The sequence below is a fragment of the Sandarakinorhabdus sp. AAP62 genome, assembly GCF_000331225.1.
Taxonomy (GTDB): domain Bacteria; phylum Pseudomonadota; class Alphaproteobacteria; order Sphingomonadales; family Sphingomonadaceae; genus Sandarakinorhabdus.
Genome location: NZ_ANFY01000009.1, coordinates 57,672 through 171,388, shown reverse-complemented (window position 1 = coordinate 171,388; position 113,717 = coordinate 57,672). Strand labels below are relative to the sequence as shown.

The following is a 113,717-nucleotide window of genomic DNA, read 5'->3' as shown; positions in this document are numbered from 1 at the left end:
ACATCACGCAGGATGAGCAGGACAAGCGGCTGGAAGAACGCATCAGGACGCCGTGGAAACGCTGGAAGACCGGCGCGGATGATTACCACAACCGGTCTCGGCGCGCGGCCTATCTCGAGGCCTATGAAGACATGTTCCGTTCATGCTCGCCGCCCACCGCGCCCTGGCATGTGGTGGCCGCGAACGACAAGAAATGGGCACGGGTGCGCAGCCTGGAACTGATCTGCGAAGCGCTGGGCGCCGGCGTTGATCTCAGTTGGCCGGAGCCGGATGCAGAACTGGTGAAGATTGCCGAAAAGGCACTCGGCAAGAAGCTGGTTTAGCCCCCGGCATCAGCCCGGCGTGCTCTTGCCCAGCCACTCGCTCAGCCGGTTGGGGCCTTTCGTGACCGCATGATCGGGATAGAGCGTTTCGTAGACCACGGCATTTTCCAGCACGCGTTGCACATAGTTGCGCGTTTCGGAGAAGGGGATGCTCTCGATCCAGTCGAGGATATCGCCGTTCCGGGGATCGCCGTTCTGGGCAATGAAGCGCCGCACATTGCCTGGCCCGGCATTATAGGCCGCCACCGCCAGCGGCGCCGAGCCGCCATAGGCACCGCGCAGCCGTTCGATGAAACCGCTGCCCAGCGTGACGTTCCACACCGGATCCTGTGTCAGCCGGCTGGCTGGGCTGGCGGGCAGGCCCATCTTCTGCGCCTGTTCGGCGGCGGTTGCGGGCACCAGCTGCATGAGGCCAAGGGCATTGGCACTTGAGCGTGCCGTACGGTCGAACTGGCTTTCCTGCCGGGCGATGGCGTGGATGATGGCGAAGCGCGAAGCCAGGCTTTCGGGCAGCGGCAGCACCGGGAAGGCGGCGGAGATCAGCGCCAGCTCCGCCGTGCCGCGGGCGGCCTTGCCGGCGTGCACACCCGCATCAGGGCGATTGAGTGGCCCGGCCAGGCCAGCCACCAACGCCGCACGCAGCGGGGTTTCGGCGGTATCGGCAAGTTGCTTCAGGAAGATGGTTTGCCGGCTGCGATCGACGTCGGCGAGGGCATAGAGTGCGCGTACCCGGCTTTCGGCGCGGAAATTGCCGGCGGCTGTGGCATCAACGGCGGGCAGCGGCCGGCCCGCCAGCGCCAGCGGCTGGCCCAGTCGCTCGCTGGCCAACTGGCCATAGAAATAATCCGGGTGGCGGGCAGCAGCGGCGTAAAATTGCCGGGCCAGGGCCTGCTGGCCGGCGGCTTCGGCAGCGCGGCCGGCCCAGTAATCGCCGCGGGCCTGGCTGATCGGCGATTGCGCCACGGCGCGGGCCGCGCGGAAATGGATCATGGCCTGGGCGGGCTGGTTCAGCTTGCGCAGGGCCAGCCAGCCGGCCAGCCATTCGCTGTCGAGCAGATGGGCGCGCTCGGCCAGTGGGCGCGTTGACATGCCGGCGGCGTCCAGCCCGTGCCCGGCCAGCACGGCCCGCGCCCGCTCGCTGTTTCCAGCCCGCCACAGCGCCCGCCCGATATCGAGCCGTGCCTTCAGCCAGCTTTCCTGGCCCAGCGTCAGCGGCCCGCCGGAAACGCGCGCCGTGGCGTTGCCCGCCAGCATCGCATGGCCCTCGGCGGCGCGGCCGCTGCGGATCAGCCACTGCGCTTCGTCCAGCACCAGCCCGGCTTCGCGGCGCAGCCGTTCCGGCACCACGCCCAGCCGTGCCGCCACGTCCGGCGCGCCGCGTTGCACGGCGATCCGTGCCAGCGCCCACAGGCGGGTATCGGTGTCGACACGGGCCAGCATGCGGCCGGCCGGCGTGATGCGATTGGCCCACAACAGCCGGTCCATGCGGCTGGCATGATCTTCGGGGCGCAAACGGTCGCCAAAGCGGGCCAGCAGGCGGGCTTCCTGCGCCTCGTCCAGGCCGGCCGAATCCCAGGCATCGCGCGCCCAGCTGGCGGCGGCGGCTTGGCCAGTGGCCGCCAAGCCTTCCGCATAACGCCATTTGCCTTCGGCGGTGAGTGGCGGCACCTTGCCGAAGTGGCGCACGATCTGATCAGCAGGCGTTGCATCCGTGATGCTGCGTTCGGCCAGCCGGCGGATAGTGGTCGCCGCCGGCCAGTCGCCATGGCCAGCCAGGAAGGCGGCATAGTCGCTGAAACTTGCCTTGTAGGCCTCGCGCCGCAGCCGGTCCCACGTCACCACTTCTTCGAGCACGGCAACCGTCTGGCCGCCCGTCAGCGGTGCGCCCGACAAGAGGGCAAAGCGCCCGCTTTCATTGTCGGCCAGTCGCGCCTGATAACGGGCAATGGTGGCGGCATCGAGCGATTGGGCAACGGCCGGCACCGCCAGGCAGAGGCTGGCCACTACGGCAATGCTGGACAGGGCGGCCCACCCGCTTCTATTGCGCTCACTGTGCATGCCACCCGTGATAGGGTGCGGCAAAGGAACAGGCAATGAATGGACTCACGCCAAAAGGCTCAATTCCAGCGCTGGTCACGCCGTTCAAGAACGGTGCGGTGGATCTTGATGCCTTTGCGGCCCATGTCGAATGGCAGATCAGCGAAGGCAGCCACGGCCTGGTGCCGGTGGGTACCACAGGCGAATCGCCGACGCTGGCCAATGACGAACATTATGCCGTGATCACCGCCTGCGTTGAGGTGGCGAACAAGCGCGTGCCGGTGATCGCCGGCTGCGGCAGCAACGATACGCGCACGGCGCTGGCGCATCTGGCCCATGCCGAGAAAGTGGGCGCCGATGCCGCGCTGATCGTCGTGCCCTATTACAACAAGCCCAGCCAGGCCGGCCTGATTGCGCATTTCACCGCCCTGCACGATGCGACGACGCTGCCGATCATCCTCTATAACGTGCCGGGGCGCACCGTCGCCGATATCAGTGTCGAGACGATTGCCGCCCTGGCTCGGCTGCCGCGCATCATCGGCGTGAAGGATGCCACCGGCAATATTGCCCGCGTTGCCCAGCAGCGTCTGGCCTGCGGCCCGGATTTCATCCAGCTTTCGGGCAATGACGATATGGCCATTGGCTTCAACGCCCATGGCGGGGTGGGGGCGATTTCGGTGACTGCCAATGTGGCGCCGCGGCTGTTTGCCCAACTGCAGGAAGCCACGCTGCGCGGGGATTATGCTGCTGCCCTCGCCATCAACGATCGCCTGCAGCCGCTGCACGCTGCCCTGTTCAGCGATTCTTCGCCGGGCCCGACCAAATATGCGCTGCACCGGCTGGGCCGCATGTCGCCTGAAGTGCGCCTGCCGATCATCGAACCGTCGGCGGCATCGAAGGCGGCGGTCGACGCCGCACTTGTGCACGCTGGCCTGGTGTAATGGCGCGGCCAAAGCCTGAAATCGGGGTGAAAGCGAAGACCGTCGCCGAGAACCGGCGCGCGCGTTTTGAATATTATATCGAGGACGTGGTGGAAGCCGGCATCATGCTGACAGGCACCGAAGTCAAATCGCTGCGCAAGGGCCAGGCCAGCATCGCCGAAAGCTTTGCCGAGGTGAAGGATGGCCAGATGTGGCTGATCAACGCCACCATCCAGGAATTTTCCCACGGCAATATCTTCAATCACGAACCGAAGCGGCCGCGCAAATTGCTGATGCACGCGCGGGAAATCGAAAAGATGGAAACCGCCGTCAGCCGCCAGGGCATGACGATCGTGCCCTTGACGCTCTATTTCAACCGCACCGGGCGGGCCAAGATCGAGATTGCGCTGGGCAAGGGCAAGAAGCTGCACGACAAGCGGGAGACGTCGAAGGAACGCGACTGGCAGCGCGACAAGGCGCGGCTGCTCAGGGATCGCGGCTGAGGGAGCGGGACTGATGTCGCAGGGGGACGGCAACGGCGGCAGTATTCGGGACAAGCTCGTCGCCATCAAGCAGGCCTGGGCGCAAAGTGGCCGCCTGCTCACCGGCAAGGCTGATCCCGATCATGCCAACCGCCTGCCGCCCGGCCAACGCCTCGTCACCAATTGGCCGGTGCTCGATCTGGGGGTGAAACCCGATATCGCCAGGGCCGATTGGCGGCTGACAGTCGATGGCGCCGTGGCCAACCCGATCACATGGGATTGGGCGACGTTCATGGCCCAGCCGCAGGTGGAGGACGTGTCCGACATTCACTGCGTCACCCAATGGTCGCGGTTTGACAATCGCTGGCAGGGCGTCGCCACCAGCCAGTTGCTCAGCGTGGTGCAGCCCTTGCCGCAGGCCAATGTCGTCGTGCTGCACGGCGCGGATGGCTACACGACCAATGTCACGCTGGCGCGTTTTGCGGGCGATGATTGCCTGATCGCCCACGCCCACGACGGGGTGCCGCTCTCCCGCGACCATGGTGGCCCAGTGCGGGCGATCATCCCGCGCTGGTATTTCTGGAAGTCCGCCAAATGGCTGACTCGCATCGAGGTTCTGGCCGTGGACAAACCGGGCTTTTGGGAGCTACGAGGATATCACAACGACGGCGATCCCTGGACGGAGCAGCGCTATAACTGAACCCACTGCCCCTGCCGCCGTGAACGACTGGATGAGCTTCAAGCCCAGTCCGTCTGCCTGGCCTGCGCCCTATGCCGAAGGGCTGGCGAGCCCGTGGATCGGCTCGCTGCTAATGAACCTGCCGATTGCGGTGGCGCTGCTCGATTCCTCGGGCCGCATCGTCACCGGCAATGATGCCATGCAGGCCACGGCCGGTACCGGCTGGCGCCCGGGCATGCGGCCCGAAGCGATGGTGGTGGGCGATGATGCCGGCATGTTGTCGCGCGCGGTGGCCGATGTGCTGGCCGGTGGCGACGCGCAGGTCTTGCGCCTGGCGCTGGCCGAGCGCCCCGATGAAGTGCGCGATATCAACGTGATGTCCACCCCGCCAGGCTATGGCGCTGCGGCCCTTGTCGTCATGCGCGACATTCGCGAGCAGATCAGGCTGGAAGCGCAGGTGGCCGCTGTCACCCGGCTGCAGGCCGTGGGCCAGCTGGCCGGCGGCGTGGCGCATGATTTCAACAATCTGCTCACCGCCATCCTTGGCCATGCCGAACAATTGCTGGAACGTTTTCCCGAACCCGGCCCCGAACATGATGCTGTGGTGGAAATCCTGCACAACGGCAAGCGCGGCGCCAATCTGGTCGCCCAGTTGCTGGCCTTTGCCCGCCAGCAGCCGCAGAACCGGCAATTGCTGTGCGTGCGCGAATTGATTCAGGGACTGCGGCCGCTGCTGGTGAAATTGCTCGGCCCGGCGATCGAACTGGATATCGCCGCGTCGCCGGGGCTGTTCTACGTGCGCGCCGATCCCGGCCAGCTTGAACAGGTGATCGTCAATCTCGCCGTCAACGCCCGCGATGCCATGGAAGGCAATGGCCGGCTGGTGATCAGCATCGCCGATGTGCTGCGCCGCGATGTGTCCGCGCTCGGCCACGCCATGATGCCGGCCATCGATTTCGTGTCCATCGATGTTTCCGATACCGGCAGCGGCATCCCGCCCGATATTGCCGCCAAGATTTTCGAACCCTTTTTCACCACCAAGCCGCAAGGGCAGGGGACGGGGCTGGGCCTTTCCACCGTCTATGGCATCGTCAAGCAATCGGACGGCTATATCTTTGCCAAGCCGGGGCCTGGCGGGCGCGGCACCACCTTTTCGCTCTATCTGCCGGGCCGGCCGCAGCCGGCGGCCGTCGTGGCCGATCGCGCCGTGGTGGAAGTGCCGCCCGAACCGATCGCGACCGGCCGCCGCGTGCTGCTGGTGGAAGACGAACCGTCGGTGCGGGCGGTGTTTGCCCGCGGGCTCGAACGCAAGGGCTGTGTGGTCACCACCGCTGGCGATGCCATGGTGGCGCTGGCCATATTGCGCGACGGGCAGACCTTTGACGTGCTGGTTTCCGATGTGATGATGCCCGGCATCGACGGGGTGGAACTGGCCTTCGAAGCGGCGCGCATGTGGCCGCAAATGGGCATCGTGCTCATGTCGGGCTATGCCGAACTGCCGCGCCACCGCGAAGCCGATGCCCGCGGAATCCGCTTTCTGGCCAAGCCCTTCGCACTGGCCGAACTGGTCGCCGCCATCGCCACGGCACAGCCCCTGAAGAGCTGAATCTGATAAATTCGCCGACGCATGTTCTCCTCTTGTTCACCTAGAACAATTGGTGTACATCAAAAGCCGTTGACGAATTTGGATCGCGGCTTCAGGGAAGGGATCGGGTCATGGCATCTGCTCTAAAAGTGGTGGAATCGGGAATGGATCGGCAAAAAGCACTCGAAGCGGCCCTGGCCCAGATTGACCGTGCGTTCGGCAAGGGCTCGGTGATGAAGCTGGGCCAGCGTGACGCGATGGAGGTGGAAGCGATCTCCACCGGTTCGCTCGGCCTCGATATCGCGCTCGGCATCGGCGGCCTGCCGCGCGGCCGTGTCGTGGAAATCTATGGCCCGGAAAGCTCGGGGAAAACGACGCTGGCCCTGCATGCCATTGCCGAAGCCCAGCGGGGCGGCGGCACGGCGGCCTTTGTCGATGCCGAACATGCGCTCGACCCGGTCTATGCCAAGAAACTCGGCGTCAATATCGACGAATTGATCGTCTCGCAGCCGGATACGGGTGAACAGGCGCTGGAGATCGTCGACACGCTGGTGCGTTCCAACGCCATTGATGTGCTGGTGGTCGATTCGGTGGCCGCGCTGGTGCCGCGCGCCGAAATCGAAGGCGAAATGGGGGACAGCCATGTGGGTTTGCAGGCCCGCCTGATGTCGCAGTCGCTGCGCAAGCTGACCGGCTCGATCAGTCGCTCGCGCTGCCTGGTGATCTTCATCAACCAGCTGCGCATGAAGATCGGCGTGATGTACGGCAACCCGGAAACCACGACCGGCGGCAACGCGCTGAAATTCTATGCCTCCGTGCGTCTCGACATCCGCCGCACCGGCCAGATCAAGGATCGGGATGATATCGTTGGCAACACCACCCGCGTGAAGGTGGTGAAGAACAAGGTGGCGCCGCCGTTCAAGCAGGTCGAATTCGACATCATGTATGGCGAGGGCATCTCCAAGATCGGCGAAATTCTCGATCTGGGTGTGAAGGCCGGTGTGATCGAGAAGTCCGGCGCCTGGTTCAGCCACGACAGCATCCGCATCGGCCAGGGCCGCGAGAATGCCAAGAAATATCTGAAGGAAAATCCGGAAACCACAGCCAAGATCGAAAAGATCATCCGGGACAATGCCACCGGCATTTCCGAGGCGCTGCTGGTTGGGCCATCGGCGGAGGACGACGCGGGCGACGACGAGATGTGATCTTCGGTTTCCATCCGAACCCATGAGAAAGGGGCAACCTTGTGCAGGTTGCCCCTTTCTTGTTTCCGAGCTGGGGACCACCACCAGCCTGGCCCGGTTGACCTGGACGGCGCTCATGCGCAATCAAACCGCCTGGAGGACGCGCCATGTCGAACGCCGAGCAGATCGAATATTGGAACAGCAAGGTCGGCGAGACCTGGGTGCTGATGCAGGAGCGGATGGATCTGGCGCTGACCCCGGTCACCACCGCGTTGCTGGCCGCCGCCGCGCCGCAGCCGGGTGAACTGGTGCTGGATATCGGCTGCGGCGCGGGCGAAACCACGCTGGCGATCGATGCCGTGGTGGGTGAGGGCGGCCATGCCATCGGCCTCGATGTGTCCGAACCGCTGCTGGCCCGCGCCCGTGAACGGGCCGAAGCCTTGCTGAGCGAGGCTGAGTTCATCGCCGCCGATGCGGCGACCTGGGCCGAAGAAAGTGGCTTTGATCTGATCCTTTCGCGCTTTGGCGTCATGTTCTTCGCCGATCCAGGCGCGGCCTTCGCCAATCTGCACGGCCTGGCCGCACCCGGCGGGCGCCTCGTCTTTGCCTGCTGGCAGCCGGCCGCGCGCAATCTGTGGGCCACCTTGCCGATGACGGCACTGGCGCATCTGTTGCCCGCCATGCCGCCCAGCGATCCGCATGCGCCCGGCCCCTTTGCCTTTGCCGATCCCGCGCGCGTCGCCACCCTGCTGGAAGCCGCCGGCTGGCAGGATCTGGCTTTCCACAGCCTGCCTTTTGAAATGATGGTGGGTGACGGTGATGATCCGATTGCCAGTGCCGTGCAGTTCAACCTGCGCATTGGTCCGGCCGCGCGGGCGGTTCGCGATGCAGGCATTGGCGATGCCGCCAAGCCCATCCTGGCCGAAGCGCTGACGGCCTTCCTGCAGGATGGCCAGGTGCGGCTGCCCGGTGCGATATGGCTGGTCACGGCGCGGGCCTGACCGTCCGCCGGCTCGGGCCAGGCGATCTGCCCTTGCTGCTGGCCGCACAAGGCGTGTTTGACGACCCGGTCCGTCCCGAGATGGCGCATCGCTTCCTCGACCACCCCGATCACCACCTGTTTGCCGCCATCCACGATGCCGCCATTGTCGGCTTCGTCAGCGCCGTCACCTATCTTCACCCTGACAAGCCCTTGGAATGCTGGATCAACGAGGTCGGCGTGGCTGACGCCTGGCAGCGCCGTGGCGTTGGCCGCCAGCTGCTGCTGACGACGCTGGCTCATGCCTGGTCGCTGGGCTGCGAAGGCGCCTGGGTCCTCACCAACAGCAGCAACCGGGCCGCGCGCGGGCTCTATACAGCAGGCGGCGGTGAGCCGACACCGGCCGCCCGCCACGGCGACGGTGTCATCATGTTCAGCTTTCGCCCCTGAAGCCGGCCTTTACGCTGGCGCTTCACGGCGTTAAGCGCTCAATCCATGATCTCGTCGAACGACATACGCCGCAGCTTCCTCGATCACTTCGCCAAGGCGGGCCACACGGTGGTGCCGTCGGCGCCGCTGGTGCCGCAGAATGATCCGACGCTGATGTTCGTCAACGCCGGCATGGTGCCGTTCAAGAATGTCTTCACCGGCCTCGAGACGCGCCCCTACACGCAGGCGGCCAGCAGCCAGAAGTGCGTTCGTGCCGGCGGCAAGCACAATGATCTGGATAACGTGGGCTACACCGCCCGCCACCACACCTTCTTTGAAATGCTGGGCAATTTCTCGTTCGGCGATTATTTCAAGGAACAGGCGATCACGCTGGCCTGGGATCTCTTGACCCGCGAATGGGGCCTGGACAAGAGCCGGCTGTGCGTCACCGTCTATCACACCGACGATGAAGCCGCCGATCTGTGGAAGAAGATCGCCGGCCTGCCGGAGGAGAAGATCATCCGCATCGCCACCAACGACAATTTCTGGTCGATGGGCGATACTGGTCCCTGCGGGCCGTGTTCGGAAATCTTCTACGATCACGGCGATCACATCCCCGGTGGCCCGCCCGGCAGCCCGGATGAGGATGGCGATCGTTTCGTCGAGATCTGGAACCTGGTGTTCATGCAATATGAGCAGGTTGATCGCGAAACCCGCCTGAACCTGCCGCGCCCCAGCATCGATACCGGCATGGGCCTGGAACGCATCGCCGCCGTGCTGCAGGGCGTGCACGACAATTATGATACCGATACCTTCAAGACGCTGATCGCCGCCAGCGAAGACAAGGTGGGCAAGGCGCTGACCGCCGAAGCCCGCGCTTCGCACCGGGTCATTGCCGATCACTTGCGCTCGTCGGGCTTTCTGGTGGCCGATGGCGTGCTGCCGGCCAACGAAGGCCGCGGCTATGTGCTGCGCCGCATCATGCGCCGCGCCATGCGCCACGCGCATTTGCTGGGCGCCAGGGAGCCGTTGATGCACCAGTTGGTGCCAGCGCTGATGGCGACGATGGGCCAGGCCTATCCGGAACTCGGCCGCGCGCAGGCGCTGATCGAGGAGACGCTGAAGCTGGAGGAGACACGGTTCCGCCAGACGCTGGAGCGTGGGCTGGGGCTGCTGGATGACGCGACCGCGAAGCTCGCCGCCGGCGGCACGCTGCCCGGCGATGTCGCCTTCAAGCTTTATGACACGTTCGGCTTCCCCTATGACCTGACCGAGGACGCCCTGCGCGCGCGCGGCATCGCGGTGGATCGTGCTGGTTTCGATGCCGCCATGGCCGAACAGCGCCGCCTCGCCCGCGCCGCGTGGAGCGGTTCCGGCGAAGCCAAGGACGCCGCAGTGTGGTTCGACATCGTCGAGGCCGAAGGTGCAACGGAATTCACCGGCTATTCCAGCCTGACCGGCGAAGCAAAGGTGGTCGCCCTGGTGAAGGACGGCCAGCAGATCGACACCGCCAACGCCGGGGACAAGCTTGTCGTCGTCACCAACCAGACGCCATTCTACGCCGAAAGCGGCGGCCAGGCCGGCGATGGCGGCAGCATCAGCTGGGGCGACGGCCTCACGTCGCGCGTGGCCGACACGCGCAAGGCGCTGGGCAAGTTGCACCTGCATGACGTGACGCTGACAGCCGGGCCGCTGTCGGTGGGCGATGTCGTGAAGCTGGACGTGGATGCCCCGCAGCGCGGTGCCCATCGCCGCGCCCACAGCGCCACCCACTTGCTGCATGCCGCGCTGCGACGCCGGCTTGGCACACATGTCACGCAGAAGGGCAGTTACGTCGGCGAGGATTATCTGCGCTTCGACTTTTCACACCAGAAGGCGATGACGCCGGCCGAACTGGCGCAGGTGGAAGCCGATGTGAACGCGCAAGTGCTGGGCAATCGCCCGGTTTCGACCAAGCTGATGACGCCGGATGCCGCCATCGAAGCCGGCGCCATGGCGCTGTTCGGCGAAAAATATGGCGAGGAAGTGCGCGTCCTTTCGATGGGGGCCGATGACGGCGGCGACATTTATTCGGTGGAACTGTGCGGTGGCACCCACGCCGAAGCGCTGGGCGATATCGGCCTCTTGAAGATCACATCGGAAAGCGCCGTTGCCAGCGGCGTGCGCCGCATCGAAGGCAAGACCGGCATCGCCGCGCGCGAATGGCTGAACGAGCGCGAGGCGCTGTTGCTGGAAGCCGCCGCCGCCATCAAGGCGCGGCCGGAGGAAGTCCCGGCGCGGCTCGCCACCTTGATCGACGAGCGCAAGCGGCTTGAACGCGAACTGGCTGATGCGAAGAAGGCGCTCGCCCTGGCCGGACCTGCCGGCGCCAAGGCCGGCCCCGAAATGGTCAATGGCATCGCCTTCCAGGGCCAGGTGCTGGATGGCCTTGAGGCCAAGGCCCTGCGCGGCCTGGTGGACGAAGCCAAGCAGGCGCTGGGCAGCGGCATCGTTGCCATCGTGGCGGTGAACGACGGCCGCGCCAGCGTGGCGGTGGGTGTGACCGACGATCTGGTTGGCACGCGATCGGCCGTGGATCTGGTGCGCGTGGCAGCTGCAGCGCTGGGCGGGCAGGGCGGCGGCGGCCGACCCGACATGGCACAGGCGGGCGGCCCGGATGCCGACAAGGCAGCCGACGCGATTGCCGCCGTGAAGGCCGCGCTCGCAGGGTGATGGTCGCAGCGGCGGGGCGCTTGGCCCTGCCGCCACCGCGTTGGATTTGCCCTGCTGCGCCAAACCGGCCTAGGCTCCGGGCCGTGTCCGATGGCGCTCTCATCCTGCTGATCTTTGGCGCCGGCCTGGTCGGATTTGCCACCGAACGCATCCGCCACGATCTGGTGGCGCTGCTGATGCTGGCCGCCAGCGTCTTGCTGGGGCTGGTGCCGGCTGCAGAGGCCTTTGCCGGCTTTGGTGATCCGGCGGTGATCACGGTGGCGGCCGTGATGGTGCTCAGCGCGGCCGTGTCGCGATCGGGCATGCTGGAACGCCTGTTGCGCCCGCTGCAGCCGCTGTTGAGCCGGGAGGCCGGCATCGGCATCGTCTATGCGCTGCTCACCGGGGCGGCATCGAGCGTGATGAACAATGTCGGCGCGCTGGCGTTGCTGCTGCCGGCCGCATTGGGCAGTTGCCGGGCGGCCCATGTGTCGCCCAGCCGGGTGCTGATGCCAATGGCCTTTGCCTCACTGCTTGGCGGGCTGGTCACCATGATCGGCACGCCGCCCAATATCCTGCTGGCCCAGATGCGCGCCGATCTGGGTGGCACGGCCTTTGCCATGTTTGATTTTGCCCGGGTCGGCCTGCCGCTGGCGGTGGTGGGCATCGCGATGACGCTATTGCTGGTGCGGCTGCTGCCGGTGCGGGCGGAGCGGGACGAGCAGCCGCTGAAATTCCGCATTGCCGATTATCTGTTCGAGCTGCGGGTGCCCGATGGCGTTTCCCCCGATCTGACCGTGGAGCGTCTCGCCGCCACCATGCAGGGCACCGACCAGCTGGAGGTGCACGCCATCGATCGCGGCGGCCTGCTGGTGACGGCGCCGCGGGCTTCACGCCGGCTGTTGCCTGGCGACATCGTGCAGGTGGAAGGCCGCGCGGCAGTGGTGGAACAGGCGTTGAACCGATGGGGGCTGCAAATTGTCAGCGAAGCCGAGGACGATCTGCTGGCCGGCGCCTTTGCCGAATTTGTCGTGACCGATGGATCGCCGCTGGCCGGCAACCCGGCGGCCAGCGACATGCTGGCGGGGCAGACGGCGGCGCTGGTGGCGGTGAGCCGGCGCGGCAAGGCCATCGCCGAGGCGTTGGCGGCGCAGGCACCGCAGGCCGGCGATGTGCTGTTGCTGCAGGTGGCTGCCGATCGGGTGCCGGCATTGGCTGCCACCATGGGTCTGTTGCCGCTGGCGGACCGGCCGATCCGGTTGGGGCTGGCCCCGCGCGATCTGTTGCCATTGTTGGCCCTGCTGGCGGCAATTGCCGCGGCGGGCGCCGGCCTCACCTCGCTGGGGTTGGCGTTGCTGCTGGGGGTGATCGTGCTGGCGCTGGCCGGTCGGCTGCCCGCTGACGCCTATCGCGACATTGATTGGCCGGTGATCCTGCTGCTGGCGGCCCTGATTCCGGTGGCCACTGCCTTTGGCCAGAGCAGCATTGCCGGTGAGCTGGCAGCGGGGCTGTCCAATCTGGGCGAAGGCCGGCCAGCCTGGCTGCTGGTGGGCGGGGTGCTGGCGGTGACGATGGCGGTGACGCCTTTCCTCAACAACGCTGCGGCCGTGCTGATCATGGCGCCCATCGCCGCCAGCGCCGGCCAGGCCAGTGGTGTGCCGGTGGATGCCATGCTCATGGCAGTGGGGGTGGGCGCGTCGTGCGATTTCCTTACCCCCATCGGTCACCAGTCCAACGTGCTGGTGTGGGGGCCGGGCGGCTATCAATTCGGCGATTATGCCCGTATCGGAGCGCCGATCAGCCTGATGGTACTGCTGTTGGGCACGCCGCTGATCCTGTGGGCATGGAGTTAGCATGAGCGATTGGGAGGATTCGGCGGCCGCGTGGATCGCCATCCAGGGCGAAAGCGGCGATTTCGGCCGCGTTCATGTGCTGGATACGCCGATGCTGGCGCTGGTCGATGCGATTGCGCCGGCGCGTGTGCTGGATGTCGGCTGCGGCGAAGGACGGTTCTGCCGGATGCTCTGCGCGCGCGGGTTGGCCACCACGGGTATTGATCCGGCCGTTTCCCTGATTGGCCAGGCACAGGCGTTGCATCCTGATGGCGACTACCGCGTGGCGGCGGCCGAATCGATGCTGGTCGAACCGGGTGGATATGATTTGGCGGTCTGCTATCTGTCGCTGATCGACATGCCGGATCTGGATGCGGCGCTGGAACGCATCATCGCGGCCATCCGGCCCGGCGGTCATCTGCTGATCGCCAATCTCACCTCGTTCAACACCGCTGCCGTACATCTGGGCTGGCTCAAGCCGCTGGAGGGCGAGCCGAGCTTTCCCATCGATCATTATCTGGAGGAGCGCCCGCGCCGCACGGCTTGGGCTGGCGTTGACATCATCAACCATCATCGTCCGCTCAAACGCTACATGCAGGCGCTGCTTGGCCACGGGCTGATTCTCACCCATTTCGATGAACCGCCGGCCACGGGTGGGCCGGAGGGCAAGCGTGACCGTTACAACCGGGTGCCGAATTTCCACATCATGATGTGGCGCAAGCCGGCCTGATCGATCAGCGCCGCAGCGTGCGCAGGGGCGGACGCTTGGGCGAGACACCGCTACCCTTGATCTGGGTGCGCAGTTCGTCACGCTTCTCGTGCACCGAAGCGATCACCGGACCCATCGGCACGCCCAGATCCACCAGCACCGCTTCGGCCAGTTGCAGGCTGCTCTCCACGGTTTCGGGCACGGCATCGGTGGCGCCAACCGCATAGAGCGTGCCGGCATGTTCGGCATCGCGGGCGCGCACCACGATGCACAGATCGGGATGGCTGGCCCGGATGCGGCGCACCAGCAGATCGAGCATGCGCATGTCGTCGATGGTCAACACCACGGCGCGGGCCTGATCCAGCTTCAGCCGGTCCAGCAGTTCGGGGCGGCGGGCGTCGCCATAGATCACGCGCTTGCCGGCGCGGCGCAGGCGCTGCACCTCGTCCGGATCACTGTCCACCGCCAGCCACGCCTGGCCGTGCATGTCGAGCATTTGCGCCACCAGCCGGCCAACCCGGCCATAGCCGATGATCACCGTCTGCTGGTCCGCTGTTTCCGGGGCGGATTCCTGTTGGCCTTCGTTGCTTTCCGCTTCCAGCCGGGCGCCGGCCAGGCCCAGCAGCGGCGCCAGCGCGAGGGTGAGCGAGGCGACGGCCAGCGCGGTTTGGGCCGTGCTGCCGCCGATCAGTCCGGCCGACGTGGCTGCCGCCAGCACGATCAGGCTGGTTTCCGATGGGCTGGCCAGCAGCAGCGCGACATGGCCCGCCACACCGCGCCGGCTGCCGCGCAGGCGCAGCAACGCATAGACTGCAGCCGCCTTCAGCATCAGCACCAGCGCCGTGCCGCCCAGCACCGGCCAGGGATCGGCTGCGATGGCCGCCAGATCGAGGCCACTGCCGACCCAGATCAGGAACACCCCCAGCAACAGGCCTTCAAAGGGCTGGATCGCCGCTTCGATCTGGCGGCGATAATCGCTGGTCGAAAGGATCAGCCCGGCCATCAGGGCGCCGACTGCCGGCGACAGCCCGGCCAGTGCCGCCGTCGCCGCAGAGCCGATCAGCACCACCAGGGCCGCGGCCAGGAACAATTCCGATCGCCGGGTGCGCGCCGCCTGCAGGAACAGCGGCGGCACGATCACCCGGGCAAACAGGGCGATGCCGACCAGCGCGCCAATGCCAACGACCAGGCTGCGCCCGAAACTGCCGCCACTGCCGGCGCCGATCAGCAGCAGGATCGGGGCCAGCGCCAGATCCTGGAACAGCAGCACGCCCAGCGCCTTGCGGCCGGCCTGGCTGTTGAGGCGGCCACTGGCCGACAGCAGCTGCAGGCCGACAGCCGTTGAGGACAGCGCCATGGCAAAGGCAATGACCAGCACGGCCATCATCGGTTCGCCCAGCACAACCAGCACCGCCATCATCAGCCCGGCACAGATCAGCAGTTGCAGGCTGCCCAGGCCAAAGATCAGGCTGCGCATGGTGCGGATGCGATCGAGGCTGAGTTCCAGCCCCAATGCGAACAGCAGCAGGGCGACGCCCAATTCGGCTGGTGCAGCAAGTGCCTCGGGATTGGATAATTCCAGCCAGCCCAGCCCCGGCAATTGGCCCAGGCCAAAGGGCCCGGCGGCCACGCCGATCAGGATGAAGCCGATCACCGGCGAGATGCGCAGCGCCGCGAAGGCCGGAATCACCAGCCCGGCGGCGCCCAGCACGAGCACCATGTCCTTGAAGGCCGTGGATTCCAGATTCAGTGCCATGGCGGCACCTTGCGGGAGCCGGCGGGCCTTGTCACCCCGGCAACTGCCCGCACCGCCCGGTTGGTGCGGGCGCAACAGGGAGCGAATGGGCGGGGATTACAGGCCCTTGACGATGGCTGCGTCCAGATTGGCGCGCACGGCTTCGAAGAATTTCTCCGTCGTCATCCACGCCTGATCCGGGCCGATCAGCAGCGCCAGATCCTTGGTCATGGCACCGGATTCGACGGTTTCGACGCAGACGCGCTCCAGCGTTTCGGCGAAATTCGTCACCAGCGGCGTGCCGTCCAGCTTGCCGCGATGTTTCAGACCGCCAGTCCAGGCGAAGATGCTGGCGATCGGGTTGGTGCTGGTCGGCTTGCCTTCCTGGTGCATGCGATAATGGCGGGTCACGGTGCCGTGGGCGGCTTCGGCTTCCACCGTCTTGCCGTCGGGCGTCATCAGGATGCTGGTCATCAGGCCCAGACTGCCATAGCCCTGCGCCACCATGTCGGACTGCACGTCGCCATCATAATTCTTGCAGGCCCAGACGAACTTGCCCGACCATTTCAGCGCCGAGGCCACCAGATCGTCGATCAGGCGATGTTCATAGACGATGCCAGCCTTGCGGAACTGCGCCTTGAAATCATTGGTATAGACTTCCTCGAACAGATCCTTGAAGCGGCCGTCGTAGGCCTTCAGGATGGTGTTCTTGGTCGAAAGATAGACCGGCCAGCCGCGATCGAGGCCGTAATTCAGGCAGGCGCGGGCGAAATCACGGATGCTGTCGTCAAGGTTGTACATGCCCATGGCGACGCCGGCCGACGGGAATTCGAACACCTCTTCCTCGATCACGCCGCTGCCATCCTGCGCTTCCCAGCGCATGGTCAGCTTGCCGGGGCCGGGCACCTTGAAATCGGTGGCGCGATACTGATCGCCAAAGGCGTGGCGGCCGATGACGATCGGATCGGTCCAGCCCGGTACCAGGCGCGGCACCGATTTGATGACGATGGGTTCGCGGAAGACGACGCCGCCCAGGATGTTGCGGATGGTGCCGTTCGGCGATTTCCACATCCGCTTCAGCCCGAATTCCTTCACGCGGGCTTCGTCGGGCGTGATGGTGGCGCATTTCACGCCCACGCCGAATTCCTTGATCGCGTTGGCCGATTCAACCGTCACCTTGTCGTTGGTGTCGTCACGGTTTTCCATGCCGAGATCGTAATATTTCAGATCGATATCCAGATAGGGCAGGATCAGCTGTTCGCGGATCCACTGCCAGATGATCCGGGTCATTTCATCGCCGTCCAGCTCGACAACGGGATTTTCGACCTTGATCTTGGGCATCGGTGCTTCCTGAAAAATGTGCGACGGAATGTAGCAGCGTTGTAGGTGTTCGATGCGGCTGTGGTCAACGGTTAGCGTGACCGGCGGACCCAAGCTTTTCCGACAGGGCGGCAAGATCGGCAAGTGGTTCGGCCAGGGTGGCAAGGTGCGGCGGGCCAAAGCCGGCATCGCCAATGTGGGCGAGCAGGGCGGTGAGCGGTTGCCAATAGTCACCACCATCCAGCAGCCAGATCGGCTTGTCGTGGATGCCCAACTCGCGCCAGGTCAGGCTTTCGAACAATTCGTCGAGCGTGCCGATGCTGCCGGGCAGGGCGATGATGGCGTCGGAAAGCCGGTGCATCAGGGCCTTGCGCTCGTGCAGCGTCTCCACGACATGCAGTTCATCAAGGCCGTCCTGGGCGATTTCGGTGGTCATCAGCAGGCGCGGGATGATGCCGATCACGCGGCCACCGCCGGCCATGCAGGCGCGCGCGGCAACGCCCATTAGGCCAACCCGGCCGCCGCCATAGACGAGGGTGACGCCGCGCGCCGCGCACAGGGCGCCAAAGCCGGCAGCCAGTTCGGCATGGGCCGGATCATGGCCAGGGCGGGAACCACAGAACAGCAGCAGTGATCGGATCATCGCCGCCCTGTGGCGCATCGGCCAGCCGGGCGCAATCCACGATGAATTGCCAAGTGGCGTATGACGAGGCTAAAGCAGCGAGCATGACCGATCCCGACAAGAAGCTGACCATCGAGGAGCTCGAGGCCGAGCTGAACGCGCTGAAGGTGACGCCGGAGGCGGAGCCGCAGCTGCCGTCTGCGCCGCCGCCACCACCGGAAGTGCCGGCCGGCCCGCTGCCGCTGGTGCCGGGCGAGAGCGCCAAATATCGCCTGCCCGACATGCACCCCGAAGGCCGCAAGTTCCTCGGCATCGCGCTGGCCGCGGTGCTGTTCGGCGGCCTGGTGCTGGAATGGACTGCACTCAGCTTCCTGCTGCTCGGCATTGCCATCTGGGTGGCGGCCTTCTTCCGCGATCCGGTGCGGGTGACGCCGCTGGGCGAGAATCTGATCGTGTCGCCGGCCGACGGGCTGGTGAGCCTGATCACCAATGTCGAGGTGCCGCGCCAGCTGCTGGGCGAAGGCGGGCTGAATGAAGGCCTTGTAACACGGGTGACGGTGTTCATGAACGTGTTTGATGTGCACGTGAACCGCGCGCCGATCGCCGGGCGGCTGACCCGCATCGTCTATGTGCCTGGCAAGTTCCTCAATGCCGATCTCGACAAGGCCAGCGAAGAGAATGAGCGCCAGTATTTCGTGATGGAAGATGCCAGCGGCGTGCGCGTCGCCTTCACCCAGATTGCCGGCCTGGTGGCGCGGCGCATCATGAAGTGGGTGGATGTTGGCCAGGCGCTGAAGGTGGGCGAACGTTTTGGCCTGATCCGTTTCGGCAGTCGGGTCGATGTGTTCCTGCCGGCGGGCTATGTGCCGGCTGTTGCGGTGGGTCAGCGTGCCATTGCCGGGGAAACCGTGCTGGCGGTCAAGGGCACGCCGCTGATGCAGGGTGCCCAGGCGCAATGAAGACCAGTGATGTGGACATTGGCAATCTGCTGTCGCCGCGATGAGCGGGCCTGATCTTCCGCGTCGGCGCGGCATCCCGCTGCGCGCGGTGGTGCCCAATGCCGTCACCGTGCTGGCGCTGTGTGTCGGCCTGACCGGTGTGCGCTTTGCCATTGGCGGGGAATGGGAAAAGGCCGTTGGTGCCGTGGTGCTGGCGGCGGTGCTGGACGGGATAGATGGCCGGATTGCCCGGCTGCTGAAGGGCACCAGCCGCTTTGGCGCCGAACTCGATTCCCTGTCGGATGTGACGGCCTTTGGCGTGGCCCCGACGCTGATCATGTATCTGTGGGCGCTGCAGCATCTGCCGGGCCGTTTTGGCTGGGTGATTGCCCTGGCCCAGGCCATTGCCTGCGCCCTGCGGCTGGCGCGCTTCAACGCCCAGATCGATGCCGTGGATCAACCGCACAAGCGGCTGGGCTATATGACCGGCATTCCGGCACCGGCGGGCGCCGGCCTTGCCCTGACGCCGCTCTATCTCCACTTCTGGCTGGCGCCGGCATTTCTGGACGATCCCGCCACGCGGGCCAGCGTGGTGGCGGTGACGACACTGATTGTCGCCTTCCTGATGGTTTCCAACCTGCCGACCTTTGGCTTTGGCGCGTTGCGGCTGCGGGCGGCGTGGCGGCTGCCGGCGCTGGCGGCCGTTGGCCTGTTTGCCGGCGCCTTGTTCACCGATCCCTGGCCCATGCTGACGCTGGTCAGCGCCGTCTATGCCGTGCTGCTGCCTTTTGCGGTGCGATCCTATGCCCGGGTGAAGGCACGGGAAGGGGCAACCCGAACCACGGCCCGCGACGACGGCATCCAGCCGCCACCCTGAGCCGGCTGCCCGCGCAGGGCATCAATCAGCATCAGGCGGGCATCGCCCAGCATCAGCGCCACCAGCGCCCAGGCGGCCATGCAGGCCATCAGCATCAACAGCATCGTCATTGTCGCGCTCCTTCGGCGAATCGTTCTGATGTTCTATCTCTGTTCCGTTGATATGTTCCTTTTCTGTTCCGCTCGTCAAGCCCCTCTTTCGCATCAGGGCGGCCAAGGTTATGAACGAAGCCAAGTGCATGCGGGCCGGGGAGGCCGGCGCAGTACAAAGCCATGGGGAGATGATGATGCACGGAACGATGCAGGATTGGCCGCTGCTGGTGAGCAAGCTGATCGACCACGCTGCCATCTATCATGCCAATCGCGAGATCGTGTCGCTGAGCTGCGAAGGGTCCAAGCATCGGACCAATTGGGCCCAGGTGCGGGGTCGGGCGAAGCAAGTGGCCGGCGCGTTGCGGCGATTGGGGATGCAGCCCGGGGATCGCATTGCCACTCTGGCCTGGAACACGTGGCGGCACTTGGAAAGCTGGTACGGCATTTCCGGCATGGGCGGGGTGGCGCACACCATCAACCCACGCCTGTTTGAAGAGCAGATCATCTATATCGCCAATCACGCCGAAGACCGGGTGCTGTTTTTTGATCTCGCCTTTGTGAAACTGGTTGAGAAGCTGGCGCCAAGCCTCTCCACTATCGAACATTTCGTGCTGCTCACCGATCGCGCCCACATGCCGGAATCGAGCCTGAACCTGCTCTGCTATGAGGAGCTGCTGGCCGGGGAGAGCGTGGACGAGCCGTGGGCGGAGCTGCCGGAAACGGCACCGGCTGGCCTGTGCTATACCAGCGGCACCACCGGCAATCCCAAGGGGGTGCAGTACAGCCATCGTTCCAACGTGCTGCACGCCATGGCGGCGGCGGCCACCGATACGTTCGGCATGGGTGCCAGCACCGTGGTGCTGCCGATTGCACCCATGTATCATGCCAATGCCTGGTCGATCCCCTATGTTGCCGCGCTCACCGGTGCCAAGCTGGTGATGGGCGGCCCCAATTTCGATCCGCCGACGCTGCACACGTTGATCGTCGAGGAAGAGGTGGACCTGGCGCTGGCGGTGCCGACCATCTGGCTGGGCATGATGCAGTATCTTGAGAAAACCGGCCAAACCCTTGGAAAATTGAATAGAACGGCCATTGGGGGCTCGGCCGTGCCGCGCGCCATGATCGAAGCCTATGACAAGTTGGGCGTGAGGGTGTTGCAGCTGTGGGGGATGACCGAAATGTCGCCGCTCGGCACAGTTGGTGCAGGCGTTCCGGAAACAGAGTCAATGGATTATCAGCAGCAGCTTGATGTGCGTATCAAGCAGGGTCGCGGCGTTTTCGGTGTCGAGATGAAGATCGTTGACGATGCGGGCCAGGAGCTGCCGCGTGATGGGGTGGCCTTTGGCCGGCTGCTGGTACGTGGGCCGTGGACGGTCGGCAGTTACTTCAAGGGCGATGGTGCTTCGGCGTTCGAGGATGGCTGGTTCGATACCGGCGATGTCGCGACGCTGGACCCGCTTGGCTATATGCAGATCGTCGACCGTGCCAAGGACGTGATCAAGTCGGGCGGCGAGTGGGTGTCGTCCATCGATCTGGAAAATGTCGCCGTTGGTGCGCCGGGCGTGGCGGAAGCCTGCGTGATCGGCGTGCATCACCCGAAATGGGACGAGCGCCCGCTGTTGCTGGTGGTGCCCAAGGACGGCGCCGAAGTGAGCAAGGAAAATGTGCTGGCCTATCTGGATGGGAAGATCGCCAAATGGTGGACGCCCGATGATGTGCTGGTCGTGCCCAGCCTGCCGCACACGGCCACCGGCAAATTGCTGAAGGTGGCGCTGCGGGAGCAGTACAAGGACTACAAGCTGCCGACGGCGTGAGCGCCCAAGCGGGGATTTGTCGTTACCAATCAAAGATTGGCGATGGCGGGGGTTAATTTGTGGCGCCTGTGCCACGAACTGTGCTGCAGACCAGTACGTGCAGGACAGTAGCCATGAGCCTTTCCCTCGATCATCTTGTCATCCTGGGGCGTGATGCGGCCGCCAGCCGGGCCTTTTATGCCGATCTGCTGCCGTTGCTCGGCTTTGAGCGGCGCCGCGATGATGTCTGGGTGAACGGTGATGGCCTGCACGTGCAGGTGCTGGCGGCCGAGGCCGGCACGCGGGCCTATGAACGGCGCGGGCCGGGCTTGAACCATCTCGGCTTTCGCGCGCCCACCGCGGATTTCGTCGCGCAGCTGCGCGAGGCCATGCTGGCCAAGGGGCATGCCATCCAGCCGATCCAGCATCTGGGCGGCGCCCATGCCCTGTTCATGCCCGATCCCGATGGCCTGCGCGTCGAGGTGACCTGGTATCCGCCCGGGAAAAATGTGGTCGACTAATGCATCCGTCCGCCGTTGGGGACGGGCAGATCCGGGCCGAGCAGCACGACGGCGCCAGTGGCGTCGGGCAGGCCAAGTACCAGCACTTCGCTCATGTACTTGCCGATCTGGCGCGGCGGGAAATTGGTGACGGCGATGACCTGGCGGCCGATCAGGGTTTCGGGTGTGTAGTGGACAGTGATCTGTGCCGAACTCTTCTTCACGCCAATATCGGGCCCGAAATCGATGACGAGCTTGATGGCGGGCTTGCGGGCTTCCGGGAAAGGCTGGGCGTCGATCACCGTGCCGGCGTGGATTTCGACAGCGAGAAAATCTTGCGTGCTGATCATGGTTGGTTTGTGGCGCAGGTTTGAGCCTGTGGCGAGGACCCACCCCCGGCCCCTCCCTTGAAAGGGAGGGGTGAAGGAAGGCGGGCTTTCAGAACAACGCCAGCTGGTCGCTGGGCGGGCGAAACTGGCTGCAGTCGAGCGGGATTCGATCGCGGCTGAGGCCGTGGGCGGCGCAGGCCTTGTGGAAGCGCTGGCGCATCAGGGCGGCGTAGGGGCCCTGGGCCTGGAAGCGCGCGAAGAAGCGCGGGTCATTGTCCTTGCCGCCGCGCATGCTGGTGATGTGGTGCATCACGCGGGCGGCGCGGTCGGGGAAATGGGTGGCCAGCCAGTCGCGGAACAGCGGCGCGACTTCGTGGGGCAGGCGCACGGGGATGGAATAGGCGCCAACCGCACCGGCATCTGCAGCGGCGGCCACGATGGCCTCGATCTCGTGATCGTTGATCGCCGGGATCATCGGGGAGAGCGAGACAAACACCGGCACGCCGGCCTGGGCGAGTGCCCGGATGGCGGCGAGCCGGCGCGGCGGGGTGGCGGCGCGCGGCTCCATCAGGCGAGCGAGCTGGGGATCGAGAGTTGTCACACTGATCATCACGGCGGCGAGGCCGCGGGTTGCCATGCTGGCCAGGATATTGCGGTCGCGACACACACGGTCGGACTTTGTGGTGATGGTGACGGGATGATGGCAATCATCAAGCACTTCAAGCAGTTGGCGCGTGATCCTCCAGTCGCGCTCGATCGGCTGATAGGGATCGGTGTTGGTGCCCAGCGCGATCGGCTGACATTGATAGCCGCGCTTGCCGAGTTCGGCCTTCAACAGTGCCGGCGCGTCGGGCTTGGCGAACAGGCGGCTTTCGAAATCGAGGCCCGGCGACAGATCATGATAGGCGTGGGTGGGCCGGGCAAAGCAGTAGACGCAGCCATGTTCGCAGCCGCGATAGGCGTTGATCGAGCGATCGAACGGCACATCCGGCGACTGGTTGCGGGTGATGATGCTGCGCGGGCGTTCCACCGTCACCGTGGTGCGCAAGGGGAAAGGCGCGTCGTCGACCGTGGCGGCAGCATCCAGCCAATCGCCATCGGCTTCGCGGGCGGCGAGGCCAAAGCGCGACGGTACCACGTTCAGCGTGGCGCCGCGTCCGCGCACCGCCTCAGGGTGCAGCGGGGAGGTCATAGGTCAGCGTGTAATAATGCTGCCGGTTTTCGATCCGGATTGCCATGCTGCCGGTGATCCCGGCCAGCGCGCCGGTGCCGGAGCCGGGCACGATGACCACATTGAGCTGCTGCCCGCCGGCATCCATGGTGCCATTGTGCTGCAGCACGAAGCCGCCGCTGCGGCCAGCCAGCGTGGCTTCCACCATCTCCATTGCCACATAACCGGCAATGCCCTTGGCCGGATCGCCGGCGCTCATCATCACGCCGGTGCTGGTGCCGGCCAGATCGCCGCTGAACTGTTTTTCCAGCCTGTGCTGCGCGAGGCCGCCAGGTGCTGCGGGCAGCGCGGCGAGCGCAACGTTGAACTGACCGCGGGCTTCGACTGCCGCCGCCGCATTGCCCGATGTAAGGCTGGCCATCATCAGAACTGCTCCGATCAGTTTTTGCACGCGACTCTCCTGGAGATGTGAACGTATCAGGAACATGTGCGGATCGCAAACCGGTGTTTTTTGGCTTGCCATTGTCGCGTGGCTCAGGTGTCATGCCGCGCGGTCGAATGGGGGTGGCAATGATCGAACGTGTTTGCAACCGGTGGGGTGCCGCATCGCCGCTGTTGGCCATCATGTTGCTGGCTGGATGCAACGCCGGCGCCGGCAAGGCTCCGCAGGCTGAGGCGCGCATCACGGTGGACCGGCAGGCTGTTGCCGCCGAAGTGAAGGCGGCAATCGGGACCCAGATTGAAGCCTATGCCGCCCGCGATCCGGTGAAGGCGGCCAGCATCGCCGCGCCCGACATGCTGGGCATGATGCATGGGGCGCCCAACAATGTGGGCCGAGATGCCGTTCTCGCCCAGATCAAGGCACAGATGGCCGACCCGGCGCTGAAACTGGAGGCGTCCGACGAAACAGTGGACGTGGCCGAGGCGGGGGACATGGCCATCTATCAGGCCATCTATCGCTTCACGTTCACCAACCCCGCCACCGGGCAACCTTCAGTGGAGACCGGCAACTGGGTGGCCGTTTTCAAGCGTCAGGCTGATGGCACCATGAAGTTGAGCAAGGACATGGTGCTGGACCTGCCGGCCGCCTCAGCCGCCTCCGGCCACTGAGCCGCGTTCAGGCGGCAACATTCCCCAGCGCCAGCGCTTCGCGGGTGAGCACTTCGCGGCGCAGGGCATGGGCGTCGGCCAGGGCGTTGTGGGGCGAGGTGCTCATGCTGGCGGTGTCGAAGCCGGGCAGGTTGATGAGGTCGAAACGTACGTGCGGCACCATGCGGCGGCCCTGGAACACCAGCAGGCCGGCGGCGTGGGCGATGTCTTCCGGCCAATCGGCGACCAGCACGGGTTCGGCATCGGCTGCCAGATAGGCGGCAAGCTTGGCCACCACGTCGGCGCGGCTCTGGACCGGGGCGCCCAGCTTGGGCATCACATGGTCCTGCACCCAGCGCAGCGGGCGGTGGCAGGGCAGCACGGCATAGAAATCGCCATGGCCTTCCAATTCCGGCACCAATGCGATGGAGATCAAGGGGCCGTCGAAGCCGTTGAATTCGCAGTCCAGGAAATAGCGCACCGTTCAGCGTTCCCGCAGACGCGGGATGAGCTCGACAAAATTGCACGGCCGGTGGCGGGCATCGAGCTGGGTGGCGAGGATGCCGTCCCAGCCGTCCTTCACGGCGCCGGTCGAACCGGGCAGGCAGAAGATATAGGTGCCGCGCGCCAGGCCGGCGCAGGCGCGGGACTGGATGGTGGAGGTGCCGATGCTCTGGAAGCTGAGCCAGCGGAACAGCTCGCCAAAACCGGGGATGGCTTTTTCCATCACCTGATCGAGCGCTTCGGGCGTGACATCGCGGCCAGTGACGCCAGTGCCGCCGGTGGTGATGATCACATCAACCGCCGGATCGTCGATCCACGCATTCAACTGCGCAATCAGCGCCGGCACCTCGTCCCTGATGATGGCGCGGGCGGCAAGGACATGGCCGGCAGCGGTGAGCCGGGCGACCAGCGTATCGCCCGACGTATCGGTCGCGGCCACACGGGTGTCGCTCACCGTGGCGACGGCGATGTGGAGTGGCACGAAGGAAAGCGACTCATCGATGGGCATGAACGATGCTAGGCTGCTCCTTGCCGTCTTGTCATGGTGGCAGAACGGCGAGGGGGAACAGCGATGGCCCAGATAATGGCAATGATCTGCGTGACCGACCGGGAACGGGCGCGGGCTTTCTATCGCGATGTGCTGGGGCCGGTGTTCGGCATCGGGGCGCCGGCCATCGATCCGTTTGGCGATCAGTTTCCGTGCGGCGACGGTTTTATCCGGCTGACAGCGCTGCCCGATTGGGCGCCCGGCAAATATCCGGTGCTGGGCTGGAAGGTGGCGGATGCTGGCGCGGCGGTAACAGGCCTGGTGGCAGCCGGCGTCGAAATGCTGATCTATCCGGGCTTTGGCCAGGACGAAGAGGGCATCTGGAATTCGCCTGATGGCGGCGCCCGCATCGCCTGGTTCAATGACAGCGAGGGCAATCTGCTGAGCCTGACGCAGCAACGTTGAAGTTCAACAAGGAGAGGGCAAGATGGCTGAAGCAGGGGGCTGCCAGTGCGGCGCGGTGCGCTATGAAGTGAGCGGTGCGCCAAGGCACGTGGCGCTGTGCCATTGCCAGGATTGCCGCAAGAGCAGCGGGGCGCCCATGGTGGCCTGGGCCGCCTTTGCCGAAGCCGATTTTCGGGTGACCAGGGGCGAACCGGTTGCGTTCAATTCGTCGGGGCAAAGCTGGCGCTATTTCTGCGGTCGCTGTGGCAGCGGCATATATTACCGCAATGCCGAAAATTTGCCGGGCATTGTCGATGTGCAGTCCGCCACGCTCGATCATCCCGATGTGTTTGTCCCCGATGGCCATATCCAACTGGCCGAGCGCATCAGCTGGATGGCGACGGCGCACGAACTGCCGGGCTATCAGCGCTTTCCCGGCTGAGCCTATTTGCCGCCGGCGACGGCGCGATCGTCGCTGGGCCAGGCTTCGGGGGTGAAGCTGCCGGGTTCGGGGCGCGGCCGGATGGGCAGCGGGTCGCGCTTCACGGCCAACTGGCCGCCAATGCCGGGCAGGCGCGGCCACAGGCCAGCTGCGATGGCGTCCATGGATGCCGGCGTCTGGCCATCGCGCAGTTCATACATCCAAAGGTTCCTCAGCACGACTTCGACATAATGCCGTGTCTCGCGATACGGGATGGATTCGATGAACAGCAGCGGATCGCCCTGGTCATCCAGCGTGCGGTTCCATGTCTGCACGGCGCCCGGCCCGGCATTGTAGGCAGCGATCACCTTGGGCAGCAGCCCGCCGGTGAGGCCCATGCGGCCCAGCACTTCCAGATAGGTCTGCCCCAGTTCGAAATTATAGGCCGGATCGGCCATGTCGCCCACCACGGAGGCGGCATCGGGCGTTTCCTTCAGGATGCGGCGGTTCACCAGATCGCGGGTGTCGGGCATCAACTGCATCAGGCCCTTGGCGCCGGTGCGGCTGGTGGCGGTAGTGATGAAGGCCGATTCCTGCAGCGCATGGGCAAAGGCGAGGCTGCGCGGCACCCGCCAGCCACGGAACGGCACCCAATCGGGGGCAGGATACCGCGCCGACAGTGGCGCTTCGAGGCCAACGGGCGGGCGCGTGGCGAGGCTGTATTGCGTCGCCGGCAGATCGAGCCGGGCGGCCAGGCGCAGGATGGCCGGATAGGCATCGGCCGGTGCGGTGGCGGCAAGGTGGCGCAATTCGCGATCAGCCAGGCCCAGCTGGCCGATTTCCACCAGTGCGGCGGCGCGGCGGGCGCCGGGCACAGCTTTAAGATAATTCCAGTCGGCAGTGATGAAATCGGGTTCGCGCCAGTCAAGGCCCTGATCGACGCCCAGCGTGCGGCGGGCGAGCAGGCCATAGAAACTCGCCACCGACGTTGCGGCCTGTTGCAGCCGCGCCGTGCGTTTCGCCGGGTCGCCGGCCAGGCCCCAGCTGCGCCCGGCCCAGAAGGCCGCAGCGGCACGCGTATCGTCGCGGCCCGTCTTGACCAGATCAAAGGCTTCGGCGGCATCGCGCCAGCGGCCCAGGCGGAAGGCGGCAAGCCCGGCGGTCCAGGCGCCATCAGACGCGCCCTGGCCCAGACCCGCGGTGGCCTCCAGCCCCATGCGCCAGGCGGCGGCATCGTCACCCATGCGATAATGGTTCCAGGCGATGCGCGCGGCCAGATCGGCGCGGGCGAAAGGTGACAGCGAAGGCGCCTGCGCCAGCCACAGCCGCTCCGCCTCGTCATTGCGGTCGGCCGCCAGCAGCGGCTTCAGCCGGGCGCTGAGTTCGCCATCGGCCGGCAGGCTTTCCGTGCGGAAACCGGGGCTGCTGGCGGTGCGGAACGGGCGCGCTTCGGGCAGCAGCGGCAAGGGGGCGCTGTCGGCACCGGGCAGCGCTTCGGCCAGCCGCGCGACCTTGGGCGACAGCGGCAGATCGGGATTGGCCGCCAGCCAGGCGGCAAGATCGGCACGGCTGAGCCTGCCGGTGCCGCGCGCCACGATCAGCGCCGCGCGGGCGGTTTCGCTGAGCAGTCCAGCGGGCAGGGCGGCAAGGCCGCGTTCGGCAGCGGTGAAGCGGCCGGCATCGAGATCGAGGAAAATCTGCCGGAACGCAGCGCGCTCCTCCTCGCTCAATTGCGGCGGCACCAGGCGCTGGCGTTGCGTGATGCCGGTGCGCTGGCCGGTCACCGTGAGCAGCGGGGCGGCGGCGGGCGGCAGGGTGGTCAGCGGCGGCGGTGTGGGCGGCATCAGCGCGGGCGGCACGGTGATCGCGGCGGCCGGGCCAGCCAGAACCAGGGCAATCAGGGCTGCGGCGCGGGTCATGCGATGGCAGCCCGGAACAGTTTCAGATGCTCGAACGCCTGGCGCTTCAATTCCTTGTTGCCGCCCATGGCGCGCGGGTGGATCGACGGCATCAGCTGCGCGGCGCGCCAATCGAACCAGCGGCCACGGCTGCTGCCCAGCCGCGCCTGGCTACCGGCCAGTTCGGCGGCGGCCTGGCCCAGCGCCAGCACATGGGCGGGCGGCGCCAGTTCGGCCAGCCGCTCCACCACCGGGGTAAAACGGGCCAGGCTGCTGGCGGTGGGTTCGCCGTCGCCGGGCGTTGGCCACGGCAGGCGGCTGACCAATGCCGCGCGGTTCCAATCCAGATCGATGGCGGCCAGCATGCGATCGATGGTGTCGCGGTGGGTGGGATCGGCGTCGGGCCGGTCGATCAGCACCCAGACCCGGGCTTCCAGCGCACCATGAAACAGCAGCGGCGGCCGGGTGCGGGCATCGGGAAACCGGCCAAGCAGGGCAAGCAGGGCGGGAATATCGGCACAGGCGCGGGCCGGATGTTCGGCGGCGGGCGCTGCCGGGGCCGTCGCGCGCGGCGCCGGCGTTGCCATTGCTGGGGCCGCAGCTTCAGTTCGCGGCGGCGGCGCGTCGAGCCAGCGGCGGGGCTGTTCCGTCATCGCTTCCGTGGCACCGGCGCTGACCAGAAAGGCCAGAGCAGCGCCCGGATCGGCGGCGGTGGTGTGGGGCAGGGTCACAAACGACCAAAAGCAACAGTCCGCCCCGTCTGGTCAAGCCTTTGTCATCAAGCTATCTGGTGAATGATGGTAGTTGCGCGCCAACCCGAAGCGGTGGCGCCAGGATGGGGAAAGAGCAGTGAGCGAACGGGAATCGATGCCCTATGACCTGGTGATCGTGGGGGGCGGGCCAGCCGGCTTGTCCGCTGCCATCCGGGCCAAGCAGGAAGCCCAGCGGCTGGGCGTCGAACTCAGTGTGTGCATCCTCGAAAAGGGCAGCGAAATCGGCGCCCACATATTGTCGGGCGCGGTGGTTGACCCCAAGGCGCTCGATGAACTGCTGCCGGAATGGCGCACGATGGATTCGCCGCTGACGGTGCCGGTGACGGAGAACCATCACTGGGTGTTGACCGCGACGAAGAAGTACGACTTTCCGCACGCGCTGCTGCCGCCGTTCATGCAGAACAAGGGCTGCTACACGGTGTCGCTGGGCAATCTGACCCGCTGGCTGGCCGGGCAGGCCGAAGCGCTGGGGGTGGAGATTTTCCCCGGTTTTGCCGCGGCTGAAGTGCTGTTCAATGATGATGGCAGCGTGAAGGGCGTCGCCACCGGCGACATGGGCATCGCCAAGGATGGTTCGAAGAAGGACAGCTGGACGCCCGGTCTGGAAATCCACGCCAAATATACCTTCTTCGCCGAGGGCGCGCGCGGGCATCTTTCAAAGCAGATCATCAACCGCTTCGATCTGCGCAAGGACAGCCAGCCGCAGATCTATGGCATCGGCCTGAAGGAATTGTGGGACATCCCGGCCGAAAAGCATGTGCCGGGCCGGGTGATCCACAGCCAGGGCTGGCCGCTCTCCGATGCCAATGGCGGCGGCTTCCTCTATCATCAGGCCAATGGCCAGGTCGCGCTCGGCTTCTCGGTGTGGCTGAACTACGACAATCCGCACCTTTCGCCGTTCGAGGAGTTCCAGCGCTGGAAGACGCACCCGGCGATCCGCGAAATCCTGGAAGGCGGTCGCCGCGTGAGCTACGGCGCGCGCGCCATCAATGATGGTGGCTGGCAGGCGGTGCCGAAACTGGCCTTCCCCGGCGGGGCGCTGATCGGTTGCGCTGCCGGCTTCCTGAACGTGCCGCGCATCAAGGGCAGCCACACGGCCATGAAGACCGGCATGATGGCCGCCGAATGCGCCGTTGCCGCCATCGCCGCCCAGCGCAGCGGGGATGAGTTGAAGGACTATGACGCCGCCTACAGGAAGAGCTGGGTGCATGACGAGCTGAAGATGGTGCGCAACGTGCTGCCGGCGGTCGAGAAGTTCGGCACCACCGTGGGCACCGCCATGGGCGGCATCATGATGTGGATGGAATATCTGGGCTACGAACTGCCGTTCACCTTCAAGCTCAGCCCCGACAATACTCACATGCGGCGCAAGGGAGATGCGCCGAAGATCGTCTATCCCAAGCCGGATGGCGTGATCAGCTTTGACCGCTTGTCGAGCGTGTTCCTTTCGAACACCAACCACGAGGAAGACCAGCCCTGCCACCTGACGCTGAAGGATGCGTCGGTGCCGATCGCGGTGAACTACGCCCTGTATGACGAACCGGCGCAGCGTTATTGCCCGGCTGGCGTGTATGAGATCGTGGGCCTTGAGGAGAATGCCCCGCGCCTGCAGATCAACGCGCAGAACTGCGTGCACTGCAAGACGTGTGATATCAAGGACATGACCCAGAATATCAATTGGGTGGTGCCGGAGGGTGGCGGCGGCCCGAATTATCCGAATATGTGACGCAGCCGGGCGTGTGCGCGTGCCGCGCACCGACTCCGGCAAGTCCGGACGGCGAGCGAAAAGGGCGGGCCAAACCCGCCCTTCTTGACTCGTCCGACGGCGTGGCTCCGCCACGCTCTTCCGCCTTCTTACTTCAGTCCCCCAAGCGGACTCGGCGGCTCTGCCGCCGGCCGCGCCCACAAGCGCCTGCCCGGACCCGCGCGCGGTGCCTCGACAAGCTCGGCATGAGCGGTTTTGTCCCGGCTCCACCCCTCTCGACATTCCCCACCGCCCACGCCATCTTCGCGCCACATGCGCATCCGCCTCCCCATCGCCGCCCTGCTGGCGCTGTCTGCACCGGCCCACGCTGCCAAACCGGCAGCGCTAGCCAGCGACTCCGCGCTGCACGCCTATGTCATCGGCCGCTATGCCGAGCTGGATCGGCAGGTTGGCCTTGCCGCCCGGTTGATGGAGGAAGCCCGCGCTGCCGATCCGACCGCGGGCAATGTGAAGCGCCGCAGCTGGGAATTGGCGCTGGCCAACGGCGATCAGGCCCGCGCCTTCCAGCTGGCGCGCAGCCTGGCCGCCAGTGGCGCTGCCGATCCCGATGTGACGATCACGCGCATCGCGGAAGCCGTGATCCGCAAGGATTGGGCGCTGGCGGCGTCCCTGCGCCAGAAACTGGGCGGGCAAGGCTGGCCGATCGTGGCCGGGCCGGTGATCGATGCCTGGGCGGCGCAGGCGCGCGGCGATGCGGGTGCGGCGCTGAATCTGCTCGATCCGCAGCGCCATCAGGGTTTCCTGCGTGGCTATATTGCCGAACAGCGCGCGCATCTGCTGGCCAGCCTGGGCCGCTGGGATGAAGCGGCCACCGCCTATCGCCAGGCCCGATCCGGCGGTGGCCCGGCGCTGCTGTTCCTGCGCCAGGGCCAGGCCGATGCGCTGCTGATGGCCGGAAAGCGCGAAGAGGCGCTGGCCGTTCTGTTCCCGGCCGACAAGCCCACGGCGGTGGCGCGCGAACGTCTGCAGGCCGGCAAGCGCCTCGGCCCGCTGGCGGCCGAACCGCGGCAGGCACTGGCGTGGATGTCGGCGCGGCTGGCGGTCGATCTGGCGCGCGAACGGTCGGAACCAATGGCGCTGATGTTTGCGAGGCTGGCCAGTTTCATGGCGCCGGAAATGCCGATCAGCTGGCTGACTCTGGGTGACATGCTGGGCCGGGCCAATCAGCCGCAGCCAGCGTTGGCCGCGCTGGACAAGGTGCCGGCCGGGCTGGGGCTGGAAGAGGCGGTGCGCGCCCGCCGCGCCGAGGTGCTGGAAGGCGCCGGCCAGGCGGCTGCTGCCGGACAATTGCTGCAGCGCGCGGCGGATGCCCCCGGCGCATCATCGGATGATTGGGCCGGGCTGGCCGGCTGGCATCAACGCGGCGGGCGCTTTGCGCAGGCTGCCACGGCCTATGGCACCGCGCTGGATCGGTTCGGCAAGGCGATGGGCGCTTCGGCGTGGAACCTCCATTATCTGCGCGGCATGATGCGCGATCGGGCTGGGGACTGGCCGGGCGCGCAGGCGGATTTCCGCGCCGCGCTGGCGCTGTTCCCCGATGAACCGGGGGTGCTCAATTATCTGGGCTATGGCCTGCTGGAACGCGGCGGCGCGCCGGCCGAAGCGCGCGCCATGATCGAAAAGGCGGCGCAGTTGCGGCCCGGCGATGGCGGTATCATCGATTCACTGGGTTGGGTGCAGCTGCAGACCGGCGAAACCGAAAAGGCGGTGATCACGCTGGAACGCGCCGTCAGCCTGGAGCCGCAGGACCCGACCATCATCGGCCATCTGGGCGATGCGCTGTGGCAACAGGGCCGGCGCATCGAAGCGCGCTTCCGCTGGCGCGAGGCGCTGGCGCTGGATGCCCCGGCGGAAGACAAACGCAAGCTGCAGGCCCGGCTGGATTATGGCCTGGAGGCCGCGCCGGCGATGCTGGCCCTGAAATAGAGGCTTGCAGCCGCTCCCCGCCCGCGTCACAGCCGCCGCGCGATGATCATCGAACCCGCCCCGGCCAAGATCAACCTGGCGCTGCACCTGCGGCGACGGCGGCCGGATGGCTATCATGATCTGGAAAGCATCTTTGCCTTCACCGCCTTTGGCGACACGCTGCGCGGTGAAGCGGGGGAGGGGCTGAGCCTCACCCTGTCGGGCCCAACGGCGGCGGCGGCGGATGTGGGTGATGACAATCTGGTGCTGCGCGCCGGCCGGGCGCTGGCGGCAGCGGCGGGCATCGTGCCGAACGCGGCCCTGCATCTGGAAAAGCGGATTCCGGTGGCCGCCGGGCTGGGCGGTGGTTCGGCGGATGCGGCAGCGGCCTTGCGGCTGCTCAACCGGCTATGGGGGCTGGATTGGCCCCTTGAGCGGCTGGCGGCGCTGGCGGCGCCCCTGGGCGCTGATGTGCCGGTGTGCGTGTACAGCCGCACGCTGTTTGGCGCGGGCAAGGGGGAGGCGCTGTCGCACTGGCCGCATGATCCGGCGGGCACGCCCATATTGCTGGTCAATCCGCGTGTGGCCGTCGCCACCGGGCCGGTGTTCGCCGGCTGGGACCAGCAGGATCGCGGCCCGATCGATGCCGCGGTGCCGCTGACCGGGCTGCGCAACGACATGACTGCCGCTGCCATCGTGCTGCAGCCGGTGATTGCCGATGTGCTGTCGGCATTGGAGCGGGGCGGGGAGGCGAGCCTTGTTCGCATGAGCGGTTCCGGCGCGACCTGCCTGGCGCTCTATGCCGATGATGGTGCCCGGGATCGGGCAGCGGCAGCGCTGGCCACCAGCGGTTGGTGGCTCTGCCCCACGCATATCATCTGATTCGGTCGCCACAGTCCCGAGTCGCGCTCAGTTGAATGGAGTCGGACTCGGAAATTACCTTGAGTCGCGCTCGATTGCCGGGAGATTCTGGCCTGTGCAACGCCACAATATCCCTACGTTATTTATACAAACCATTGATAAATAGACGCTGCGGTGCGACAATCTGACTAGCGCTCAAAATAGCTGTTGACCAGCTTCTGAGCCTCACTTAGAAGGGGCTCAGTTGATTTGAGTAGCGCTCAGCCTTCGCTCAACCCTCCCCCCTCGGTCGGAGGCGGCGCCGCTCAGATCAGCCGGAATTTTTGACGTTTTGCCGGCCGCTGGCCGTAGAGGAGAAGACCCATGCTGAACCGTTTCATCGCTCTCGCCATCACCGCCGCTGCTGTTGCCGCCACCCCGGTTGCCGCTGCTGCCCCGGTCAGCTGCAAGGCCACCCCGGCCCAGATCCGCACCCTGGCCGAAGCCAAGGGCGGCGAAGACGCCACCAAGGCCCTGAAGCTGGTTTCGACCGGTGAAGCCCTGTGCGCCGCCGATGCCAAGTTCGAAGCTGGCAAGAAGTTCGCTGCCGCCGCCAAGCTGCTTGGCACCGAACTGGCTGCCCTGTCGGCCACTGCCGGTCAGTAATTTTCGATTTCATCCTCCCAAGGATGCCCCTTTGGGCCTGGTGGCGTGCCACCAGGCCCATTTTCTTGCCTCCAGTTGGGCCCGTTGGTTCTCCACCGGGCCTTTTTTCTGTCGCCCGCGCGGGCTATGCCGGCAAGGATGAGCCTGCCCGAAATCCTGCCCGGCACCGCCGATCTGCTGCTGATCGCTGATCATGCCTCGGCACAGGTGCCGCCCGGTATCGATCTCGGCATATCGCCCGCATTGCTCCATGATCATGTTGCCGTGGACATCGGCACCGATGCGCTCACCCGCCGTCTTGCCCGCGCGCTTTCGGCCCCCGCCATCATTGCCACGGTCTCGCGCCTGGTGGTCGATCTCAACCGCGATCCCGCCGATCTGGGCGCCGTTCCGGCCAGCAGCGATGGCCACCTGATCCCCGGCAACTGGAACCTGCCCGATGAAGAGCGTGCCTTGCGGGTGGAGGCCATCCACGCCCCCTATCACGCCGCCATTGCGGCCGAGATCGCCCGGGTGCGCCCAGCGCTGATCATCTCCGTCCACAGCTTCACGCCGCAACTCGCCACCCGGCCCGACGAACAGCGCCCCTGGCCAATCGGCATTCTCTACAACCAGGACGACCGCGCCGCCCGCCGCGGCCTCGTCGCCCTGGCGTCGCGCGGCCTCCATGTGGGGGACAACCAGCCCTATTCCGGCCGCGACCTCAACTACACCATGGATCGCCACGCCGAAGCAGCGCGTATTCCCTATCTCGGCGTCGAAGTCCGCAACGACGGGTTGCAGTCCAAGGGAGGCGTGGCCCGCTGGACGCATATATTGGCGGATTGCATCGCGATGGTGCGGCGGGGGTTGGTGTAAGGGAAGAAGCGGGGCCTCCTGCGGGCAGGGATTGAGTCCCTGCCCGCAGGAGGCATTTCTTCACTCCACCCTTGACCCATTGCCAGCACTGCGGCAGGGCAATTTTGTTATCGAATGAGGCCCTGAAATGACAAGATTCGACAAGTCCAAGCTGCCTAGTCGCCATGTTTCCGTGGGGCCGGAGCGGGCGCCGCATCGGTCCTATTACTACGCCATGGGGCTTTCCGAGGAGGAGATTGCGCGGCCGTTCGTGGGCATTGCCTCGGCGGGGAATGACTCGGCGCCGTGCAACACCACGCTGGATGCGCAGGCGGATGCGGCGCGGATTGGCGTGAACGAGGCGGGCGGGATGCCGCGGCGGTTCAACACCATCACGGTGACGGACGGGATTGCCATGGGCCACCAGGGCATGAAGGCTAGCCTGGTGAGCCGGGATTGCATTGCCGACAGCGTTGAACTTTCGATGCGCGGCCATTGTTATGACGCGCTGATCGGCTTTGCCGGGTGCGACAAGAGCCTGCCCGGCATGATGATGGCGATGCTGCGGCTGAACGTGCCCAGCATCTTCGTTTATGGCGGATCGATCCTGCCCGGCCGCTTTGAAGACAAGGACGTCACCGTGGTGGACGTGTTCGAGGCGGTGGGCGGCTTTGCGGCCGGCAACTGCCCGCTGGCGCGGCTGACGGCGCTGGAGAAGGTGGCCTGCCCCGGCCATGGCGCCTGTGGCGGGCAGTACACGGCCAACACCATGGCGTGCGTGGGGGAGGCGATTGGCCTGTCGCTGCCCAACAGCAACATGGCGCCGGCGCCCTATCAGAGCCGGGCAGACATCGCGGTTGCGGCCGGCAAGCAGATCATGACGCTGCTGGAGCGCAACATTCGCCCGCGCGACATCTGCACGCGTGAGGCGTTCGAGAATGCGGCGCGGATCGTGGCGGCCACCGGTGGTTCCACCAACGGCGCGCTGCATCTGCCGGCGATGGCCAACGAATGCGGCGTGAAGTTCGACCTGTTCGACATGGCCGAGATCTTCAAGACGACGCCCTACATCGCCGACCTCAAGCCCGGCGGCAAATATGTGGCGAAGGATATGTATGATGCGGGCGGCGTGTACATGGTGTTGAAGACCCTGTTCGACGCCGGTTTCATCCACGGCGATTGCCTGACGGTGACCGGCAAGACGCTGGCCGAGAATATCGACGAGATCAGCTGGAACCCGAACCAGAAAGTGATTTACGAGGTGTCCAACCCGATCACCCCCACCGGGGGCGTGGTCGGCCTGAAGGGCAGCCTCGCTCCCGATGGCGCCATCGTGAAGGTGGCCGGCATGAAGACGCTGCAATTCCGCGGCCCGGCGCGCGTGTTTGACAGCGAGGAAGCCTGTTTTGCCGTGGTGGAGCAGCGCGGGATCGAACCGGGCTGCGTGATCGTGATCCGCTATGAAGGGCCCAAGGGCGGCCCGGGCATGCGCGAGATGCTGTCCACCACCGCGGCGCTTTATGGCCAGGGCATGGGCGAGCAGGTGGCGTTGATCACCGACGGGCGATTCTCGGGTGCAACGCGTGGGTTCTGCATCGGCCACGTCGGGCCGGAAGCGGCGGAAGGCGGGCCGATCGGGTTGATCGAGGATGGCGACATGATTGCCATCGATGCGGAAGCCGGCACCATCGAGCTGGAAGTGGACCCGGCGGTTTTGGACGCCCGCCGTGCCAAATGGGTGCCGCGTGCCACCGATTATCAATCAGGCGCGATCTGGAAGTTCGCGCAGACCGTGGGCCCGGCGCGGCTGGGGGCGGTGACGCATCCCGGCGCCAGGGCCGAAACGCACGTGTTTGCCGATATTTGAGCTGTCCCCTCTCCCGCAACCGCAGGCGACGCGCAGCGTCAACGGGAGAGGGGCTTACAGCGTGAAGCGCTTGCGGATACGGTCCACCGGCGTGCCGTCCTTGAGCGGTACGGCCGTCACGATTTCGTGATCGACGAAGCCCATGCGGCTGTAGAAAGTGAGCCCGCCAATATTGTCACCGCGGATGGTGGCATTGATGGCGGTGAGGCCGAGTTCGCGGGCACGAGCTGTCGTGGCGGCAAACAGCGCGGTGCCGACGCCGCCTTGCGTCCCATTCACCCGGGTGAAGGTAGCAATGTCGCCGATATGCGCGGGCAGGAATGGCTGCGTGCCCAGTGTCTGGAAACCGAGCAACGGGCCGCCCTGTTCGGCAACGAAGCAGCAATGGACGCTGGGACCGGTGAGATAGGACTGGTCCAGCCGTTCCGCAGTGAACGGCGTTTCAAACGCGGTGGTGCCGCCGCGCGCGATGATTTCGTTGAGCAAATCGGCCAGTTCGGCGGCATCCTGGGCGCACACCGGGCGGATGGTGGGAGATACGGTCATCACCGGCCTTGTGCCCAGCCTTGCGCTTTGTGACAAGGCGCGCATGTTCATCATCGATTCTGGGCTGCCGATCGTCACGTCTGCCACCATGCGCGGTGCCGAAGCGGCGGCGATTGCCGCGGGCACGCCGGCGCTCACGCTGATGGAACGAGCCGCCATCGGTGCCGCGCGGGCCATCCTGGCCTTTGCACCGGCCCGGCGGGCGACGGTGCTGTGCGGGCCGGGCAACAATGGTGGCGATGGTTATGGCATTGCCGCGGCGCTGGCCGAGGCTGGCGTGGCGGTGACGGTGGCGGCCGATGCGCCGCCCATCGGCGAGCCGGCGGCCACCATGGCAAAGCGCTGGACGGGCAAGACGGTTTCGCTTGCCGAGGCGCCGGCGGCGCCGCTGATTGTCGATGCCCTGTTCGGCCTCGGCCTCAGCCGGCCCTTGCCCGACAGCGCGCAGGCGGCGCTGGACCGGTTGCAGGGGCAGGGCCGGGTGGTTGCCATCGATATCGTTTCCGGGCTGGAGGCTGACAGTGGGCGCGCGCTGGGCCGGGTACTGCCGGCGGAACTGACCATCACCTTCGGCGCCGCCAAGCCGGGGCATATTCTGGGCGAGGGCGCGTTCGTGTCGGGCCGGCTGGCGGTGGTGGATATCGGCATCGCCATCGTTACGCCGCTGGCCTTCACCGCGCGGCCGCGATTGGCGGGGCCGGTGCGCGACACCCACAAATATGCCCGTGGCTGGGTGATGGTGGTGGAGGGCACGCCGGGCCATGGCGGCGCGTCCGGGCTGGCCGGGCTGGCCGCTCTGCGCAGCGGTGCCGGGCTGGTAACGCTGGCCGGCGAGGGCGGCCAAATGCCGGCGCTGGCCCTGATGCGCCGCAATGATGACGAAGCCGCAGCGCTGCTGACGGACAAGCGCCTGGGCGCGGTGGTGATTGGCCCGGGCATGGAAGCCGATGCCCGCGCGCGCGGTTGGCTGAAGCGGTTGAGCTGGGCCGGAAAATCGCTGGTGATCGATGCCGGCGCGCTGCGCCTGCTGCCGCGCGGGCCGATCGGCGCGCCCGCCGTGCTCACCCCGCACGAAGGGGAATTTGCCCAGTTGTTTGGCCCGGTTGGCGATGATCGGCTGGCCGCGGTGCAGGCGGCAGCGCAAAGCTGCGCTGCGGTCGTGCTGTTGAAGGGGGCGGCCACCATCATCGCGGCACCCGATGGCCGAGCGGCGATCAACGCCCATGCCAGCCCCTATCTGGCCACCGCCGGGTCGGGCGACGTGCTGGCCGGCATGATCGCGGCGCTGATCGCGCAGGGGCTGCCGCTGTTCGAAGCGGCGCAGGCAGCCGCCTGGCTGCATGGCGAGGCCGGATTGCGGCTGGGGCCGGGCGGCATTGCCGATGATCTGGTCAACAGCTTGCCGGCCGTGCTGGGATCATTGTGAGCGGCGTTGCCAGTTCTTGGCGCCCCATCGTGCGGCTGGCGGCGCGCGGGGATGGCATCAGCGATGATGGCCGCTTCGTGCCGCTGGCCGCGGTGGGCGACACGGTGGATTTCAGCCAGACGCCACCACTGATCCACCCTGGCCCGCATCATGCCGCGCCGGCCTGCGCCCATTATCCCGATTGTGGTGGCTGCCAGATGCAGCACATGGACGATGCGGCGTATCGGGATTTCGTGATTGATCGTCTGGGCCGCGTGGTGGCCTTGCCGGCGGATGTGCGCTCCATCGCCCTGTCCCCGCCGCGCAGCCGGCGCCGTGCCAGCCTGAAGGCTCTGAAGCGCGGCGGCAAGTTGCAACTGGGCTTTCACAGCGAAGGCACGCACGCGCTGGTGGATATCGCCGATTGCCCGGTGCTGGCCCCGGAACTGATGGCGCTGCTGGCGCCGCTGCGCGGGTTGCTGAAGGCACGGCTGAAGGATGGGCAGGGAGCGGGCGTTGCGCTGACCCTGGCGGACGAGGGCGTGGACGCGCTGCTCGCCAATGTGTCGGCCGACGGGCTGGCGGCGATCGAGTCGTTGAGTGATTTTGCCCATGCACATGATCTTGCCCGCCTATCGGTGGAAGAGCCGGGCGGAATCGACACGCTGGTGGAGCGGCGGCAACCGACGCTCAGCATGGGCGGTGTCGGCGTGCCGCTGCCGGTGGCGCCGTTCCTGCAGGCCACGCGTGAAGGCGAGGCAGCATTGGTGGCGGCGGTGTGCGAGGCGGTGGGCAATGCCGCCCGTGTGGCCGATCTGTTCTGCGGATTGGGCACATTTGCGCTGCCGCTGTCGCGACAGGCGCAGGTGCTGGCGGTGGATGCAGCCGGACCAGCGGTGATGGCGCTGGGCGTGGCAGCGCGGCGCGCTGGCCGCAAGGTTGACGTGCAGCACCGCGATCTGTTCCGGCGGCCACTTGAAGGCAAGGAATTGGCGGGTCTGCAGGCGGTGGTGTTTGATCCGCCGCGCGCCGGGGCAGAGCTTCAGGCGAAGGCGCTGGCAGCAAGCCATGTGCCGGTTGTGGTCGCCGTCTCCTGCAATCCCAACACATTCGGGCGGGATGCGAAGATATTGATGGAAGGCGGCTATCACCTCACGACCCTGTGGCCAGTGGCGCAGTTTCGCTGGTCGTCCCATGTCGAACTGGTGGCGCGCTTCGAACGGGGGTAAACTTGCGGGCAGGGGAGGATTTGCCATGCCGCAGGATGAGCGCGTGAGCGCCTATATTGAAGCCGCCCAGCCGTTTGCCCAGCCGATCCTGAACCAGGTGCGCGCCGCCGTGCACGCTGCCCTGCCAGATGCTGCGGAAACCATGAAATGGTCGATGCCGTTCTTCACGCTGAATGGCCGCGATGTCGCGATGATGGCGGCATTCAAGGCCCACGCCGGGGTGGGGATTTTCGACGGCGGCGCCATGGGCGGTGGCGAGGCCATGGGCAATTGCGGCAAGCTGGCCAGCGTTGATGATCTGCCAGCCGACTTGGCGGCGCGCTTGCAGGCGGCGGCCGTGCTGGCGGCGCAGGGCAAGCCGATGCGCGCCGCCGCGCCGCGGCCGGCAAGGGCAGATATCGCCATGCCCGACGATCTGGCGGCGGCGCTGGCCGCACATTCGGCGGCCGAGGCGCAGTTCGCGGCCTTCCCGCCCGGCGCGCGGCGCGAGTATCTTGAGTGGGTGACCAGTGCCAAGCAGCCGGCCACCCGCGCCAGGCGCATCGAGACGACTGTGGCCCAAGCGGCCGAGGGCAAGCGCCTCAACTGGAAATATGAGAAGTGCTGATCAGGCGCTGGCGATACTGAGCGCCAGCAGGACCAGCCCCACCAGGCAGAGCGACGCCAGCGCAAACACGCCGAAGCGCACGACGACCCGGTTGGAGAGGATCTGGACCAGGCTGTGGACGATCCGCAGGCCGGCATAGCCCCAGGCCAGGTTCACCGCCAGGCTGCCGCCTTCGCCCATCACGGCCAGCGCCAGCGCAGTGGCATAGAAGATGGTCGGCTGTTCCATCAGGTGGTTGTAATTGTCTGCCACCCAGCTGGCGCGATGCTCGCCAGCGGCGACGAGATCATCGCGCAGGCTCTTGCCGGTGGAGCCGACCATCTTGGTGCCATCGATGCCGGCGCGGCTCATGGCGGGCAGGCGGGTCGCATACATCCACAGCCAGACGATCATCGTCCAGCCGGCCAGCACCAGCATCGGCAGCAGGATTGCCTTGTTCATGAAAAAACCCTCCCTGTTTGGAGGCTGGGAGGGTTCTTTGGTTTGGCGGGCTTTGTCAAATGGGGAGGGCGTTACCTCTCACCCCGCTCGCCGTTGGCGAGTCGACCCTCTCCCGCAAGGGGAGAGGGGATGATTACGCGAACAGCTTGCCCCACGCGCGCTTGGCGCGGGCCTTCCAGTGGCCACGGTGATAGGCGTCGCTGGCCAGCAGTGGCATCACGCTGCCGGCTTCGGCGAACACCATCTGTTCGATGCCGGTGTTGACCTTGCCCCATGAGGCCGCTTCCTGCAGCGTCGAGGACGAGCAGGCGCCATCGCGCACATCGGCCACGGTGATCTGCACGGCATATTTGTGCACTTCCACATCGTGGTGGCCGAGGATTTCGGCGCACACCACCGTATCCTGGATGAAGTTCTTCGGCACGCCGCCGCCGATCATGAGAAGCCCGGTGGTGCCGGCCTTGATCTTGATGTCGGTCAGTTCGCGGAAATCGGCGATGGCATCGAGCATCATGTAGGGCTGGCCGGCCTTGGCGCGATCCACCTGGTGCTTGACGAGGCCGAAACCGGCGCTGCTGTCGACGAAGGCCGGGCAGAAGATCGGCACGTCATGCTCATAGGCGAGCTTGACCAGGCTGTTCTCCTTCTTGCCATGCTCGGCCAGATACTTGCCCATCTCGCGGATGAAGGCGCGACTGGAATAGCCGCGCGGTTCCAGCGTGTTGGCGATCTCGTAGATGGTGTGATCGCAATCCTGCAGGGCTTCTTCGTCGATATAGGTATCGTAGATGCGATCAATCAGCAGCGAGCGCAGCGTGTCGTCATCCGGCACTTCGAGTGCCTGATAATGTTTGTGGCCAAGGCCTTCGAAGAAATCCATGTCGACGATGCTGGCGCCAGTCGCGACGATGCCATCGACCATGTTGTTGCGCACCAGATCGGCATAGAGGTCCATGCAACCGCCGGCGCTGGTTGAGCCGGCGATAACCAGGAAGATGGTGCAATCGGGATCGGCCAGCATCTGGTTGTAGATGGCGGTGGCGCGGGCCAGATCGCGGCTGGTGAAGCTCATCTTGGCCATGCCGTCGATGATCGGGCGGGCGTCGAAGCTCTTGATGTCGATATGTTCGACAAGCGTTGACAGCAGCTCGGCCTTGCGCTGGCGCTCGGCGGGGGTGAGCTCGGTAACGACATGGTTCAATGTATCGGTCATGGATTGCTCCCGTGTTCAGACGATGGCCCGGCGCGTGCGCGCCGCCCGCGGCCGGGGGAGTCCGGCGCCGAGCGGGGAAAGCGGCCCCCGCCGGTGAAAGCGGGAGCCTGAAGACTTACTTTGTGCGCAGCTGGATAATCTTGTCCGGCGACTCTTCCGTGACAGCATAGAGCGTGTCCATCGGTTCATCGGTCACGATCACCGTTTCGCCGGCCGTGAAGCCGTTGAAGCCGGTGCGCATGGCGGCACCATAGGCGCCGAGCATGCCGATCTCGATATAGTCACCGGCCGCAATATCGGCAGGCAGGGCGAACGGCCCGCGCATGTAATCCATGTCGTCGCAGGTCGGGCCCCAGAAGCTGAACTCCATGTCGCGCGTGCGGCTGGGCGTGGAACGCACCTGGCGCACCGGGAAACGCCAATCGATGTGCGCGGCATCGAACAGGGCACCATAGGCACCATCGTTGATGTAGAGCACATCGCCCTTGCGGGCTTCGACGCGGACCAACACCGAGCTGTATTCGGCGCACAGCGCGCGGCCCGGCTCGCACCACAGCTCGGCCGAATAGGAAATCGGCAAAGCTTCAAACGCGCGGTGGATCACCTCGAAATAGGCTTCGAGCCGGCCCGGCTCCATACCCGGATAGATGGACGGGAAGCCGCCGCCGACATCGACGATGTCAACGGTGACGCCGGCCGCGACGATCGCGGCACGCACCTGCGCCATGGCATCGCCATAGGCCTGCGGGCTCATCGCCTGGCTGCCGACATGGAAGCAGATGCCCAGCGCATCGGCAACCTGGCGGGCGGCCATCAGCACGGGCGCGGCTTCGTCGGCATGCACGCCGAACTTCGACGCGAGGGACAGTTTGGAGTGCGAAGAGGAAACGCGCAACCGCACGCACAGCGTGAGGTCCGTCGCGGCCACACCGTCCTTCGAGGTGGCGGCCACGATCTTTTCCAGCTCGTCGATGCTGTCCAGGCTAAACACCCGCACGCCATGCTGGTGATAAGCCTCGGCAATCGCTTCCGGCGGCTTGATCGGGTGCATGAAGCACAGGGTGGCGTTGGGCGCGACCTCGCGGACCAGGCGCACCTCGGCGATGGAGGCGACGTCATAATGCGTTAGCCCCGCATCCCACAGGGTGCGGATCAGATCGGGCGAGGGGTTCGCCTTGACGGCATACATCGACGTGCCCGGAAACTTCGAAAGGAAGAATCGGGCCGCGCGACGGGCGGCTTCAGGGCGAACAAGGGTAACGGGCTGCGTTGGACGCAGGAGCCGCGCTACCGACAGCGCATCATGGTGCTTGAGCAACTCAAGGGACCTCCGGGTGGGCAAAGCATGTCGCAGCTGCGCGCTTGAAAGGAAGGTCCCCGAGGGTTCCATCCGGTCGATCGCCGGCATTGACACCAAAGCTGCCTTGCGGTGGAAGTCCCATGGGGCAGCGGCGCGCTTGTTATGGTCTCTGCCCGTCTGTGTAAAGAAGAAAATTGTTACAGTGGAAAAGCTGATTTTGCTTTGGCCTTTCAAGGGCTTGTGCAAGGGTTTGCGAGACCGGTTTTTGAAGCTCGAAAAGGTATTTTTTCAATGACTTCCCCCGTCGTGCATGCCGATGTTGTCGCAGCTGCCGAACGCCTTGGTCACTGGCCGGTAAAGACGCCGCTGGTGAACAGCCCGGCGCTGGATGCGCTTTGCGGTGGCCGCATCTGGTTCAAGGCCGAGAATCTGCAGCACACCGGCAGTTTCAAGTTTCGAGGCGCCATGAACCGGCTGCTGGCGATTCCGCCCGAAGGCCGACGCGGCGGGGTGGTGGCCTATTCATCGGGCAATCACGCGCAAGGTGTGGCACGGGCGGCCAGGCTGCTGGGCATGCCGGCGGTGATCGTGATGCCCAGTGATGCGCCGAAACTGAAGGTGGAGCGCACGCGCGCCGACGGGGCCGAGGTGATCTTCTATGACCGGCTGACCGAAGCCCGCGAAACAATTGCCGCCAGGCTGGCCGAAGCGCGCGGTGCGCTGATCGTGCCGCCGTTTGCCGATCCGCTGATCATCGCGGGCCAGGGCACGGCCGGACTGGAAGCCGTGCAGCAGCTGGCGGCCAAGGGCGAGACGGCAGACCTGGTGCTGACCTGCTGCGGCGGCGGCGGGCTTTCGGGCGGCTTCGCGGCGGGCAGCCAGTTGCCCATCGTGGTGGTTGAGCCGCAAGGTTATGACGACGTGTGCCGCAGCCTGGCGGCAGGGCGGATCCTGCCGGTGGAAAACCCCGGCCCCACCCGCTGCGACGCGCTGCAGACGCTGGTGATGGCACAGATCACGTTCGAAACGCTCCGCCACCACGGTGCCACCGGCGTATCGGTGAGCGAAGCCGAGGTGGCGCGCGCCGTGGCCTTTGCCTTTCGTGAACTGAAACTGGTGGTGGAGCCAGGTGGCAGTGTCACGCTGGCGGCGCTGCTGGCCGGCAAGGTGGATGTGAAGGGCAAGACGGTGATCGCCACACTGTCGGGCGGCAACATCGATGCCGACGTGCTGGTGTCGTGCCTGAAGGAGGCTGGGGCGCTCTAAGCGACCAAACGGCGATACAGGTGCCAGGTGGCGTGGCCGAGCACCGGCAGCACCACCAGCAGGCCCAGGAACGCCGGCAGCATGGCGATGAACAGGGCCGCCGCGATCAGTACCGCCCAGCCCAGCAAGACCACGCCATTCTGGCGCATTGCTGACAGGCTGGCGATGATCGCCGTCATGAAATCGACGTCGCGATCAACCAGCATCGGCAGGCTGACGACGGTGACGGCATAGAAGCCCAGCGCCAGCAATGCGCCCACCGCGCTGCCGAAGGCGAGCATCACAAGGCCGGTGCCGGTGAGGAGGAAGGCAAGGCTGTCGGTGCCGCTGCCGGACTGGAAGATGGCAAAGATGGCGTGGGCGATCATCAGCCAGAAACCGAAGGCGACGAAGATGATGACGCCCATCGAGAGAATCTGATCATCACCCCGGCCCCTGAGCGCGCTGAGGACCCCGCCCCAGCGCAGCGGCTGAAGTGTTTCGCGGCAACGGCTCACCTCATAGAGGCCAACGGCGCAGAACGGCGCCAGCAGCGGAAAACCGGCGGCGGCCGGCACCAGCCACGCCACGGCACTTTGCGTAGCCAAGGCCCAGGCCAGTGCCAGCCCGGCGGCCACATAGATGCCGGCAAAGAACAGGCCGAACTGCGGCGCAGCGCGATAGTCGGCCCAGCCGGCAGCCAGAGCGGCTTTCAGGTCGCCCCAGTCGAGGTGACGGCTGACATGCACCGAGAGTGTGCCCGGCGGCTTGCGGCTGCCTTTGTCGATAATGTCCATGGACTGCCCTCCCCATTGGCTGTCGCGGTCGGGCCATGCTGCTCCAGCGCGAAGGGGTCGGCAATTAGGGTAAGGACCGTAAGGCCGCCGGCCCTAGAAATCGGGAGCAGCTTGCGCATCCACCGGCGTCTCGAACGCAATGAACAGCGTGCAGGGCGTCTTGCTCAGGCAGCGGCCCTTGTGCGGCATACCAGCCGGGCCAAAGGCATAATTGCCCGGATCGAGCCGCGCGGCCGGATTGCCCTTGTACTGGACCTCAAGCTGGCCACTCACCAGCGTGATGCGTTCGGCCGATGTATGCAGGTGGGGCGGCAGCACATATCCCGGCCCGATGCGCAGGAGGACATCGGCATTGGGCTGGCCCGGGTTGCCGTGCAGCACGGCAATGGTGCAGGCGCCCGGAAATACTGGGGGGCAGGGGCCCCACGCCAGCGCCGGATCGTCGGCGCGGATGGTCAAGGGCTTTTCGGCCGGCTGGGCAAGCGAAAGTGTTGACAGCAGGGCGGAGCCCATTGCCAGAGCAATAACCAGCAATTTCATGAATATTTCCCCCGCTTGCAGGTGCTGCAAGACAAGACAGGCCTAAGGGAAACGCATGAGCCGCGCAAAGAAAAATTGGCCTAGATATCAGCGAACGATGTGAATGGTTTGACCGATATTTCTGCAATATTCAGGCTGCAGGCGTCATTCTACGCCCGGTCGGGCGAAGCGGTGTCCGGTCGGTATTTCGCGCACATCGGCCGGCTCTTCGCCGAACCACCGGGCAACCTCGGCTTGGGCGGCGCCATCAAGGTGCAGGCCCAGCTTGGTGCGCCGCCACAGCACGTCTGCGCTGGATTTTGCCCATTCATTGGCCTTGAAATAGTCAAGCTCGGCCTCGAACACGCCGCCGAGGTTGCGGCCCAACCCGCCCGCCAGCATATCGGCCGCCGGCGCACCGATGGTCATCGCCAGCCGCTTGACCAGCTTTGGATCATAATTGGCCTCGCGCGCCTGCAACTGTTCCAGCCAGCGTTTGAAGGCGGCCTGGCCGTGTTCGCCCCCCCGTCCATTGCCGCCGCGATCGATGGCGCCGCCGGGCAGGGGGGCGCTGCCGGTCCAGCTTTTCGATTTGGGTGCGATCCGGGCCATCACGTCTTCGGCGAGCACGCGATAGGTGGTGATCTTGCCGCCAACGATGGTCATCGCATCCAGCCCCGGATGTTCGACCAGCCGATAATCGCGGGTCGTCTCCTTGTCGCCCTTGCCGCTTTCGAGGATCAACGGGCGCACGCCGACAAAGCGGTGCATCACGTCGTCCGGCGTCAGTGGCCGGGCGAGATAGCGGTTCGCGGCGGACAGCAGATACTCCACCTCCGCATCGCTCACCCTGGCATCTTCGGGCCGCTGCACATCGCCTTCCGTGGTGCCGATCAGCGAATAATCATGTTCATAGGGGATGATGAAGATGATGCGGCCATCGGGCTGTTGCAGCATGAAGGCATCGCGGCCCAGATGCACCCGGCGGGTGACGATGTGGCTGCCCTGCACCAGCCGCAGCGGCGGCGCGTCGTTCAGGCCCATCACCCGGCGGGCGACATCCTCCGCCCACGGCCCGGCGGCGTTGATCAGGCGGTGGGCGGCGATGCTGCGGCCATCGGCAAGGCTGAGCTGCCACAAGCCATCCACCCGTTCCGCCCGCGCAACGGGCATGCGCGGCAGCACGGTGGCACCGTGGGCGGCGGCGTCTTTCAGATTTTCGACCACCAGCCGGGCATCGTCCACCCAGCCATCCCAATAGCGAAAGGCGGTGCGATAGCGCGTATCGAGCGCACGGCCGGCACGTTCGGCGCGCAGATCGATGCGCGCCGAACCCGGCACCACTTCGCGCCGGGCAAGATGATCATAAAGGAAGGTGCCCAGCCGCAGCATCCACACCGGGCGCATCCCTTGCGCATGCGGCAACACGAATGGCTGCGGCCAGGTGATGTGCGGCGCGATATCGAGCAGTACTTCGCGTTCGGCCAGCGCCTTTCGCACCAGGCCAAAGGCATAATATTCCAGATATCTGAGGCCGCCGTGGATCAGCTTGGTCGAGGCTGACGAGGTCGCGCCGCCGACATCACTGGCATCAAGGATCGCCACGGAAAGCCCGCGCCCGGCCGCATCGCGGGCAATGCCGGCGCCGTTGATGCCGGCGCCAATGATGGCAAGATCGAAAGGCTGGGAGGGGAGATTCACAAGAGCTTCCCTAACGGCCTTTGCCGCCATAGAAAAGGCGACATGACGAACCAACAGACTCCTGGCCAGCTCATCCTCGTGCTCGATGCCGGCACCACCTCCACCCGGGCGATTGCCTTCACTTGCCAAGGCGAGATCGTTGCCAGCGCCGGGCGCCCGATGACCCAGCATTACCCTGCCAGCGGCTGGGTGGAGCATGACCCGGCCGAGATTCGCGATCTGTCGCAGGCCTGCCTTGAAGAAGTGGCCGCCGCGGTGGGTGCGGAACGCATTGCTGCGATCGGTATCACCAACCAGCGGGAAACCATCTGTTTCTGGGATCGCAGCACCGGCGAGCCGCTGGCCCGTGCCATCGTCTGGCAGGACAGGCGGACCGCCGATTATTGCGCCGGGCTGAAGGCCGCCGATCCGGGCCTGGAAGCCAAGGTGCAGGCCAGGACCGGGCTGCTGCTCGATCCCTATTTTTCCGGCACGAAGTTCCGCTGGGCGCTGGATAACTGGCCGATGGTGGCGGATGCGGCGCGGGATGGCCGGCTGGCGGTGGGCACGGTCGAAAGCTGGCTGATCTGGAACCTGTCGGGCGGTACGACCCACGTGACCGACGCCACCAACGCCAGCCGCACGCTGCTGATGGATCTGGCGACATGCGCATGGGACGATGAACTGATCGCCATGCTGGGCGTGCCCAAGGCGGCGCTGCCCGCCATCGTCGATTGCGCCGGGCCGCTGGCAGAAACGACCTTGCTGGGCCGCACGATCCCGATCACGGGTGCAGCCGGCGATCAGCAGGCGGCCGCCATCGGGCAGGCTTGCCTGTCGGCCGGCATGCTGAAGGCGACTTATGGCACTGGCTGCTTCCTGCTTGCCCATGCAGGGGCGGAGCCGCCGGTCTCCACCAATCGCCTGCTCGCCACCGTGGCGTGGCGGCTGGACGGCAAACCGGCCTATGCCCTTGAAGGCGCGATTTTCGTGGCGGGTTCGGCCGTGCAATGGCTGCGTGACGGGCTGGGGATCATTGCCACCAGCGCCGAAAGCGAGGCGCTGGCGCAGAGCGTGCCGGACAATGGCGGCGTCAGCTTCGTGCCGGCGCTGGCCGGGCTGGGCGCGCCCTATTGGAATCCGGATGCGCGCGGCGTGATCTGCGGGCTTTCGGGTGGTACCACGCGGGCCCACGTGGTGCGCGCCGCGCTGGAAGCGCAAGGGCAGCAGACCGCCGATCTGGTGGATGCACTCGCCGCCGATGGCGTGCCGGCGGCCATGCTGCGGGTGGATGGCGGCATGGTGGCCAACAACTGGCTGTGCCAGGATCTGGCCGACAGTCTGGGCGTGGTGGTGGAACGGCCGCGCGTGATCGAAACCACCGCGATGGGCGCGGCGATGCTGGCGGGTGTCGGCGCTGGCCTGTTTGCCGATCTGGGGGGCGCTGCCGATGCCATGGCCGCGGCAGATGTGCGCTTTCACCCGGCCACCGATGGCGCCACGCGCAGTGCGCGCCGGGCACAATGGCAGGCCGCCATCGCCAAGGTGCTGGCTTGAGCCCCATCACCGGGCTGGCGCTGGCGGCGGCGCTGGCGCTGGTGCTGGGCGGGTTGTGGTTGCTTCGGCAGCCGGGCGGCAACCGCACCAAGGCCATATTGATGATGGTGGCCGGCGCAGTGGTCGCCTTCAACGCCTGGGTCGTTTCGCTGCCGGTGCCCGCCTGACACGCCTGCGACAATCAACGGTTTGCGCTTTGCCGTTCATGCCATAGTCTGCCGCTCACATTCTGGGGAGGATGATGATGAAGCGTTTGGCAGTGAAGGGCATTGGGGCAGCGATGCTGCTTTCAGGATCGATGCTGGCGGCGGGCCTGGCCGTGTCGGGCGGGCCGGGAACCGGCGTGCGCGGCGTTGATGCGCAGCGGCTGATGAATGCCCGCAGCGAACCGGGCAACTGGATGACTCACGGCGGCACCTATGCCGAACAGCGCTTTGCCGATCTCACCCAGATCAATGCCGATAACGTGGGCCAGCTGGGCCTGGCCTGGTATGCCGATCTGCCCACCAACCGCGGCCAGGAAGCCACGCCGATCGTGGTGGATGGCACCATGTACACCACCACATCATGGTCGAACGTGATGGCGCTGGATGCCGTCACCGGCAAGGTGAAGTGGCTTTATGATCCCAAGGTCGACAAGGCGCGCGGGCATAGTGCGTGTTGCGATGTCGTCAATCGCGGCGTCGCGGTGTGGGGCGGTCTGGTGTATGTCGCTGCGCTCGATGGCCGGCTGATCGCGCTGGATGCGGGCACTGGCAAGGTGAAATGGTCCACGCAAACCTTCACTGATACGGCCAAGCCCTACACCATCACCGGTGCGCCGCGCGTGATGAAGGGGCTGGTGGTGATCGGCAATGGCGGCGGCGAACTGGGCGTGCGCGGTTATGTGACCGCCTATGACGCGATGACCGGCAAGAAGAAATGGCGCTTCTTCACGGTGCCGGGCAACCCGGCAGACGGCCCCGATGGCGAAGCGTCGGACAGCGTGATGGCCGGCAAGGTCGCGCCCACATGGTCGGGCGAATATTGGAAGGGCGGCGGCGGCGGCACGGCCTGGGATGCCATCGTCTATGATCAGGAACTGGATCAGCTCTATATCGGGGTTGGCAACGGCAGCCCATGGAATCACATGATCCGTTCCGACGGCAAGGGCGACAATCTCTTCCTGTCGTCGGTGCTGGCGCTGAAGCCGGACACTGGTGAATATCTCTGGCACTACCAGGGCACGCCGGCCGAGACCTGGGATTATACCGCCACCCAGCCGATCATGCTTTCGACGCTGATGATCGACGGCAAACCGCGAAAGGTGCTGATGCAGGCGCCCAAGAACGGCTTTTTCTATGTGATCGACCGTGCCAATGGGCAGCTGATTTCGGCCAAGGGTTTTGCCACGCAGACGTGGACGACCGGCGTCGACATGAAGACCGGCCGCCCGATCGAAGTGCCGGAAGCGCGTTATCGCAAGGCCGGTTCGCTGGTGATGCCGTCGCCGCTGGGCGCGCACAACTGGCACCCGATGAGCTACAGCCCGCGCACTGGTTTGGTCTATCTGCCGGCGCAGGAAATTCCGCAATTCTACCAGGCGCAGGACGGTTTTGAACATCGTGAAGGCGCCTGGAACCTGGGCATCAACACCGACGCCGGTTCGGTTCCGGATGATCGGGCGCAGTTCAAGGCGCTCAAGGCGGCATTGAAGGGCCGGCTGATTGCGTGGGATCCCGTGGCGCAGAAGCCGGCGTGGGAAATCACCTATGATGGCCCCTGGAATGGCGGCACGCTGGCAACGGCGGGCAATCTGGTGTTCCAGGGCAATGGCGCTGGCGATTTCCAGGCGTTCAACGCCAGCACTGGCACCAAGCTGTGGAACTTCAAGGCGCAGACCGGCATCGTTGCGCCACCGGTCAGCTATACCGTGAATGGCCAGCAATATGTGGCGATCATGGTCGGCTATGGCGGGGCCTTCCCGTTGACCGCGGCCTTTGACGATCCGCGCGATGCCCGCAATGGCCGGTTGCTGGTGTTCAAGCTGGGCGGCAAGGCGGCTCTGCCCAAGGCAACCGAGCCAGTGTTTGCGGCGGCCAATCCGCCCAAGGATATGTTCACGCCGGCGCAAGTGACCGAAGGCGCGAAGATCTACAGCGCAAACTGCGCCTGGTGTCATGGTCCCGATGCTCATGCGTCGGGCATCGTGCCCGATCTGCGCCGCTCTGGCGTGTTGACCGATGCCGAAGCGTGGAAGGCCATCGTCCATGATGGGGCGCTGAAGGCCAACGGCATGATCGCCTTCAGCCGTTGGTACACGCCGGCCCAACTCGAATCGGTCCGCGCCTATGTTGGCAGCCAAGCCAAGAAGCTGCAGGCGCTGGAAGCCGCTGGCGGCAAATAAGGTGATAAGGGGCCAGCGTGGCGCTGGCCCCCTATTTCTTGCGGCTCAATTCCCGCATGCCGCGATCCAGCCCTTCCAGGGTGAGCGGATACATGCGGTCGTGCATGATTTCCTTGATCATGCGGATCGACTGGCCGTTTTCCCAATGTTTCTCCGGGATCGGATTCAGCCAGATCGATGAATGATAGACGTCGGTCATCCGGCGCAGCCAAGCCTCGCCGGGTTCCTCGTTCCAATGTTCGGTGCTGCCGCCGGCATAGGTGATCTCATACGGGCTCATCGAGGCGTCACCAACGAACACCAATTTGTAATCATGCGGAAATTTGTGGAGGATCTCCATCATCGGCGTCCGCTCGGTCCAGCGGCGCTTGTTGTCTTTCCACACCGCCTCATAGGGGCAATTGTGGAAATAGAAGAATTCCATGTGCTTGAATTCGGACTTGGCGGCCGAGAACAATTCCTCGCACAGCTTGATATGCGGATCCATCGAACCGCCAATATCCAGCATCAACAGCAGTTTCACCGCATTGTGCCGTTCCGGGCGCATGACGATATCGAGCCAGCCCTGCTTGGCGGTGCCGCGGATGGTGGAATCAAGGTCGAGCTCGTCGGCGGCGCCTTCGCGGGCGAAGCGGCGCAGACGGCGCAGGGCGACCTTGATGTTGCGGGTGCCCAGTTCAACGGTTGAATCGAGATTCTTGAATTCGCGCTTGTCCCACACCTTTACGGCGCTCTGCTTGCGTCCGTCCTTCTGGCCGATGCGCACGCCTTCGGGGTTGTCCCCTTGCGCGCCGAAGGGGGATTTGCCCGCCGTGCCGATCCACTTGTTGCCGCCCTCGTGGCGCTTCTTCTGTTCCTCCAGCCGCTTCTGGAGCGTCTCCATCAGCTTGTCCCAGCCCATCTTCTCCAGTTCGGCGCGCTCTTCCTCGGTCAGGTTCATTTCGGCGAGCGCGCGCAGCCAGTCTTCCGGGATTTCAGTTTCAGATTCCAGTGTTGGTTCTATCCCCTTGAACACCTTGGCGAACACCTGATCGAACCGATCGAGCAGGCCTTCGTCCTTCACATAGGTGGCGCGCGCCAGATAATAGAAATCGATGATTGAATAATCGATCACGTCGCCCTTCAGCGCCTCCAGCATCATCAGATGCTCCTTCATGGAGGCCGGGATTTTCGCGGCGCGCAATTCTTCGAGAAAGGTGAGGAACATCGGGCAGGGCCTTGGGCTTGAGTGTGGCGACTGTTGCCGGGGCGGCGTGCAAGCGCAATGCGGAATTTTGCCAGCCGCGCAGTGCCCACTCAGCCGCTGGACGCCTCGAACCGCGCCAGTTGGTCGGCATGAGCAGTCCGAAACGCCGGGCGCGCTTCGGCCCGGGCGACATAGGCCGCCAGCACCGGATAGTCGCCCATCAGCAGGGCCGCCGCTGGCCGGCGCAGAACGCAGACCATCATGATGTCGCCGGCGCTGAAGTCGCCTTCCAGCCAGTCCCTGCCCAGCAGCCACGCCGCCAGATCATCCAGCCGTTGCCGCAGCCGGGCTTCCAGCAGCGGCAGCCGCTCGGCGGTCCACTGCTTGTCGCCCTCCAGCAAGACGGCCACTTCGCGTTCAACGATCACCGGTTCGAGCGTGCTCGCCGCCGAAAACATCCAGGCGATGGTGCGGGCACGGCCGGCCGGATCGGTGGGCAGCAGGCCGTGGGTTTCGGCGATATGCAACACGATGGCGCCGGATTCGAACAGGGTCAGACTGTCGGTTTCATAGGTCGGGATCTGCCCGAACGGTTGTCGCGTCTTGTGTTCTTGCGTCTTGAGTTCAGCGAACGAAAGCGGGCGCAACGCATGGGGCTGCCCCACCTCTGCCAGCGCCCAGCGCACCGCCATGTCCCGCGCCAACCCGCGCCCGCGATCGGGGGAGGCGGCGAAGACGCTGACGATAGGCGTCATCCGCGCAGCGCCTTCAGCGTGCGATTGGGTGGGATCACCGTGTCGATGCGGCCGCCGGGGTAGAAGGCGCGGATGGGGGCCTGTTCGGGCAGGGCGGCGAGGGCTTCGGCGAGGGCGGTCACGTCCCAATGGCCATCGCCGGTGGCCAGCCAGTCGGCGCTCCACGGTTGGTACAGCGCCACATCCGGGCCTTCGACGCCAAAGATGCGGCCGGTAAAGCGGTTGAGCGGGCTGGCGAGATAGACGACCAGCGGCGAGACATGATCGGGCAGGTGCCGGTCGAAACCTTCGGATCTAGGCATCAGTTCATCGACGGTCGGGCTGGCCATCACCATGCGGGTGCGGGCGGCCGGCGCGATGGCGTTGGCGCGCACGCCAAGGTGCGCCAGTTCCTGCGCCGCCACCACGGTGAGCGCGGCAATGCCGGCCTTGGCGGCACAATAGGGCCCGCCGTTCACCATCGGGTGCACACCCACCGGTGACGTGGTGTTGACGATGGCGCGCCCTTCCTTGCGGCCTTCGTGCGCCCAGAACTTGGCGGCGTGGTGGCACACCGCAGTGGTGCCTTTCAGGTGCACCCCGGTTTCAAGGTCATAATCGGCTTCGGTCAGGTCGATCAGGCTGGCCGGGCGATTGATCCCGGCATTGTTGACGATGATATCCAGCCCGCCGAACGCGGCCACGGCATCGGCGATGATCGATTCTGCGCCGGCCCAATCGGCGACGCTGGCACGATTGGCCACTGCGCGCCCGCCTGCCGCGATGATTTCGGCCACCACATCGTCTGCCGCGCCCCCCTGTTTTTGATCAGGGGAGCCCCCTGTCACTGTGCCACCCAGATCGTTCACCACCACCGCCGCACCGTGGGCGGCGAGTGCCAAGGCGTGGCAACGGCCCAATCCGCGGCCGCCGCCTGTCACAATCGCGACCTTGCCGGATAGAAGTGCCATGGCTGAAATCCCTCCTCATCTCGGGGGAGAGTGCGTGTGGGCGCGTTTGCCGGCAAGACCGTGCTAGTGACAGGGGGATCGACCGGCATCGGCAATGCAGCCGCGCGCCGGTTCCTTGCGACAGGCGCGCGCGTGATCGTGACGGGCACGCGCGCCAGTGCGGCGGATTATGCCGGCACCGATGGCGATCTTGCGGGCCTTGAATATCATCAGCTCGATCAGGGCGATCTGGCGGCGGTGGCGGCCTTTGATCCGGGGGTGGCGCAGCTTCATGCGCTGGTCGTGTCGGGTGCCAAGGTCGCCTACAAGCGCGCCGAATTCATCCCCGATACCTTTGCCGATGTGCTGGCCACCAATCTCACCGGGCCGATGGCGCTGGCGATGAAGTTCCGCGCCGCGCTGGCGGCCGCGAAGGGCAGCATCGTGTTCGTCGGCAGCGTCGCCAGTTTCAAGGGCACCATCGGCCAGCCGGCCTATTCGGCCAGCAAGGGCGGCCTGCTCACGCTCACCCGCACCTTGGGTCAGGCGCTGGGCGGAGAGGGGATCAGGGTCAATCTCGTGGCGCCCGGCCTGGTGCGATCGAAGATGACCGCGATCACCTGGGAGCATCCGGACCGGCTGGCGGCCACGGAACGGCAGGTGCCATTGGGCCGCATCGGCGAGCCCGACGATATTGCCGGCCCGATCATTTTTCTGGCGTCGGATGCGGCGCGTTATGTCACCGGCACGTCGCTGGTGATCGATGGGGGTTTGAGCGCATGAACGGCCTTAACAACGGCAGCTGGGCGCGCGGCAAGTCCGTGCTGGTGACCGGCGGCACGCAGGGCATCGGCAAGGCGGTGGCGGAACAATTCCTGGCACTTGGCGCCAAGGTGACGATCACCGGCACCCGCACCCGGATCGAATGCTATGACGAACCGCCCGAAGGCGTGACCTATCTGCAGGCCGATCTGACCTGGCCCGAAGCCCGCGCCGAAATCGCCGCGCACATCGATGCGCTCGATGTGCTGGTGAACAATGCCGGGCGCGGTTCGGCCAATGAATATGAGCAGGAAGAGTTCGAGCATGTCATCGACTCCAACCTGAATGCAGTGATGGACCTGAGCGTGCGCCTGCACCCGCTCTTGAAGGCGACCAAGGGCAGCATCGTCAATGTCGGCAGCCTGGCCAGTTTCCTGGCGCTGAAGGAGACGCCTGCCTACACGGCGTCGAAGGCCGGGCTGCTGGGCCTGACACGGGCGCTGGGCGACAAATGGGCGCCGGATGGCGTGCGGGTGAACCTGGTGGCGCCCGGCTTCATCGCCACGCGCATGACCGAAGGCGCCCGCACCAACCCGGAGCGCGAGAAGAAATTGATGCGCGCCATCCCGATGCAGCGTTGGGGCGAGCCCGATGAAATCGCCAGCGCCATCCTGTTCCTCGCCAGCCCGGCGGCGAGCTATATCACCGGGCAGAGCCTGGCCATCGATGGCGGCTTGATGCTGCGCTGATAAGCCATTGACGGCGCGGCAGTGCTGGCCTTTGCTATGCGGGTAAACGGGCAAGGGGGAACGACACCATGAAGCGCAGCCGCAGTGTGGCCATGTTGATGGCAGCTATGGCACCGGCGGCGCTGGCGGGTCCGGCGCAGGCGATCGAGGTGACGGAAGCCTCCATCCCGCAATTGCAGGCGGCGCTGGCAGGCGGCGCGGTCACCTCCCGCCAACTGGTGCAGGCTTATCTGGCTCGCATCGCCGCCTATGACAGCCAAGGCCCGGCGCTGAACAGCATCGTGACGCTCAACCCCGCGGCGCTGGCGCAGGCCGATGCGCTGGACAAGGAACGCGCCGCCAAGGGACCACGCGGGCCGATGCACGGCATTCCGGTGCTGGTGAAGGACAATTTCGACACGAAGGACATGCCGACCAGCGGCGGCACGCTGGCGCTGGCGACGTTTGTGCCGGCCAGTGATGCCCATCAGGTGGCAAGGCTGCGGGCGGCCGGGGCCATCATCCTGGGCAAGACGACCCTGCATGAACTGGCCATGGGCATCACCACCATTTCCTCGCTCACCGGCCAGTCGCGCAATCCCTATGATGTGCAGCGGTCGCCGGGCGGCTCCAGCGGTGGCACCGGGGCGGCGGTGGCGGCCAGCTTTGCCGCGGCCGGCATGGGCACGGATACTTGTGCGTCGATCCGGGTTCCGGCTGCCTATCAGAATCTGTTCGGCTTTCGCACCACGCGCGGTCTGGGAAGCCGGACGGGCGTGATCCCCCTGTCGGACACGCAGGATGTTGCCGGGCCATTGGCGCGCAGCGTCGCCGATCTGGCCGCCATGCTGGATGCCACCGTTGGCGAGGACCCTGCCGATGCGGTGACCAAGGGGGCCGGCGCCCATGTGCCGCGTTCCTATGCCGATGCGCTGCAGGCCGGGGCGTTGCAGGGTGCACGCATCGGGTTGGTGCGCAGCCTGTTCACGTTGGTGCCCGAGGATGCGGAGGGCAAGGAAGTTTACGACAAGGCCATTGCGTCTCTGCGCGGGGCTGGCGCCGAGGTGATCGAGGTGGCGATCCCCGGACTTGCCGAGATGCTGACCGACAGCAACGCGCGGAAGTTCGAATTTGTCGCCGATCTGCAGGCCTTTCTGGCGGCCCATCCGGGCGCGCCGGTCACATCGCTGGCACAGATCGTCAATGCCGGGCTGCACCATGACCAGCTCGACAAGTTGATGCGGGACAATCTGGCGGAAGCTGGTCGGCAATCGCCCGGTCACCAACTGGCACTGGCCAAGCGCAGCGTGGTGCGGGCAGTGACGGATGCGCTGTTCGCCAAGGAGCGCCTCGACGCGCTGCTCTATCCCACCGCCTTGGGCCGGCCACCGGTGATCGGGGCGCAGGGGGTTGCCAACAATTGCCGCTTGAGCGTGGACACCGGGCTGCCAGCGCTGGCCTTTCCGGCCGGTTTCACCCCGCGCGGGCTGCCGGTCGGGCTGGAACTGCTCGGACCGGCGTTCAGCGAGCCGCGGTTGCTGGCGCTGGCCTATGGCTGGGAGCAGCTGGCCAAACCGCGCCAGCCGCCGTTCAGCACGCCGGCGCTGGTGGGCGGCAAGGCGCCCGGGCCGCAACGGGCGGTGGCCAGCCTCACCGGTGCCGGGTCAGCCAGGGCCACGCTGCGCTTCACCTATGAACCGACGACGGCGCGTATGCATGCCGATGTGACGGCCAGCGGCAACGGCAAGGATGCGCCGTTCGCGGTGGCCCTGCATCGCAGCCACGAAGGCGGGTCGGGGCCGGTGCTGGTGCCGATCATGCTGCGTGGGCAGAAACGCGCCAGCGCCGATCTGGTGCTCGACGCGCTGGCCCGGGCCGATCTGGCGGCGGGGCGGCTGGCGGTGGTGCTCTACACGGCGGCCGCGCCGCTGGGGACGGGGCGGGTAACGCTGAATTTCAAACCGGATTAGGCGCGCCTTGGCAATCTATCACCTCTCCCCGGCGGGGAGAGGCGATTGCTATTGTCCGCGCCGGCTCATGAAGGCCAGCCGTTCGAACAGCATCACGTCGGCCTCGTTCTTCAAGAGGGCGCCGTGCAGCGGCGGGATCAGGCTCTTCGTGTCGCGGTTGCGCAGCACGTCGATCGGCAGATCCTCGTGCATCAGCAGCTTCAGCCAATCGAGCAGCTCACTGGTGCTGGGCTTCTTCTTCATGCCCGGCACTTCGCGCATGTCGAAGAAGATGTTCATGGCTTCGGCGACCAGGGCGCGCTGGATGTTGGGGTAATGCACCCGCACGATGGCTTCCATCGTGTCGCGATCCGGGAACTTGATATAGTGGAAGAAGCAGCGGCGCAGGAACGCATCGGGCAGTTCCTTTTCGTTGTTGCTGGTGATGATCACGATCGGGCGCTGGGTGGCCTTGATGCGCTCGCCGGTTTCGTAAACATCGAACTCCATGCGGTCGAGCTCGGTGAGCAGATCGTTGGGGAATTCGATATCGGCCTTGTCGATCTCGTCGATGAGGAGGACGGGCAGCTTTTCGGAGGTGAAGGCTTCCCACATCTTGCCGCGGCGGATGTAGTTGGCAATGTCCGAAACGCGCGGATCGCCCAGCTGGCTGTCGCGCAGGCGGGAAACGGCGTCATATTCATACAGGCCCTGCTGGGCCTTGGTGGTGGATTTGACGTTCCATTCGATCAGCGGCGCATCGAACGCTGCAGCGATCTGCGCGGCCAGAACCGTCTTGCCGGTGCCGGGTTCGCCCTTCACCAGCAGCGGCCGGCGCAAGGTGACGGCGGCGTTGACCGCAACCTTCAGATCATCGGTGGCGACATAGCCGGTGGTGCCTTCGAAACGCATCGTCAAATCCCCTTCGTGCACCACAGCTAGAGTCGCGGCGGCGACAGCGCAATCCTGTCATTGTGCCAAGGGCGGGCCAGTGCCATAACGCCGCAACAAACAGAACAGGGTCAATAAACGGGGGATTGCATGTCGCTTATGGTTCGTCTCGGTATGGCCGGGGCGTTGTTGCTGGCCGCCGCGCCGGTGTGGGCTGCGCCATCGGCCCTGTTGAAATGCGATGGCTATGGCCGTCGCCAGACGCCGGGCGAGCAAGTGGGCCGCGGCCTCGTGATCCTGGGCACGCTTGGCCTGTTCGGCAGTGCCGAAGCCGACAATCCCGCCGCCCGCGAAGCCGGCGAGAAGGGCATCACGGCCTGCAACGAAGCACTGACCGACAGCCGTACCACCGGCAACCCGGTGCGCCGCGCCGAAGTGCTGTTGATGCGCGGTGTGCGCCACTTCGAGATGGGCCGTTTTGATGATGCCTTGGCCGATGCCAAGGCCGCGCGCGCCGTGGAGCTGACCCCTTTGGTGCGCGCTCACTTCGACAAGAATATCGGGGCGTCCACCCTGATGCTGGAAGCCTTTGCCATGCTGTCGAAGGGCAATCAGGCTGAAGCCGAACGCCTGTCCTTCATGGCGGCCAATGCGCGGCCCAACGCCACGTTCCTGACCGAGGAAGCACTGCGGATCATGGCGTTGACGCCGGAGATCAGCGCCGACGAGCGGCAATTGCTGGATCGTTTCTGGCGGATGATGCCCAATGTGCGCCACAGCCAGCATCTGGATGGTGCCGGGGAATGGAAGAATGCTGCCGCCAGCCTCTCGACGCTGGTGGGCGTGCTGCAGAAGCCCGGGGTTGTCACCCTGTCGCGCCAGGCCGCCGTGCAGGCGCTGGCTGGTGACAGCGCCGCCGCCGAAGCGACGCTGGCACGGGTGGGGCAGGATATTGACGAGCTCGCGGCCAAGGCCGGCGGCACCGATCAGGCCGCGCAAACCGCCGCGCAGCAGGTCGCCCGCGCCGATGAACTGGTGCAGCTGGCCAAGGCGCAGCTGGCGCTGAACAAGGGCCAGCTGGAAGAAGCCAAGGGATTCCTCGCCGGGCGGCCGCGCTGGCTGTCGCCGGCATCGCTGACAGCGGCGATCGTCGGCAATGTGCAGGCCAAGGCGGGGGCCGGCGCCGCGACGGGCGTCGATCCGGCCAAGATCCGCAGCGATGCCACCAAGGTGGCGCGCGATGGCCTCACCGGCAAGGGCGTGCTGAACCTGCTGGTGACGATGCTGCCGCGCTGGGAAGATCCGGACACGGCCCAGGAATTTGGCAAGGCCATGCTGCCCACCGCCAAGACGATGCAGCCCAAGCCGGTGCGCGATGGTGCCGCCACGGGCATCACGTCGGCGCGCATGGCAGCGCTCGACACGGCGACCGAGGCACTGCTGGTGGCCGCGGCGCGAGCGACCAAGGCCAAGGGTCAGGATCGCTTTGCCGTGTTGATCAACTTCGTGGTGCCGGGCACTGCGCGGGTCGGCCTGAGCAGCCGGGTCGGCATCCTGGAGTTCGTGACGCCGGCCGATCCGCTGTTTGCCGCGCAGGAAGACCGGTCGCTGAAGGTGGTGGATATCGAGGCGGCGCTGGGCAGCCAGTACAAGGCGCCTGATCCGGTCAAGCGCTGATCAGCGACAGGTGCTGCGTCAGCGATAGGCGTAGGTGACTTCGTCGGTCTGGCCGCCGACGAAGCCGAACATGCTGCCCTTGCTGTCGGCCGACTGGCTGGCAAGGCGCGGGCGGCCGTCGGGGCCGAGGCGATAATCGCTGATCTGTTCGAAATTGGTGACCTTGATCAGCAGGTTCAGCTTGAAATTCTCGCGCGATTTCACTTTCAGCCTTGCGACATAGGGCTTGCCCTCGTTGCTGGCGATGATGGCTTCACCGGAAAGATGGCTGGAAATGTCGCCGGTGTCGGTGCGCACGGTGCCGGCTGGCAGCACTGGAATCTTCAATGTCTTGCGGCCTTCGCTGTCCACCGAAATGTCGGACGCGGCGGCCAGCAGCGATGCCATGCGGTAATAGCCGGGCACCGGGTTGGCCGCGGTGGCCTTGCGGAACATCTTGAGATGATTGGCGCTGGGTGTCTTGCCGTTGACGCTGACCAGCGACCAGCGCTGGCCGTCCCAGCGTTCGACGGTGACGGTCCTTTCCTTGATGCCGGGGCCGCGACGGACGGCGGTAGTGGTGCGATCAAAGGCTATAGTGGCCGGATCGGCGGTGCGGGCGTCGGAGATGATGGCTTCGCGCAGGGGTTCCAGCCGCAATTCGTCGCCCGGTGCCGCCGCCAGCAACAGGCCGGCAAATAGCGGCAAGAGGAATGTGCGACCTTTTGTCATCATCTTGCCAATAGCCCATCGCGGCGATGCACCACAACCGGCATCCACCCCAAAGGGCGCAGTTGCCGGCGTGGCGTTGCATTGCAGCATCACCTGTTGCAGCTTGATGAACGAACGGCGCCGTGCCGGGTCGCTTCAGTTGGCAGGCACGGCCTGATCGCCGGTTCTTGCCGCCGCCAGACCATTGATCGCCAGCCGGTTACCCGGACGTTGGGCGAGGGCGCGCCGGAAATCGGCTGCGGCGCCCGCCGTGTCACCCTGGGCCAGCCGCAACTGCCCCGACAGCACCGAAATCGGCTGCGGCCACAGCGGTGGTTCCTGATAGGGCAGATTGGCTTCGATCGCCTCGGCGGCGCTGAAGGCCCGCAGGGCAGCGGCCACGTCGCCGCGTGCGGTGGCGATGCGGCCACGGGCAACGGCATCGGCGATGGCGGAAAATTGCATGTCGCCGCCGCCCCCCCGGCGCCGACGCGTTGGCTGCTGCAGCGCATCGCGGGCGATGCGCAGTGCCTTCAACTCGCCTTCCGCGCCATCAGGGTTGCCGCTCATGGCCAGCGCTTCGGCGCGGGCGCCGTGGAAGGCGATGTTCAGCCGGCGCAGGCGCTGGTCCGGCCGGGGCAGGGCGAGGATTTCGGCCGGCGTCATGAACTGGGTGCGGGTATGCAACGCCGTGATCAGCCGCATTTCCAGCCAGGGGGAGGTGGCGACCCTGGCCGGATCAACCGCCGCTTCCAGCCCGGCGGCCGCAGCCAGCGCGGTTTCCCTGTCGCCGATCTGGACCGCGGACGAGGCGAGGAAATGCGTGTGGTGGGTGAAATAGCCGTAGAATTTCGGATCGGCACCAACGGCGCGGGCATAGGCTTCGTCGGCAGCAACTGCCTGCTTGTTGGCCGCGATGGCGCGATCGAACTGGCCGATGCGATACCAGGTGTGGCTGGGCATGTGCACCATGTGCGGCGCGCCCGGCGCAAGGTCGCCCAGGCGGGCAGCTGGCCCGGCGGCGCGCTCGGGATTGGCGCTGGCTTCGGTCAGGTGGATGATCAGGTGAATGGCCTGCGGGTGGTTGGGATTGCGCGCCAGCACCTTGTCCACCAGGGCCAGCGCCGTGCCGGCCCGGGCCTTGGGCGTCTTGCCGCCGGCTTCCCAATAGTCCCAGGGCTGGCTGGTCATGATGGCTTCGGCCGCCATGATCGCCAGCATGTCATCATCCGGCCAGCGCGCGGCCAGCGCCGTCATCGTGTCGGCAAAGCCGTCGCCATGGACATTGTCCTTGGTGCCATCGGGGGCATAGCGGGCGTGCAGTGCTTCCGCCAGCGCACGGTCACGCTCCGACAGGCCGGGTGCCTGCAGCACCTGCGCCGTCAACAGGCGGGCCCTGGCGATGATGGCCGGATCGATGGCGCCGCTGTTGACATAGGGCCCCATCGCCAGGGCTTCGCCCCACAGGCACATGGCGCAGCCGGGATCGAGGCGCCTGGCCTCCTGAAAGCTCTTCAGGGCTTCGTCATAGTCAAAGCCCCACAATTGCCCAAGGCCCTGATCGAAGAAGGCTTGGGCCTGGGCGTCGGCGCTCACCGGCATGTGCACTGGCGTCAGGCCGGGCACCAGCACGATGTTGGCCCTGGTGCCGGTGCCGGTGCCTTCACCCACCCCGCCACCTTGCCCGCACATGTTGGCGGCCAGTGCGGCGGCCAGCACCAGATTGGCCGGGGAGGGGGCTGGAGCCGCCGACGTGCACAGCAGGAAGGCGGACAGGGCGGCAGCGGAACGGATCATCATCGCCCAAACGTGGAACAGGCGGCTGCGCTTGGCAACAGTCAGCTTTGGCGCCTGTTTCAGCTCCAGCCCTGGAACCGTATCACACGTCGAGGAAGCTGCGCATCTTGCGGCTGCGCGACGGGTGCTTCAGCTTGCGCAGCGCCTTGGCTTCGATCTGGCGGATACGCTCGCGGGTCACGCTGAACTGCTGGCCAACTTCTTCCAGCGTGTGATCGGTGTTCATGCCGATGCCGAAACGCATGCGCAGCACACGCTCTTCACGCGGGGTCAGGCTGGCCAGCACGCGCGTCACGGTTTCCTTGAGGTTGCTGTGGATGGCCGCATCGACCGGGATGACGGCGTTCTTGTCTTCGATGAAATCGCCCAGATGGCTGTCTTCCTCGTCACCAATCGGCGTTTCGAGGCTGATCGGCTCCTTGGCGATCTTCATCACCTTGCGGACCTTTTCCAGCGGCATGGAAAGCCGCTCGGCCAGTTCTTCCGGAGTCGGCTCGCGGCCGATTTCGTGCAGGATCTGGCGGCTGGTGCGCACCAGCTTGTTGATCGTTTCGATCATGTGCACCGGGATACGGATGGTGCGGGCCTGATCGGCGATGCTGCGCGTGATCGCCTGGCGGATCCACCAGGTCGCATAGGTGCTGAACTTGTAGCCGCGGCGATACTCGAACTTGTCCACCGCCTTCATCAGGCCGATATTGCCTTCCTGAATGAGATCAAGGAATTGCAGGCCGCGGTTGGTGTATTTCTTGGCGATGGAGATGACGAGGCGCAGGTTCGCCTCCACCATTTCCTTCTTGGCAATCCGCGCCTCGCGTTCGCCTTTCTGCACCATGTTGACGATGCGCCGGAATTCACCCAGATCAACGCCGGTGGTTTCGGCTATGCCGGCCAGTTCGCGACGGTTCTGATCGATCGACGCGGCTTCGGCGGCGGCAAAGGCCGCCCACTTCTTGTCGATGGTGGCCACGCGGTCGAGCCAGCCTTCGGTCAGCTCGTTGCCAACATATTCATCCAGGAAGCTCTTGCGGACGATCTTGTGCTTGTCGGCCAGGCGCATCATGTTGCTGCCCAGTGCCATCAGTCGCTTGTTCTGGGTGTAGAGCGCCTCGACCAGCAGTTCGATCTTGTTGTTGTTGAAGTGGATCGACTGCACGCCGCGCGTCAGTTCCTCGCGCAGCTTCTGATATTTCTTCTCGTCGCCATTGGCGAACGCCGGGCCGCCATGCAGCGACGACAGCCGGGCTTCCTGCAGCTTGTGGAACTTCTTGTAGGTGCTGGTGATTTCGGCGAATTTCTCCAGCGCAGCAGGTTTGAGCTGCTCTTCCATCTGGCCGAGTGACAGCCCGCCTTCGTCATCTTCCTCGGCTTCAGCAGCGCGCTGCTGGGCGCGGCGTTCGGTGAATTCGTCTTCCTCGTCGGCCGGTGGGGCCTCGGCTTCCGGTTCTTCGTCTTCCTTGAACTGCACGGTGGGCAGATCGCCGCCTTCCTCCACCTCCTCGCCATCTTCGCCCGGCACCTTGGCCAGCATGGCTTCCAGATCGAGGATCTCGCGCAGTTGCATGCGGCCTTCGTTCAAGGCGTTCGACCATTCGATGATGGCCTGGAAGGTCATCGGGCTTTCGCATAGGCCGGCGATCATGGTGTTGCGGCCGGCTTCGATGCGCTTGGCGATGGCGATTTCGCCTTCGCGGCTGAGCAGCTCCACGGCGCCCATTTCGCGCAGATACATGCGCACCGGATCGTCGGTGCGATCCAGCGGCGCCTTGACGGCGGCCACCGGCGCCGGCGACAGATCGCCATCGACCGGTTCGGCTTCGGGCTCTTCCTCTTCGGGCGTGTCGGCGTCTTCGGTGGTGTCTTCGTTCTCGACGACGTTGATGCCCATCTCGTTGATCGCGGACATGATGTCCTCGATCTGCTCGCTGGTCATCTGATCCTGCGGCAGGGCTTCATTGATCTCGTCATAGGTGATGTAACCGCGCTTCTTGGCGCGGGCGATCAGCTTCTTGACCGAGGCTTCGTTGAGATCAATGAGCGGAGCATCGCCATCCGCCTTGGCATCGGTGGCGTCGTTCGAGACCGTCTTGGCCATCCTGTGTCGCGTCCTTGATCTGCGCCGGTACCCAAAACCCCGGCCGTAAACCCATGAATAACGTGCAAAAGCCCGCCCACTGGAGTCTGTCTCCGGCGGGGCAGGCGAATGCTGCGCGCATATTATACCGCGCTTCTTAGCCGTCTCGCCGCGATTCCGCCAGCTTCAACATCGCCGCATCAAGCGACTCGACCTCCTGGCGCAAATTCTGCTGCGCTTCCCAGTCAGCCTCATCGAGGCTGGCTTGGAACCGTAGCGTGGCTTCGGCCAACGCCTGCACCAGTCCGGCGCGGGCCGTGGCTTGGGCCAGCGTCATGGCGAAATCGGCTTCAGCCACATCTGCCGGCGTTTCGGCCCGCGTGAAACTCAATCGCAAATTGTTGCCGCGCCGGATGCGCTCCGCTTCGGCTGCCAATCCGATTTCGGTCAGATGGGCTGCCAGGGCCACATTTTCAAGGCCAGGGTCAGCCGCCGTGGCAGCCAGCACCGCCGTCAGCACGGCGGCGGCCCCGTCGTCCTCAGGGCGCAGCGCCGCCAGCGCATCGTGATGCAGATCGGCCAGTACTGGACGCGCGAGCACACCGGCCAGCACCGCATCCATCATCGGATCGTTGCCGCGCGCCACCAGGGCCTTCAGTGCCGGCGTCGCGCCGGGGATGGGCGGCTGCCAGCGCTCGCCCGGTTTTTGCGGTGTCCATGCCGGGCGCTGTGGCCGCGCCATGAACGCCGCTTCGAAACGCTGGCTGAACTCGGCTTGATACAGCGCGCGCACATCGGGGTCGCCGATGCTGGCGGCGGCTTCGCGCAGATGCTGGCGTCCTCGCGCGCGGTGTTCGGGGGTGGCGGTGTCCATGCCGGCGGTTTCGGTGGCCCAGATATGGTCGATCAGGGGCACAGCGCTGGCCAAAACGGCTTCGAATGCTGCGGCGCCGCCGGTGCGGCAGATATCGTCCGGGTCTTGCCCCGACGGCAGGGTCGCGATGCGCAGCGATTTGCCGGGTTTCAGCAGCGGCAGCGCCCGCATGGCAGCACGGGTGGCGGCGCGCTTGCCGGCGGCATCCCCATCGAAACACAGCACTGGCACATCAACCAGCCGCCACGCCAGCATCAGCTGGGTTTCGGTCATCGCGGTGCCCAGCGGGGCCACGGCCTCGGCAATGCCGGCCTGGGCAAGGCCGATCACGTCCATATAGCCTTCCACCACGATCAGCCGGTTCGCCTTGCGCGCGGTCGGCCCGGCCTGATCAAGATTGTAGAGCAGCCGGCCCTTGTCGAAGAGTGGGCCATCGGCGGAGTTGAGATATTTGGGCTGCACGTCACCCAGCGCGCGCCCGCCAAAGCCGACCACCCGCCCACGCGCATCACGGATCGGGAACATCAGCCGGCCACGAAACCGATCATAGGTCTCGTCGGTATCGGTCTTGCCGATCAAGCCGGCCTCCAGCAGCGTGTCGGCGGTCGCGTCCTTCAGGTGGCCGCGCAGCGCCGTGCGCGAATCGGGGGAATAGCCCAGCCCGAACGCCTTCACCGTGGCCGGCCGCACGCCGCGCCGTTCCAGATAGGCGCGCGCATTGTTCCCGCCATCGCTGGCCAACTGCGCCTGGAACCAGGTGGCGGCGCGGGCCGTGAGTTCGGCCAGGCTGTCGGCCACTTCCGCTTTGTGGCGCGCCTCGGGGGAGAGGGCGGGGACTTCCAGTCCGGCTTCGGCGGCCAGCTGCTTCACTGCCTCCATGAACGGCAGGCCCATGTTGTCGGTCATGAAGCGGATCACATCGCCATGCGCGCCGCAGCCAAAGCAGTGATAAAAGCCCTTTTCGTCGTTCACATAGAAACTGGGCGTCTTTTCATTGTGGAAGGGGCAGCAGCCCTTCATCTCCCGCCCCGCCCGGGTCAGCTTCACACGTCGACCGATGACGCCCGAAACCGGAACCCGGGCGCGCAGTTCGTCGAGGAAGGCGGGGGAAAGGCTCATCCCGTCAGGTTCAGGCCAGCGCGGCTTTTACCAGCCCGCTGGCCTTGCTCATATCCAGCTTGCCGGCAAAACGCTCCTTCACGGCGGCCATCACGCGGCCCATGTCCTTCACGCTGGTGGCGCCCAGTTCGGCCACCACGGCCTTGATCGCCGCCAGTGCCTCGGCTTCGTCCATCTGTTGCGGCAGATAGCTTTCGATGACCGCCAGTTCGGCCCGCTCGGCATCGGCCAGTTCGGCGCGGTTGCCGGCCACATACATCTCGATCGATTCGCGGCGCTGCTTGGCCATTTTCATCAGCACGTCGGCCACCAGCACATCGTCGTCCGCCGGGGCGGTGCCCGTGCGCAGTTCGATATCCTTGTTTTTCAGTGCCGCGGAAATCAGCCGCAACGCGCCCAGCCGGGCGCTGTCGCGGGCCTTCATGGCCTCGATTGTATCGGCTTTGATGGTGTCGCGCAGCATGGCATTCTCCGGTGCAAGAAATTGCAGATTGATCTTTGGGGCTCGATAGCGTCTCAGGCAGTCAATTAATAGATTGACGGCGCGGCCCTTCACCCCTAGGTCCCCCGCCGTTTGCCCGCAACCTGCCCCCCGAACGCAAAAAGGAAATCGACCATGGCCGCCGCCCCTGCGCCCGCCCAACCCAAAGGCGCGACGGGGGTATTGGTTCTGGCCGATGGCAGCGTCATTTGGGGCCATGGCTTTGGCGCCGAAGGCGTGGCGGTGGGCGAGGTGTGCTTCAACACCGCGATGACCGGCTATCAGGAAGTGATGAGCGACCCCAGCTATGCCGGGCAGATCATCACCTTCACCTTCCCGCACATCGGCAACGTCGGCGCCAACAACGAGGATATCGAATCCGCCAACCCGCATGCGCTGGGCTGCGTGGTGCGTGAACCCGTGACGGCCGCCGCCAATTTCCGCAGCCAGCGCCGCTTTGACGACTGGATGAAGGCCTGGGGCCGCATCGGCATTTCCGGCGTCGACACACGATCGCTGACCAAGCGCATCCGTGAGGGCGGCGCGCCCAACGGTGTGATCGCCCACAACAAGGCCGGCCAGTTCGATGTGAAGAAGTTGCTGAGCCAGGCCAAGGCGTGGCCGGGGCTGGAAGGCATGGACCTGGCCTCGGTGATCAGTGCCACCCAGAATTACAGCTGGGATGATGGATTGTGGACGTTGCAGGGCGGCTATGCCGTGCACAGCGCCAACCAGGATGGCCCGCATGTGGTGGCCATCGATTATGGCATGAAGCGCAACATCCTGCGCAACCTGGTCGCCGCTGGTGCCCGCGTCACGGTGGTGCCGGCCACCGCGACGTTCGATGAAATCATGGCGCTGAAGCCGGCCGGCATCTTCCTGTCCAACGGCCCCGGCGATCCGGCTGCCACCGGCGTGCACGCGGTGCCGACCATCCAGAGGATATTGAACGCCGGCATGCCATTGTTCGGCATCTGCCTTGGCCACCAGTTGCTCGGCCTCGCGGTGGGCGCGAAGACGCTGAAGATGACGCAGGGCCACCGCGGCGCGAACCACCCGGTCAAGAGGCTTTCCGATGGCCGGGTCGAGATCACCTCGATGAACCATGGCTTTGCCGTCGATACCGACACGCTGCCGGCGACGGCGCGGCCCACCCATATCTCGCTGTTCGACGGCACGCTGGCCGGCCTTGAACTCACCGACCGCCCGGCGTTCAGCGTGCAATATCACCCCGAAGCCAGCCCCGGCCCGCAGGACAGCCAATATCTGTTCGAGAAGTTTGTCGGGGGGCTGAAGTGACCACGCCGGGAGAGGCCATCACCTCTCCCCGCCGGGGAGAGGTCGACTCGCCGAAGGCGGCGGGAGAGGGGCCTGTTCCCCCGATTGATGCGGGTGCCGTGCCCCTCTCCCGGGCCGGCGCTGCGCGCCGTCTCTCGACCTCCCCCCGGCGGAGGGAGGTGATGGGTCGTGCCAAGGCGATGCGGAGTGAGATGACCCCGCCAGAAGCGCGGTTGTGGACAGTTCTGCGCGCTGGCCGGCTCGATGGCTGGAAGTTCGCGCGGCAGGTGCCGATCGGCCCTTACATTGCTGATTTTGCTGCGCGTCGCGAAAAATTCGTCGTGGAGGTTGACGGCCAGTCACACTTGCAGACCCACTGCCATGATGCCCGCCGCGATGCGTGGTTGGCTGAACAGGGCTACCATCTTCTCAGAATTCCCGCCCTCGACGTGCTCGAACGCCTCGACGACGTCGCCTGCACCATCACCCATGCGCTTGCCACGCACGCAGCCCGGAACGCCTGATGCCCAAACGCACCGACATCCAATCCATCCTCATCATCGGCGCCGGCCCGATCATCATCGGCCAGGCCTGCGAGTTCGATTATTCGGGCACGCAGGCGGTGAAGGCGTTGAAGGCGGAAGGCTATCGCATCATCCTGGTCAACTCCAACCCGGCGACGATCATGACCGATCCGGAATTGGCGGACGCGACCTATGTGGAGCCGATCACGCCCGAAATCGTCGCGCGCATCATCGAGAAGGAGCGGCCCGACGCCGTGCTGCCGACGATGGGCGGGCAAACCGCGCTCAACACTGCGCTCGCCCTGCACCGCGACGGCACGCTGGAAAAATATGGCGTGCAGCTGATCGGCGCCGATGCCGAAGCCATCGACAAGGCCGAGGACCGGCTGAAATTCCGCGATGCGATGGACAAGATCGGGCTGGAATCGCCGCGCAGCCGCATCGCCCATTCGATCGAGGAAGCGCTCAGCGCGCTGGAGTTCGTTGGCCTGCCCGCCATCATCCGCCCCAGCTTCACCATGGGCGGCACCGGCGGCGGCATCGCCTATAACCGCGAGGAATTCATCCAGATCGTCACCGGCGGCCTTGATGCCAGCCCGACCACTGAAGTGCTGGTGGAAGAAAGCGTGCTGGGCTGGAAGGAGTATGAGATGGAGGTGGTCCGCGACAAGGCGGACAATGCCATCATCGTGTGTTCCATCGAGAATATCGATCCGATGGGCGTCCACACCGGCGATTCCATCACCATCGCCCCGGCGCTGACGCTGACCGACAAGGAATATCAGATCATGCGCAACGCCAGCATCGCGGTGCTGCGCGAGATCGGCGTCGAAACCGGCGGTTCCAACGTGCAATATGCGGTGAACCCGAAGGATGGCCGCCTGGTCGTCATCGAGATGAACCCGCGCGTGTCGCGCTCCTCGGCTCTGGCATCCAAGGCCACCGGCTTCCCGATTGCCAAGGTGGCGGCGCTGCTGGCGGTTGGCTACACGCTCGATGAGGTCATGAACGATATCACTGGTGCGACGCCGGCCTCGTTCGAGCCGACCATCGATTATATTGTCACCAAGATCCCGCGCTTTGCCTTCGAAAAGTTCAAGGGCGCGCAGAATCTGCTCGGCACCGCGATGAAGTCGGTGGGCGAAGTGATGGCCATCGGCCGCAACTGGCAGGAAAGCGTGCAGAAGGCGCTGCGCGGGCTCGAAACCGGCCTGACCGGCTTTGACGAACTGGAGCATCTGGTTGGCGCCAGCATCGAGGAAATCGAGGCCGCGCTGAGCCGCCCGACGCCCGATCGCCTGCTGGTGGCGGCCGACGCGCTGCGCGCCGGCATGAGCGTTGATCGCATCCATCAGATCGCCAAGTTCGAACCCTGGTTCCTGCGCCAGATGGCCGAACTGGTGGAAGAGGAAGCCAAGGTGAAGGCGAAGGGCCTGCCCACCACGGCTGCCAGCTTCCGCCACCTGAAATCGCTGGGTTTCTCCGACGCGCGGCTGGCCAAGCTGGCCGGCACGACGGAAGCCGAGGTGTCGCGCGCCCGCCGGGTGCTGAATGTGCGGCCGGTGTTCAAGCGCATCGATACCTGCGCCGGCGAATTTGCGGCGAAAACGCCCTACATGTATTCGAGCTACGAAGCCCCCAGCTTCGGTGCGCCGGACTGCGAGAGCAAGCCGACGGATCGAAAGAAGATCGTCATCCTCGGCGGCGGCCCCAACCGTATCGGCCAGGGTATCGAGTTTGACTATTGCTGCTGTCACGCCTGCTTTGCGCTGGATGATGCGGGCTATGAAACCATCATGGTCAACTGCAATCCGGAGACCGTGTCGACCGATTATGACACATCGGACCGGCTCTATTTCGAGCCGCTGACCGCCGAGGACGTGCTGGAAATCCTCCACACCGAAATGCAGAACGGCGAACTGGTCGGCGTGATCGTGCAGCTCGGTGGCCAGACGCCGCTGAAACTGGCGCAGGCGCTGCAGGATGCCGGCATTCCGATCCTGGGCACCAGCCCGGACAGCATCGATCTGGCTGAAGATCGCGAGCGCTTTGCCGCCCTGATCACCGAATTGGGCCTGAAGCAGCCCGAAAACGGCATCGCCCGGTCGGCCGAGGAAGCCGTGCGCGTGGCCGAAACCATCGGTTATCCGGTGCTGATGCGGCCTTCCTACGTGCTGGGTGGCCGTGCCATGGAAATCGTCGACACGCTGGCGCAGCTCGAAACCTATATTCGCGAAGCCGTGGTGGTGTCCGGCACGTCCCCGGTGTTGATCGACCGCTATCTGCGTGACGCCATCGAAGTGGACGTGGACGCGGTGGCCGATGGCGACACCGTGTATGTGGCTGGCGTGCTGCAGCACATCGAGGAAGCCGGCGTGCACTCAGGTGACAGCGCCTGCTCGCTGCCGCCCTACAGCCTGCCCGCCGACATCATCGCCGAAATCGAGCGCCAGACCGAGGTGCTGGCCCGTGCGCTCAAGGTGAAGGGCCTGATGAACGTGCAGTTCGCGGTGAAGGATGGCGACGTGTACCTGATCGAGGTCAATCCCCGCGCCAGCCGCACCGTGCCGTTCACCGCCAAGGCGACCGGCATCCAGGTGGCCAAGATCGCGGCGCGCGTGATGGCGGGTGAGAAACTCGCCAGTTTTGATCTGTCCCCGCGCAATGTCGGCAATCATATCGCCGTCAAGGAAGCCGTGTTCCCGTTCGCGCGCTTCCCTGGCGTCGATCCGGTGCTCGGCCCCGAAATGAAGTCCACCGGCGAAGTGATGGGCATTGATGCCGATTTCGCCACCGCCTTTGCCAAGAGCCAGCTGGGCGCCTTCACCGTGCTGCCGCAATCGGGCCGCGTGTTCATCAGCGTGAAGGACAGCGACAAGCCGCAGATCATGGATGCCGCGCGCGACCTGGTGTCACTGGGCTTCGAACTGGTGGCGACGTCGGGCACCGAAGCCGCGTTGAAGGCCGCCGGCATCCCGGTAACGGCCGTGAACAAGGTGGCCGAAGGCCGGCCGCACATCGTCGATCGCATCAAGGATGGCGAGATCGCGCTGATCTTCAACACCACCGAAGGCCTGCAATCGCTGAAGGACAGCCAGTCGATCCGCGCATCGGCACTCTATGGCCGGGTTCCGTACTACACCACGGCCCCGGCCAGCCGGGCGGCCGTGGCGGCAATTGCTGCAATGCGGCGACACCGGCTTGAAGTTCGGCCACTTCAATCCTATCATCACCAATCCTGATCGGCGGCAGAATATCCGCCTGCGGCCCCTGACGACGCCGAAACGCGCCGGCAGGGGCAAATCTTTGGAACGACTTGCAGGATAGTTGAACGACCATGGCGACGATGGAAAAGGTGCCGATGCTGCCATCGGGGCATTCAGCCCTGATTGTCCAGTTGCGCAACCTGAAGGAAGTGGAGCGGCCGGCGGTGGTGGAAGCCATCGAGGAAGCGCGCGCCCATGGCGATCTGTCGGAAAACGCCGAATATCACGCCGCCAAGGAACGCCAGGGCCAGATCGAAGCCCAGGTGATCGAGCTGGAAGACATGCTGGCCCGCGCCATCGTGATCGATCCCAAGACGCTGTCGGGCGACAAGGCGGTTTTCGGCGCCACAGTCCACCTGCTCGATGAAGACGACAAGCCGGTCACCTATCAGATCGTCGGCCAGCATGAAGCCGATGTGAAGGCCAGCCGCATCAGCTTCTCCTCGCCGCTGGGCAAGGCGCTGATCGGCCGCCGGGTGGGCGATGAAGTGGAAGTCCACACCCCGTCGGGCGACAAATATTACCAGATCGACCGCGTTGAGTTCATCTGAACCCGTACCAGCCAGCGCCGAGCCGGAGGAGCATCATCCGGCCACGGTGATGCGCGTGCTGGTCCTGCTGAACGCGATCGTGGCCATCCTGATGGGCTTGGCCGGCAGCCAGGCGCGGCAGATACTGCTGTTCTGGGCCGGCCTGGTACCGGCGCGGCTCACGCTGGCGGTGGACGGGCAATTGCCGGTGCTGGGCGCGGTTTCCACCCTGTTCGGCCACATGTTCCTGCATGGCGGGGCGACGCACCTGCTGATGAACATGGTGATGCTGATCGCCATCGGCCGAATCCTTGAACCCACTCTGGGCAGCCGGCGCTTCCTCATCCTCTACCTGGTCTCGGGCCTCGCCGGCGGTCTGGCCGAATGGGTCTGGTCGCCGATGAGCACCGTCCCTGCCGTTGGCGCTTCTGGTGCGATTTCCGGCCTGGTCGCGGCGCAGGCCATGTTGTTTGGCCAATCGAAACGCGGGCCGCTGATGCAGGCGCTGGGCCTGGCGGTGGCCTGGGTTGTGCTGCAGGTACTGGCCGGCGCGGCGATGGGCGGGCCAGATCTGCGGATCGCGATCATGGCGCACATTGGTGGCTTCGTTGCCGGACTGGCGCTGGCGCGGCCGTTGATGCGCAGCGCACAGGGCGGCTAGTCCACCGGCACGCCCGGCCGTGACAGCGCGGTACGGATCACGAAACTGGTCTTCACGCTCTCCACATTCGGCGCCGGAGTCAGTTCGCTGGTCAGGAATTTCTGGAATTCCTGCAGATCGTGGGCAACGACCTTCAGGATGAAATCGATCTCGCCATTGAGCATATGGCATTCGCGGACCTGGGGCAGGGCGGCGACATGGTCTTCAAAGGCGCGCAGATCGGCTTCGGCCTGGCTGCGCAGGCTGACCATGGCAAAGACGGTGATGCCATAGCCCAGCGCCACGGAATCCAGATCGGCGTGATAGCCCCTGATGACGCCATTTTCCTCCAGCGCCCGCACGCGGCGCAAGCAGGGCGGGGCGGTCAGCCCGGCGCGGGTGGCCAGATCAACGTTGGTGATGCGGCCTTCGGCCTGCAGATGACGCAGGATCACGCGATCGATATCGTCGATCGGCAGCCGCGAACGATGCACCACAGAGTAACTCCCCATCCCAAAATCCCCGTTCTTGATAACATTGTTTCAATGTCGCGCAAGATGCAGATTGGCGCAGGCCTTGTTCGCGCAAGCCTTGCTGCCGCGCCGCCTGCGGGCTGGAAATGATGACAAATTTCCTTAAGTCAGTCCGCACGTGCGCCAACCGGCGTCCCTTTTTGGAGATTCGCTTTCATGTCCCGTCACGCCAAGGTTCTGATCATCGGCTCCGGTCCGGCCGGCTATACCGCTGCCGTCTATGCCGCCCGCGCCATGCTGGACCCGGTGCTGATCCAGGGCCTGCAACCCGGCGGCCAGTTGACCATCACCACCGAAGTGGAGAACTGGCCGGGCGAAACCATGGTGATGGGCCCCGATCTGATGGTGAAGATGGAAGCCCAGGCGCGCCATGTCGGCACCGAAATCATCACCGATATCGTGACGAAGGTCGATCTCGCTCGCCGTCCGTTCGTGCTGGAGACCGACAGCGGCCAGGGCTGGACCGCCGATACCATCGTGATCGCCACTGGCGCCCAGGCGCGCTGGCTCGGCCTGCCGAGCGAGACGAAGTTCCGCGGTTTCGGCGTTTCAGCCTGTGCCACCTGCGATGGCTTCTTCTTCCGCGGCAAGGAAGTCGCCGTGGTGGGCGGCGGCAACACGGCGGTGGAGGAGGCGATGTTCCTCACCAAATTCGCCAGCAAGGTGCACCTGATCCACCGTCGCGGCGAGTTGCGGGCAGACAAGACCAACCAGGCCCGTCTGCTGGACAATCCCAAGGTGGAAATGCACTGGCATGCCGAAGTGACTGACGTGCAGGGCCAGGACATGCCGCTGAAGGTGGAAGGCATCACGCTGGCCGACACGCGCGACGGCAGCACCCGTCAGCTGAAGGTGGATGGCCTGTTCATCGCCATCGGCCACGTGCCCGCGACCGGCCTGTTCGCCGGCCAGCTGAACATGGACGAGGAGGGTTATGTCCTCACCGCGCCCGACAGTACGGCCACCAGCGTGCCCGGCGTGTTTGCCGCTGGCGACGTGAAGGACAAGCTCTACCGCCAGGCTGTCACCGCGGCCGGCATGGGCTGCATGGCGGCGCTGGAAGCGGAGCGTTTCCTGGCACACGGATAAGGGGAGGAGGGGCGCATGCAATCCGGCATCAATCTCGATTGGGAAAAGCTGCGCCTGTTCGACACCGTGGCCGAAGCCGGCAGCTTCACCGAAGCCGCGCGCCGCCTGCACATGAGCCAGCCGGCGCTTTCCCGCCAGATCGCGGCGCTGGAAGAAAGCCTGGGCGCCAAATTGTTCCATCGCCACGCCCGCGGCCTTGCCATGACGCACGAGGGCGAGCAGCTGCGCGCCGCCACCGCCGACATGCACGAACGCATCGACAAGGCAGCGCAGGCCATCGATGTCAGCCGGGATCGGCCCACTGGCGCCATCCGCCTGACCACAACGGTTTCCTTCGGTTCCACCTGGCTGGCAAGGCAGTTGGGCGATTTCCTCGATCTTTATCCCGATATCAGCGTGCACCTGATGCTGACCGATGCCGATCTCGATCTGGCCAAACGCGAGGCAGACGTGGCGATCCGCTTTCACCGGCCGTTCCAGAATGAACTGATGCAGCGCCCACTGGCCGGAATCCGCCATCACCTCGTGGCCAGCCCGGACTATCTGGCTCGCCATGGTGAACCCAGGAGTATCGCCGATCTCGATCATCACCGGCTGATAGCCTATGGCGATGCGGCGCCGGAGTTTCTGAAGGGCATCAACTGGATCCTGGAGCTGGGCCATGAAGGCAGCCCGCGGGCGGCGGCACTCACCATCAACAACAGCCACGGTGTGTTGCAGGCGGTGGAAGCCGGCGCCGGCATCGCGGCGCTGCCTTCCTATCTGATCCGCTTTTCCGGCAAGGTGCAGGTGGTGCTGCCGCAGGTGGAAGGCCCGGTGTTCCGCACCTTCTTCACCTATCCATCCGAGCTTCGGCGCTCCATTCGCATTGGGGTGCTGCGTGATTTTCTGGTCGAACGCATGACCAATGCCGCACTGGACATGTGAGGCAGGCTGTCGCAGCCTGGTCTGCGCAGTCGCTGTCATGAAATGATAACAATGGGTTGTTGGCAATGGCTGGCGCAAGCCATGCGCTCAGTGCATGGCTGCAACCCAATATTGTGCACTGCAATAAGGCCGCGCGAATCCGTAGATAGAACGTGTCGCCGCGATAGCGGTAACGCCGGGCCCGCTGCTCTCCCCCCCCGCAGCCCGCCCGGCCTGATCGGTCCGCCACTCCTCCCCCCTTGAGGCGGCCGATCAGCCCGGATGCGCCCTCCTCCCCTCCCGGCGCCCGGGCAAGATTGAAGGGCCGGATGCACAAGCTGCGTCCGGCCCTTTTTCTGTCTGCGCGCCTGCGCCACCTTGCACCGCACGCCCGGCCTTCCCAAGTGCATCGGCATCGGCTAACCGCTGGGAGCCCGGTTCGGGCCTGTAGCTCAATGGTTAGAGCAGGCCGCTCATAACGGCTTGGTTGGGGGTTCGAGTCCCTCCGGGCCTACCGGCGGTTTGGCCGGGCCTACCGGCGGTTTGGCCGGGCCTACCGGCAGTTCGGCCGGCCTTGCCGGCAGTTTGAAGGAAGCGGCGTCTGCACGTGTCGTCACAGCAAGTGGAAACCAGCAGCCCCGCCGAGGATGCACGCCCCCGCGCCAATTGGAAAAGCTGGGCTGGCGCCGTGCTGGGCCTGGTCGTGCTGGGCCTGGCAGCCTGGGGCCTGAAGAAGATTTCCGGCCAGGTGACACTGGCCGACGTGATGGCCGAAATTCAGGCCACGCCGGGCCATCTGATCGCCTTTGCCGCGCTGTCCACCTTCCTCTCCTATGTGGTGCTGGTTGGCTATGACTGGTTTGCCACCCGCCACCTCGGCTATACCCATATCCGCTGGCCCACGCTGGCCGCCGCCAGCTTCTCCAGCTTCACCATGAGCCATACGCTGGGCGTGACCATCCTCACCGGTGGCACCGTGCGATATCGCATCTACACCCGTGCCGGCGTGAAGCCCGCCGATATCGCCATGATCATCCTGCTGTGTGGCTGGACCTTCTGGCTGGGCATCATCTTTGTCGCCGGTATCGGCCTGATCGTTTCGCCGGGCCTCGCCGAACCGATCCGCGAATGGGTCCCGCAAGGTCTCGAGGAATGGACCGGCGCGCTGATGCTGGCTGGTGTCGTTGCCTACACGCTGCTGGCGACCGTGTGGCGGCGCAGCTTCAAGTTGCTGCGCTATCGCTTCACCATCCCGGACGGCAAGCAGACGCTGCAGCAGATTGCCATCGGCACGCTCGATCTCGCGCTGGCCGGTGGGGCGCTCTACATCCTGCTGCTGCCGGTGGCCGGCATTCCCGATCTGCTCACCTTCCTGGTCATCTACGCCGTCGCCATGGTGACAGGCGCGCTGGCCCATGCGCCGGGCGGGCTGGGCGTGTTTGAACTGGTGATCGTTGGCCTGATGCCCGATGCCGACAAGGCCGGCGTGCTGGCCGCCGTCGCGCTGTTCCGCATCCTCTATACCTTTGTGCCGTTCCTGCTTGGCGCCGCGCTGCTGGCCGTGATGGAGGCCCGCGCTTTCCGCGCAGCGCGCGCTATTGCTGATCCGCCAGGCGGCGCGCAAGCTTCGCCCGCCAATAGGCACTGAGGCCGGGCAGACCGGCAAGCTCGGTCAGTTCTTCCACGCGGCCAGCCTTGCCGGCAGCGATCGGCGTGAAACGGCTGATCGGCCAGGCCGGATTGGGCCGCTCGATCACGTCATGGCCATCGCCCGGTGCAATGGCACCGCCCTCGAGCACCCGGAAATACCAGCCGCAGCGACCTGAACGGGTCATGGCCTTCACTACCCGCGTGGTGCCCATGGCGGCGGCAAAGGTGGAGCAGGGCTCCCTGATCTGGGCAATCTGCAGCGTGGCCGTGCCGCAGCGGATGACGTCGCCCAGGCACAGGCTGGTTTCATCAACGCCATCGACCGCCAGATTTTCGCCCATCGCGCCCAAGTGAAAGCGATCCGCAAGCGCCGGGAATTCGGCCATCCACGCCGCATAACCTGACACGGGATAGGCATAGATCGCTTTTTCCGGCCCGCCATGCACGCGGGTGTTGCCAACCTGATCACCCTCCAGCCCCAGCGCGTGCACCGCCACCGGGCCGCTCACGGGCTGGCGGCGATAGGCAGAGAGCATGGGATGGCCCGGCAATGGCTGCGGCCGGCCGATACGCAGCTGCGTGATTATGCCACTTGCGATCATGGCGAATTCCTCTGACACTGACGGCCTTGTTCAACAAGCTGAAAGGAGGTGATCCAGTGTCTCATTGCTTCATTCACGGCGCGAAGGCGCTGGTGGCCCCGGTCAAGGTCGGGGCGCGCTGAACACCAGACACCGCCCTTCGTGGACGGATGACAATGTTTTGGGGTCGTCGGGCAACCGGCGGCCCCTTTTCATTGCGCGAGCAGCACGGCCGCCTTTTGCACCGTGAAGCTGGCGCCCCACGCCAAGGGCGCCAGCACGGTGGCCCAGGCCAGCAAGCGCAGGCCCCACGCCGCCGGTACGGCGGCTGCAGTCGTTGATGCGAGCGCCGGCGGCGATTCCGCGTCCTGTTGCCAAAGATCGGCGCGCACCGGCTTGACCAGCAGCGCCGCCACCAGGCCGAGCGCCAGCAGGCCGGCCAGCATCAGGAAGATCGGGCCATAGACCGCTTCGCGTGCCACGCCTGCGGCCAGGCGCGCATCGCGCACATAGGCGACCAGCAGCGGGCCGAGAATGCCGGCGGTGGACCAGGCGGTGAGCAGGCGGCCGTGGATGGCGCCCACCTGCCTGGTGCCGAACAGATCGGCCAGCCAGGCCGGCACCGCAGCAAAGCCGCCGCCATACATGGAGGCGATGAGCGCGAACACCGCCACGAACAGCGGGAGGGTCGGTGTGCCGGGTAGGGCTAAGCCATAGCAAGCCGCGCCCAGCGCCAGGATGGCGGCATACATCGCCCTGCGGCCGATCCGATCCGACAGGCTGGCCCAGAAGAAGCGGCCGGCGATGTTGAACAGGCTGATCAGGCCAACGAAACCGGCACCCGCAGCTGCGGCAGCGGCCTTCTGGGTTTCGGTGAAATCGGCAAAGCGTGACGGTTCTCCGAACAGGCCGCCGCCAAAGATTTCCTGTGCCATTGGTGAGGCAATGCCGATGATCCCGATACTGGCCGAGACGTTGCAGAGCAACACGCACCAGACCAGCCAGAATTGCGGCGTACGACTTGCCACGCCGATCGGCACAAAGCGGCCGCCGGCGATCACTTCGGCCTTGCCGGGCGGCGCCCAGCCCGGCGCTGGCAGGCGGAAACCCAGGGCGCCGGCCGTCATGAACAGCGCATAGACGCCGGCCAGCATCAGCATCGCCTGCCAGACGCCGGCTTCGCCCGGGCCGGCGAAGGCCGCCATCAGCCGGTCTGCCGCCGGGCTGCCGACCATGGCGCCGCCGCCAAAGCCCATGATCGCCATGCCGGTGGCCAGACCGCGCCGATCGGGAAACCATTTGATCAGGGTGGAAACCGGCGTGATATAGCCGATGCCGAGGCCGATGCCGCCCAGCACGCCGGCACCCAGCCAGAACAGCCATAGCTGGTGCAGGAACACGCCCAGTGCGCCCACCGCCATCCCGCCGCACCAGCAGGCGGCCGACAGCAGCCCGGCCCGGCGCGGACCAACGCGCTCTACCCAACTGCCAAACAGCGCCGCCGACAGGCCAAGGACGACGAAGAACAGCGTGTAGACCCAGACGAGATCGCTCACCCGCCAGTTGCAGCCGGTGCTGATCAAGGCCTCGCCAAGCCCAGTGCAGGCCGGCGCGCCCAGCGCATGGCTGAGCGGCAACCAGAACACCGAAAAACCATAGGCCATGCCGATGCACAGGTGGATGGCCAGCGCGCAAGGCGGCACCAGCCAGCGGTCAAAACCGGGCGGTGCGGTGATGCGATCGCGTGACAGGAAAGCCTTCATGGCGGGGCGTTGCCCGGTGGCGGCGGCGCGGTCAACCGGTGGGTTGCCGCAGGCCGACTTCACCTCTCCCCGCCGAGGAGAGGTCGACTCGCGCGGCACGCGCGGCGGGAGAGGGGCCTGCCTGTCGTATCAACCGCCCCTCTCCCGGGCCGCCTTCGGCGTCTCTCGACCTCTCCCCGGCGGAGAGAGGTGAGTGGTCAGCGCCCCTTCCACTCCGGCTTGCGCTTCTGGGCAAAGGCCAGCGGGCCTTCGCGCAGGTCTTCGCTGCGGAACAGGGCGCCGACGGCGGAATATTTGCCCTGGCCTTCGTAGGCGGCGCGCAGGGACGGTTCTTCCAGCCCCTTCAGCACAGCCTGCTTCGACGCGCGCAGGGACAGCGGCGACAATTCGCACATGGCCGCCGCCAGCGCCTTGGCGCGTGTGAGCAGGTCGGCCGCCGGCACGACTTCGGTGACGAAACCCAGTTCCTTGCCTTCGGCGGCCGATACGGTGCGGGCGGTGAGGATCATCGCCATGGCCCGGGAAACGCCGATGGCGCGCGGCAGGCGGTGCAGGCCGCCGGCCAGCGCGGCCAGGCCAACCTTGGGTTCGGGCAGGGCGAAGGTGGCATTTTCCGATGCCAGGATGATGTCGGCCGCCAGCGCCACTTCAAAGCCGCCGCCCATGGCCACCCCGTTCACAGCGGCGATCACCGGCTTGTCGAGATCCCAGCGGCTGGTGAGCCCGCCAAAGCCTGACGGCGGCACGGTGATGGCGTTGCCTTCGGCCTGCCACCTGAGATCGTTGCCGGCGGAAAAGGCGCGTTCGCCGGCGCCGGTGATGATCGCCACCCACAGATCGGGATCGGCAGCGAAATCGTTGAACACTGCATCCAGCTCGGCATTGGCGGGCGGGTGCAGGGCGTTCATGCGATCGGGCCGGTTGATGGTCACCATGAGGATGCGGCCGTCTCGTTCTACCGTCACATGTTCATATGCCATTGCAGATCCTCCCTTGATGCCATGCTTGTGCCATGGCGGGCGGACGGCGGCGGACTGATGAAAGGGTGGGGGCGCTGGATGGCACAAAGGAAAAGGGCCCGGCCATTTGCCTGGCCGGGCCCTTTCGTGACGAGACATGCCGTCGTAAGCCGATTTTGGCACCACTCGGCGCCGGCCAGGGTCAATGCCCCCATCTACCCCGGCCGGCGCGCGCAGCCTAAGCCCATCCTGGTTGACCCGATCAGGACCGGCGCGCAGCGGTGAAAGACAATCAGGGCTACCCCTTGCGTGGCCAGACCTGGTGTCTATTCTCTGGGAATGCGTCCCTCGCGGTGCACACCCGTTGGCATGTGATATGCCGATTCTTTGTCGCTGTCAGGGCGCAGAATGCATTGGCCCGCAACGATTTTGCCGACTGTGGCATGGTTGCAACAATTGGTTAGGGTTAAGTGAAAGGCGTGCCGCTTGCCCTGACCGCCAGCCATGCTAAGGCCGCGTTCACAATCGAACCGCGAAGAAGAGACCATCGTGCGACTGTCCCGCTATTTCATGCCTGTCCTCAAGGAAACGCCCGGCGAAGCCCAGGTGATTTCCCACCAGCTGATGCTGCGTGCCGCGATGGTGCGGCAAACGTCGTCGGGCATCTATGCCTGGCTGCCGCTGGGCAAGCGCGTGCTCGCCAATATCGAGCGTATCGTGCGCGAGGAGCAGGACCGGGCTGGCGCCATCGAAGTACTGATGCCCACCATCCAGTCGTCGGACCTGTGGAAGCAGTCGGGCCGCTATGATGCCTATGGCCCGGAAATGCTGCGCATCACCGATCGGCACGACCGCGAGATGCTGTTCAGCCCGACCGCCGAGGAGCTGTTCACCGCCATCTTCCAGAATGGCGCCAAGAGCTATCGCGACCTGCCGCGCAACATCTACCAGATCCAGTGGAAGTTCCGTGACGAGGTGCGCCCGCGCTTCGGCGTGCTGCGCGGGCGGGAATTCCTGATGAAGGATGCCTACAGCTTCGATCTGGATTTCGATGGCGCGGTGCACAGCTACAACCGCATGTTCATCGCCTATATGCGCACTTTCCAGCGCATGGGGCTGAACGCGATCCCGATGCAGGCTGATACCGGGCCGATCGGCGGTGATCTTTCCCACGAATTCATCGTGCTGGCCCCCACGGGCGAAAGCGACGTGTTCTACCACGAGAATTGGCTGAAACCGCGCGACACCAGCACCATCAACGCCGATGATCGCGCCGCACTGGCCGCCTTCATCGACGGGCTGAACGCCGATTATGCCGCCACCGATGAAAAGCGTGATCTCGCCGCCGAAGCCGCCTGTGGAACGGCGCTGAAACAGTCGAAGGGCATCGAGGTCGGCCAGGTCTTCTATTTCGGCGACAAATACACCACCCCGATGGGCGTGACCGTGCAGGGTCCGGATGGCGCGCCTGTCACCCCATTGATGGGCAGCTATGGCATCGGCGTGTCGCGGCTGGTTGGTGCCATCATCGAGGCTTGCCATGATGAGGCCGGCATCGTCTGGCCGGACGCCGTCGCGCCGTTCAAGGTCGCGCTCATCAATCTGCGCGCCGATGATGCGGCCTGCCAGGCCGCCTGCGACAAGCTCTATGCCGATTTCACTGCGGCCGGCGTTGATGTGCTCTATGATGATCGCGACGAGCGCGGCGGTGCCAAGTTCGCCACCGCCGATCTCATTGGCTTGCCGTGGCAGGTGATCGTTGGCCCCAAGGGTCTGGCGGCCGGCATCGTCGAACTGAAGCGCCGCGCCACCGGCGAGCGCGTGGAAGTGCCGATCGAGGCGGTTGTGGGGAGGGTGGGCTGATCTTGGCGCGTGCCGCCCCTCTCCCCCGCATCAAGTGCGGGGCAGGCCTCTGCCGCCTTCGGCGTCTCTCGACCTCTCCCCGGCGGGGAGAGGTGGGCCGTTCTTCACCTCTCCCCGCCGGGGAGAGGTCGACTCGCGAAGCGAGCGGGAGAGGGGCCGATCACCCATGATCACCGCCTATGAGCGCATGGTTGCCCGGCGTTACCTGATGCCGGGGCAGGGGGAAGGCTTCATCTTCCTGGTCGCCGGCATCAGCCTGGTGGCCGTGGCACTGGGCGTTGCCGCGCTGATCGCGGTGATGAGCGTGATGAACGGCTTTCGCGCCGAACTGTTTGACCGCATCCTGGGCCTGAATGGCCATGCCGTGGTGCAGGGCTATGGCGGGCGGCTGGAAAACTGGCCGCAGGTGATGGCCGACACGCGGGCGCTGCCCGGCGTGACGCAGGCGCTGCCGTTGATCGAACAGCCGTTGATGGGCAGCTTCGGTGGCCGCGTCGAAGGGGTGATCGTGCGCGGCATGCGGCTGGCGGACATTCGCGCCAATCCTGAAATTGCCGGCAATATCCGCGGTGGCTCCCTGGAGGGGCTGGCGCCGGGTGCCAACACGGTGGCCATCGGTGCCCGCCTTGCCGAACAGCTGGGCGTGCGGGTGGGCGAACAGATTTCGCTGATCAATCCCGCCGGCCAGTCCACGCCGTTCGGCACCGTGCCGCGCATCGTCGCCTATACGGTGGTCGCGGTGTTTGAAGTGGGCGTTTACGATTACGACAAGGCCTTCGTGGTGATGCCGCTGGAGGATGCGCAGACGCTGCTGCGCCTCGATGAGGCCGTGGGCATGATCGAGGTCGTCACCGACAATCCCGACAGAGCCAAGGCCATATTGGAACCGCTGCGCCAGAAACTCGCTGGAATTGCCGTGATCAACGACTGGCAGGCCAGCAATTCGGCGCTGTTTTCGGCGCTGGTGGTGGAGCAGACGGTGATGTTCTGGGTGTTGTCCATCATCATCGTCGTGGCGGTGTTCAATATCCTCTCCTCGCTGATCATGCTGGTGCGCGCCAAGACGCGCGACATCGCCATCCTGCGCACCATGGGCGCCAGCCGGGCGGCGATGATGCGCATCTTCATGACGGTGGGCACGCTGATCGGTGCGGCCGGGGTGGCGGCGGGGCTGGTGCTGGGCTTCACCCTGCTCACCTTCCGCCAGTCCATTGTTGATGGCGTCTCGCGGCTGACCGGCACCGATATCTGGGACCCGTCGGTGCGCTATCTCACGCTGCTGCCGGCCAAGACCGATCCGATGGAGGTGCTTGGCATCGTCATTCTTGCCGTGCTCCTGAGCTTCCTCGCTACGCTGTATCCGGCGTGGAAGGCGGCCTCTACCGATCCGGTGACGGTGCTGCGCTATGAGTGAGCCGGTGCTGCAGGTCACGGGCCTGGCCCGCAGTTTCGAACAGGGCGGCGCCCGCATCGATGTGCTGGCCGGCGTCGACCTGAGCGTTGCCCCTGGCGAGATCGTGGCGCTGCTGGGGCCATCAGGATCGGGCAAGTCCACGCTGCTGCAGGCGGTCGGTCTGCTGGAAGGCGGCTTCACCGGCGATATCAGGATCTGCGGTGAACCCGTTGGCAGCCTTGATGATCCGGGCCGCACCCGCGTGCGCCGGCAGCGGCTCGGCTTTGTCTATCAGTTCCACCATCTGCTGCCCGATTTCACCGCGCGCGAGAATGTGATGCTGGCCCAGATGGTGGCCGGCGTACCGGAAACCGGTGCCGCCACGCGCGCCGATGAATTGCTCACATCGCTTGGCCTCGGCGCGCGTCTCACGCACAAGCCGGCGCAATTGTCGGGTGGGGAACAGCAGCGCGTGGCCGTCGCCCGCGCGCTGGCCAACCGCCCGGCGCTGGTGCTGGCCGACGAGCCGACCGGCAACCTTGATGAGGGAACGGCGCAGCTTGTGCTGACCGCCTTCCTCGATCTGGTGCGCTCATCGGGCGCTGCTGCGCTGGTCGCCACGCACAATATCGCCCTGGCCCAAAAGATGGACCGGGTGGTCAGTCTGTCGGGCGGACGGCTGGTGGCCAGTTAGGCGGCAGCCGCCCGGCGGCGGCGCTGCACGGCGCCAGCCAGACCAAAGCCCGCGATCAGCATGGCCCAGCTGGCTGGTTCGGGAATGGCGGACGGGGCAGGGCCTTGCACGCGGCCGCAATCATTGCCGGTGCCGCACAGGGCGAACGGGCCGGGGCCGGCAACCCAGCTCGGGTCACCGGGCGCGCCGCCGAAGTTCACGGCAATGCCTTCGATCCCGCCGGTCTGGCCATCGCCCAGCAGATCAGAGCCGTTGAGATCGAACACCAGCACGCCATTGGTGGAGGTCCAGGCCGCCACCAGCGCATTGCCGGAGAAACTGGCTGTGAAGTTGCTGATTTCGCCGCTGAAGGCGTTGAGCTGGAAATCCTCGTTGAGATCGTTGCCGGTGAAGCTGCCCGACACGTTGGCGCCGCCGTCGAAACCGGACTGGACAAAGCTGTAGAGACCGTCACCCAGGCTGGAGACGATCACGAACTGGTTGCTCAGCGTCTGCGCAGCCATCGCCGGCGCGGCAAGGCTGGAGGCGAGCAGTGACAGTGCCAGCAGGTGATTGCGGATGTGATTGGCTCTCCGATTGGTGCCTGCGTAGTCAACCACAAGATGGCTAACCAAAAATGAAGATTGCACGATTGGCAGTGAGCAACTTGAATAATCACCCCGGGACGAAGGCCGGACGCGGCGGGCGCCAGACAGAAACGGCGCGGCCGCCACCTGGGGCTGCCGCGCCGCCGTGATTGGGCCCGTCGTTGGTGCGAGCAGATGGCTTATTGCGCCGTCCAGCCGCCATCGACGGGGATGGCGATGCCGGTCATCTGGGCGGCGGCTTCGCTCGACAGGAAGGCGGCGAGTTCGCCCATCTGTTCCGGCGTGGCAAACTGCTTGGAAGGCTGCTTGGCGATCAGCAGGTCTTCGGTGGCCTGAGCAACGCTGATACCCTGGGCGGCGGCCTTGTCCTCGATCTGCTTCTGCACCAGCGGGGTGTGCACCCAGCCCGGGCAGATGGTGTTGCAGGTGATGCCGGTGCCGGCGTTTTCCAGCGCAACCACCTTGCTCATGCCGACCACACCATGCTTGGCGGCAACATAGGCGACCTTGTGGGTGCTGCCGATCAGGCCGTGCACGGAGGCGATGTTGATGATGCGGCCGAAGCCCTTGGCCTTCATGTGCGGCAGCGCCGCCTGGATGCCATGGAAAATGCCCGACAGGTTGATGGCAATGATCGCATCCCAACGCTCGGCCGGGAAATTCTCGACGCTTTCGGTATATTGGATGCCGGCGTTGTTGACGAGGATGTCAACCGAGCCAAAGCTGCTGACGCACAGTTCCACCATCGCCTTCACGTCGGCCGGCTTGGAGATGTCGGCGCCGCTGTAGACGACCTTCACGCCATATTTGGCTTCCAGATTGGCGCGTTCGGCTTCGATCGCGGCGGCGTCACCAAAACCGTTGATGACCAGGTTGGCGCCCTTGGACGCCAGCACATTGGCAATACCCAGACCGATGCCGCTGGTAGAGCCGGTCACGATCGCATTAAGTCCCTTGAGCATGCTTTATCCCCCGATGATTGCACTTGGTTGAGAAACTGGCTGATCAGGCTGGCGGCGCTTTTCCCCGATATCGCGCTCTGCCAAGATTTTGTGTCCGCTTGATGAAGAGTTCGCAGCTGCGGCGAATCGACCTTGCCGCTTTCCCTGTCGCGGGTTATCCAATCCTTCTACCGCGAAATCAACGTTGACGTGCGGTAGACGGGGGACATGTTATGGCATCGGGGAACGGGCGCGCTGCGCCAGCCTATGTTGCAGGCGCGAACAGCAAGAAAGTCAATTTGGCGTTGCAGGGTGGCGGTGCGCACGGCGCCTTTGCCTGGGGCGTGCTCGATCGCCTGCTGGAAGATGGTCGGGTGGCCTTTGATGCCGTCTCCGCCACCAGCGCCGGCGCGATGAATGCCACGGTGCTCGGCTATGGCCTGACCATCGGCGGCGCCGACGGCGCCCGCGAGGAGCTGGAGAAATTCTGGAAGAAGATCAGCGACGAAGGCGCCAAGGGGCCGCTGCAACCGTCGTGGATCGACAAGGCGCTGAACAACCACAGCCTGGATTACAGCCCGGCCTTCATGATGATGGACATATTGTCCCGCATCATGTCGCCCTACGAACTCAATCCGATGAACATCAACCCCTTGCGCAAGGTGCTGGAAAGCTCGGTTGATTTCAACGTGCTGCGCGAGGGCTGCCCGGTCAAACTGTTCCTGTCGGCGACCAATGTGCGCACCGGCAAGGTCAGGATGTTCGAAAACCATGAAATCGGCCCGGATCAGGTGCTGGCTTCGGGCTGCCTGCCCTTCATGTTCCACACTGTCGAGATCGATGGCGAGGCCTATTGGGACGGCGGCTACATGGGCAATCCGGCGATTTTCCCGCTGATCTATGGCAGCCAGACCAACGATGTCGTGATCGTCCACATCAATCCGCTCAATCGGAACGAGATTCCGAAAACGGCCAAGGACATCATGAACCGCATCAACGAGATCAGCTTCAATTCGAGCCTGATGCGGGAAATGCGGGCGATCGCCTTTGTCAGCCATCTGATCGACGATGGCCAGCTGCAGGACGACAAGCATCGCCGCATGCTGATCCATTCGATCATGAACGAAGAGTACATGACCAGCCTGGGCGTCACCAGCAAGCTGAACCCGGATTGGGGCTTCATGAAGACGCTGCGCGATGTGGGCCGCGCCACCGCCAGCAAGTGGCTGGACGAACATTTCGATGATGTCGGCGTGCGCTCGTCGACCGACATCAAGTCCGCCTTTCTCTGACATCCAAGCACGGGGGAAACGATGACACCGGAAGAAATACTGAAACTGCCGTCGATGCCGGCAGTGGCGCCCAGCTATCCGCTGGGGCCCTATCGCTTCATCAACCGCGAATTCATGATCATCACCTATGAAACCGATCCGGTGCTGCTGCGCGCTGCCGTGCCGGAACCGCTGGTGCCGAACGCGGACAACCATGTTCTGTATGAATGGATCCGCATGCCCGACAGTTCGGGCTTTGGCGATTATACCGAAAGCGGCATCGTGATTCCGTGCACCTTCAACGGTGAACCGATCAACTATACCGCCCAGATGTATCTGGACGATCAGCCGCCGATCGATGGTGGCCGCGAAATCTGGGGCTTCCCCAAGAAATATGCGCTGCCCAAGCTGGAAGTGGCGTCCGACACGCTGACCGGCACCTTGTCTTACGCCGGGCAGACGGTGGCGATGGGCACCATGGCCTACAAGTGGCAGGAAGCCCCCGGCGGCTGCGAGGCCCAGGCCAAGGGCATGACCAAGACATCGTGCAATCTGAAGATCATCCCCGATGTCGATGGCAGCCCGAAGATCTGCCAGCTCGTCGCCTATAATCTGGAGAATATCACGGTGAAGGGCGTCTGGGTCAGCCCGGCCCGGCTGCAGCTGATCCCGCATGTGAACGCGCCGGTGGCCGATCTGCCGATCCTGCGCATCGTGGGCGGCAAACATTTCGTTTCCGACCTCACGCTGCCGCATGGCCGCGTGCTGTTCGATTACATCAAAGACGCTGCGGGCTGAGGGGGGACCGGACATGAACAAGCAGGATGTGCTGAAACTCAGCTCGATGCCGTTGCAGAGCCCGACCTATCCGACCGGGCCCTACAAATTCTTCAACCGGCAGTACATGATCATCCAGTATCGCAGCGATCCGGCAGTGATCCGCAAGCTGCTGCCGGAGCCCTTGTTGCCCGATGGCGACGTAGTGTCGGTGCAGTGGCTCGATCTGCCCGATGGCGAAGGCTTTGGTGCCTATTCGGCCGCCGTGCAGACGATCCCGTGCACGCTGAACGGGGAGAAGTGCAATTTCCTCGTGCAGATGTATGTCGATAACTGCCCGCCACTGGCTGGCGGTCGCGAAATCTGGGGCTATCCGATGAAATATGGCCAGCCCAAGCTGGTCACGGCGAGCGACACGCTGACCGGCGAACTGGTCTATGCCGGCCAGAAGGTGGCCAGCGGCACCATGGTCTACAAGCACAGCAGCCCCAGCGACATGGGCGAGATCGAGGCGATGCTGAAGCGCACCCAGGTGACGCTGAAGCTGATCCCCGACATCGACGGCACACCGGCGATTGCCCAGCTGGTTGGCATCAATTTTGCGCATGTTGTCGTGAAGGGTGCCTGGACCGGGCGGGCGCGGCTGGAGATGGTGCCGGCCGTCAACTGCCCGATGGCCGATCTGCCGGTGCATGAGCAGCTGGGCGGGCTGCACATCGTGACCGACATGACGCTGCCGTACGGCAAGGTGCTGCACGACTATCTGGCCTGAGGCTGGAACGTCTGACGTGATTGCGGGGCGGGCGGGGGCAACTTCGTCCGCCCCAGTGATTTCAGGCGGAGAAGTAGAAGGAAACAGAGCCTCCGGCGGGCAGGCCTGAGGCCTGCACCCAGTTGCTTGCCCGCCCGCTATGCCGAATTTTCGTCGTGGGGCACGCGCCAACGAAAGTGGACCCAGGGGCTCAGTCCCTGGCCGCCGAAGGCAGTTTTGCCTGTGAAATATTAGTTGGGGACAAACGCCGCGCCTTGGTTGGCAGCGCGGGCCCGTGCGCCCATAGTTTGCCCGTGCCTCACGCCGGATTCGTCCCTCTTCGCTGCCACAGCGCCTATTCGATGCTGGAAGGTGCCATCCAGCCGGAAAACCTGGCCAAGGCGGCGCGTGAACTGGGTTTCCCGGCGATTGGCCTGGCAGACCGGGCCAACATGTTCGCCGCGATGGATTTTTCCGCCGCCGCCAAGGATGCCGGTGTTCAGCCGCTGATCGGTGCGTTGCTGCCCATCGAACGGCCGGGCTCTGCGACCTTGCAGGGCAAGGCGCTGATTGATTGGCTGGTCGTCTATGCCCAGGATGCGGCGGGCTATACCAATCTCATCGGCCTGGTGTCGGATGCGCATCTGGGTTCCGAGATGGCCGGCGATCCGGTGTTGCGGCTGGAACAACTGGACGGGCGCACGCAAGGGCTGATCTGCCTGACCGGCGGTGCCGATGGCGCGCTGGCGCGATTGCTCGCCGAAGGCCAGAGCGTCGATACGATGGCCGATCGGCTGCAAGGGCTGTTCCCCGGCCGGCTCTACATCGAGATTTCGCGCAGCGGCGACCTCGTCGAGCAGAAGAGCGAGGCCGGCCTGCTGCGCCTGGCCGAAGCGCGGGCGCTGCCGATCGTGGGCACCGCGCCGGTGAAGTTCCTCACGCCCGACATGCACGAGGCCCATGATGTGCTGTTGTGCATTGCCGACAGCAGCTATGTCGAGGCCGAGGACCGCCGTCGTTCCAACCCGCAGCACTGGCTGAAATCCGCCGACGACTGGCACCAATTGTTCGCCGATCTGCCCGAGGCCATCGCCAACTCCATGGTGGTGGCGCAGCGCTGCGCGATGATGGCACCCAGCCGCAAGCCGATCCTGCCGCGCCTGTCGGAAGGCGGCGAGGATGAGGCGCTGCAGGCCCAGGCCGCGGCGGGGCTGGAAAGGCGGCTCGATGTACTTGGCCTCGGTGATGAGGCGCGCGCGCCCTATCGCGAGCGACTGGCGTTCGAGATCGATGTCATCAACGGCATGGGTTTTGCCGGATACTTCCTGATCGTGGCCGATTTCATCGTGTGGGCGAAGGGGCAGGGGATTCCGGTGGGGCCGGGGCGCGGGTCTGGCGCGGGCTCGGTGGTGGCGTGGTCGCTCACCATCACCGATCTCGATCCGCTCGAGCATGGCCTGCTGTTCGAACGCTTCCTCAACCCCGATCGCGTCTCGATGCCGGACTTTGACATCGATTTCTGCGAAACGCGGCGCGGCGAGGTCATCGACTATGTCCAGCAGCGCTATGGCCGCGAACAGGTCGCGCAGATCATCACCTTCGGCAAGATGAAGGCCCGCGCCGTGCTGAAGGATGTTGGCCGCGTGCTGCAGATGCCCTATGGCCAGATCGACCGGCTGGCCAAGCTGGTGCCCAGCCACCCCACCGACCCGTGGACACTGGCCCGCACCCTGGGCCGGGGACATGACAAGGACGGCAAGGCCTATCTGGGCGAAATGGCGTTCATGGTGGAGGTCGAGCGCGATCCCAAGGTGAAGCGGCTGGTCGATATCGCCCTGCAGCTGGAAGGCTTGCCGCGCCACAGTTCCACCCACGCGGCCGGCGTGGTGATCGGTGATCGGCCATTGTCGCAGCTGGTGCCGCTGTACCGCGATCCGCGCTCGGACATGGCGGTGACGCAGTTCGAAATGAAGGCCGCTGAAAAGGCTGGCCTCGTCAAATTCGATTTCCTCGGCCTGAAAACGCTTTCCGTTCTGGATCGTGCCGCCTCCATGCTGCGCGCCCGCGGCGTCGAGGTGGACTGGGCGACACTGCCGATGAACGATCCAGCCGTTTACAAGCTGATCGCCGAAGGCGACACGGTGGGCGTGTTCCAGTTTGAATCGGAAGGCATGCGCCGCGCGCTCAGCCAGGTTCGCCCCGATTGTTTCGCCGATATCGTCGCGCTGGGCGCCCTCTATCGCCCCGGCCCGATGGACAATATTCCCAGCTTTGCCCTGCGCAAGGCCGGCCGCGAGAAGGTGGAACTGCTCCACCCGCTGATGGAGCCGATCCTGCGCGAAACCTATGGCATCATCGTCTACCAGGAACAGGTGATGAGCCTGGCGCGGGAACTGGCCGGCTACAGCCTCGGTCAGGCCGATTTGCTCAGGCGCGCCATGGGCAAGAAGATCCATGCCGAAATGGTGGCGCAAAAGGCCGATTTCTGCGCCGGCGCCGCCGCCAATGGCATCGAGGAAGCCACGGCCGACGCCATCTTCGAGTTGATCCTGAAATTCGCCAACTATGGCTTCAACAAGAGCCACGCGGCGGCCTATGCGGTTGTCAGCTATCACACCGCCTGGCTGAAGACGCACCACCGTGCCATCTTCTATGCCGCGTCGATGGCGTATGACGTCGACAACACCGACCGTCTGGCCGTGTTCGTTGACGATGCGCGCCGCGCCGATGTCGAAGTGCTGCCGCCGTGCATCAACGTGTCGGCGGCCGATTTCACCGTGGAGGATGACGAGGATTTTGGCTTGTCGGTGCGTTATGCGCTGGCTGGCCTGAAGGGCGTGGGCCTGAAGGCGATGGAAGCACTGGCCGCCGAACGGGACGGGAAGGGGCCTTTCAAGGACCTCGCCGATTTCGCCCGCCGTGTTGATCCGCGTGGCCTCAACAAGCGCCAGCTGGAAAGCCTGATTGCGTCGGGCGGCTTTGATGCACTCCACCCCAATCGCGCTGGCGTCCACGCCCTGGCCGAAGCCATCATGGCCAGTGCCCAAGCCGCCGCGCAGGAACGCGAGAGCGCGCAGGTCGCGCTGTTTGGCGATGCCACCGGCGTGGCGGATCATGCCAGCCTGGCCCTGATGGTGCCCAACATCGATTGGACGATGGCGCAGCGCATGGCGCATGAGCAGGAGGCATTCGGCTTCTTCTTCAGCGGTCACCCGGTGGATGCCTATGCCAATGTGCTTACCGCCAATCAGGTCGTCAGCTTTGGCGAGGTGGCGGGCATGACGGCGCCGCTGGGTGGCGGCAAGAAGATGGTGATGATGGCCGGCCGGCTGGAAGAACGGCGCTGGCGCAATACGCAAAGCGGGCGGCGCTATCAGTTCCTCACCTTTTCCGATCGTTCCGGCCAATATGTCACCAGCTGCTTCGACGAGGAATTGCAGGAGAAGATCGAGACGCTGGTGAATGAGTCGCCGGCGCTGCTGATCGGCATGGAATTGCAGTGGAAGGAGGGCGAGGATGTACCGCGCCTGACCATGCGTTCCTGCCAGCCGCTGGCTGATCTGGCCCGGCGCACCCGCGGCCGGCTTGTGGTGCAGCTCGCCCACCCGGCGGAAGTGGATGTGTTGCTCGGCGTGATCGGCCCTTCGCCGGCAAGGGGCCGTGGCGAGCTGGTGGCCGAAGTCAGCACCGAAGCCGGCACGGCGCGGCTGGTGCTGGGCCGGCACTTCCTGATCGATGCCGATCTGGAAGCCGCCGTGGCGCGCGCGCTGGGGCTGGAACGGGTGGTGCAGGAAGTGCTCGACCCGCCGCAACTGGCGCTGGTGGGCTAGGGTCTCTCAGCCGTCCGGATTGAACACGTTCCAGCCCATTGCGCCGGCCAGTCGCTCCAGCGCAGCGGTGCCGAGCAGCGAGTTGCCTTGCGCCGACAGGCCGGGCGACCAAACGGCGATGCAGGCGCGGCCCGGTGCGATGGCCAGGATGCCGCCGCCCACCCCGGATTTGGCAGGCAGGCCCACGCGGAAGGCGAATTCGCCCGATGCATCATAATGTCCGCAGGTGAGCATCAGCGCATTGATGCGCCGCGCACGTTCGGGGGAGACGATCGCTTCGCCGCTCGCCGGATCGATGCCGCCGTGCATCAGGAAACGCCCGGCGCGGGCGAGTTGCCGGCAGCTCATGGCGATGGCGCATTGGTGGAAATAGGTGGAAAGCGTGGCGTCGACGCTGCCGGTGATGACGCCGTGCGCCTTCATGAAATGGGCCAGCGCGGCGTTGCGGTGGCCAGTGGCGGCTTCGGAATAGGCAACGGCGCCATCAACCGAAATGCCATCGTCTCCGGCCAGACGGCGGACCAGCCGCAGGATCGCACCCACGCCGGCGCGCGGATCGTCACCCGCGGCGACCAGATCGGTCACGGCAATGGCACCGGCGTTGATGAACGGGTTTCGCGGTCGGCCACCTTCGGCTTCGAGCTGGACGATGGAATTGAATGCACTGCCCGATGGCTCGCGTCCGACCCGGGCCCACACGGCATCGGCATTGCGGCCGAGGGCTTCGACCAGCGCAAACAGCTTGGAAACCGACTGGATGGAAAAGGGCAGATCGGCATCGCCCGCCGCCACTTCCTGGCCATCGGCGGTAATGGCGACCAGGCCGAAATGCGCGGGCGAGACCTTGGCCAGTTCGGGGATGTAATCGGCCACGCGGCCACGCTCGGGCGTGGTGGCCATGTCCTTGGCGATTTGGTCCACCAGCTCTGCCAGATCTGCCATGCAAGTGCGCTCCGTTTCGGCCGTGATTATGAGCGCTGTGGGCCCATCCGTGCAAATGCGGAGGCGAAATCCGCATATTTGGCTGGCAACCCGGCTTTGCGTAGTGTATCTCCGCAAATGAGGGCGGCTTCATTCCCATGGGGAGGACCATATGGCGACGCAACTGAAAGACACGCGGATCACCCAATCGTTGCCGCAGGGCAGTGTGAGCTGGCCGCTGCCGCCGCGTGTGCGGCCGGAACTGCCGAACCACGACAAGGCGACGCTGGAATCCTATCTGGCCTCGGCGCCGCTCGACGAAGTGGATATCGCCGATCCGCTGTGGTGGGAGACGGACACCAACCATGTCTATTTCCGCCGCCTGCGCGAAGAAGCGCCGGTGTTCTTCACCCATGTGAACAGCAACCGCCACCGCGGCTTCTGGAACGTGACGCGCTGGAACGACATCATGGCGGTGGATACCAACCACCAGGTGTTCAGCTCCGAAGCCATGCTGGGCGGGATCACCCTTTTCGACATGGACCCGGATTTCATCATGCCGATGTTCATCGCCATGGATCCGCCCAAGCACGACGTGCAAAGGAAGGCGGTGAATCCGATCGTTTCGGGCCAGAATCTCGCCAGCTATGAAGAACTGATCCGCAGCCGCACCTGCGAAGTGCTGGACAGCCTGCCGCGCGGCGAAGCCTTTGACTGGGTGGACAAGGTCTCCATCGAGCTGACCAGCCGCATGCTGGCGACGCTGTTCGGCTGGCCGCAGGAACGCCGCCGCATGCTGACCTATTGGTCGGACGTGTCGACATCCGATCCGGAGCTGCCGGGCAATCCGGGCAAGGAAGAACGTCAGGGCATCCTGCTGGGCATGCTGCAGGAATTCACCATGCTGTGGAACGAGCGGGTGAACAGCGAGCCGACCGGCGATCTGGTTTCGATGCTGGCGCACAATCCCGCCACGCGGAACATGCCGCCGATGGAATTCATGGGCAATCTGGTGCTGCTGATCGTGGGCGGCAATGATACGACCCGCAACTCGATTTCGGGCGGCCTCTATTTCCTCAACAAGAACCCGGGCGAATATGCCAAGCTGAAGGCCAACCACGGCCTGGTGGAGAACATGGTTTCGGAGATCATCCGCTACCAGACGCCGCTGGCCCACATGCGCCGCACCGCCCTGCAGGATACGGTGCTGGGCGGCCAGCTGATCCACAAGGGCGACAAGGTGGTGATGTGGTATTCGTCGGCCAACCGTGACGACACGGTTCTCGATCGGCCGGACGAGTTCATCATCGATCGCGCCCGCGCCCGCCAGCACATGAGCTTCGGTTTCGGCATCCACCGCTGCGTGGGCAACCGCCTGGCCGAACTGCAACTGAAGATCCTGTGGGAGGAAATCCTGAAGCGCTTTGATCATATCGAAGTGCTGGAAGAGCCGGAGCGGGTGCCAAGCGCTTTCGTGCGCGGCTACAAATCAATGATGGTCCGGATTCCGGCTTAAGCAGAGGGTTTCATGGTCAAGATCATTTACGTCGAGCACAATGGTGCCCGTCACGAAGTCAACGTGCCGGAAGGTGAAAACCTGATGGAAGGCGCCGTGCAGAACAATGTGCCCGGCATCGATGGCGATTGCGGCGGCAACGCGGCCTGCGCCACCTGCCACTGCTATATTCCGGAAGCCTGGCAGGCGCTGACGGGTGAACGCAGCGAGCTGGAAGATTCGATGATCGAGCTGGCGGATACGGCGATGCCGAACAGCCGGCTGGCGTGTCAGATCAAGGCGAGCGCGGCGTTGGATGGCATGGAAGTGCACATGCCGGCGACGCAGCATTAATCGCAGCCGGGCGCGCAAATAGCGCAGCTATTTGCCTACTCCGGCAAGATCGGACGGCGAGCGAAAAGGGGCGGGGCCAACACCCCGCCCTTTTTGATTCGTCCGACGGCGCGGCTTTGCCGCGCTCTTTCTTTCTTCGTTTCATCACACTCCAGGCGGACTCGGCGGCTTGGCCGCCGGCCGCGCCCCCGCGCACCGGCCTTTGCAGACGCATGGACCTACCCCAAGCCCCTCCCTCAAGCGGGAGGTGAGCTGTTCGCGCAGCCGGCACACACTTGCTCACCGCTCCGATCCAAGCCACACTCAAATCCTCATCTATCGGGGACTCGCCACCATGCCGCTTTCGCTCCACGCCGCTTTCGTGCCCTCCTGCCGCCAGGTGATCGGCGGCTGCCTTGCCGTGCTGGCCAAGGCCGAAGCTGCCGGCATCGGTGATCTTGGCGAACAGAAACTGGCGCCCGACATGTTCCCGCTCGCCTTCCAGGTGCAGAGCGTCGCCGCGCACAGTGCCGGTGCGATCGCCGCAGTGCGCGCCGGCCAGTTCAGCCCCGGCGGTGGGCTGCCGATGCCGGAGCCGGATTATGCCAGCTTCATCGCCATGCTCGCCGAAGCCGATGCGGCGCTGGCCGCCGTGACCGAGGCGGAGATGGAAGGCTTCATCGGCGGCCAGACCGATTTCGTGTTTCGCGACCGCCGGATGCCATTCACGTCCGAGAATTTCCTGCTCAGCTTCAGCCAGCCGAATTTCTATTTCCACGCCTCGATGGTCTACGCCATTTTCCGCAACAAGGGCGTGGCGCTGGGCAAGATGGATTTCATGGGCCGGCCCAGAATGTCCCTGTAGTTCATGGCGATGTGAGCGCTGGCGGTGAGCACCCACCCCCCGATGCCTCCCTTGAAAGGGAGGGGAGAAGGGGGCATGGGCTTGGTCCAAGGAGAAACGCCATGAATCGTGCCCTCATTCTCGCGCTGCTGATCGCCACGCCGGCCTGTGCTGCCCCGGTACCGCAGGCCGCCCCCAATGTGCCTGAGAAGAAGGCGGCCTTTGCCGGCCAGACCCGCGCTGAAGCGGTGGTGGCCAAAACCAGGCTCAGCGTCACCGAAATTGCCACGGGTCTCAACCGGCCGTGGGGCGTTGCTCTGCTGGACAAGGGGCGCTTCCTGGTCAGCGAAAAGGCCGCGGGCCGGCTGACCATCGTTGGTGCCGATGGCAGCAAGACGCCGGTGACCGGCACCCCCGCCACCGACGCCCGCGCGCAGGGCGGGATGCTGGGTGTGGCCAATCCCGGCGACGGCTGGATCTACTGGAGCTATGCCGAACCGCGAGAAGGCGGCAATGGCACGGCAGTGGCGCGTGGCCACCTGGTTGGCAGCGAGATGCGCGATGTGGCGGTGATTTTCCGCCAGCAGCCGTCGCTCGATTCCGTTCAGCATTATGGCGGCCGCCTGGTGTTTCCCAAGGATGGCACACTGATCATCACGCTGGGCGATCGTTCGATCCTGCCCGGCCGCGTGCAGGCGCAAAAGCTGGACAGCCTGATCGGCAAGATCGTCCGCGTGAACCGCGACGGCTCGATCCCGCAGAACAATCCCTTCGTGAACGCGCCCGGCGCGCGGCCGGAAATCTGGAGCTATGGCAATCGCAACGTGCAGGGCGCGGCGCTGGATGCCAAGGGCCGGCTGTGGGAAGTGGAGCACGGCCCGCAGGGCGGGGACGAGCTGAACCAGATCCAGATGGGCCGTGATTATGGCTGGCCCACCATCGGTTATGGCGAGGAATATTCGGGCAAGCCGATCAACGAGAACGCCACCCAGGCGCCGGGCATGGAACAGCCGCAATATTATTGGGACCCGGTGATCGGGCCCTCGGGCATGATTTTCCATTCGGGCAAGGGTGCGCCGGAGTTCAAGGGCAATATCTTCGTGGGCGGCCTGCGCGCGGCGTCGCTGGTGCGGCTGGTGATGAACGGTGACAAGGTGGCGGGCGAGGAACGGCTGCTGACCGACCGCAAGGAACGCATCCGCGACGTGATCGAAGGGCCAGCCGGCGAGATGTATCTGCTGACCGATGCTGCGGACGGCAAGCTGCTGAAGGTGACGCCCCAGAAGTGACCTTGGCCAAGTGACGCATGCTTGACGGGGAGAGCGCGCTTCGCTAAGCGCGCCACTTCCAAACCCCATGCAGGGAACATATCCGGTGCGCGGCCTTTGCCACGCTCCCCCTGCAGCGGACCAACCGGAGGAAAAATACTATGGCGGCTCCCGTCGTTTCCATGGCGAATCTGCTCGAAGCAGGCGCCCATTTCGGCCACCAGACACATCGCTGGAACCCGAAGATGAAGCCCTACATCTTTGGTGAGCGCAACGGCGTCCACATCATCGACCTGTCGCAGACCGTACCGCTGTTCGCCCGCGCGCTCGATTTCGTGCGCGTGTCGGTGCAGCACGGCGGCAAGTTGCTGTTTGTCGGCACCAAGCGCCAGGCGCAGGACCCGATCGCTGATGCCGCGCGCCGCTGCGGCCAGCATTATGTCAACCACCGCTGGCTGGGCGGCATGCTCACCAACTGGAAGACCATTTCGGGCTCGATCCGCAAGTTCAAGCAGCTGGAAGAAACCCTGTCGGGCGACACCACCGGCCTGACCAAGAAGGAAGTTCTGAAGCTCACCCGTGAGCGTGACAAGTTCCAGGCCTCGCTGGGCGGCATCCGCGACATGGGCGGCCTGCCGGAAGTGATCTTCATCATCGACGTCAACAAGGAAGAACTGGCGGTCAAGGAAGCCAATGTGCTGGGTATCCCGGTCGTGGCCATCCTCGATTCCAACACCGATCCGAGCGGAATCGCTTTCCCGGTGCCGGGCAATGATGACGCCAGCCGCGCCATCCAGCTGTATGTGAACGCCATTGCCGACGCCGTGATCGACGCCAAGCAGGGCCGCGCTGCCGACATGGGTGTTGATCTGGGCGCGATGGAAGAAGCCCCGGTGGAATATATCGCTCCGGAAGCCGAAGTTGTTGCCGACGTCGCGCCGGAAGCGGTGATGGACGCCCAGCCGGAAGCCTGAGGCTTCCCGTTTTCGAACCAACGGGAGGCTGGGCGCGACATGTGCCCAGCCTCTTGTCACACATATTTCATGATGGCCGGGCATGGCCCTGCCAACGCTAGAAGAGGAGCCTCGACATGGCTGAGATCACCGCCGCGATGGTGAAAGACCTGCGCGAAAAGACCGGCGCCGGCATGATGGATTGCAAGAAGGCGCTGGGCGAAACCGCTGGCGACATGGAAGCCGCTGTCGATTGGCTGCGCGCCAAGGGACTCGCTGCGGCTGCCAAGAAGGCCGGCCGCACCGCCGCTGAAGGCCTGGTGGGCGTGGCCGTTTCCGGCAACAAGGGCGCCGCTGTCGAAGTGAACAGCGAAACCGATTTCGTTGCCAAGAACGAGATTTTCCAGTCGTTCGTCACCACCGTGACCGGCCTCGCGCTGGCCAGCGGCGCCGATGCCGATGCGCTGGGCGCGCTGCCGTTCCCCGGCGGCGAAGGCAGCGTGGCGGACAAGCTGACCGCCAACATCGCCACCATCGGCGAAAACCAGTCGCTGCGCCGCACGGCCATGCTGGAAGTGAGCCAGGGCGTGGTTGCGGCCTATGTCCACAACGCCATTGCGCCGGGCATCGGTCGCATCGGCGTGCTGGTGGGCCTGGAATCGGCCGCTGCTGCCGACGTGCTGGAGCCGCTGGCCAAGCAGATCGCCATGCACGTGGCCGCTGCCAGCCCGCTGGCGCTGGACGAAGCTGGCCTTGATCCGGCGCTGGTGGAGCGTGAACGCGCCATCGCTCGCGAAAAGGCCGCCACCTCGGGCAAGCCGGCCGAAATCATCGAGAAGATGATCGAAGGCGGCGTGCGCAAGTTCGCGCAGGAAGCCACGCTGGTGAACCAGATCTTCGTGATCGATGGCAAGTCCAAGGTGTCCGACGTGGTGGCCGCTGCTGCCAAGGCCGCCGGCACCGCGATCACGCTGAAGGGCTTTGTCCGCATGCAGCTGGGCGAAGGCATCGAGAAGCAGCAGAGCGATTTCGCTGCCGAAGTGGCGGCTGCTGCCGGCCTGTAAGCAAGGGTGAAGACAGGAAGGGCAGGCAGGGAGTTCCCGGCCTGCCCTTTTTGCTGCCCGTTTCGACCCCGCCCATCTTGGCTTGTCCACGCTTTTTGCGTGTGCGCCGCTTGGCAGCGCGGTCAAGCACCGCTAGTGACCTATCATCCTGACACAGAGTGAACGCCGCCCCATGCCAGCCTTCAAGCGCATTCTCCTGAAACTCTCCGGCGAAGTGCTGATGGGGCAGGGCGCCTATGGCATCGATCCCGATCAGGCTGCGCGCATCGCTGGTGAAGTGAAGGCCGTGCACGATACCGGCGTCGAAACCTGCCTGGTGGTGGGCGGCGGCAACATCTTCCGCGGGCTGGCCGCCGCGGCCAAGGGCTTCGATCGCGGCAGCGCCGATTACATGGGCATGCTGGCCACGGTGATGAACGCGCTGGCCATGCAGAACGCGCTGGAAAATATCGGCGTTGTCACCCGCGTGCAGTCGGCCATCCCGATGCCATCGGTGTGCGAGCCCTACATTCGCCGCCGCGCCGAGCGCCACCTGGAAAAGGGCCGCGTGGTGATCTTTGCCGCCGGCACCGGCAACCCGTTCTTCACGACCGATACCGGTGCTGCCCTGCGTGCCGCCGAAATGAACTGCGATGCGTTGTTCAAGGGCACCAGTGTTGATGGCGTTTATGATGCTGATCCCAAGCAGGTGCCGGGCGCACGCCGTTATGAAACGGTGAGCTATTCCAAGGTCTTGGCCGACAATCTGAAGGTGATGGATGCCAGCGCGGTTTCCATGTGCCGCGACAATGATATTCCGATCATCGTGTTCAACATCCGCGAACCCGGTGCCCTGCTGGCCGTGCTGAACGGCGGGGGCACTTCGACCACTGTGACAGGAGAAGCAAATGGCTGAGTTCGAGCCAGGCCCGTTCAAGGCCGATCTGGAACGCCGCACCGCCGGCGCCGTGGATGCGCTCAAGCATGACCTGGGGTCGTTGCGCACTGGCCGTGCCAATACCAGCCTGCTCGATACGGTGCACGTGGAAGTCTATGGTTCGTCGATGCCGCTCAGCCAGGTCGCCACCGTGACGGTGCCGGAACCGCGCATGCTTTCGGTGCAGGTGTGGGACAAATCCAATGTGACCCCGGTGGAAAAGGCCATCCGCTCTGCCGGCCTGGGCCTCAACCCGATCACCGACGGCCAGACGCTGCGCCTGCCGATCCCGGACATGACCGAGGAGCGCCGCAAGGAAATGGTGAAGCTGGCCGGCAGCTATGCCGAAAAGGCCAAGATCGCCGCCCGCAACGTGCGCCGTGACGGCATGGAAGCGCTGAAGGCGGCCGAGAAGAAGGGCAAGATCAGCCAGGACGAGCAGAAGCGCCTGGAAGCCGACGTCCAGAAAATCACCGACAAGGCGATGACCGATATCGATGCCACCGTGGCGGCCAAGGAAAAGGAAATCCTTGGCAAGTGACAGCGGTTGCGGCCTCTGTTGCCGAAGGTGGCGGCTGCCGGCACTTGGCCATCATCATGGATGGCAATGGCCGCTGGGCACAGGCCAAGCGGCTGCCGCGCATCGCCGGGCATAGGGAAGGGGTGCAGGCCGTCCGCCGCGTGGTGGAGGCCGCGCCGACGCTCGGCCTCGATGTGCTGACCCTCTATGCCTTTTCCAGCGAGAACTGGAAGCGGCCGGCCGACGAGGTGAGCGACCTGATGGGCCTGCTGCGCCACTATGTGCAGCACGAGCTTGATACGCTGCACAGGAATGGTGTCCGACTGGATTTCATCGGCGACTGGCAGGCGTTGAAGCCCGATCTGGTCCAACTGCTGGCCACCGCGCGCGACAAGACCCGTTCCAACAGCGGCCTGCGACTGGTGATGGCGCTGAACTATGGCGGGCAGGGCGAGATCGTGCGGGCGGCCAGGGCGCTGGCGGCAGATGTCGCGGCGGGCACGCTGGCGCCAGACGGCATCACCACCGACATGCTGGAAGCCCGGCTTGATACCGCGGGCCTGCCGCCGCCGGATGCGGTGCTGCGCACGTCGGGCGAACTGCGCCTGTCCAATTTCCTGCTGTGGCAGACGGCCTATGCCGAGTTTCTGGTCACGGAAACACTGTGGCCGGATTTCGACGGCGCGGCGCTGGCCGCAGCGCTGGATGAATTCTCGCGCCGCGAACGCCGCTTCGGTGGCCGTTGACCATGGCGGTGGGGGCCGGCCAATTGGGTCAACGGGTTGCGACCGGCGTCGTGCTGGTGGTCGTGGCGATTGGCGCCCTGTGGCTGGGCGGGCCGGCCTTTGCCGTGCTGGCCGCCGCCGCGGTGCTGGTGATGTTCACCGAATGGACGGCGATGCACCGCTTGCCGCTGCTGCTGCGCCGCCTGGGCCTTGCCGTGCTGGGCCTGGTGGTATGGGTGGTGGCGGTGATGGGCAATCCGGCCGAAGCCTTGATGCTGCTGGGCGGCGGGGCCGGTCTGCTCGGCCTGTTTGCCAGCCGCCTGCAGAAGGGGCTGGGGCGGCCGATGGTGCTGGGCCTGCTCTATTGCGGGCTGCCGGCGGTGGCGCTGGTCTGGCTGCGGGCCACGCCCTGGGGCTTTTATGCGACCCTGTTCGTGATGGCGGTGGTATGGGGCGCGGATATCGCCGCCTATTTCACCGGCCGGGCGCTGGGCGGGCCGAAACTGGCCGCCGCGATCAGCCCCAACAAGACGTGGAGCGGCGCCTTCGGTGGGCTGATCGGGTCGCTGCTGGCCGCCGGCGCGCTGGCGCTGCTGTGGCCGGGCTATGCCAACATGGCCGGCATTGGCCGGCTGGCGCTGCTGGCGCTGCCGCTGGCGGTGATGTCGATCCTGGGTGATCTTTATGAAAGCTGGCTCAAGCGCAAGGCCGGCGTGAAGGACAGCGGCACGCTGCTGCCCGGCCATGGCGGCGTGATGGACCGCCTGGATGGCCTGGTGCCCGCCGCCGTTGCTGGCGCCGGTGTGTTTGCCGCCACGGGGTGGACGGGATGACGCGCAGTTTGACCATCCTGGGCGCCACCGGATCGGTGGGCAGCCAGACGCTCGACCTTGTGGCGCGCAATCCCGGCCGCTGGCAGGTCGAAGCCCTCACCGCCGGCAGCGATGTCGCTGCGCTCGCCGCGGCCGCCCGCGCCTGCGGGGCGCGATTTGCGGCAGTGGCCGATGCGGCCAGGGGCGAAGCGCTGAAGGAAGCGCTGGCCGGGTCCGGGATCGAAAGCGGGGCGGGGCCGGGCGCCCTGGTCGAGGCCGCCGCCCGCGATGCCGAGATCGTCATCACCGCCATCGTGGGTGCCGCCGGCCTGCCGCCGACCATGGCCGCCGTGCGGCGCGGCGCGCAGATCGGCATTGCCAACAAGGAAACGCTGGTTTGTGCCGGCCCGGTGGTGATGGCGGCCGCAAAGGCCCATGGTGCCACGCTGCTGCCGGTCGACAGCGAGCACAACGCCATCTTTCAGGTCTTTCCCCACCACGATCCGACGCAGGTCGAGCGCGTGATCCTCACCGCCAGTGGTGGCCCGTTCCGCACCCGCAGCCGCGCCGAGATGGCCGGGGTGAGCGTCGCCGATGCCTGCAAGCATCCAACCTGGAGCATGGGCGCCAAGATCAGCATCGATTCGGCCACGCTGATGAACAAGGGGCTGGAACTGATCGAAGCGGCGCAGCTCTTCCCGGTGCCGGTCGACAGGCTGGACGTGATCGTTCACCCGCAATCGGTGATTCATTCGATGGTGGAATATGCCGATGGCAGCGTGCTGGCGCAGCTTGGCAGCCCCGACATGCGCATTCCGATTGCCTATGCGATGGGCTGGCCGGAACGCATCGCCACGCCGGCGGCGCGTCTCGACTTCGCCGCGCAAGCCAATCTTTCCTTTGAAAAGCCTGATCTGGAACGCTTTCCCTGTCTGGCGCTGGCGTGGGAAGCCATGCGGGCAGGCGGCAGCGCGCCCTGCATCCTGAATGCCGCCAATGAAATTGCCGTTGCGGCGTTCATCGCTGGGCAAGCCGGCTTCCTTGATATCGACGCCATCGTGGCGGAGACCTTGGCGATGATGCCTTCTGGGCCGGTTGCAACATTGGACGAAGTGCTGGCCGTGGACGCCGCCGCACGCAATGTGGCGCGGGCGCAAGTGGCGAGACGGGCCGCATGAGTGAATTTCTGCCCCAGCCCGGCCTGATCTTCACTCTGGCCAGCTTCATCGCCATGATCGCCGTGCTGGTGGTCGTGCACGAGGGCGGCCATTATCTCGCCGGGCGCGTGTTCGGCGCACGGATCGAGGCCTTTGGGGTCGGCTTTGGCCGCGAACTGATCGGCTGGAGCGACCGGCGCGGTGTGCGCTGGAAGATCAACGCCATCCCGCTGGGCGGCTATGTGAAGTTCGTGGGCGACATGAACGAGGCCAGCCAGATCGATCCGGCGTTGCAGTCGTTGCCGGAAAGCGAACGGCGCGGCCTGTTTGCCTTCCTGCCGCTGTGGCAGCGCGCCATCATCGTGGCCGCCGGCCCGGCCATCAATTTCCTGTTTGCGATTCTGATCCTGGCCGGTTTCAACCTGGCGCTGGGCCATCAGGCCTCGCCGCCGGTGGTGGAACGGGTGATGCCGGGCAGCGCCGCCGAACGCGACGGCCTGGCGGTGGGGGATCGCGTGCTGGCAGTCGATGGCAAGCCGGTCAGCCGCTTCGAGGATATCACCGCGCAGATCGTCACCGGGACCGGCGACAAGGTGGAACTGCGGGTTTTGCGGGCCGGCAGCGAGCGCCGCATCGTGGTCAAGCCGACGATGGTGGAAAGCCGCGACCGCTTCGGCAATGTGTCGCGCCATCCGCGCCTCGGCATCGTGCGTCCTGCCGAGGTGGTGGAAGAGGTTGGACTGATCGATGCCGTGCGCTGGGCCGTGATCGATACCTGGGGCATCACCCAGACCATCGGGCGCACCTTGCGTCAGGTCGTGACGGGCGATCGCGACATCACCGAAATGGGCGGCCCGGTGAAGACCGCGCAGATCGCCGGCCAGCAGGCCAGCCTGGGCCTGCTGTCGGCCGTGGCCTTCATGGCCTTCTTCTCGATCAACCTGGGTTTCATCAACCTGCTGCCCATCCCGATGCTGGACGGCGGCCATCTTCTGCTCTACGGCATCGAGGCGGTGCGGCGGCAGCCCCTGGCGGAAAAGGTGCAGCAATGGGCCTTCATGTCGGGCTTTGCCGCGCTGATGTCGCTGATGGCGGTGCTGACCTGGCACGACATGTTGAGTGTCGGGCTGTGGAACCGTCTGGCGAACTTGCTGGGATGAGTGTTTCTGTCCGTCCGGTAGTGCGCAATTTTGGGCATCGCGGGAGCAACCGGCGAGCCGCAGGGCTGAGTGGTGGTCGATTGGTGGGGTTGATGGAAGCCAAATTTGTTCGCGACGAACATGGTGTGGCCGGGTGGCGGCGCCCGCTGGCGGCGCTGCTGCTCTCGACCGCGCTGGCCGCGCCCGCGGTGGCCCAGCAACGCCCGCGTCCGCCGGCTCCGGAACCGGCGCGCCCGTCGGCCGAAGCAGAAGCGCGTGCCGCTGAATCCCGCAACCAGACGGCGCTGCCGGCCACCGCCGCCAATGCCGGCATCGTGCGCAGTGTCGTGGTGCGCGGCACCGAGCGCCTGGAGCCGGAAACCGTCCGCTCCTACCTCAACCTCGCCATCGGTGATCGTTATGACCGCGATGCGCTCGATACGGCGCTGAAGGCGCTCTATGCCTCCGAACTGTTTTCCGATGCCACCATCCGCGACGACAATGGCGCGCTGATTGTCGAGGTGAAGGAAAATCCGGTGATCAACCGGATCATCATCGAAGGCGCCAAGCGCGTGAAGGAAGAGAAGATCCGCGAGGAAATCCGCCTTGCCCCGCGCCAGATCTTCACCCGTTCCAAGACCCGCGCCGATCTCGGCCGCATATTGGAACTCTATCGTCGCGGCGGACGGTTCGCGGCCAGTGTCGAGCCCAAGATCGTCCAGCTCGAACAGAACCGTGTCGACGTGATCTTCGAGATCAGCGAAGGCCCCAAATCCAAGATCCGCCAGATCAATATCCTCGGGAACAGCAAGTTCAAGGAAGGCGAGATCCGCAAGCAGATGGCATCGAAACAGTCGCGGCCGTGGCGCTTCTTCACGTCCAACGATACCTATGATCCCGATCGCCTGGCCTATGACCAGCAGAAGCTGCGCCAATATTATCTGACCGAAGGCTATGCGGATTTCCGCGTTGCCTCGGTGGTGGCCGAACTGACGCCCGACAAGAAGGATTTCATCGTTACCTATGTCGTGGAAGAGGGCGAGCGCTACAAGTTCGGCAAGGTCGATCTGGAAAGCCAGCTGCGCGATATCAAGCCCAAGGAATTCCGCCCGATCATCCGCATCAAGGAAGGCGATTGGTACAACGCCCAGTTGATCGAGAACACGGTCGAAAGCCTGTCGGAAACGGCCGGCCTCCTGGGTTATGCCTTTGCCGACGTGCGCCCGCAGTTCGAGCGCAACAAGGAAGACCTGAAGATGAACGTCACCTTCCAGATCGGGGAGGTGCCGCGCGTCTATGTGGAAAAGGTCGCCATCAACGGCAACACCATCACCTATGACAATGTCATCCGCCGCGAATTCCGCCTGGCGGAAGGCGATGCCTTCAACTCGATCAAGGTCAAGCGTTCCAAGGATCGTCTGCTTGGCCTCGGCTTCTTCCAGGACAAGCTGGACATCGAGCAGAAGCCCGGCACGACGCCCGATCGCATCGTGCTGGAAGCCAATGTGCAGGAACGCCCCACCGGCGAACTGCAATTGTCAGCCGGCTTCTCGTCGATCGAACGCTTCATCTTCTCGGCCAGCGTGCGCCAGCGCAACTTCCGCGGCCGTGGCCAGGAAATCCGCCTGTCGGGCAATATCTCCAGCTTTGCCCGCTCGATCGAAGCCGGCTTTACCGAGCCTTATCTGGGTGGCCGCAACCTGGCGCTGGGCTTTGACGTGTTCCGCCGTGATTTCCGGTCGTTCCGCTTCACCGGCAACAACACCCGCGACACCACCTACACGCAGGTTTCGACCGGCTTCCAGGTGCGCACCGGCTTCTCGATCACCGAATTCTGGGCCGCCTCGCTGCGCTATGGCCTGAGCCGCGAAGAGATTGGTCTGGATGAATCGATCTTCTTCACCAACGGCGTCTGCGATCCGCTGCGCGCCGGTCGCTTCCTGTGCGAACAGCTGGGCAATCGCACCGTTTCCACCATCGGCTATTCGCTGCTGTACAACAGCCTGAACAACGTGCGCCTGCCGTCGGCCGGTCAGCGCTTCAGCTTCAACCAGGATATCGCCGGCCTGCCCATTGGCATCAAGTTCATCACCACCCGTGCCAACTATGATTGGTTCACCCCGCTGTTCGGCACTGGCTTCGTGCTGAACCTGGGCGCGGAAGGCGGTTATGTGACGGGCTATGGCGGGCAGGACGTGATCCTGACCAACCGCTTCTTCCTCGGGCAGCCGCAGTTCCGTGGCTTCAACATCCGCGGTGTCGGTCCGCGCGTGCTGCGTCGTCCGCTCAATCTGGATGGCACGATCGTGCAGGATCGCCGCCAGGCGCTGGATGATGCGCTGGGTGGTCGCGCCTATTACCAGGCGCGTGCGGAAATCCGCATTCCGCTGGGTTCGGCGGGCAGCGAACTGGGCATTCGCCCATCGATCTTTGCCGATGTCGGGGCGCTGTGGAGTCTGAAATCGCCCACGCTCACCTGCCAGGATGGTCCGTCCGGCCCGGCGCCGCGCGTGCCTGGCCAGGTGGCGCCCTGCTTGCCCAACGATGGCTTCTCGTCGGGCTTTGTCGAGGAATTCCTCGGGAATACACCGAAACCGCGCGTTTCGGTGGGTATCGGGGTCAACTGGAATTCGCCGTTCGGGCCGTTCCGGTTCGACCTTGCCAAGGCCCTGGTGACTCAACCGGGCGATGATCCGCAACTTTTCCAATTCAACGTAGGGACTGCATTCTGATGAAGAAGATTCTGATCGCGCTGGCGCTTGCCGGCGTTGCCACTCCGGTGCTCGCGCAGCAGCTGCCGGCCGCCGTGATCGTGACGGTTGACCGCCAGGAAATGATCGCCACCTCGGCTGCCGCCAAGGCCGCGCAGGCCGAGCTGAAGCCGAAGGCCGATGCGTTGAACGCCCGCCTGAACCAGCTGCGCACCAGCCTTTCTGCCGAGGAAAAGACGCTGCGCGATACCCAGCCCCAGCAGGGCGCGCTGCCGGCCGCCATCCAGGCCTGGCAGACCAAGGCGCGCGATTTCGAAAACCGCCGCGTGCAGGCGGATCAGGAACTGCAGCGCCGCCAGCAGGAAATCCAGCAGGCCGAACAGTGGGTCGTGAAGCAGATCAATGATGGCGCCCAGCCGATCATCAGCCAGATCATGCGCGAAAAGGGCGCCAACATCGCCGTTGACGAGCAGGTGACGATCCAGCACGCCGCCGCCATCGACGTCACCGCTGATGTGGTGGCCCGTCTCGACAAGGCGCTGCCCAAGGTGTCGATCACCCCGCCGGCCCCGCCTGCGGGTGCTGCGCCGGCGGCCCCGGCTCCGGCCGCTCCGGCTGCACCGCCGCGCCGCTGATGAGCGACGCCGTGCCACAAGTGGCCAGCACGGCGGACGTGCTGGCCGTGATGGCCCTGCTGCCGCATCGGTTTCCGATGCTGCTGGTTGACCGGGTGATCGACATGATCCCCGGTCAATCGGCGACTGGCATCAAGGCGGTGACCATCAACGAGCCGTTCTTTGCCGGGCATTTCCCGGCCAAGCCGATCATGCCGGGCGTGCTGATCGTCGAAGCCCTGGCGCAGACGGCCGGCGTGCTCGCCATTCACGGTGCGCGGGCCAAGGACCCGACCGGCGGGGACAAGCTGGTCTTCTTCATGGCGATCGAGAACGCCAAGTTCCGCAATCCCGTGGAGCCGGGCTGCCTGCTGCATCTGAAGGTGCAGGTGGTGCAGGATCGCGGCCGCGTTGCCAAGTTCACCGGCCGCGCCGAAGTGGATGGAAAACTGGTCGCCGAATGCAGTTTCACGGCGATGATCGCCGATCCGCCTGCCGCCGCCTGAGGCCATTGCGCCGAGACGGCATCATCCCCATATTCATCGCATGAGCGGATTTTCCTCCCTGTTGCTGCTGGCCGGCATATTGTCTGCCAGCCAATTCGCGGCCGATGTCGATCGCAATGGCCCCAAGCCAGCCGTCGCTCATCTGGTGGCGGGCGGCGATTGGGGCCGGGTGATGGGCGCGATCCGCAATGGCGCGGCCGACTGGATCGCGATGGCGCCCGAAATCGCGCGCGGGGCCGAACCGGCCCAGGCTGGACAATTGAGCGCCGCGCTGGCGGCAGCCTTGCCGCGGGCGCCGTCGGAAGTGCTGGCAGTCACTGATCTGCGGCGCTCACCGGTGCTGGGTGTGCAGGCCATTTGTGGTGCGCCGGACGGCAGCCATCCGCCGGCCGCGCGTGCCGCCTATCTGGCCGATGCACGCGAAGCGGTGGAACTGCTGCCGGATGTGGCCGCCATTGGCCGGGCCAAGGCGGTCTGCCTCAAGGAACTGGCGCTGGCGGCGGCGCGCTGACTGGCGCTGCTGCCGGGGCTCGTGATGCCCACAGGCAGGCACCAGCGATGATCGCCGCGCCCAGCACGGTGGTGAAGGCCACTGCTTCATCGAACAGCAGCCAGCCAAACAGGGCAGCCCAGGGTAGGGCGCTATATTCTAGCACCGCCGAAACCTGTGCCTGCAAATGCACATAGCCGCGCGCCATCAGCTGCACGCCGATATTGCCAGCCAGGCCCATGGCCATCATCAGGCCGATATCGACCAGCGGCGGCACGGTCGGTGTGATGAAGATCACGGGAGACAGCCACAGCATCGGCACGACAGCAGCGATCAGCGTGATCACCGTCGCCCCATCGGCCGCCGCGCGGGAGCGCAGGATCACCGCCGCCGCCCCATACAGGATGGCGGCAAACACCGCCGCACCGGCCGCCAGCAGATCGTCGCCCGACAGGCTGGGCATGCCGCCCACGGTGACCAGCACCCCCACAAAGCCCAGTGCGCCGGCCGCGATGTAGCGCGGCTGCACAGGCTCCTTCAGATAAAGCGCTGCCATGAACGGCACGGCCAGCGGCCCGACAAAGGTGAGGGTGAGCACCAGTGCCATCGGCAGTTTGGCAATCGACCAGAAAAACGCCAGCGCCATTGCCGCGATCAGCGTGCCGCGCACCAGATTGGGCTTCAGCCCGCCCGGCGCCACCCACGGTCGGCCTTGCCACTGCCACACCATCAGGCCGATGATGGTGCCGGCCACATAGCGGCCAAGGGTGGCGACGCCGGCGCCGTGGCGCAGCGCCAGATATTTGGCGAAGGCATCCAGCACGCACAGCGCCCCGATGCCGGCCAGCACCAGCAGGATCGCCGAAAGGCGGTTGGGGTGGCCGCTGGACATGCGCCGGCCTTAGCCGGGCGCGCTCCAAACGTCTACCGGCCCAGCCGGCGGATCAGGCTGGCGGCGAGATAAAGTCGGCTCGGCACGCTTTCCAGATGCACATATTCGGCGTCGGTGGTGTGATAGCCGGCGCCGGGCAGGCCAAGGAACTCCAGTACCGGCACACCGGCCAGCGCCGCATAGCCGGCATCGGTGCCGCCACCCGTGCGCGGCATCAGCGGCAGCCGGCGGCCAAGCGTGCCATAGATGGCCTGGGCCTCCTCGATCAGCGCGCTGCTGGCCGGGCTGACGTCGAACGGCGGCCGGTTCACCCGCACTTCGGCCACCACCTGGGCGCCGGCCAGCGCCGGTGTCTTCAGGCGTTCGTTCAGTTCGGACCGGAACTGATCGACATCGGCCAGCGTTGACGTGCGCAGATCGCCAATCAGCGTCACATTGTTGGGGATGATGTTGCGAACCCCGCGATCCTGGTTCACCACCGTCCAGTTGAAGCGGCGCTTGCCCGGGCCGCGATCAAGATCCTTGGTCACCGCGATCACGTGCGCGGCTTCCACCATCGCATTGATGCCGGTTTCGGGCGCGGCGCCGGCGTGGGCGGATTTGCCGGCAATGGTGACGATCACCGTGTTGGTGCCCGATGTGCCGTTCACCATCGCTTCGGGATGCACCGTTGGTTCAAAGCTGAGCACGGCCGACATGCCCTTGGCCATTTCGGTGATGATCGGGCCGGACCCAACGGAGCCGCGCTCCTCGTCCGTGTTGATCAGCACGGTCAGCTCGGCATAGTCGCGGGCATTCAGCAGCGGCAGCGTGTGCAGGATAACCGCAATGCCGGCCTTGTCGTCGGCGATGCCGGGGCCATAGGCGAGCGGGCCAGTATCGCCTTCCACCACCTTGAACGGCGCCTTGGCCAGCGCACCGCGCTGATACACCGTATCCATATGGGCGATCAGCAGCAGCTTGCCCTTGCCGGTGCCTTTCCAGCGCGCGACGATGATGTCTCCCACCGTGCCGGGCAGGGGCTTCACCCGGCTGACGCTGCCGCCGCTCTGGGTGAAGCGGGCTTCCAGATAGCGGCCCAGCGTCTCCAGCCCTTCGGCATCGCCGCTGCCGGTTTCGACCTCCACCAGCGATTTCAGCGTGCCCGTGACGGCCGGCGCCTCGGCCGTGGCGGCCTTCAGCAGCGCATTATCGGGCTTCGGCGCGGCCAGTGCACTGGTGGCCAGCAACACGGCCGCCGCAGCGATCAGTGTCTTCATCTTTTTCTCCCCGCCCGCAGCATAACGGAGAGAAAAGCTTTGTCACGCCTACTTGGTCTCTTCGAACAATTCCCGTCCGATCAGATAGCGGCGGATTTCCGATGTGCCGGCGCCAATTTCATACAGCTTGGCATCGCGCAACAAGCGCCCGGTGGGATAGTCGTTGATATAGCCGTTGCCGCCCAGGCACTGGATGGCTTCCAGCGCCATCCACGTCGCCTTTTCGGCGGAATAGAGGATGCAGCCGGCGCTGTCCTTGCGGGTGGTTTCGCCGCGGTCGCAGGCCTGGGCCACGGCATAAGTGTAGGCCTGGGCGGTGGAGAGGGCGACATACATGTCGGCCAACTTGCCCTGCATCAGCTGGAACTGGCCAATGGGCTGGCCGAACTGCTGGCGTTCGTGAACATAGGGCACGACGACATCCATGCAGGCCTGCATGATGCCGAGTGGCCCGCCGCTGAGCACCACGCGTTCATAATCCAGGCCGCTCATCAGCACGCGGGCGCCATTGCCCACCCCGCCCAGCACATTCTCGGCCGGCACGGTGCAATTTTCGAACACCAGTTCGCAGGTGTCGCTGCCGCGCATGCCCAGCTTGTCCAGCTTCTGTGCGGTGGAAAAACCCGCCATGGACTTTTCGATCAGGAAGGCGGTGACGCCGCGCGGGCCGGCGGCGGGATCGGTCTTGGCATAGACGACCAGGGTTTCGGCGTGCGGACCATTGGTGATCCACATCTTGTTGCCGTTGAGCACATAATCGCCATTGCCCTGGATTTCGGCGCGCAGCTTCATGCCGATCACGTCGCTGCCAGCGCCCGGTTCCGACATGGCGAGGCTGCCGACATGCTGCCCGCTGATCAGATCCGGCAGATAGCGTGCCTTCTGCTCGGCGCTGCCCCAACGCGCGATCTGGTTGATGCACAAATTTGTATGGGCGCCGTAGGACAGGCCAACACTGGCGGAAGCGCGGGAGAGTTCCTCCACCACCACGACATGCGCGAGATAGCCCAGACCAATGCCGCCATCGGCTTCCGGCACGGTGATGCCGTGCAGGCCAAGCTCGCCCATCTTGGGCCACAGATCGCGCGGGAATGTGTTGGTGGCATCGATCTCGGCCGCGCGCGGGGCGATTTCGGCGGCGGCAAAGGCGCGCACCGTATCGCGCAGCATGTCGATGGTCTCGCCATGGGCAAAGTTCAATTGGCTCAGCATCGTGAGGGGTTCCTTTGGTCCGTTGTGCCCGTTCTAGGCGTTGGCAAGGGGAGCGGGAAGGGGGCAAAGTCGCGCTGTGTTGACATCAGTATTCGTTGTGTATACACAATGATTCGTGATGACGAACAATGGAACTCCGGTCCTGCACAACCGCCTCGCGCTGTTTCGCGCTGAAGCCGGCTTGTCACGCAAGGATCTGGCCGAACAGGTCGGCGTCAACCCGCAGACCATCGGCTTTCTGGAGCGCGGCCACTATGGCCCCAGCCTGGAACTGGGGCTGAAGCTGGCCCGTGTGTTCGGCGTGCCGGTGGAAACATTGTTCAGTCTCGAGCCATTCACGCCGTTGGCACAGCAATTGATCGTCACCAAGGGAGCCGCCTGATGAAGCAAGCCCTCAACCCGCCGCTGCGCCTGTCGCTGCGCACCGCGCGCTTCCTGTCACTGCTGGTATTGGGCGGGATTGGCATCGGCTATCTGGGCGGCGCCGTGTTCGCGGCGCC

At 65.4% G+C, this 113,717-nt stretch carries 106 protein-coding genes and 1 tRNA gene (2 of these 107 cut by a window edge); 69 read left to right on the top strand and 38 right to left on the bottom strand.

Annotated features, from left to right (window positions below):
- Nucleotides 1-323 carry the 3' portion of a hypothetical protein gene (locus tag D619_RS0110375; protein WP_017668523.1) on the top strand. The gene continues 466 nt to the left of window position 1, outside the view, so only the last 323 of its 789 coding nucleotides appear in the window; the start codon falls outside the window, past its left edge; its stop codon occupies nt 321-323.
- A gap of 9 nt (nt 324-332) precedes the next feature.
- Here the strand turns inward: D619_RS0110375 and D619_RS0110370 are convergent, their stop codons facing one another.
- On the bottom strand, nt 333-2,327 hold the full coding sequence (locus D619_RS0110370) for a lytic transglycosylase domain-containing protein (RefSeq protein ID WP_017668522.1): 1,995 nt from the start codon (nt 2,325-2,327) through the stop codon (nt 333-335).
- Nucleotides 2,328-2,416: 89 nt separating this feature from the next.
- Here D619_RS0110370 and dapA point away from each other — a divergent pair, with 89 nt between their 5' ends.
- The 10 genes from dapA to D619_RS0110320 all read left to right on the top strand — a co-directional run bounded on the left by dapA (nt 2,417) and on the right by D619_RS0110320 (nt 13,871).
- Nucleotides 2,417-3,301, top strand: coding sequence for a 4-hydroxy-tetrahydrodipicolinate synthase (gene dapA, locus D619_RS0110365; protein WP_017668521.1), 885 nt, complete (start codon nt 2,417-2,419; stop codon nt 3,299-3,301).
- Nucleotides 3,301-3,783, top strand: a complete 483-nt coding sequence (gene smpB / locus D619_RS0110360; RefSeq protein WP_017668520.1) for an SsrA-binding protein SmpB — start codon at nt 3,301-3,303, stop codon at nt 3,781-3,783. Before dapA ends, smpB begins: the two co-directional genes overlap by 1 nt.
- 13 nt (nt 3,784-3,796) lie before the next feature.
- Nucleotides 3,797-4,462 (top strand): sulfite oxidase-like oxidoreductase, encoded by a 666-nt coding sequence (locus D619_RS0110355; RefSeq protein WP_017668519.1) that lies wholly within the window; start codon nt 3,797-3,799, stop codon nt 4,460-4,462.
- A 31-nt stretch (nt 4,463-4,493) separates the two neighbouring features.
- Nucleotides 4,494-6,047 carry an ATP-binding protein gene (locus tag D619_RS16365; protein WP_017668518.1) on the top strand — a complete coding sequence of 518 codons (1,554 nt, stop codon included), beginning with the start codon at nt 4,494-4,496 and terminating at the stop codon, nt 6,045-6,047.
- Nucleotides 6,048-6,157: 110 nt separating this feature from the next.
- Nucleotides 6,158-7,231 (top strand): recombinase RecA, encoded by a 1,074-nt coding sequence (gene recA, locus D619_RS0110345; protein ID WP_026090938.1) that lies wholly within the window; start codon nt 6,158-6,160, stop codon nt 7,229-7,231.
- 146 nt (nt 7,232-7,377) lie between these two features.
- Complete coding sequence (locus tag D619_RS0110340; protein WP_017668516.1) at nt 7,378-8,211, top strand: methyltransferase domain-containing protein; 834 nt, start codon at nt 7,378-7,380, stop codon at nt 8,209-8,211.
- The gene (locus tag D619_RS0110335) at nt 8,187-8,639 is read left to right on the top strand and encodes a GNAT family N-acetyltransferase (protein ID WP_017668515.1); all 453 of its coding nucleotides are present in this window, start codon (nt 8,187-8,189) and stop codon (nt 8,637-8,639) included. The genes D619_RS0110340 and D619_RS0110335 overlap by 25 nt, the downstream gene beginning before the upstream one ends.
- A 45-nt stretch (nt 8,640-8,684) precedes the next feature.
- Complete coding sequence (gene alaS / locus D619_RS0110330) at nt 8,685-11,330, top strand: alanine--tRNA ligase (RefSeq protein ID WP_017668514.1); 2,646 nt, start codon at nt 8,685-8,687, stop codon at nt 11,328-11,330.
- Between the two features lie 83 nt (nt 11,331-11,413).
- Nucleotides 11,414-13,162: an SLC13 family permease gene (locus D619_RS16360; protein WP_017668513.1), complete on the top strand. Its 1,749-nt coding sequence runs from the start codon at nt 11,414-11,416 to the stop codon at nt 13,160-13,162.
- A 1-nt stretch (nt 13,163) separates the two neighbouring features.
- On the top strand, nt 13,164-13,871 hold the full coding sequence (locus tag D619_RS0110320; RefSeq protein WP_017668512.1) for a class I SAM-dependent methyltransferase: 708 nt from the start codon (nt 13,164-13,166) through the stop codon (nt 13,869-13,871).
- Nucleotides 13,872-13,875: 4 nt separating this feature from the next.
- On the opposite strand, the gene D619_RS0110315 is transcribed toward D619_RS0110320, so the two are convergent.
- The 3 genes from D619_RS0110315 to D619_RS0110305 form a co-directional block, all read right to left on the bottom strand.
- Nucleotides 13,876-15,606: a cation:proton antiporter gene (locus D619_RS0110315; RefSeq protein WP_017668511.1), complete on the bottom strand. Its 1,731-nt coding sequence runs from the start codon at nt 15,604-15,606 to the stop codon at nt 13,876-13,878.
- A gap of 96 nt (nt 15,607-15,702) precedes the next feature.
- Complete coding sequence (locus D619_RS0110310; RefSeq protein WP_017668510.1) at nt 15,703-16,926, bottom strand: NADP-dependent isocitrate dehydrogenase; 1,224 nt, start codon at nt 16,924-16,926, stop codon at nt 15,703-15,705.
- A 64-nt stretch (nt 16,927-16,990) separates the two neighbouring features.
- Nucleotides 16,991-17,548 (bottom strand): TIGR00730 family Rossman fold protein, encoded by a 558-nt coding sequence (locus D619_RS0110305; protein ID WP_017668509.1) that lies wholly within the window; start codon nt 17,546-17,548, stop codon nt 16,991-16,993.
- Nucleotides 17,549-17,631: 83 nt separating this feature from the next.
- On the opposite strand from D619_RS0110305, the gene D619_RS0110300 reads away from it, so the two are divergent.
- Entirely contained in the window at nt 17,632-18,486 is an 855-nt protein-coding gene (locus tag D619_RS0110300) for a phosphatidylserine decarboxylase (protein WP_017668508.1), read from the top strand.
- Nucleotides 18,487-18,526: 40 nt separating this feature from the next.
- Nucleotides 18,527-19,342 carry a phosphatidylcholine/phosphatidylserine synthase gene (locus tag D619_RS0110295; RefSeq protein ID WP_017668507.1) on the top strand — a complete coding sequence of 272 codons (816 nt, stop codon included), beginning with the start codon at nt 18,527-18,529 and terminating at the stop codon, nt 19,340-19,342.
- On the opposite strand, the gene D619_RS0110290 is transcribed toward D619_RS0110295, so the two are convergent.
- A complete protein-coding gene (locus D619_RS0110290) occupies nt 19,267-19,452 on the bottom strand; it encodes a hypothetical protein (RefSeq protein WP_026090934.1) in 186 nt (61 codons plus the stop codon). The two genes, D619_RS0110295 and D619_RS0110290, sit on opposite strands and share 76 nt — an antisense overlap.
- A gap of 170 nt (nt 19,453-19,622) precedes the next feature.
- Between D619_RS0110290 and D619_RS0110285 the strand changes: the two genes are divergently transcribed.
- Complete coding sequence (locus D619_RS0110285) at nt 19,623-21,248, top strand: long-chain-fatty-acid--CoA ligase (protein ID WP_020480461.1); 1,626 nt, start codon at nt 19,623-19,625, stop codon at nt 21,246-21,248.
- A 113-nt stretch (nt 21,249-21,361) separates the two neighbouring features.
- Nucleotides 21,362-21,748 (top strand): VOC family protein, encoded by a 387-nt coding sequence (locus D619_RS0110280; RefSeq protein WP_017668505.1) that lies wholly within the window; start codon nt 21,362-21,364, stop codon nt 21,746-21,748.
- On the opposite strand, the gene D619_RS0110275 is transcribed toward D619_RS0110280, so the two are convergent.
- The 3 genes from D619_RS0110275 to D619_RS0110265 all read right to left on the bottom strand — a co-directional run bounded on the left by D619_RS0110275 (nt 21,745) and on the right by D619_RS0110265 (nt 23,651).
- On the bottom strand, nt 21,745-22,077 hold the full coding sequence (locus D619_RS0110275; protein ID WP_017668504.1) for a tRNA-binding protein: 333 nt from the start codon (nt 22,075-22,077) through the stop codon (nt 21,745-21,747). The genes D619_RS0110280 and D619_RS0110275 overlap by 4 nt on opposite strands.
- Nucleotides 22,078-22,165: 88 nt before the next feature.
- Nucleotides 22,166-23,248, bottom strand: a complete 1,083-nt coding sequence (locus D619_RS0110270) for a PA0069 family radical SAM protein (RefSeq protein ID WP_017668503.1) — start codon at nt 23,246-23,248, stop codon at nt 22,166-22,168.
- Entirely contained in the window at nt 23,226-23,651 is a 426-nt protein-coding gene (locus D619_RS0110265; protein ID WP_020480460.1) for a DUF3224 domain-containing protein, read from the bottom strand. Before D619_RS0110265 ends, D619_RS0110270 begins: the two co-directional genes overlap by 23 nt.
- Before the next feature lie 146 nt (nt 23,652-23,797).
- Between D619_RS0110265 and D619_RS0110260 the strand changes: the two genes are divergently transcribed.
- Entirely contained in the window at nt 23,798-24,337 is a 540-nt protein-coding gene (locus tag D619_RS0110260) for a nuclear transport factor 2 family protein (protein WP_193743293.1), read from the top strand.
- 7 nt (nt 24,338-24,344) lie between these two features.
- Here D619_RS0110260 and D619_RS0110255 read toward each other — a convergent pair whose 3' ends face one another.
- Together D619_RS0110255 and moaB are read right to left on the bottom strand one after the other, a co-directional pair.
- A complete protein-coding gene (locus tag D619_RS0110255) occupies nt 24,345-24,797 on the bottom strand; it encodes a hypothetical protein (RefSeq protein WP_017668500.1) in 453 nt (150 codons plus the stop codon).
- Nucleotides 24,798-24,800: 3 nt separating this feature from the next.
- Entirely contained in the window at nt 24,801-25,328 is a 528-nt protein-coding gene (gene moaB, locus D619_RS0110250; protein WP_017668499.1) for a molybdenum cofactor biosynthesis protein B, read from the bottom strand.
- 75 nt (nt 25,329-25,403) lie between these two features.
- Between moaB and D619_RS0110245 the strand changes: the two genes are divergently transcribed.
- Complete coding sequence (locus D619_RS0110245) at nt 25,404-25,772, top strand: VOC family protein (RefSeq protein WP_152417411.1); 369 nt, start codon at nt 25,404-25,406, stop codon at nt 25,770-25,772.
- Nucleotides 25,773-25,794: 22 nt separating this feature from the next.
- Entirely contained in the window at nt 25,795-26,193 is a 399-nt protein-coding gene (locus D619_RS0110240) for a GFA family protein (protein ID WP_026090932.1), read from the top strand.
- Nucleotides 26,194-26,195: 2 nt separating this feature from the next.
- On the opposite strand, the gene D619_RS16355 is transcribed toward D619_RS0110240, so the two are convergent.
- Complete coding sequence (locus tag D619_RS16355; RefSeq protein WP_017668496.1) at nt 26,196-28,091, bottom strand: lytic transglycosylase domain-containing protein; 1,896 nt, start codon at nt 28,089-28,091, stop codon at nt 26,196-26,198.
- Complete coding sequence (locus D619_RS0110230; protein WP_017668495.1) at nt 28,088-28,801, bottom strand: uracil-DNA glycosylase family protein; 714 nt, start codon at nt 28,799-28,801, stop codon at nt 28,088-28,090. The genes D619_RS16355 and D619_RS0110230 overlap by 4 nt, the downstream gene beginning before the upstream one ends.
- A gap of 118 nt (nt 28,802-28,919) precedes the next feature.
- Between D619_RS0110230 and D619_RS0110225 the strand changes: the two genes are divergently transcribed.
- The 6 genes from D619_RS0110225 to ilvD all read left to right on the top strand — a co-directional run bounded on the left by D619_RS0110225 (nt 28,920) and on the right by ilvD (nt 36,723).
- Entirely contained in the window at nt 28,920-30,569 is a 1,650-nt protein-coding gene (locus tag D619_RS0110225; RefSeq protein ID WP_017668494.1) for an electron transfer flavoprotein-ubiquinone oxidoreductase, read from the top strand.
- A gap of 291 nt (nt 30,570-30,860) precedes the next feature.
- Nucleotides 30,861-32,534, top strand: a complete 1,674-nt coding sequence (locus tag D619_RS0110220; protein ID WP_017668493.1) for a tetratricopeptide repeat protein — start codon at nt 30,861-30,863, stop codon at nt 32,532-32,534.
- Between the two features lie 42 nt (nt 32,535-32,576).
- Nucleotides 32,577-33,395, top strand: a complete 819-nt coding sequence (locus D619_RS0110215) for a 4-(cytidine 5'-diphospho)-2-C-methyl-D-erythritol kinase (RefSeq protein WP_017668492.1) — start codon at nt 32,577-32,579, stop codon at nt 33,393-33,395.
- Nucleotides 33,396-33,737: 342 nt separating this feature from the next.
- Complete coding sequence (locus D619_RS0110210) at nt 33,738-34,019, top strand: hypothetical protein (RefSeq protein WP_017668491.1); 282 nt, start codon at nt 33,738-33,740, stop codon at nt 34,017-34,019.
- A gap of 138 nt (nt 34,020-34,157) precedes the next feature.
- Nucleotides 34,158-34,877 carry an N-formylglutamate amidohydrolase gene (locus D619_RS0110205; protein ID WP_017668490.1) on the top strand — a complete coding sequence of 240 codons (720 nt, stop codon included), beginning with the start codon at nt 34,158-34,160 and terminating at the stop codon, nt 34,875-34,877.
- A gap of 127 nt (nt 34,878-35,004) precedes the next feature.
- On the top strand, nt 35,005-36,723 hold the full coding sequence (gene ilvD, locus D619_RS0110200) for a dihydroxy-acid dehydratase (protein ID WP_026090931.1): 1,719 nt from the start codon (nt 35,005-35,007) through the stop codon (nt 36,721-36,723).
- A 54-nt stretch (nt 36,724-36,777) separates the two neighbouring features.
- On the opposite strand, the gene D619_RS0110195 is transcribed toward ilvD, so the two are convergent.
- Complete coding sequence (locus D619_RS0110195; protein WP_017668488.1) at nt 36,778-37,269, bottom strand: GNAT family N-acetyltransferase; 492 nt, start codon at nt 37,267-37,269, stop codon at nt 36,778-36,780.
- Between the two features lie 43 nt (nt 37,270-37,312).
- On the opposite strand from D619_RS0110195, the gene D619_RS0110190 reads away from it, so the two are divergent.
- The 3 genes from D619_RS0110190 to D619_RS0110180 are packed head-to-tail and all read left to right on the top strand — an operon-like array spanning nt 37,313 to nt 40,510.
- A complete protein-coding gene (locus tag D619_RS0110190) occupies nt 37,313-38,695 on the top strand; it encodes a bifunctional ADP-dependent NAD(P)H-hydrate dehydratase/NAD(P)H-hydrate epimerase (RefSeq protein ID WP_017668487.1) in 1,383 nt (460 codons plus the stop codon).
- Nucleotides 38,692-39,903 carry a class I SAM-dependent RNA methyltransferase gene (locus D619_RS0110185; protein WP_017668486.1) on the top strand — a complete coding sequence of 404 codons (1,212 nt, stop codon included), beginning with the start codon at nt 38,692-38,694 and terminating at the stop codon, nt 39,901-39,903. The genes D619_RS0110190 and D619_RS0110185 overlap by 4 nt, the downstream gene beginning before the upstream one ends.
- Before the next feature lie 43 nt (nt 39,904-39,946).
- Nucleotides 39,947-40,510 carry a YdeI/OmpD-associated family protein gene (locus D619_RS0110180; protein WP_243442634.1) on the top strand — a complete coding sequence of 188 codons (564 nt, stop codon included), beginning with the start codon at nt 39,947-39,949 and terminating at the stop codon, nt 40,508-40,510.
- Here D619_RS0110180 and D619_RS0110175 read toward each other — a convergent pair whose 3' ends face one another.
- The 3 genes from D619_RS0110175 to D619_RS0110165 all read right to left on the bottom strand — a co-directional run bounded on the left by D619_RS0110175 (nt 40,511) and on the right by D619_RS0110165 (nt 43,482).
- Nucleotides 40,511-40,951: an MAPEG family protein gene (locus D619_RS0110175; protein WP_017668484.1), complete on the bottom strand. Its 441-nt coding sequence runs from the start codon at nt 40,949-40,951 to the stop codon at nt 40,511-40,513.
- A gap of 133 nt (nt 40,952-41,084) precedes the next feature.
- A complete protein-coding gene (locus D619_RS0110170; RefSeq protein WP_017668483.1) occupies nt 41,085-42,164 on the bottom strand; it encodes a deoxyhypusine synthase in 1,080 nt (359 codons plus the stop codon).
- 115 nt (nt 42,165-42,279) lie between these two features.
- A complete protein-coding gene (locus tag D619_RS0110165) occupies nt 42,280-43,482 on the bottom strand; it encodes a type III PLP-dependent enzyme (protein WP_026090930.1) in 1,203 nt (400 codons plus the stop codon).
- A 273-nt stretch (nt 43,483-43,755) separates the two neighbouring features.
- Between D619_RS0110165 and D619_RS0110160 the strand changes: the two genes are divergently transcribed.
- Complete coding sequence (locus tag D619_RS0110160; protein ID WP_033373395.1) at nt 43,756-44,730, top strand: threonine/serine dehydratase; 975 nt, start codon at nt 43,756-43,758, stop codon at nt 44,728-44,730.
- Here the strand turns inward: D619_RS0110160 and D619_RS0110155 are convergent.
- The 3 genes from D619_RS0110155 to glpD all read right to left on the bottom strand — a co-directional run bounded on the left by D619_RS0110155 (nt 44,727) and on the right by glpD (nt 47,726).
- A complete protein-coding gene (locus D619_RS0110155; protein ID WP_017668480.1) occupies nt 44,727-45,506 on the bottom strand; it encodes a DUF2189 domain-containing protein in 780 nt (259 codons plus the stop codon). The two genes, D619_RS0110160 and D619_RS0110155, sit on opposite strands and share 4 nt — an antisense overlap.
- Nucleotides 45,507-45,599: 93 nt before the next feature.
- Nucleotides 45,600-46,046 carry a cupin domain-containing protein gene (locus D619_RS0110150; RefSeq protein ID WP_020480458.1) on the bottom strand — a complete coding sequence of 149 codons (447 nt, stop codon included), beginning with the start codon at nt 46,044-46,046 and terminating at the stop codon, nt 45,600-45,602.
- Between the two features lie 144 nt (nt 46,047-46,190).
- Nucleotides 46,191-47,726 (bottom strand): glycerol-3-phosphate dehydrogenase, encoded by a 1,536-nt coding sequence (glpD, locus tag D619_RS16350; RefSeq protein WP_017668478.1) that lies wholly within the window; start codon nt 47,724-47,726, stop codon nt 46,191-46,193.
- A 42-nt stretch (nt 47,727-47,768) separates the two neighbouring features.
- Here glpD and glpK point away from each other — a divergent pair, with 42 nt between their 5' ends.
- The 3 genes from glpK to D619_RS0110130 all read left to right on the top strand — a co-directional run bounded on the left by glpK (nt 47,769) and on the right by D619_RS0110130 (nt 51,648).
- On the top strand, nt 47,769-49,262 hold the full coding sequence (gene glpK, locus D619_RS0110140; RefSeq protein ID WP_017668477.1) for a glycerol kinase GlpK: 1,494 nt from the start codon (nt 47,769-47,771) through the stop codon (nt 49,260-49,262).
- Nucleotides 49,259-49,429, top strand: a complete 171-nt coding sequence (locus D619_RS18115) for a hypothetical protein (RefSeq protein WP_017668476.1) — start codon at nt 49,259-49,261, stop codon at nt 49,427-49,429. Before glpK ends, D619_RS18115 begins: the two co-directional genes overlap by 4 nt.
- Before the next feature lie 77 nt (nt 49,430-49,506).
- Entirely contained in the window at nt 49,507-51,648 is a 2,142-nt protein-coding gene (locus tag D619_RS0110130; protein ID WP_152417408.1) for a PQQ-dependent dehydrogenase, methanol/ethanol family, read from the top strand.
- 31 nt (nt 51,649-51,679) lie between these two features.
- Here D619_RS0110130 and D619_RS0110125 read toward each other — a convergent pair whose 3' ends face one another.
- The 3 genes from D619_RS0110125 to D619_RS16345 all read right to left on the bottom strand — a co-directional run bounded on the left by D619_RS0110125 (nt 51,680) and on the right by D619_RS16345 (nt 54,539).
- Nucleotides 51,680-52,855: a VWA domain-containing protein gene (locus D619_RS0110125; RefSeq protein ID WP_017668474.1), complete on the bottom strand. Its 1,176-nt coding sequence runs from the start codon at nt 52,853-52,855 to the stop codon at nt 51,680-51,682.
- An 89-nt stretch (nt 52,856-52,944) separates the two neighbouring features.
- A complete protein-coding gene (locus D619_RS0110120; RefSeq protein WP_026090929.1) occupies nt 52,945-53,589 on the bottom strand; it encodes a glutathione S-transferase family protein in 645 nt (214 codons plus the stop codon).
- Nucleotides 53,586-54,539, bottom strand: coding sequence for an SDR family NAD(P)-dependent oxidoreductase (locus tag D619_RS16345; RefSeq protein WP_017668472.1), 954 nt, complete (start codon nt 54,537-54,539; stop codon nt 53,586-53,588). Before D619_RS16345 ends, D619_RS0110120 begins: the two co-directional genes overlap by 4 nt.
- Before the next feature lie 36 nt (nt 54,540-54,575).
- Here D619_RS16345 and D619_RS0110110 point away from each other — a divergent pair, with 36 nt between their 5' ends.
- From D619_RS0110110 to D619_RS0110100, 3 genes are all read left to right on the top strand, one after another.
- Complete coding sequence (locus tag D619_RS0110110) at nt 54,576-55,301, top strand: SDR family oxidoreductase (protein WP_017668471.1); 726 nt, start codon at nt 54,576-54,578, stop codon at nt 55,299-55,301.
- Nucleotides 55,298-56,029 (top strand): SDR family oxidoreductase, encoded by a 732-nt coding sequence (locus D619_RS0110105; RefSeq protein ID WP_017668470.1) that lies wholly within the window; start codon nt 55,298-55,300, stop codon nt 56,027-56,029. The genes D619_RS0110110 and D619_RS0110105 overlap by 4 nt, the downstream gene beginning before the upstream one ends.
- A 68-nt stretch (nt 56,030-56,097) precedes the next feature.
- Nucleotides 56,098-57,978 (top strand): amidase family protein, encoded by a 1,881-nt coding sequence (locus D619_RS0110100; RefSeq protein ID WP_017668469.1) that lies wholly within the window; start codon nt 56,098-56,100, stop codon nt 57,976-57,978.
- A gap of 48 nt (nt 57,979-58,026) precedes the next feature.
- Here the strand turns inward: D619_RS0110100 and D619_RS0110095 are convergent, their stop codons facing one another.
- Entirely contained in the window at nt 58,027-58,869 is an 843-nt protein-coding gene (locus D619_RS0110095) for a MoxR family ATPase (protein WP_026090928.1), read from the bottom strand.
- A 129-nt stretch (nt 58,870-58,998) separates the two neighbouring features.
- Here D619_RS0110095 and D619_RS18110 point away from each other — a divergent pair, with 129 nt between their 5' ends.
- Complete coding sequence (locus D619_RS18110; RefSeq protein ID WP_193743292.1) at nt 58,999-60,525, top strand: hypothetical protein; 1,527 nt, start codon at nt 58,999-59,001, stop codon at nt 60,523-60,525.
- 18 nt (nt 60,526-60,543) lie between these two features.
- Here the strand turns inward: D619_RS18110 and D619_RS0110085 are convergent, their stop codons facing one another.
- The 5 genes from D619_RS0110085 to D619_RS0110065 form a co-directional block, all read right to left on the bottom strand.
- Nucleotides 60,544-61,239, bottom strand: coding sequence for a hypothetical protein (locus tag D619_RS0110085; RefSeq protein ID WP_152417407.1), 696 nt, complete (start codon nt 61,237-61,239; stop codon nt 60,544-60,546).
- A gap of 132 nt (nt 61,240-61,371) precedes the next feature.
- Nucleotides 61,372-63,015, bottom strand: coding sequence for a hypothetical protein (locus tag D619_RS16340; RefSeq protein ID WP_017668465.1), 1,644 nt, complete (start codon nt 63,013-63,015; stop codon nt 61,372-61,374).
- 79 nt (nt 63,016-63,094) lie between these two features.
- A complete protein-coding gene (gene rpoD / locus D619_RS0110075; RefSeq protein ID WP_017668464.1) occupies nt 63,095-65,107 on the bottom strand; it encodes an RNA polymerase sigma factor RpoD in 2,013 nt (670 codons plus the stop codon).
- Between the two features lie 136 nt (nt 65,108-65,243).
- Nucleotides 65,244-67,079, bottom strand: a complete 1,836-nt coding sequence (gene dnaG / locus D619_RS0110070) for a DNA primase (RefSeq protein WP_017668463.1) — start codon at nt 67,077-67,079, stop codon at nt 65,244-65,246.
- 10 nt (nt 67,080-67,089) lie between these two features.
- A complete protein-coding gene (locus D619_RS0110065) occupies nt 67,090-67,542 on the bottom strand; it encodes a GatB/YqeY domain-containing protein (protein ID WP_017668462.1) in 453 nt (150 codons plus the stop codon).
- A gap of 153 nt (nt 67,543-67,695) precedes the next feature.
- Between D619_RS0110065 and carA the strand changes: the two genes are divergently transcribed.
- From carA to D619_RS0110040, 5 genes are all read left to right on the top strand, one after another.
- Entirely contained in the window at nt 67,696-68,859 is a 1,164-nt protein-coding gene (gene carA, locus D619_RS0110060; protein WP_017668461.1) for a glutamine-hydrolyzing carbamoyl-phosphate synthase small subunit, read from the top strand.
- Nucleotides 68,860-69,020: 161 nt separating this feature from the next.
- Nucleotides 69,021-69,362, top strand: coding sequence for a DUF559 domain-containing protein (locus D619_RS16335; protein ID WP_033373416.1), 342 nt, complete (start codon nt 69,021-69,023; stop codon nt 69,360-69,362).
- A complete protein-coding gene (gene carB / locus D619_RS0110050) occupies nt 69,362-72,604 on the top strand; it encodes a carbamoyl-phosphate synthase large subunit (RefSeq protein WP_017668459.1) in 3,243 nt (1,080 codons plus the stop codon). The genes D619_RS16335 and carB overlap by 1 nt, the downstream gene beginning before the upstream one ends.
- 95 nt (nt 72,605-72,699) lie before the next feature.
- Entirely contained in the window at nt 72,700-73,179 is a 480-nt protein-coding gene (greA, locus tag D619_RS0110045; RefSeq protein WP_017668458.1) for a transcription elongation factor GreA, read from the top strand.
- Nucleotides 73,166-73,819, top strand: coding sequence for a rhomboid family intramembrane serine protease (locus D619_RS0110040; RefSeq protein WP_026090927.1), 654 nt, complete (start codon nt 73,166-73,168; stop codon nt 73,817-73,819). Before greA ends, D619_RS0110040 begins: the two co-directional genes overlap by 14 nt.
- Here the strand turns inward: D619_RS0110040 and D619_RS0110035 are convergent.
- The gene (locus D619_RS0110035) at nt 73,816-74,310 is read right to left on the bottom strand and encodes an Lrp/AsnC family transcriptional regulator (RefSeq protein WP_051033488.1); all 495 of its coding nucleotides are present in this window, start codon (nt 74,308-74,310) and stop codon (nt 73,816-73,818) included. The two genes, D619_RS0110040 and D619_RS0110035, sit on opposite strands and share 4 nt — an antisense overlap.
- A 177-nt stretch (nt 74,311-74,487) precedes the next feature.
- Between D619_RS0110035 and trxB the strand changes: the two genes are divergently transcribed.
- The 4 genes from trxB to D619_RS16330 all read left to right on the top strand — a co-directional run bounded on the left by trxB (nt 74,488) and on the right by D619_RS16330 (nt 77,974).
- The gene (gene trxB, locus D619_RS0110030) at nt 74,488-75,420 is read left to right on the top strand and encodes a thioredoxin-disulfide reductase (protein WP_017668455.1); all 933 of its coding nucleotides are present in this window, start codon (nt 74,488-74,490) and stop codon (nt 75,418-75,420) included.
- A gap of 15 nt (nt 75,421-75,435) precedes the next feature.
- On the top strand, nt 75,436-76,347 hold the full coding sequence (locus D619_RS0110025; protein WP_017668454.1) for a LysR family transcriptional regulator: 912 nt from the start codon (nt 75,436-75,438) through the stop codon (nt 76,345-76,347).
- Nucleotides 76,348-76,767: 420 nt separating this feature from the next.
- Nucleotides 76,768-76,840, top strand: a tRNA-Ile gene (locus D619_RS0110020).
- Between the two features lie 93 nt (nt 76,841-76,933).
- The gene (locus tag D619_RS16330; RefSeq protein ID WP_193743291.1) at nt 76,934-77,974 is read left to right on the top strand and encodes a lysylphosphatidylglycerol synthase domain-containing protein; all 1,041 of its coding nucleotides are present in this window, start codon (nt 76,934-76,936) and stop codon (nt 77,972-77,974) included.
- On the opposite strand, the gene D619_RS16325 is transcribed toward D619_RS16330, so the two are convergent.
- From D619_RS16325 to D619_RS0110000, 3 genes are all read right to left on the bottom strand, one after another.
- Complete coding sequence (locus tag D619_RS16325; RefSeq protein ID WP_017668452.1) at nt 77,922-78,578, bottom strand: MOSC domain-containing protein; 657 nt, start codon at nt 78,576-78,578, stop codon at nt 77,922-77,924. The genes D619_RS16330 and D619_RS16325 overlap by 53 nt on opposite strands.
- 191 nt (nt 78,579-78,769) lie before the next feature.
- The gene (locus D619_RS0110005) at nt 78,770-80,320 is read right to left on the bottom strand and encodes an OFA family MFS transporter (RefSeq protein ID WP_020480456.1); all 1,551 of its coding nucleotides are present in this window, start codon (nt 80,318-80,320) and stop codon (nt 78,770-78,772) included.
- Nucleotides 80,321-80,517: 197 nt separating this feature from the next.
- Nucleotides 80,518-81,300 (bottom strand): enoyl-CoA hydratase-related protein, encoded by a 783-nt coding sequence (locus tag D619_RS0110000; RefSeq protein WP_017668450.1) that lies wholly within the window; start codon nt 81,298-81,300, stop codon nt 80,518-80,520.
- A gap of 528 nt (nt 81,301-81,828) precedes the next feature.
- On the opposite strand from D619_RS0110000, the gene proS reads away from it, so the two are divergent.
- From proS to D619_RS0109985, 3 genes are all read left to right on the top strand, one after another.
- Nucleotides 81,829-83,142: a proline--tRNA ligase gene (gene proS / locus D619_RS0109995; protein WP_026090926.1), complete on the top strand. Its 1,314-nt coding sequence runs from the start codon at nt 81,829-81,831 to the stop codon at nt 83,140-83,142.
- A 187-nt stretch (nt 83,143-83,329) separates the two neighbouring features.
- Nucleotides 83,330-84,556 carry a lipoprotein-releasing ABC transporter permease subunit gene (locus D619_RS0109990; protein ID WP_026090925.1) on the top strand — a complete coding sequence of 409 codons (1,227 nt, stop codon included), beginning with the start codon at nt 83,330-83,332 and terminating at the stop codon, nt 84,554-84,556.
- Nucleotides 84,549-85,229, top strand: coding sequence for an ABC transporter ATP-binding protein (locus D619_RS0109985; protein ID WP_017668447.1), 681 nt, complete (start codon nt 84,549-84,551; stop codon nt 85,227-85,229). The genes D619_RS0109990 and D619_RS0109985 overlap by 8 nt, the downstream gene beginning before the upstream one ends.
- Here D619_RS0109985 and D619_RS0109980 read toward each other — a convergent pair.
- A complete protein-coding gene (locus D619_RS0109980) occupies nt 85,226-85,828 on the bottom strand; it encodes a PEPxxWA-CTERM sorting domain-containing protein (protein ID WP_017668446.1) in 603 nt (200 codons plus the stop codon). The two genes, D619_RS0109985 and D619_RS0109980, sit on opposite strands and share 4 nt — an antisense overlap.
- 167 nt (nt 85,829-85,995) lie before the next feature.
- A complete protein-coding gene (locus D619_RS0109975) occupies nt 85,996-86,778 on the bottom strand; it encodes a 3-hydroxybutyrate dehydrogenase (RefSeq protein WP_017668445.1) in 783 nt (260 codons plus the stop codon).
- Nucleotides 86,779-87,062: 284 nt separating this feature from the next.
- On the opposite strand from D619_RS0109975, the gene D619_RS0109970 reads away from it, so the two are divergent.
- From D619_RS0109970 to dnaE, 4 genes are all read left to right on the top strand, one after another.
- Nucleotides 87,063-88,049, top strand: coding sequence for a patatin-like phospholipase family protein (locus D619_RS0109970; RefSeq protein ID WP_206536359.1), 987 nt, complete (start codon nt 87,063-87,065; stop codon nt 88,047-88,049).
- A gap of 21 nt (nt 88,050-88,070) precedes the next feature.
- On the top strand, nt 88,071-88,826 hold the full coding sequence (locus D619_RS0109965) for an acetoacetate decarboxylase (protein ID WP_017668443.1): 756 nt from the start codon (nt 88,071-88,073) through the stop codon (nt 88,824-88,826).
- A 13-nt stretch (nt 88,827-88,839) separates the two neighbouring features.
- Nucleotides 88,840-89,577, top strand: coding sequence for an acetoacetate decarboxylase (locus D619_RS0109960; RefSeq protein ID WP_017668442.1), 738 nt, complete (start codon nt 88,840-88,842; stop codon nt 89,575-89,577).
- Nucleotides 89,578-89,870: 293 nt separating this feature from the next.
- Nucleotides 89,871-93,386 (top strand): DNA polymerase III subunit alpha, encoded by a 3,516-nt coding sequence (gene dnaE, locus D619_RS0109955; RefSeq protein ID WP_026090924.1) that lies wholly within the window; start codon nt 89,871-89,873, stop codon nt 93,384-93,386.
- 6 nt (nt 93,387-93,392) lie between these two features.
- Here dnaE and D619_RS0109950 read toward each other — a convergent pair whose 3' ends face one another.
- Nucleotides 93,393-94,328, bottom strand: coding sequence for a glutaminase (locus D619_RS0109950; protein WP_017668440.1), 936 nt, complete (start codon nt 94,326-94,328; stop codon nt 93,393-93,395).
- Between the two features lie 151 nt (nt 94,329-94,479).
- Here D619_RS0109950 and D619_RS0109945 point away from each other — a divergent pair, with 151 nt between their 5' ends.
- The 16 genes from D619_RS0109945 (at nt 94,480) to D619_RS17335 (ending at nt 109,875) form a co-directional block, all read left to right on the top strand.
- Nucleotides 94,480-95,823 carry a cytochrome P450 gene (locus D619_RS0109945; protein WP_017668439.1) on the top strand — a complete coding sequence of 448 codons (1,344 nt, stop codon included), beginning with the start codon at nt 94,480-94,482 and terminating at the stop codon, nt 95,821-95,823.
- 12 nt (nt 95,824-95,835) lie between these two features.
- The gene (locus D619_RS0109940) at nt 95,836-96,156 is read left to right on the top strand and encodes a 2Fe-2S iron-sulfur cluster-binding protein (protein WP_017668438.1); all 321 of its coding nucleotides are present in this window, start codon (nt 95,836-95,838) and stop codon (nt 96,154-96,156) included.
- 334 nt (nt 96,157-96,490) lie between these two features.
- The gene (locus D619_RS0109935) at nt 96,491-97,000 is read left to right on the top strand and encodes a DUF1993 family protein (RefSeq protein ID WP_017668437.1); all 510 of its coding nucleotides are present in this window, start codon (nt 96,491-96,493) and stop codon (nt 96,998-97,000) included.
- Nucleotides 97,001-97,101: 101 nt separating this feature from the next.
- Nucleotides 97,102-98,268 carry a PQQ-dependent sugar dehydrogenase gene (locus D619_RS0109930; RefSeq protein ID WP_017668436.1) on the top strand — a complete coding sequence of 389 codons (1,167 nt, stop codon included), beginning with the start codon at nt 97,102-97,104 and terminating at the stop codon, nt 98,266-98,268.
- Between the two features lie 140 nt (nt 98,269-98,408).
- Nucleotides 98,409-99,221 (top strand): 30S ribosomal protein S2, encoded by an 813-nt coding sequence (gene rpsB / locus D619_RS0109925; RefSeq protein WP_033373389.1) that lies wholly within the window; start codon nt 98,409-98,411, stop codon nt 99,219-99,221.
- Between the two features lie 116 nt (nt 99,222-99,337).
- Entirely contained in the window at nt 99,338-100,264 is a 927-nt protein-coding gene (gene tsf, locus D619_RS0109920) for a translation elongation factor Ts (protein ID WP_017668434.1), read from the top strand.
- Nucleotides 100,265-100,436: 172 nt separating this feature from the next.
- Nucleotides 100,437-101,159 (top strand): UMP kinase, encoded by a 723-nt coding sequence (pyrH, locus tag D619_RS0109915; protein WP_017668433.1) that lies wholly within the window; start codon nt 100,437-100,439, stop codon nt 101,157-101,159.
- A complete protein-coding gene (gene frr / locus D619_RS0109910) occupies nt 101,152-101,721 on the top strand; it encodes a ribosome recycling factor (RefSeq protein ID WP_017668432.1) in 570 nt (189 codons plus the stop codon). The genes pyrH and frr overlap by 8 nt, the downstream gene beginning before the upstream one ends.
- Nucleotides 101,718-102,446 (top strand): isoprenyl transferase, encoded by a 729-nt coding sequence (locus tag D619_RS0109905; RefSeq protein ID WP_017668431.1) that lies wholly within the window; start codon nt 101,718-101,720, stop codon nt 102,444-102,446. Before frr ends, D619_RS0109905 begins: the two co-directional genes overlap by 4 nt.
- A gap of 2 nt (nt 102,447-102,448) precedes the next feature.
- On the top strand, nt 102,449-103,258 hold the full coding sequence (locus D619_RS0109900) for a phosphatidate cytidylyltransferase (RefSeq protein WP_017668430.1): 810 nt from the start codon (nt 102,449-102,451) through the stop codon (nt 103,256-103,258).
- On the top strand, nt 103,255-104,415 hold the full coding sequence (locus D619_RS0109895; protein ID WP_017668429.1) for a 1-deoxy-D-xylulose-5-phosphate reductoisomerase: 1,161 nt from the start codon (nt 103,255-103,257) through the stop codon (nt 104,413-104,415). Before D619_RS0109900 ends, D619_RS0109895 begins: the two co-directional genes overlap by 4 nt.
- A complete protein-coding gene (gene rseP, locus D619_RS0109890) occupies nt 104,412-105,554 on the top strand; it encodes an RIP metalloprotease RseP (RefSeq protein WP_017668428.1) in 1,143 nt (380 codons plus the stop codon). Before D619_RS0109895 ends, rseP begins: the two co-directional genes overlap by 4 nt.
- A 92-nt stretch (nt 105,555-105,646) precedes the next feature.
- On the top strand, nt 105,647-108,265 hold the full coding sequence (gene bamA / locus D619_RS0109885; RefSeq protein ID WP_017668427.1) for an outer membrane protein assembly factor BamA: 2,619 nt from the start codon (nt 105,647-105,649) through the stop codon (nt 108,263-108,265).
- The gene (locus D619_RS16320; RefSeq protein ID WP_017668426.1) at nt 108,265-108,879 is read left to right on the top strand and encodes an OmpH family outer membrane protein; all 615 of its coding nucleotides are present in this window, start codon (nt 108,265-108,267) and stop codon (nt 108,877-108,879) included. The genes bamA and D619_RS16320 overlap by 1 nt, the downstream gene beginning before the upstream one ends.
- Nucleotides 108,879-109,364 (top strand): 3-hydroxyacyl-ACP dehydratase FabZ, encoded by a 486-nt coding sequence (gene fabZ / locus D619_RS0109875; protein ID WP_017668425.1) that lies wholly within the window; start codon nt 108,879-108,881, stop codon nt 109,362-109,364. Before D619_RS16320 ends, fabZ begins: the two co-directional genes overlap by 1 nt.
- A gap of 40 nt (nt 109,365-109,404) precedes the next feature.
- Nucleotides 109,405-109,875 carry a hypothetical protein gene (locus D619_RS17335; protein WP_017668424.1) on the top strand — a complete coding sequence of 157 codons (471 nt, stop codon included), beginning with the start codon at nt 109,405-109,407 and terminating at the stop codon, nt 109,873-109,875.
- Here the strand turns inward: D619_RS17335 and D619_RS0109865 are convergent.
- Genes D619_RS0109865 through D619_RS0109855 form a run of 3 tightly spaced genes read right to left on the bottom strand, consistent with a single transcriptional unit; the run spans nt 109,844 to nt 113,217 of the window.
- Complete coding sequence (locus D619_RS0109865; RefSeq protein WP_017668423.1) at nt 109,844-110,746, bottom strand: DMT family transporter; 903 nt, start codon at nt 110,744-110,746, stop codon at nt 109,844-109,846. The genes D619_RS17335 and D619_RS0109865 overlap by 32 nt on opposite strands.
- A gap of 32 nt (nt 110,747-110,778) precedes the next feature.
- Nucleotides 110,779-112,005 carry a glutamate carboxypeptidase gene (locus D619_RS0109860; protein WP_017668422.1) on the bottom strand — a complete coding sequence of 409 codons (1,227 nt, stop codon included), beginning with the start codon at nt 112,003-112,005 and terminating at the stop codon, nt 110,779-110,781.
- 48 nt (nt 112,006-112,053) lie between these two features.
- The gene (locus D619_RS0109855; protein ID WP_017668421.1) at nt 112,054-113,217 is read right to left on the bottom strand and encodes an isovaleryl-CoA dehydrogenase; all 1,164 of its coding nucleotides are present in this window, start codon (nt 113,215-113,217) and stop codon (nt 112,054-112,056) included.
- 118 nt (nt 113,218-113,335) lie between these two features.
- On the opposite strand from D619_RS0109855, the gene D619_RS0109850 reads away from it, so the two are divergent.
- Both D619_RS0109850 and D619_RS0109845 read left to right on the top strand, forming a co-directional pair.
- A complete protein-coding gene (locus D619_RS0109850; protein ID WP_017668420.1) occupies nt 113,336-113,599 on the top strand; it encodes a helix-turn-helix transcriptional regulator in 264 nt (87 codons plus the stop codon).
- Nucleotides 113,599-113,717: the beginning of a hypothetical protein gene (locus D619_RS0109845; RefSeq protein ID WP_017668419.1), read on the top strand. The gene runs 355 nt beyond the window's last position; 119 of the gene's 474 nt are visible here — the first part of the coding sequence; it begins with the start codon at nt 113,599-113,601; its stop codon lies off the right edge, out of view. The genes D619_RS0109850 and D619_RS0109845 overlap by 1 nt, the downstream gene beginning before the upstream one ends.

Bases quoted from the DNA above. Each gene is read 5' to 3' on its own strand.
- D619_RS17335 (WP_017668424.1), top strand. From the start codon at position 109,405: ATGAGCGGATTTTCCTCCCTGTTGCTGCTGGCCGGCATATTGTCTGCC.
- D619_RS0110315 (WP_017668511.1), bottom strand. From the start codon at position 15,606: ATGGCACTGAATCTGGAATCCACGGCCTTCAAGGACATGGTGCTCGTG.
- D619_RS0109940 (WP_017668438.1), top strand. From the start codon at position 95,836: ATGGTCAAGATCATTTACGTCGAGCACAATGGTGCCCGTCACGAAGTC.
- D619_RS0110155 (WP_017668480.1), bottom strand. From the start codon at position 45,506: ATGGACATTATCGACAAAGGCAGCCGCAAGCCGCCGGGCACACTCTCG.
- D619_RS0109865 (WP_017668423.1), bottom strand. From the start codon at position 110,746: ATGTCCAGCGGCCACCCCAACCGCCTTTCGGCGATCCTGCTGGTGCTG.
- D619_RS0110275 (WP_017668504.1), bottom strand. From the start codon at position 22,077: ATGATCAGCACGCAAGATTTTCTCGCTGTCGAAATCCACGCCGGCACG.
- D619_RS0110295 (WP_017668507.1), top strand. From the start codon at position 18,527: ATGAGCGGGCCTGATCTTCCGCGTCGGCGCGGCATCCCGCTGCGCGCG.
- D619_RS0109895 (WP_017668429.1), top strand. From the start codon at position 103,255: ATGACGCGCAGTTTGACCATCCTGGGCGCCACCGGATCGGTGGGCAGC.
- D619_RS0110270 (WP_017668503.1), bottom strand. From the start codon at position 23,248: ATGACCTCCCCGCTGCACCCTGAGGCGGTGCGCGGACGCGGCGCCACG.
- tsf (WP_017668434.1), top strand. From the start codon at position 99,338: ATGGCTGAGATCACCGCCGCGATGGTGAAAGACCTGCGCGAAAAGACC.
- D619_RS0110000 (WP_017668450.1), bottom strand. From the start codon at position 81,300: ATGGCATATGAACATGTGACGGTAGAACGAGACGGCCGCATCCTCATG.
- D619_RS0110335 (WP_017668515.1), top strand. From the start codon at position 8,187: ATGGCTGGTCACGGCGCGGGCCTGACCGTCCGCCGGCTCGGGCCAGGC.
- D619_RS0110355 (WP_017668519.1), top strand. From the start codon at position 3,797: ATGTCGCAGGGGGACGGCAACGGCGGCAGTATTCGGGACAAGCTCGTC.
- D619_RS0110085 (WP_152417407.1), bottom strand. From the start codon at position 61,239: ATGATGACAAAAGGTCGCACATTCCTCTTGCCGCTATTTGCCGGCCTG.
- carA (WP_017668461.1), top strand. From the start codon at position 67,696: ATGGCCGCCGCCCCTGCGCCCGCCCAACCCAAAGGCGCGACGGGGGTA.
- smpB (WP_017668520.1), top strand. From the start codon at position 3,301: ATGGCGCGGCCAAAGCCTGAAATCGGGGTGAAAGCGAAGACCGTCGCC.
- D619_RS16335 (WP_033373416.1), top strand. From the start codon at position 69,021: ATGGGTCGTGCCAAGGCGATGCGGAGTGAGATGACCCCGCCAGAAGCG.
- greA (WP_017668458.1), top strand. From the start codon at position 72,700: ATGGCGACGATGGAAAAGGTGCCGATGCTGCCATCGGGGCATTCAGCC.
- D619_RS0110300 (WP_017668508.1), top strand. From the start codon at position 17,632: ATGACCGATCCCGACAAGAAGCTGACCATCGAGGAGCTCGAGGCCGAG.
- recA (WP_026090938.1), top strand. From the start codon at position 6,158: ATGGCATCTGCTCTAAAAGTGGTGGAATCGGGAATGGATCGGCAAAAA.
- D619_RS16365 (WP_017668518.1), top strand. From the start codon at position 4,494: ATGAGCTTCAAGCCCAGTCCGTCTGCCTGGCCTGCGCCCTATGCCGAA.
- D619_RS0109930 (WP_017668436.1), top strand. From the start codon at position 97,102: ATGAATCGTGCCCTCATTCTCGCGCTGCTGATCGCCACGCCGGCCTGT.
- D619_RS0110065 (WP_017668462.1), bottom strand. From the start codon at position 67,542: ATGCTGCGCGACACCATCAAAGCCGATACAATCGAGGCCATGAAGGCC.
- alaS (WP_017668514.1), top strand. From the start codon at position 8,685: ATGATCTCGTCGAACGACATACGCCGCAGCTTCCTCGATCACTTCGCC.
- D619_RS0109975 (WP_017668445.1), bottom strand. From the start codon at position 86,778: ATGCTCAAGGGACTTAATGCGATCGTGACCGGCTCTACCAGCGGCATC.
- D619_RS0110195 (WP_017668488.1), bottom strand. From the start codon at position 37,269: ATGACCGTATCTCCCACCATCCGCCCGGTGTGCGCCCAGGATGCCGCC.
- D619_RS0110280 (WP_017668505.1), top strand. From the start codon at position 21,362: ATGAGCCTTTCCCTCGATCATCTTGTCATCCTGGGGCGTGATGCGGCC.
- rseP (WP_017668428.1), top strand. From the start codon at position 104,412: ATGAGTGAATTTCTGCCCCAGCCCGGCCTGATCTTCACTCTGGCCAGC.
- D619_RS18110 (WP_193743292.1), top strand. From the start codon at position 58,999: ATGTCGCTTATGGTTCGTCTCGGTATGGCCGGGGCGTTGTTGCTGGCC.
- D619_RS0110215 (WP_017668492.1), top strand. From the start codon at position 32,577: ATGATCATCGAACCCGCCCCGGCCAAGATCAACCTGGCGCTGCACCTG.
- fabZ (WP_017668425.1), top strand. From the start codon at position 108,879: ATGAGCGACGCCGTGCCACAAGTGGCCAGCACGGCGGACGTGCTGGCC.
- D619_RS0110150 (WP_020480458.1), bottom strand. From the start codon at position 46,046: ATGAAATTGCTGGTTATTGCTCTGGCAATGGGCTCCGCCCTGCTGTCA.
- D619_RS0110125 (WP_017668474.1), bottom strand. From the start codon at position 52,855: ATGTTCCTCACCTTTCTCGAAGAATTGCGCGCCGCGAAAATCCCGGCC.
- D619_RS0109960 (WP_017668442.1), top strand. From the start codon at position 88,840: ATGAACAAGCAGGATGTGCTGAAACTCAGCTCGATGCCGTTGCAGAGC.
- D619_RS0110175 (WP_017668484.1), bottom strand. From the start codon at position 40,951: ATGAACAAGGCAATCCTGCTGCCGATGCTGGTGCTGGCCGGCTGGACG.
- D619_RS0110210 (WP_017668491.1), top strand. From the start codon at position 33,738: ATGCTGAACCGTTTCATCGCTCTCGCCATCACCGCCGCTGCTGTTGCC.
- D619_RS0109990 (WP_026090925.1), top strand. From the start codon at position 83,330: ATGGTTGCCCGGCGTTACCTGATGCCGGGGCAGGGGGAAGGCTTCATC.
- D619_RS0110285 (WP_020480461.1), top strand. From the start codon at position 19,623: ATGATGATGCACGGAACGATGCAGGATTGGCCGCTGCTGGTGAGCAAG.
- D619_RS0110100 (WP_017668469.1), top strand. From the start codon at position 56,098: ATGAAGCGCAGCCGCAGTGTGGCCATGTTGATGGCAGCTATGGCACCG.
- trxB (WP_017668455.1), top strand. From the start codon at position 74,488: ATGTCCCGTCACGCCAAGGTTCTGATCATCGGCTCCGGTCCGGCCGGC.
- D619_RS0110245 (WP_152417411.1), top strand. From the start codon at position 25,404: ATGGCAATGATCTGCGTGACCGACCGGGAACGGGCGCGGGCTTTCTAT.
- rpoD (WP_017668464.1), bottom strand. From the start codon at position 65,107: ATGGCCAAGACGGTCTCGAACGACGCCACCGATGCCAAGGCGGATGGC.
- D619_RS0109950 (WP_017668440.1), bottom strand. From the start codon at position 94,328: ATGGCAGATCTGGCAGAGCTGGTGGACCAAATCGCCAAGGACATGGCC.
- D619_RS0110130 (WP_152417408.1), top strand. From the start codon at position 49,507: ATGAAGCGTTTGGCAGTGAAGGGCATTGGGGCAGCGATGCTGCTTTCA.
- D619_RS0110095 (WP_026090928.1), bottom strand. From the start codon at position 58,869: ATGCGTTTCGAAGGCACCACCGGCTATGTCGCCACCGATGATCTGAAG.
- D619_RS0109965 (WP_017668443.1), top strand. From the start codon at position 88,071: ATGACACCGGAAGAAATACTGAAACTGCCGTCGATGCCGGCAGTGGCG.
- ilvD (WP_026090931.1), top strand. From the start codon at position 35,005: ATGACAAGATTCGACAAGTCCAAGCTGCCTAGTCGCCATGTTTCCGTG.
- D619_RS0110025 (WP_017668454.1), top strand. From the start codon at position 75,436: ATGCAATCCGGCATCAATCTCGATTGGGAAAAGCTGCGCCTGTTCGAC.
- frr (WP_017668432.1), top strand. From the start codon at position 101,152: ATGGCTGAGTTCGAGCCAGGCCCGTTCAAGGCCGATCTGGAACGCCGC.
- D619_RS0110260 (WP_193743293.1), top strand. From the start codon at position 23,798: ATGATCGAACGTGTTTGCAACCGGTGGGGTGCCGCATCGCCGCTGTTG.
- D619_RS0109985 (WP_017668447.1), top strand. From the start codon at position 84,549: ATGAGTGAGCCGGTGCTGCAGGTCACGGGCCTGGCCCGCAGTTTCGAA.
- glpK (WP_017668477.1), top strand. From the start codon at position 47,769: ATGACGAACCAACAGACTCCTGGCCAGCTCATCCTCGTGCTCGATGCC.
- D619_RS0110265 (WP_020480460.1), bottom strand. From the start codon at position 23,651: ATGATGGCCAGCCTTACATCGGGCAATGCGGCGGCGGCAGTCGAAGCC.
- D619_RS0110105 (WP_017668470.1), top strand. From the start codon at position 55,298: ATGAACGGCCTTAACAACGGCAGCTGGGCGCGCGGCAAGTCCGTGCTG.
- D619_RS16355 (WP_017668496.1), bottom strand. From the start codon at position 28,091: ATGACCCGCGCCGCAGCCCTGATTGCCCTGGTTCTGGCTGGCCCGGCC.
- rpsB (WP_033373389.1), top strand. From the start codon at position 98,409: ATGGCGGCTCCCGTCGTTTCCATGGCGAATCTGCTCGAAGCAGGCGCC.
- bamA (WP_017668427.1), top strand. From the start codon at position 105,647: ATGGAAGCCAAATTTGTTCGCGACGAACATGGTGTGGCCGGGTGGCGG.
- D619_RS16320 (WP_017668426.1), top strand. From the start codon at position 108,265: ATGAAGAAGATTCTGATCGCGCTGGCGCTTGCCGGCGTTGCCACTCCG.
- moaB (WP_017668499.1), bottom strand. From the start codon at position 25,328: ATGCCCATCGATGAGTCGCTTTCCTTCGTGCCACTCCACATCGCCGTC.
- D619_RS0109850 (WP_017668420.1), top strand. From the start codon at position 113,336: ATGACGAACAATGGAACTCCGGTCCTGCACAACCGCCTCGCGCTGTTT.
- D619_RS0110205 (WP_017668490.1), top strand. From the start codon at position 34,158: ATGAGCCTGCCCGAAATCCTGCCCGGCACCGCCGATCTGCTGCTGATC.
- pyrH (WP_017668433.1), top strand. From the start codon at position 100,437: ATGCCAGCCTTCAAGCGCATTCTCCTGAAACTCTCCGGCGAAGTGCTG.
- D619_RS0110170 (WP_017668483.1), bottom strand. From the start codon at position 42,164: ATGACCGATACATTGAACCATGTCGTTACCGAGCTCACCCCCGCCGAG.
- carB (WP_017668459.1), top strand. From the start codon at position 69,362: ATGCCCAAACGCACCGACATCCAATCCATCCTCATCATCGGCGCCGGC.
- D619_RS0110035 (WP_051033488.1), bottom strand. From the start codon at position 74,310: ATGGGGAGTTACTCTGTGGTGCATCGTTCGCGGCTGCCGATCGACGAT.
- dapA (WP_017668521.1), top strand. From the start codon at position 2,417: ATGAATGGACTCACGCCAAAAGGCTCAATTCCAGCGCTGGTCACGCCG.
- D619_RS16345 (WP_017668472.1), bottom strand. From the start codon at position 54,539: ATGGCACTTCTATCCGGCAAGGTCGCGATTGTGACAGGCGGCGGCCGC.
- D619_RS0109855 (WP_017668421.1), bottom strand. From the start codon at position 113,217: ATGCTGAGCCAATTGAACTTTGCCCATGGCGAGACCATCGACATGCTG.
- D619_RS0110220 (WP_017668493.1), top strand. From the start codon at position 30,861: ATGCGCATCCGCCTCCCCATCGCCGCCCTGCTGGCGCTGTCTGCACCG.
- D619_RS0110160 (WP_033373395.1), top strand. From the start codon at position 43,756: ATGACTTCCCCCGTCGTGCATGCCGATGTTGTCGCAGCTGCCGAACGC.
- D619_RS0110240 (WP_026090932.1), top strand. From the start codon at position 25,795: ATGGCTGAAGCAGGGGGCTGCCAGTGCGGCGCGGTGCGCTATGAAGTG.
- D619_RS0110190 (WP_017668487.1), top strand. From the start codon at position 37,313: ATGTTCATCATCGATTCTGGGCTGCCGATCGTCACGTCTGCCACCATG.
- D619_RS0109900 (WP_017668430.1), top strand. From the start codon at position 102,449: ATGGCGGTGGGGGCCGGCCAATTGGGTCAACGGGTTGCGACCGGCGTC.
- D619_RS16325 (WP_017668452.1), bottom strand. From the start codon at position 78,578: ATGATCGCAAGTGGCATAATCACGCAGCTGCGTATCGGCCGGCCGCAG.
- D619_RS0109860 (WP_017668422.1), bottom strand. From the start codon at position 112,005: ATGAAGACACTGATCGCTGCGGCGGCCGTGTTGCTGGCCACCAGTGCA.
- D619_RS0110305 (WP_017668509.1), bottom strand. From the start codon at position 17,548: ATGATCCGATCACTGCTGCTGTTCTGTGGTTCCCGCCCTGGCCATGAT.
- D619_RS0110310 (WP_017668510.1), bottom strand. From the start codon at position 16,926: ATGCCCAAGATCAAGGTCGAAAATCCCGTTGTCGAGCTGGACGGCGAT.
- D619_RS0109945 (WP_017668439.1), top strand. From the start codon at position 94,480: ATGGCGACGCAACTGAAAGACACGCGGATCACCCAATCGTTGCCGCAG.
- D619_RS0110340 (WP_017668516.1), top strand. From the start codon at position 7,378: ATGTCGAACGCCGAGCAGATCGAATATTGGAACAGCAAGGTCGGCGAG.
- D619_RS16340 (WP_017668465.1), bottom strand. From the start codon at position 63,015: ATGATGATCCGTTCCGCTGCCGCCCTGTCCGCCTTCCTGCTGTGCACG.
- D619_RS0110320 (WP_017668512.1), top strand. From the start codon at position 13,164: ATGAGCGATTGGGAGGATTCGGCGGCCGCGTGGATCGCCATCCAGGGC.
- dnaG (WP_017668463.1), bottom strand. From the start codon at position 67,079: ATGAGCCTTTCCCCCGCCTTCCTCGACGAACTGCGCGCCCGGGTTCCG.
- D619_RS0110120 (WP_026090929.1), bottom strand. From the start codon at position 53,589: ATGACGCCTATCGTCAGCGTCTTCGCCGCCTCCCCCGATCGCGGGCGC.
- D619_RS0109935 (WP_017668437.1), top strand. From the start codon at position 96,491: ATGCCGCTTTCGCTCCACGCCGCTTTCGTGCCCTCCTGCCGCCAGGTG.
- D619_RS0110005 (WP_020480456.1), bottom strand. From the start codon at position 80,320: ATGAAGGCTTTCCTGTCACGCGATCGCATCACCGCACCGCCCGGTTTT.
- D619_RS0110290 (WP_026090934.1), bottom strand. From the start codon at position 19,452: ATGACGATGCTGTTGATGCTGATGGCCTGCATGGCCGCCTGGGCGCTG.